Source organism: Blautia sp. HCP28S3_G10 (assembly GCF_052065235.1).
Taxonomy (GTDB): domain Bacteria; phylum Bacillota; class Clostridia; order Lachnospirales; family Lachnospiraceae; genus Blautia_A.
In genome coordinates this window covers 1-115,343 of the sequence record NZ_JBQHUL010000004.1, presented here as the reverse complement: position 1 = coordinate 115,343, position 115,343 = coordinate 1, and the positions used below count along the sequence as shown (strand labels likewise).

Below are 115,343 nucleotides of genomic sequence, written 5' to 3'. Positions count from 1 at the left end.
AACTGCAGGAGTTTCTGGCTGATCTGAAACTTACAGAACAGCAGGAGCTGATCGGTAAGCAGATACTCAAAGAAATACGTGCAAGGGTGGGATTCCTTGCAGAGGTCGGCCTGGATTATCTTTCGCTGAGCAGAGCTACCGCCACCTTATCAGGCGGTGAGGCGCAGAGAATCCGGCTTGCAACACAGATTGGATCAGGACTTGTAGGAGTTGCATATATTCTGGATGAGCCAAGTATCGGACTTCACCAGAGAGATAATGACAAACTTCTGCGTGCGCTGATGCGTCTCCGTGATCTGGGGAACAGCCTGATCGTGGTAGAACACGATGAAGATACCATGCGTGCGGCGGACTGCGTTGTGGATATTGGTCCGGGAGCCGGAGAACATGGTGGAAAACTCGTGGAGATCGGCACAGCGGAAACTCTTATGAAAAATCCGGACTCCATTACAGGGGCATATTTAAGCGGTAAATTAAGTATTCCGGTACCGGAAGTGAGAAAGAAACCGACAGGCTGGCTGAAAATCCGTGGGGCTGCAGAAAATAACTTAAAGCAGGTGAACGTGGAAATCCCACTGGGTGTCATGACCTGCGTAACAGGAGTCAGCGGTTCGGGTAAAAGTTCTCTTATCAATGAAGTACTCTACAAGACGCTTGCAAGGGATTTGAACAGAGCAAGGACTATTCCGGGTAAGCATAAAGAAATTCAGGGACTGGACCAGCTGGACAAGGTTATCAGCATCGATCAGTCTCCGATCGGACGTACACCGAGGTCAAATCCTGCGACTTATACAGGGGTATTTGATCAGATCCGGGATCTGTTTGCATCTACGGCAGATGCAAAAGCAAGAGGTTACAAAAAAGGACGCTTCAGTTTTAATGTCAAGGGTGGCCGCTGTGAGGCCTGCAGTGGTGATGGGATCATCAAAATTGAAATGCATTTCCTGGCAGATGTATATGTCCCGTGTGAAGTCTGCAAAGGCAAACGTTATAACAGAGAAACACTGGAAGTTAAATATAAAGACAAAAATATTTATGATGTTCTGAATATGACAGTAGAAGAGGCACTGGGATTTTTTGAAAATATTCCTTCTATCCGCCGTAAGATCGAGACGTTGTATGATGTGGGACTTTCTTATATACGTCTGGGTCAGCCTTCCACCGAGCTTTCGGGTGGAGAGGCTCAGCGTATCAAACTGGCGACAGAACTCAGCAAGCGCAGTACAGGACGTACGATTTATATTCTGGATGAACCGACCACAGGGCTTCATTTTGCTGATGTCCACAAACTGGTGGAAATTCTCCGCAGACTTACAGAGGGGGGGAATACAGTTGTGGTGATCGAACATAATCTTGATGTGATCAAAACGGCAGATTATATTATAGATATGGGACCGGAAGGCGGAGACAGAGGGGGTACTGTGATTGCAACAGGTACACCGGAAGAAATTGCACAGTGCGAACAGTCCTATACAGGACTGTATGTAAAGAAATATCTGAAAACTGAGTGAAGAGAAACACTTTCTTTTTTGGGTAAAGTTGTTTATAATAAACCGGATACCAGTTTACAAATGTGAACAGAACAAGCAGGAAAGGGGGCTCTTATGCCTGCAAGTGATATTGGAATAGATTTGGGAACCAGAAACTGTCTGGTGTATTCAACAGGAAGGGGACTTGTCCTTAAGGAGCCTTCTGTTGTGATTTATGATAAAGATACAGAAAAAATCCGGGCGATTGGCGAGGAAGCACGTCAGATGGAGGGTCATGTGAGTTCTAATATGGAAGTGATCCGTCCGATCCGGCAGGGCGTTATTGTTGATTTTGTTGTCATGGAAAAAATGCTGAAATATTTCATTACAAAAGCAATGGGACGGAGAGCTTTCCGTAAGCCAAGAATCAGTATCTGTGTACCCAGTGGTATTACAGAGATTGAACGAAGAGCAGTTGAGGAAGCTACTTATCAGGCCGGGGCCAGGGAAGTCTTTCTTGTGGAAGAACCGATTGCAGCTGCCATTGGTGCAGGTGTGGATGTGACAAAACCATTTGGGAATCTGATCGTTGATATCGGTGGTGGAACTACAGACGTGGCAGTGCTGTCTCTGGGAGGTGTTGTAGCCTCCACTTCAATAAAAACGGCAGGAGATGCTTTTAATCAGGCAATCATGAATTATGTGCGCCAGAATCACAGCCTTTTTATCGGTGAAGACATGGCTGAAAATATAAAAATAAAAATCGGAACAGCAGTGGAAGAGGCAACACCTCAGGTTATGGAAGTCAAGGGCAGAAATGTGCTGACCGGACTTCCCAAAAAAGTTAAGCTGACTTCGGAAGAAATCCGTGTAGCGCTTCGGGATGCCACAGGACAGGTGGTGGAAGCAGTACATGGCGTTCTTGAAAAAACACCTCCGGAACTTGCAGCAGATATTGTGGACAGAGGAATCGTACTTACAGGCGGCGGTGCTCTCCTGAGGGGAATGGATACACTGATCGAACAGAAAACAGGTGTGACAACGCTGACTGTTCAGGATGCAATGCACGTTGTAGCGGTAGGGACTGGAAAATATGCAGAGATTATGGCCCGAATGGAAGAATAATGCTGCTGTGGAAGCTGCAAATGAATAAAGAAGACAGGTAACTATATTTAGAAGCCAGGAATAGTTATGAATCTGCATAATTATCCTGGCTTTGTGCTTTTGGCAGATAACAGGTGACGGGAGGAAACATGAGCGAAAGTGTAACAGGGTATATCGATCATATTATTTTCAGAAATGAAGATAATGGATATACCGTAATGGTGCTGAAAGGTGTGGAAGGGGAAGATGAACTGACCTGTGTGGGAAGTTTCCCTGTGATCACCCAGGGTGCCTCAGTGGAGGCAACAGGAAAATATATACAGCATCCGGTGTATGGAAAACAGTTTCAGGCAGAATTCCTTACAGAAAAAATGCCTGAAGATGCACTTGCGATGGAACGATATCTGGGTTCGGGTGCAATAAAAGGAATCGGCGCTGCCCTTGCAGGAAGAATCGTCCGTCACTTTGGCGGAGATACACTGCGGATCGTCGAAGAAGAACCGGAGCGTCTTGCCGAGATCAAAGGAATCAGTGAAAAAAAGGCAAGAGAGATTGCGGCACAGATAGAAGAAAAAGCAGACATGCGAAAAGCAATGATTTTTTTGCAGAAATATGGAATTTCGCTGAATCTCGGAGCAAAGATCTACCAGAAATATGGCGATTCCGTATACAGTGTCCTGCAGGAAAATCCCTATCGTCTCGCAGAAGACATCAGTGGTGTCGGATTTAAGATCGCAGACGAAATTGCTTATCGTATCGGTATACATACAGATTCAGATTACAGAATCCGGAGTGGAATGTTATATACTCTCCTCCAGGCAACAGGTGAAGGACATATTTATCTGCCGAAAGAAGAACTGTTTCAGCGATCATCTCAGCTTCTGGGAGTAGATTCTTCCTATATGGAAAAACATCTGATGGATCTTTCTATGGACAGAAAAATCATTCAGAAAGAATGTGATGGAGAAATTCTTGTATATCCTGCCCAGTATTATTATCTGGAACTGAATACGGCAAGAATGCTTGAAGAGTTGAATGTTCTGTGCCCCGAAGATGAAAAACTGATGGAGCGCAGGATTGCGCAGATAGAAAAGGAAACAGGAACTGTTCTGGATGAAATGCAGAAAAAAGCTGTAAAAGAGGCGGCTTCCCATGGACTTTTTATCCTCACCGGTGGTCCAGGAACAGGAAAAACAACAACGATCAATGCGATTATACGTTTTTTTGAAGGTGAAGGTGCAGATCTGAGACTTGCCGCACCTACAGGAAGAGCAGCAAAGAGAATGACAGAAACAACGGGCGTGGAGGCTCAGACCATTCACAGACTGCTGGAACTGAGTGGAATGCCAGAGGAGGACAGAGAAGGACAGGCTGTTCATTTTGAAAGAAATGCAGAAAATCCTCTGGAAACAGATGTGATCATCATAGATGAGATGTCAATGGTTGATATCCATCTGATGCATTCACTTCTGATGGCCGTAACAATGGGGACAAGGCTGATACTGGTCGGGGATGAGAATCAGCTGCCAAGTGTGGGACCCGGCAATGTACTGAGAGATATTATACGAAGTGAGCAGTTTCCTGTAGTAGAGCTTAAGAAAATCTTCCGTCAGGCTTCTGAGAGTGATATTGTCGTAAATGCACACAAGATCAATCAGGGAGAGCAGGTAGTTCTGGATAATAAAAGCCGTGATTTCTTTTTCCTGAAAAGATATGATGCCGATATTATCATTCGTGTGCTGATTGCACTGATCCAGGAAAAACTTCCGAGATACGTAGAGGCGAGACCGTTTGATATACAGGTGCTGACGCCTATGCGAAAAGGTCTTCTCGGTGTGGAACGACTGAATGGGATTCTGCAGAGATATCTGAATCCTCCTTCTGAACAGAAAAAAGAAAAGGAGGTCGGACAGGGGCTTTTTCGTGAAGGTGACAAGGTTATGCAGATCAGAAATAATTATCAGCTGGAATGGGAAATCCGGGGAAAATACGGGATTCCCGTGGACCAGGGAGTGGGTGTTTTTAACGGAGATACAGGAATTCTCAAAACTATTAATGAATTTGCAGAGACGGCAGAGGTTGAGTTTGAGGATGGCAGATGTGCAGAGTATTCTTTCAAACAGCTCGATGAACTGGAACTTGCCTATGCGGTTACGATTCATAAATCCCAGGGATCAGAATATCCGGCAGTTGTGATACCACTTCTTTCAGGCCCAAGGATGCTGCTGAACAGAAATCTTCTCTATACAGCGGTTACCAGAGCACGTAAATGCGTTACTGTGGTTGGAAGTGAAGAAACTTTCCGTGAAATGATAAATAATGAAAAACAGCAGAGAAGATACAGTTCGCTTGATGCGAGACTGAAAGAATTTGCAGAAGAAAATGACAGGATGTAATAAGGTCAGGAACTGTGGTGGACAGTAACAGTCAGAGAGCGTTTGTCGGGGAGAAAGGCGTTTTTTGAATAAAATAATTGATACTGTACTGAATATTATTTATCCGAGACGGTGTGCAGTATGTCACAGAATACTGGCAGATCAGAAATCACTCTGCTGTCCGGAGTGCAGAGATGTATTTCAGGTAATAAATAATGATTACTGCATGAAATGCGGAAAACCGGTAAAACCGGAAGAAGAATACTGTACAGACTGCAGAGGAAAACACAGAAATTTTGACAGAGGAAGAAGTGTATTTGTCTATGATGACAGAATGCGAAGGTCACTGGTGCGGTACAAATATTATGGAAACAGAGAATATGGAAGATATTTTGCCGGAGAAATATGCAGGCATCTTGGTGGAGAGATATGCAGATGGAAGCCGGATCTTATAGTTCCGGTGCCACTGACTTCAGCAAAACGCCGCCGGAGGGGATTTAATCAGGCAGAGGATCTTGCAGAAAAAGTTGGCCTGTATACGAAAATTCCCGTAGGAACAGACATTCTGCGCAAGGATCATGATACCAGATCCCAGAAGAAACTGGACGCTGAAGAAAGACAGAGAAATCTGAAAGGTGCTTTTTCGGCAGAACAGCCACTGAACGGACTTAAGCTTCTTATTATAGACGATGTATATACGACGGGAAGTACGATGGAAGCTGTTTCAGAATGTCTGAAAAACGCCGGCGCCGGCACAGTATATTTTGTGACGCTGGCAGCCGGAAGGCTTTAACGTTGGCAAAAAATACTTTTCATGACTGGTGATATATGATACAATTAATCTATATGATTATTCATCAGAAAGCAGTTATCTGTAAGGAGTTATAATATGATCAATGAAGAAAAGGTAAAGATAATGACAAAACTTGCCATGTATGAGCAGGGCAAGGGCAGAAAGCATCTTCCGGTCAGCAAATATTACAGAAGTGATTACATCGGTCTGGCGCTGATCAAGAATTTTTTCCTTGTAACGATCGGCTATATACTTATTGTTGCGGCAATTGGCGTTTATTTTGGGGAATATCTTCTTGAAAATATTCATAAAATGAATCTGATCGCGATGGGAATTTATCTGGTCATTGGCTATGTGGTCGTTCTTGTGGTATATTCACTGATGACGTACATTCAGTATTCGGTGAAATATTATAAAGCCAAAAAGAGTGTCAGACAGTATTACAGTGAGCTGACAGAATTAAGTAAAATCTATGCCAGAGAAGATAAGAAAATGTCCGGCAGAGGAGCCACAGGAGGGTATCGAAAATGACAGCATTACTGGAATTCAAACAAAAGATAAAAGGATTTTATGCGCAGTATGAGATGTATCTGCTGCCATTTCTGAAATTGATACTTGCTCTGGTTTATTTTGTATGGATCAATTCCAATATGGGCTATATGAAAGTCCTGGATAATATAATTGTCGTGCTGGTACTTGCACTGATCTGCTGTATCCTTCCTGCAGGTATGATAATCTTTACAGGCTTTGCCCTTATGGTCGCACACTGTTATGCATTGAGAATAGAAGTTGCAGGTTTTATGCTTGTACTTATTCTTTTCATGATGATTCTTTTCCTGAGATTCAGTGCAGGAAAAAACATAATCCTTGTGTTTACACCACTTGCATTTGCATTTGATATTCCGGTGATTCTGCCGATTGGATGCGGACTTCTGAGCAATGCGGTTTCAGCACTTCCGGCAGCTGGTGGTGTGATTATTTATTATTTTGTACGTCTGATCAGGATCCAGGCACAGGTTCTTACAGGTGAAGATGCGGATATCATGAGTAATCTTACACTTCTATCGGATGGACTTATGAAAAACGGCGAGCTCTGGATCACACTTGTTGCATTTGTAGCTGTTGTTCTTGTCGTAAATCTGATCCGTACCAGAATGTTTGACTATGCATGGCGTATTGCTATTGTAGCAGGTGGCGTTGTATATGTTATGATCATGCTTGCCGGTGGTATGATGTTCGGTGTTTCCATAAATATCGTGCCGCTGATCATCTATACGGTAGTGGCTGTGCTTATTGGAATCGTACTGGAGTTCTTTGTTTTTGGCGGTGATTATACAAGAACAGAGCGTCTGGAATATGAGGATGATGAATATTATTACTATGTTAAAGCTGTACCGAAGGCTCTTGTTTCCACATCAGAACGCAGCATTAAGAAAATTAACGGAGAGCCGGTAAAAGAAGAAAAGAAAACAGCTGAAAAGATAGTTAACACATCAGCACCTCTGTTCACAGGACAGGAACCTGAAAAGAAAAAAACAGTTTCCAGACCGAAAGCAGCACCTGCATCAGATGCACCGGTACTGCGCAAGCCGGATCTGGACGATATTGATTTCGAGAAAAAACTCGAAGAATCACTGAAAGATCTTTAAATAAGAATTAAGTAACTGATAACGGGGAATCAGGAGAAAGGAGTTTTTATGCGGAACATAACAGGTATACTGGGGAGATATCTGTCAGACATAAGTTTTCCGACGATAAATGTCATTGATGTGATCGAGATTATTCTGATATCATTTTTTGTATATCAGTTTATGGTCTGGATCAAGTTCACGCGTGCATATACTCTGCTCAAAGGTATCCTGGTGATCTGTGGCTTTCTTGTAATTGCGTATATCTTCAAGATGAATACGATCCTTTGGATCGCCTCCAACCTGGCCGGAGCACTGATCACGGCTATTGTTGTTATATTTCAGCCCGAGCTGCGCAAGGTAGTGGAACAGCTGGGGCAGAAAAAAATCATGGCAGCACTGATCCCGTTTGATTCAGGAAAAGAAATTCGGGAACGTTTTACTGACAAAACAGTTAACGAACTGATCAAGGCATGCTTTGATATGGCTGAGGTAAAAACGGGAGCACTGATCGTGATCGAACAGGAGATAAGACTTGATGAATATGTGAGAACCGGTATCAACCTGGATGCAATTCTTACAAGCCAGCTTCTGATAAATATTTTTGAACATAATACGCCACTTCACGACGGAGCTGTGATCGTAAAACAGAACCGTATTGTTGCAGCAACCTGCTATCTGCCGCTCTCAGATAACATGGAACTGAGCAAACAGCTTGGAACCAGACACAGGGCGGGTGTGGGAATCAGTGAAGTGACAGATTCTGTTACTATCATAGTTTCTGAGGAAACAGGACAGGTTTCAGTGGCACAGGGTGGCAAACTGATAAGAAATGTTTCCAGTACACAGCTCAGAGAAATTCTGGAACGTGCCCAGAACAAGAAAATTGTTGACAACAGTAAGCTGAGACAGCTTTTAAAGGGGAGAGTGAAATATGAAGAAAAGTCTGACAAATAATCTCTCTTTGAAGATTTTGTCTCTGGTGGTTGCTATTGTAGTATGGCTCCTGGTAGTCAATATTGATAATCCTATTGGCACGAAGTCTTATATTATTACAGATGTACAGCTTCTGAATGAAGGATATCTGGATGCAGACGGCAAAATGTGTCTGCAGGATGACCAGCAGGATACTATCCGTGTTACCATTAAGGCAAACCGCAAGACCCTGGACAAGATTTCGGCGTCTGATATCAAGGCAGTCGCTGACCTGCAGCAGGCAGTCAGCCTGGACACAGATCCGGTGATGGTTCCGATCACTGTGTCCTGCGAAAGAATCCTGCCGGACAATATTCAGGCAACACCACAGAATCTGAGTCTTCATATAGAAGATAAGGACACCCGGGAATTTGTAGTAAATGTAACAACAAATAATACAAAGCCTGACAAAGGCTATGAAGTTGGTGCACTGACTTCTAATCCGGAGAAAATCAAGATTACAGGACCAACTTCATTAATGAATAAAATAGATAAGGTAAATGCCTCCATAGACGTTGATGGCGCTTCTGAGGACGTCACAAAGGAAACAGATGTGAAGATTATCGACAAGAACGGAGAGGAATTTACGGATACAGATATGGCTTATCTGAATGTTTCTCAGGTCACTGTGACAGCAAAACTGTGGAAAGTACGTTCCAATGTCAAGATCAGTGCTGAGTATCAGGGAATACCGGCAGACGGATATGAGGTAGAGAGCATCAGCACAACACCGAATGTGATCAGTGTTGCCGGAAGTGATGATGCACTGGCAAGTCTGGAAGAAGAAAACAATACAATCTCTCTTCCTGCTTCTGTGGCAGATATCAGTGGTAAAAACAGTGATTATGAAGACAAGATTAATATATCTGATTATCTTCCTGACGGAGTGAAGCTTACAAGCGATTCCAGTGAAGATGTTTTTGTACGTGTTAACATTCTGCCGAAGGGCAGTAATGTCTGCGAAGTACCTACCAAGAATATAAAAGTAAATAATTCTCCGGAGGGAATGCAGGTCGCTTTTGATACAGCCAAGATTGAGATCCGTATCAAAAAAGATGATAACAGTTTTGATGATCTGAAAGAAAGCGACATAGAAGCATCTGTTGATCTTAACGGCAAGTCCGAAGGCAGTTTTGAAGTTCCGGTATCTATCAAGCTTCCGGAAGGATATGAACTGGTGGACGAAGTTGCAACCGGTGTAGAAATATCAAGAATTTCAACAGTTGATGAAAATCAGTAACAAAACACAAATCAGGAGATGAAAAGATGATCAGCCAGAAAATAACAGTAAATAATCCGTCGGGATTGCATTTACGCCCGGCTGGAGTTTTGTGTAATGAGGCTATGAAATACAAATCCAGCATTACATTTAATTTTGACGGAGGTAATGCCAATGCCAAAAGTGTTCTCAGTGTTCTGGGAGCATGTGTGAAATGCGGAGATGAAATCGAACTTATCTGTGAAGGAGCAGATGAGACTGAGGCAATGAAAGCTTTGACCAGTGCGATCAGCAGTGGTCTTGGTGAATAAATGATAAGGGTAAAGAACAGGAGGAGAAGTTGTGAAAAAAAGAATTGTGGCAGTTCTGTTAAGCATGACAATGATTCTGGCAACCGGGGCTGAAGCAGGCGCAGCGAGTATGACAGATTTTACAGCAGAAGCAACAGCCGAAGAAGCAGTTGCAGAGTCTGCTGTAGATGCAGATGCAGCGGACGATACAACAGTGTCCACTGATGAAGAGACAGATCTGGGTGAAGGCGATCTGACAGATGACAGCTCTTTAGTAACAGTGACACCGGATGAGGGAACAACAGAGGACGGACAGACAGATGTAGAGGAAGAGCCTTCCGCAGACGATACAACTGCAGACAGCGCTGAGGCTGAAGAAGAAACGACAGCAGATTTTTCTGCAGGTGAGGAGATTGCAGTCCAGGAAGAAACAGATAGTGAAGCTGTAGAGGAGGAAACTCCGGATGCAGCAGGAACTTATGTAGAGGTTTCAAGAGTATATACTGACTGGAAATTTGATGTTACTGCAAAGAAATGGAGACTTTTTAAGCAGGTGACTTCCCCGCAGTCTGCAAATGAAGAAGCTGCGCAGCCTGTTGCTGGTGCTGAGGAAGAAACATCTGTTGATGAGGCTTTCAGTGTCGGTGCAGAAGCTGACGTATCAGAAACAGAAGAAACTGCACAGCCTGAAACTCAGGAAGAAACTGTACAGCCGGAAACACAGGAAGCAGCAGGAACTGATGTGGCTGTAGAAGAAGAGACAGAAGCAGCAGGTGCTTCTATTTATTACACCAATGAATGGGCAAAAGTTACATCTCTTGAAGTAAACGGAAAAGTTCTTACAACAGGAACATATCATTTTGATAAAGACGGATACCTTGATACAGGATATAAGAAGATTGATAACGTTGGTTATTACCTTATGCCTGAATCAGAAGCCAAAAGTGTAAACAGTGTACAGTCCGGCAGAAAATCTCCATTCAACTCCACACTCGGACGTATGCAGACAGGCTGGGTATGGGAGAGTAATGCCTTCCATTACTTCGGAAACGACGGTAAAGAGACTACACTGAAAGAAGGCTTCCAGGATATCAACGGAAACCGTTATTATCTCCAGTCCAACGGAGTTCCGGTAGTTGGCAAGAAAACAATCAGCGGAAATACCTATATGTTCCGTCCTTCATCAGGAGCAGGAGACATTCCTGGTAAGATGGTGAAGAACGCATGGTATGGAATGAAAGTAAATTCCAGAACACAGTGGAGTTACTATCAGGCTGATGGTAAATATAAGAAAATGGGAATCGGTGCATACAAGCTCCTTTCCAACAGCAACAGTCTGTATCTGCTCGATGCATATGGATATCTGATCACCAATGGCAAGATGGTCAAAGGTGCTGACGGTGGCGTATACATGGCAAACAAAAACGGTGTTGCCTATGCGAACCAGCTTGTAAAGAGCGGTAAATTCAGATATTACTTCCTTGCAAACGGACATCGTGCAAACTACAAGAAAAAATGGGTGAAACTTCCGGGAGCAAACAATCGTTACTATTATTTCGGTAAAACATACGGACGTGTTGTTGAGAAAAAAGGTTTCCAGAAGGTAACCGTAAATGGTAAGTTTGTTGGATGGTTCTACTTCAACAAATCCGGAAACCATCTTCAGAATGCATGGGCCGGTGACAGGTACTTCCTTCCGGATGGACGTATGGCAAGTGGTGTGACCAAGGTCGGCACTTCTTACTACTTCTTCCAGAGAAGTACAACAAAGGCTTACAAAGGTAAGAGATACAAATCCACCTGGATCAAATACAAAGGAAAATATTACTACGCAAAGAGAAAAGGTAATCTGGCATACAAGGGATGGCAGCGCCTGAAGATCAATAAAACTAAATACTGGTTCTACTTTAATAACTGCAAGGCAAAGACAAACTGCAAGATCACCAGAAACGGTATCAGCGGATACCTTGACAGCCGCGGTAGATATACAACAGGCTGGGTAATCGTGAACGATAAGCAGAACAAAGTAAGATATATTGATCCTGCAACAGGAACTTATGCAAAGAACAAAACTCTCTGGATCGAAGGAAAACAGTACAGATTTGACAAGAACGGATACAGAGTAAGCGACAGAAGTTCTGAATTCAGAAAACGTTCCTCCTATTATCTGGAATGTGATAAAGCAAACGGAGTCATGACTGTTTACACAGACAGCACAAAGAAATATCCGGTTAAGACAATCCGTGTATCTGTAGGTAATCCTACATATCTTACAAAAAGTGGCACATTTACTCTGGAAAGAGCAGGAAGATGGCAGGCTCTCATGGGACCGTCATGGGGTCAGTACGGAACTCATGTAGTTGGAGGAATTTTTGTTCATTCCGTAGCATGCAGTGCTGCAAACAGCTATAATCTGCCAGCTGGAGAATATCTGAGACTTGGTTCTCCTGCTTCTCACGGCTGTATCCGTTGCTGTGTAGCAGATGCAAAATGGGTATGGGATAACTGTAATGGATCCAAGATCTATATTTTTGATGGCGGATATCAGTCAGAAGAAACTTTCAAGGGACCTCTTGGAAGAAAACCACTCACTCCACTGAGAGGAAGCAAAAACTTCGACCCGACAGATCCGGCAGTAAGATAATAAATTAACCACATAAGCAAAGGGACAGCGAATTTCGTTGTCCCTTTTATTGTGCATAAAATTATAAAGTATAAATAAGAATTCCTGCAATAATGATCAGATTTCCGATGATCTTTCCTTTTGTGATCTTTTCTTTCAGTATCAGGCGTGAAAGTATCAGGACAAAGACATAAGCAGCCGTATCAATGACCGGGCCGTAACGCATGTCTACTTTTGTGTAGCAGTATGTGTTCAGAAGAAGAATACCGAAAAAAAGAACATAGGCAAGGATCACACGCCAGTTCAGATATTCCAGAAGGGGATTTTTATATTCCCTGTTGGCACTCTGTTTCAGCAGGATCTGAGAGATAGCAGAGAAAAAAGTACCTCCCAGCATAATAAATATAAACGTTCTATTCATAGCGCTGCACCGTCCAGACTCCAAACAATACCACCAGTATTCCGATGATATTCTGAACAGAAAGCTGTTCATGGAAAATTATTACCGCCCAGATCTGCGACCAGAGAAGATAAACACTCTTATTCGCATATGCGGTGGACAGAGAAAATTTCTTGATGACCTGCTGCCAGGCAATGGCGTAGATGCCGCAGTTGGCAATCATCAGAAAAAGGAAAACATAAAGAAGACTCCCTTTTAATCCATGTCTGTTATATTGAATGGAAGCAAGCTTGGAAAAAACACTTGTCAGGGAGAAAAGCAGGATGTTCAAATGCAGCTGCAGATAATCTCTGAATTTTTTCATGATTCCTCCGGATTAAAATATAGTGTTCTGTTGAAACAACTCTCAGCAGTGTGCCTTTTATTGTACTGCAAAAATCTGGCTTTGGAAATACTTTTTATCATATTTATAGAAAAATGCCCTGTCGGATATTGGATGTAGACATGCAACAGTTACTTTACAATATATATCGAAAATGATATGATTAAAATGATTGCTAAAAGTAGAAAGTAGACAGTTGCCATAAAAAGCAACAGAAGAAAGAGGAAAACATATGAGTTTATATTCAGTGGTTGTTCCTGTATATAATTCTGAACACACTCTGGAAGAACTGTATACACGCCTGGAAAAAGTATTCCGTGAGACAATAAAAGAAGATTTTGAACTGATTCTTGTGGATGATGGCTCAAAGGATAAATCCTTTGAAGTTATGACATCGCTTCGAAACAGAGACAAAAGAGTTCGCATTATACAGATGGCAAGAAATTTCGGCCAGCATCCGGCGCTTCTCTGTGGATTTGCACATGTAAGAGGCGATTTTGTTGTAACCATGGATGATGACCTTCAGCATCAGCCGGAAGAACTTCCGAAGATGGTAAATGCCATGCGGGAGAGAGATGATGTGGACGCCATTATTGCAAGCTATGAGGGCAGAAAACATGGATTTATCCGTAAACTGGGAACAAAATTTTCTGTATGGGCGACTTCCAAAATGCTTGGAAAAGACCCGAATCTGCAGATTACAAGTTATCGTCTGATCAGACGTTTCCTGGTAGATGCCATGGTAAAAACCAATACATATCTGCCGCAGATCGGAAACCTTCTGGTTCTCAGTTCCAACAGGATCATTAATGTTCCTGTACAGCATGCTGCCAGAGCTTATGGCCAGAGCGGATATTCTTTTAAAAGACTGATGAAAGATCTGATCTATGATATCACCGCACATACTGCATTTCCACTTCTTATGGTAAGAAACATCGGAATTGCAAGTTTTTGTGTGAGTCTGGTAATGGCAGTTTATTTCCTTGTAAGATATTTCCTTTTTGGAATTTCCGTAGAAGGGTGGACCTCTCTTATGCTTGTTATGCTGGCTTTCTTCGGACTTATCCTGCTGTCTATAGGAATTATGGGAATTTATCTGATGAATATACTTAATGAAGCAAAAAAATTACCGCATTATGTGATCCGCAGGGAGGAGACAGACTGATGCAGAAAGAAATCGGAGGCTATTTTGAACTGGAAGAAATGTCCGGGGAGGAATATTATCCGGAACTTTATAAGGTAAACCTTGGCAGGACAGCACTTCTCTGGCTGTTGAAAGAGAGAAAATATAAGAAGATCATTCTTCCGTATTTTCTCTGCGAATCAGTTGTGGAAATCTGTCAGAATAATCATATAGAAACAGAATTTTATCATCTGGATGAAAATCTCGACATTCTTTATCCAAAAAAAACATTGAATAAAAACGAATGCCTTTATCTTGTAAACTATTACGGACAGCTGACAGATAATAAAATTCTGGAATATCAGAAAATATACGGAAATATCATCGTGGATCATACACATGCTTTTTTCCAGAGACCGCTGGAACATGTGGATACACTGTATTCCTGTCGTAAATTCTGGGGGGTCAGTGACGGCGCATATCTTGCTACAGATGTATTGCTTGATATGGATAAACCGAGGGATCGTTCCAATAAACGTATGGGGCATATCCTTGGAAGATATGAAGAAAATGCAGGAACTTATTATCAGGATATGCTTCAGAATGCAGCACAGTATGAAGGTATGGAAATCCGCCTCATGTCGCGCCTGACACAGAATCTGCTGAGGGGAATTGATTATAAAGCAGGCAAAAAGAAAAGAGAAAATAACTACAGGGTTCTGAAAGAAGAACTGAATTCCGATAATATTTTTACTGAAGTTACACCAGAAGGGCCTTTTGTTTATCCATATTACCATGAAAAAGGACAGGAACTGCGGAAATGGCTTGCAACACGTAAGATATTTGTCCCCACATACTGGAGAAATGTTATGCAGGAACAGAAACCGGACAGTCTTGAGTACAGGTGGGCTTCAGATATTCTTCCACTGCCCTGTGACCAGAGATATGGAAGTGAGGAAATGCGATATATTGCTGCATCTGTAAAAGAATGGGAGGCAACTGTGGAATGACACACAGATTACTGATTCTCGGTACGCTGGGAGAATTTGTCCAGCTTGTAAAAAAGTCAAAAGAAAAGGGGCATTATACGATTGTCTGTGACGGCTATCCGGATGGTCCGGCAAGAGAACTGGCAGATGCATCTTATGTGATACCAGTAACAGATATTGATGCTGTTGCAAAGCTCTGCAAGGATGAAAAAGTAGACGGGATCATTACATCTTTTTCGGATCTTCTGCTGGAATGCATGGTAAAGATTGCAGATAAGGCAGGAATTCCCTGTTATCTGAAACCTGAACAGCTTAAGTGGTACAGAGACAAATCTGCATGCAGGGAGCTTCTTGGCAGACTGGGACTGCCCTCCCCGGGATTTGCCAGAATACCGGTGAAATTCCTGAAGGAAAAAAACAGCGGAGAACTTCAGAGACTTACAGAGAACCTGCAGTATCCGCTTATCAGCAAACCGATGGACAAATATGGCTCCAGAGGTATCTATATTATCCATAATAAAGAAGAACTTCTTCTGAAAGCATTACAGACAGCTGATTTTACAGGGTTGGATGAGATACTTATAGAAGAATATAATGATGGATTTGAATTCAATATGATGACCTGGGTGCAGGATGGCAAAGTAAATGTGATATCTGTTGCCGACCGTGAGAAGACTCAGATGGAAGAGGGAATGCTGCCGGAAAGTACCAGAAATGTATACCCTTCCAGACTTTTGGATAATGTAGAAAAATCAGCTGCAGATCTCCTGCAGAGCTATATTAGCTATACCGGCCAGCAGGAAGGGGCTCTTTCCATGCAGTTTTTCTGGAAACCAGGGAAAGGTATTCAGGTATGCGAGATTGCAGGAAGATTTTTCGGTTATGAACATGAACTGACAGATATGGTATATGGCTTTAATATAGAAGAGCTTTTACTGAATTATCTTTATGATAAGAAAAAAGTTTCAGAGATGTTTAAAACACATGATATACACAGGCCGCAGAAATGTGGCGCAGTCCTTTATTTCCACGGACAGCTGAAAACGATTCGGAATCAGGAAGCTGCGTACCGGCTTTCCGAAGAAGCGGCAGTAGTAAAACCGTGGATTTTCTATAAAGAAGGGGAAGATGTTATTGCCTATGGACCGAATCCGTATCTTGCCCTCTATTATATAGAAGCAGAATCACGGGAAGAACTGGACAGAATCACTGAGAAGTTTTTTGAACAGATGTCAGTGACAGATCCGGAAGGACAGGAAATTGTATACAGAAATAAAATACCGGACTATTCTATATAAGGATTCACAATCTGGAACCCTGGTATCATATAAAATTACCATTGAATTTATAACTCTGGTATGAGAAAATGTGGATTGACTAAAGACAAAATAAAATGTTCACAGGTAAGAGGAGATAAATGATAGATTTTAACAGACCGGCACTTGTCGGAAATGAATTAAACTACATTCAGGATGCTGTTGCACAGGGGATGCTTTGTGGTGACGGCAAATATACAAAGCTGTGTTCCGGATGGATGAAAGAAAGATTTCACGTAAATCAGGTATTTCTGACAACTTCCTGCACACATGCACTTGAAATGGCTGCTTTTCTCTGCGACATTCAGCCAGGAGATGAAGTGATCATGCCGTCTTATACTTTTGTTTCCACAGCAGATGCCTTTGTGCTCAGAGGGGCAAAGATCGTATTTGTGGATATCCGGCCGGACACGATGAATATCAATGAAGAGTTGATTGAAGCTGCGATTACGGATAAAACAAGGGCAATCGTGCCTGTACATTATGCAGGTGTTGCCTGTGAAATGAATCGTATTATGGAAATTGCACGAAAATATAACCTCAAAGTTGTGGAAGATGCTGCACAGGGTGTGGACGCTTATTATCATGGAACTGCCCTGGGAACAATCGGGGATTTTGGATGTTACAGCTTTCATGAGACCAAGAATTTCACTATGGGTGAGGGTGGAGCCCTTGTATTCCAGAAAAATGAATATCAGGAAAAGGCAGAGATCCTGAGGGAAAAAGGCACAGACAGAAGTAAGTTTTTCCGTGGACAGATTGATAAATACCGCTGGATCGATTACGGATCTTCCTACCTTCCAAGCGAGATGAATGCTGCTTATCTTTATGCGCAGCTGGAAGAATGTGACAAGATCAATCGTAAACGTCATGAAGTTTATGACGGATACCATGAAAGACTGGAAGATCTTGAGAAACAGGGAAAGATCGAGAGGCCATTTGTACCGGAAGGATGTGCACATAATGCACATATGTACTATATAAAGGTAAAAGATATTTCCGTGAGAACAAGACTGATCAAATATCTCCGCGAAAACGGAATCAGTCCGGCATTCCATTATGTGCCGCTTCACAGTTCTCCGGCAGGCCTGAAATTTGGCAGATTCAGCGGAGAGGATGTATATACAACAAAAGAAAGCGAACGTCTTCTGAGACTTCCGATGTTTTATGATCTTTCCGTGTCTGATGTGGATTACATAAGCGAAAAGATCCATGAATTTGAGTTTTGACTGGAATGGATTTGAGAAGCTGCTGTGAACAGCAGTATAAATTTGGAGGTTAAGAGAATGACAAAAAGAATATGTCGGGCTTTTGCATTTCTTGCAGCAGGTATCCTGGCGTCTTCTGTGACAGTACAGGCAGTGACTATCAATAACGGGTCAATGGGAATCGTAGCAACAGACAGTATCCAGAACTGGCCGCAGGCACCGGCGGTGACTTCTGAGACAGCCGTTCTTATGAACGCTTCAACAGGTGCGATTCTGTATGACAAAGGTATGGATGACTATCGTTATCCTGCCAGCACAACAAAACTTATGACAATCCTTGTTTCCATGGAAAACAGTTCTCCGAAGGATCAGGTAACTTTTACGGAGAACGGCATCCGTGACGTGAAGTGGGACAGCAGTAATATAGCAGCTCAGCTTGGAGAAGTCATGTCAATGCGTGACTGCTGGGAGGCAGCATATATAAAATCAGCCAATGAAGTCTGCACCCAGATCGCAGAGACTACAGGAGGTTCTGAGGCAGATTTTGTAAATATGATGAATCAGAGGGCACAGGAGCTTGGATGCACGAATACGCATTTTACAAATGCAAACGGACTTCCGGATCCGGAACATTACTCTACAGCCCATGATATGGCAAAGATCATGCAGCAGGGACTGAAGAGTAAGAGATTCCGCAATCTGATCAGCAAAACAGATTACACCATCAAGGCAACAAATTTAAGTGCTGCAAGACAGATGCATACGCATATGCCGATGATGGCAAAAGAGTCCAGCCTGTACTATGAAAGCTGCATCGGCGGCAAGACAGGATTCACGAACGATGCAAAGCATACACTTGTTGTTGCAGCAGAACGTGACGGACGCACGTACATTGCCGTAACGATGAGGACAGATGATCTGGGAATCAACTGTAAAGACAGTATTTCTCTTTTCGATTATGCTTTTGATAATTTTGAAAGTATTAATGTAAATGGAACATTATTGTCCGTTCCAAAAGGCACTACAGTAAATGATCTGCAGGCAGAAGCACAGAATGTAAACGGTACAGATATGAACAGCTATTCTTATAACGGACAGTTTGTAGGATATGTGCCGGTTGCAGTGGCAACACCGGAACCGACAGAAGCACCGGCAGAAACAGCAGATACAGAAACAGACGCACAGACAGCTGAGGCATCCGGAGAAGAAATTTCTGATCAGGAGACAGCAGGGCAGGAAGCAGAAGAAACAGAGAAGGAGACAGAGAAAACAGGAAACTTTTTCTCTGATCTTTCGCAGACATCAAAGATACTGCTTGGAATTCTGGGCGGCATGATCGTTCTTCTTCTGATCCTTCTGTTCGCACTTCACAGAAAAGAAAACAAATAGTTAAACAGGAGTAAAAAAGATTGAAAAAAGAGGCAAGTCTGCCTGTGGAAATATACCGGAACCGGAAACTGGTATTTTCACTGGCCAAAAATGATTTTAAAACAAAATATGCCGGTTCATATTTCGGAACAGTATGGGCGTTTATCCAGCCGATCGTAACAATCTGCGTATACTGGTTTGTTTTTGGACTGGCTCTTCGCAGCGGCAGTGATAAGGGAGTTCCTTTTGTACTCTGGCTGATCGCAGGTCTGATCCCGTGGTTTTTCATACAGGAGGGACTTACAGGAGGGACCAGTGCACTTCTGGAATACAATTATCTGGTCAAAAAAGTAGTCTTTAATATCAGGATTCTTCCTGTAGTTAAGGTGTTTTCAGCAGTGTTTGTACATTGCTTTTTTGTCGTTATCATACTGGTGATCTATACATTCATGGGATATCCGCCGAGTCTGTATGCATTGCAGCTGATTTATTACAGCTTCTGTATTTTTGCGCTGATTCTGGCAGTTACCTACATGACAAGTGCTGCGGTTGTATTTTTCCGTGACCTCAGCCAGATCATCAATATCATGCTTCAGGTTGGGGTGTGGGTAACACCGATCATGTGGGATTTCAATGATCTGCATCTGAACGCGATGCTCCGGAATCTTCTGAAACTGAACCCTGTGTTTTATATTGTGCAGGGATACAGAGATTCTCTGATCAATAAAGTTGGTATTTGGGAACACCCTGTTCTCACCTTGTATTTCTGGGTATTTACAATCGTTGTATTTATCCTGGGAACAAAACTGTTTAAAAAACTTCAGGTGCATTTTGCAGATGTGCTGTAGAAGGAGACGAAAATGAGTGAATTTGCAATTCAGGTAAAAAATCTGAACAAGATGTATAAACTGTATAACAAACCTTCGGACAGACTGAAAGAAGCTCTTGGCTTCAAAGTACCTGTCAGGGAGCACTATGCCCTGCATGATGTGAGCTTCGATGTCAAAAGAGGCGAGACAGTGGGAATCATCGGCACAAACGGTTCCGGTAAATCCACTATCCTGAAGATCATTACAGGCGTACTGAATCCTACAGGAGGTGAGGTAGTTGTAGATGGAAGGATTTCTGCGCTTCTGGAACTGGGAGCCGGTTTTAACATGGAGTACACAGGTATCGAAAATGTATATCTGAACGGCACCATGATGGGATTTTCCAGAGAGGAGATTGATGCCAGGCTGCAGGATATCCTGGATTTTGCCGATATCGGAGATTTTGTACATCAGCCGGTCAAAGCATATTCCAGTGGTATGTTTGTCCGTCTGGCTTTTGCTGTAGCCATTAATATTGATCCGGAAATACTGATCGTAGATGAGGCCTTATCTGTAGGTGATGTATTTTTTCAGGCAAAATGCTACCGCAAGTTTGAAGAATTTAAGAAAATGGGACGTACGATTCTTTTTGTAAGTCATGACCTCAGCAGTATTTCCAGATACTGTGACAGGGTAATACTTCTGAATAAGGGTGTGAAGCTCCAGGAAGGTTCCCCGAAGCAGATGGTGGATATGTATAAGCAGCTTCTGGTAGGCCAGGATCCGACGAAAGCAGAAGAGAAAAAAGATCCGGACCGTGAAAACTGGAACGAAAAGTTCCAGATCAATCCAAATATGCTTGAGTATGGAAGCAAACTTGCAGAGATCACGGATTTTGCAGTTGTAGATGAAAAAGGCCGTTACACAAATACCATCGAGAAAGGCAGTTCATTCCAGATCAAGATGAGGGTCGTTTTTCATGAAGCCATTCAGGAACCTATTATGGCGTATACATTTAAGGATATTAAGGGAACGGAGATTACAGGAACAAACACCATGTTTGAGAAAATGCATGTAGAGCATTCCGGTGAAGGCGATGTATGTACCGTGACCTTTACGCAGGATATGTATCTTCAGGGAGGAGAATATCTTCTTTCTTTCGGATGCACAGGATACAAAGATGGAGATTTTACTGTTTTTCACAGATTGTATGATGCCTGCAATATCACTGTTGTATCCAATAAAAATACTGTTGGTTTTTATGATATGAATTCAAAAGTGGAGATCCACTGTGGAGAAGAAGAATGATAGAAAAAATTGGGCAGGTTTCTCTGGATGACACGAATTATCCGGGAAAAGATTTATACACAGACGGAGCGATCGAGGATGAGATGCTTGAGATCGCCAGGAATTATACAGAGCAGGAATGGAACCAGGTGATCGCAGAGCGTAAAAGCTGGCCGATCCTGTATCATTTTTCACACATCAGAGAAAATATCCTGAGCTGGATTCCTTTTACGGGAGAAGAAAATGTTCTTGAGGTTGGCTCAGGCTGCGGTGCTGTTACAGGGGCACTCTGCAAAAAAGTGAAGAATGTTACCTGTATTGAACTGTCAAAGAAGCGCAGCGAGATCAATGCCTGGAGACACCGTGATTATGAAAATCTTCAGATACTTATGGGAAATTTCCAGGATATCGAGAAGCGTCTTACAGAAAAATATGATTATATTACACTGATCGGTGTTTTTGAATATGCAGAAGCCTATATACAGAGCAAAACTCCTTATGTGGATTTTCTGAAAATTATTTCAAAACATCTGAAACCAGATGGAAAGATCGTACTTGCGATTGAGAACCGTATGGGACTGAAATACTGGGCAGGGTGTACAGAAGATCATTTCGGCACACTGTTTGAGGGACTGGAAGGTTATCCGACATCCAGCGGAGTTAAGACTTTTACAAAAAAAGAATTCGGAAAGATCCTGAAAGAGGCAGGAGACCTTAAGGCTTCCTGGTATTATCCTTTCCCAGATTACAAGCTTCCGATGACAATTTATTCAGACAGGAGACTTCCTGCGAAGGGTGAACTGAACAGAGTGGAGACTAATTATGACCGCCTGCGCCTGCAGCTCTTTCAGGAGTCGCCAGTGTATGATACACTTCTTGATAATGATCTGTATCCTCAGTTTGCGAACTCTTTCCTTCTTCTGATAGGAAAAGACGAGATCACACCGGAAACGGATTATGTGAAGTTTTCTAACGAAAGAGATGCAGCGTTTGCACTCAGAACAGATATCTGTCACGAAAAGAATCAGAAATATGTCCGGAAGCTTCCGGCAGATGAAAGAGCTGCAGCTCATGTGAATAATATTGAAAATATTTACAGGGAGCTTATGACTCTATATGGAAAAGAAGGGCTGGAACTGAACCACTGCACTTCAGACGGAGATGGTGTCAGGCTGGAATTTATTCAGGGAATGACTCTGGAAGAATATCTGGACAAACTCCTTGAAGAAGGCAGAGTTAAAGAACTTGAAGAAAAATTCTTTGTTTATCTTAAAAAAATAAAAAATATACACAATACAGAAAATTTCCATAAAACACCGGAATTTATTAAAGTATTCGGAGATGTGGAATTGCAGGAGGGACTTCGGTGCAGTGGCATGTCAAACATAGATCTTGTTCCTGCCAATATTCTGATAGGTCAGAGCAGAGAATCTGTGATCGATTATGAATGGACATTTCGCTTTCCTGTACCGGCAGGTTTTATTCTTTACAGAGTGATCCATTATTATCTGGAAAGTGATGGCAAGCGCCGCATGCTGAAAGATCTGGATTTCTATGGAAAAGCAGGAATTACAGAAAAAGAGCAGCAGATATATGCACAGATGGAACGCAATTTCCAGACTTACATGCAGGGAAGCCATATTCCGCTTCTTGCCATGTATGAGGAGGTTTCACCGGGAAAAGTAGATGTGCTGAGTTATTATGAACAGTTGCGTATTGCAGGAGCTGAACGTAAACTTCAGGTATTCTATGACAGAGGCAGTGATTTTCAGGAAAAAGACTCTGCAGTCTATCCAATGGGACGTCAGGGGGTTGAGATGGAAATTTCTGTGCCGGAAGGTGTCAGAAGACTCCGACTGGATCCGGGTGAGGCAGCAGGCGGCCTGATCATCAGAGAATTAAGATTTGAAGATGGAACTGAGCCTGAGTTTATTTCCAACGGATTTCCGCTTGGAGAAGGCAGATATTATTTCGGAGCAGGAGATCCGCAGTTTATTCTCGGAGATATTCAGGGAAACCATGGAAAACTTCAGATCAGTATTGATGTAATGAAAGAAACAGAGGCAAGAGACGAATTCTGGAAAGGATTTTCCAGAGTGTCTTCCGAAAAAGATCAGGAGATTCAGAGACTGAACCGCCAGATCAGTGAAATGGAAAACACAAAAGTCTGGAAGCTGTATCGGAGCATTAAACATAAATAGAGGAAAATTATGGAAGAACTTAGCTTCAGTATAGATGAAGAAAGATATGATGACAGACATGGACATATACTGAGTCTTGTGGGCTGGTATTCTCATCCGGAGAAAAAACAGTGCCAGTTTGAGCTTATCGGAGACGGGTATGACAGAATTGAGCTTCCGCAGGTGGAACTCTGTGAAAGACCGGATGTTGCGCAGGCACTTGGAATTGATTTTGGCAGCATACTGCCCGGATTTACAGTCAGAATTCCGGAGGCTTTGAAACTGGGTGAAAAATATCAGAGTCTTGAACTTTTTCTTAAAGACGGAGAAGAAAGAATCTGTATCTGGGAGATCAGCGCAGATGAACTGGACGAACTGATCAAGGAAAATCTTGTGGAATTTCATCTGGACAGGGTGGAAGTCCTTTATGATACTATGCTTGAGATCCAGGGCTGGGCTGTTGACCAGAGAGGATCTGTCGAGGTGACTGTTCACAAAGAAGACACAGAACTTCTTGACTGCAGGATCCAGAGAGGCAGAAGACCTGATGTGGTGGAACGCCGCGGACTGGATGACATATACAGGAAACAGGAGATTGGTTTCCGTATTTCAGCAGCACTTCCCGAAATACCGGGCAAAAAGATCATTCTTCATTTCTGCGGAGATTCCGTTACCAAAACCTGGGATATTGATATACAGGAACTGAAAAAGCAGAATAAACCAAAAGGTTTTTTTGAGCGTCTGTTCAAAAAAGAACCTCAGAAAGAAGAAGGTTATGAGCAGTGGTTTGACCGCCACAGAGCGGATAAACGCGAGCTGAGGAAACAGAAAAGAACTTCTTTCGAACAGAAACCAAAGATTAGTATTGTTGTACCGCTTTACTGTACACCACTTCCTTATCTCAAAGAACTGGTAGAGTCTGTAAAGGCGCAGAGTTATTCCAACTGGCAGCTCTGCCTGGCAGACGGAAGCCCGGATAACAGGGCAGGGGAATTTTTGCATAAACATTATGGAAAAGAAAGTCGTCTGGTGTATCACCACCTGGAACAAAATGGCGGGATTTCCACGAATACGAATGGCGCTATTGCCCTTGCTGACGGAGAATACCTGATGCTCTGTGACCATGATGATACGTTGGAACCTGATGCACTTTATGAGATTGTAAAAGCCATCAACGAAAACCATGAACCTGATGTACTTTATACAGATGAAGATAAAGTCAGCATGGATGGACAGCATTATTTTGATCCACATTTCAAATCTGATTTTAATCTGTTCCGCCTGAGAGATAATAATTATATCTGTCATATTTTGGTGGTGAAAAAAAGCCTCACAGACAAAGTGGGACTTTTGCGGCCGGAATTTGACGGAGCACAGGATTATGATTTTATTTTCCGCTGCTGTGAACAGGCAGATCAGGTGGTACATATTCCGAAGGTACTGTATCACTGGAGATGTCACATGGATTCTACCGCTGCTGATCCTTCCAGCAAGGATTATGCATATGAAGCTGGTAAGCGAGCAGTAAAAGAGCACTACCAGCGAATGGGTATAGAAACCTCTGTGGAAATGACGGAGCGTCCGGGATGGTACAGGAGTTATGTGAAGATCCAGGATAATCCTCTGGTTACAGTCATTATTCCGAACAAAGACCATACAGAGGATCTGGAACTATGCCTGTTTTCCATGGCAAAGAAGAGTACTTATAAGAATTACGAAGTACTGATCGTGGAAAATAACAGTGAAAAACCGGAAACTTTTGAATACTATAAAAAACTGCCGGAGCGGTATCCGAAGGTAAGGGTACTGACCTGGGAAAAAGAATTCAATTATTCTGCCATTAATAATTTTGCCGCAGCAGAGGCCAGGGGAGAGTATCTTCTGTTTCTGAATAATGATGTGGAAATTCTCACACCGCGCTGGATAGAAGAGATGCTTCAGATCTGCCAGCAGAAAGATGTGGCATGTGTGGGGGCGAAACTTTATTATCCGGACGATACCATTCAGCATGCAGGTGTTGTTCTGGGGCTTGGCGGTATTGCAGGCCATATTATGTGCCGGGCGTCGGGCGATGATCCGGGATATTTCGGAAGAATGATCAGTGTACAGGAGATCAGTGCAGTAACAGCCGCCTGTATGATGGCCAGGGCAGAAGATTTTCATGCAGTCGGAGGTTTTGACGAGACATTCTGTGTGGCATTTAACGATATTGACCTCTGTATGAAGTTCCGTGCTGCCGGCAAAAAAGTTGTTTTTACACCGTATGCAGAACTTTATCATTATGAATCCAAGTCCAGAGGGCTTGAGGACACGCCGGAAAAACAGTTCCGGTTCGATAAAGAAGTGAAACGGTTTGAAGAAAAATGGTCAGAACAGCTGGCCAAGGGAGATCCCTATTACAACCCGAATCTTTCTGTGACAGAAGGGGACTGTTCCCTGAGAGAAGATGAGAAATGAGGTTTATTATATGGCTCGAGAAGTTTTTGAAGTGACAAAAGACAGGTTTCATCTGAATGATTCCTGTTGCTATATTCTCCAGGGAACCTGGCCAAAAGAAGCAAAAATGCGTGCCTGCCTGGACGGTTCTGAAGTTAAGACCGCAATCCAGCGTCTGGAAGTAGTAAGCGCCCTGGAAAGATTCAAAGATCCGGATCTGATGAGGGGAGAGAGGATCACTGCAACAGTGACTCTTCCGGAATCACTGGAAGGTTATCATAAGCTTACTGTTTATGCAGATATGCCGGATAAAACCATCAGCTGGTTTACAGTATCCATAAAAGATCTGGAGAAACGAAGAGGAAAACCGCAGTTCTATATTGAAGAGGAAAAAGTGCAGCAGGGCTTTTTGAGAATCCGTGGCTGGGCTGTGGCAAAAGAGCCTGTACGAATTCAGATCTTTGATGAAAACAAGAATAAGATCCAGGCGGAGATTCTCCGGACAGAGCGAGTGGATGTGGAACAGCTTTATGAGGAGATGGACAATAAGGATAAATCAGGATTTTTTGTGGAACTGACGAATCTTAAGGGAAAAATCTTGTACATGGTCTTTTATGCAGGAAACACAAAATCAGTCCATATCGTTCATCTGCAGAGAGCGGTAGTACTGAGCAAAAAAATAGAAAAATATGCAAAAAAGGGTCTGAAATACTGGAAAAATCAGGGAAGTGCGGCTCTTGTGGATAAAATGGTATCCAAGGTAAAAACAGCCTCAACAAGGGAAATTCCGTATCAGAAGTGGATCGTCCGCCATCTTCCGGGAAGTAAAGAGCTGGAGAGACAGAGAAGAGAAAAATTTGAGTATCAGCCAAAGATTTCCATCGTAGTTCCGTTGTATAAGACTCCGGAGAAATATCTCCGTCAGCTTGTAGATACAGTTAAAGAACAGACATATCCGAACTGGGAACTCTGTCTTTCTGACGGCAGTGGAGAAAACTCACCACTGACTTCTTTCCTTAAGAAGCTGGAAGCAGAAGATGAAAGAATCCGTGTCGTATATAATGAGAAGCAGCTTCAGATTTCCGAAAATACAAATGCAGGGATTGAGATTGCAACAGGTGATTATATTGCTTTTGCAGATCATGATGATGAACTGACACCACATGCCCTTTTTGAGTGTGTAAAGGCGCTGAACAAAAACCGGGACATCCGTCTTCTGTATTCAGATGAAGACAAAATGTCCATGGATGGACACAAGTTCTTTCAGCCGCATTTCAAACCGGACTACAACCCGGATCTTCTGTGTACGGTAAATTATATCTGTCATCTTTTTGTTGTGAAGAGAGAAATCATTGACAAAGTAGGTGTATTCCGCAGCGAGTTTGATGGAGCACAGGATTATGATTTTATTTTCCGTTGTGTGGAAGCAGTGGATCCTTCTGAGATTTATCATATAACGAAGATCCTTTATCACTGGAGATGCCATGAGGATTCCACAGCAGAAAATCCGGAAAGCAAGACCTATGCTTTCGAGGCAGGCAAGCGTGCCATCGAAGAGCATTACCGGAGAACCGGAATTAATGCGGAAGTTCTGCAGGGGGAATTCCTGGGACTCTACAGGACCAGATTTATAAGAGACCATGATCCTCTGATCTCCATTATTATCCCAAACAAGGATCATATTGATGACCTGAAAAGATGCATGGATTCTATTGATCAGAAATCTATTTATAAGAATTATGAGTACATTATTGTTGAAAATAACAGTACAGATGAAAAAACATTCCAGTATTACAAAGAACTGGAAGCGCAGAACCCGAAAGCACATATTGTTTACTGGGACAGGGAATTCAATTATTCTGCAATCAACAATTACGGAGTTTCTTTTGCAAAGGGCGAATATATCCTTCTTCTGAACAATGATACAGAGATCATAAACGAGGACTGCCTGGAACAGCTCCTTGGTTACTGTATGCGAAATGATGTGGGTGCAGTCGGCGCACGTATGTATTATGAAGATGATACGATCCAGCATGCAGGTGTTGTTATCGGTTTCGGTGGTATTGCAGGCCACTGTTTCGTGCTTCAGCCAAGAGGAACAACAGGGTACTGCCACAGAATTATCTGTGCACAGGATTACAGTGCAGTAACAGCTGCATGTATGCTTGTGAAAAAATCTGCATTTGATGAGGTGGGAGGCCTTACAGAGGAACTTGCAGTTGCCTTCAATGATATTGATTTCTGTATGAAACTCCGTCAGGCAGGATATCTGATCGTATATAATCCGTATGCAGAACTTTATCACTACGAATCCAAGTCCAGAGGTCTTGAGGACACACCCGAAAAAGTGGCACGATTTAATAAAGAAATGCAGATTTTTGAGAGAAGATGGCCGGATATCATGCGTGACGGCGATCCATACTATAATCCGAACCTTACGCTGAAGAGTCAGGATTTCTCTCTGAGAAGGATTTAGGAGGAAAGTATATTGAAAAAACAGAAAAAATTTCAGACAGAGACCCTGGTGGAAATTCTGTTCTTTGCCTTTCTTCTGATCTTTTATCTGATGTGGGCAAGAGTTCAGCCTATGGGAGCAGCTCCTGATGAACAGATGCGTTATCAGATTGCTGATTATATTTATCAGAATGGTGCGCTTCCTGTAGGAGATGATCCTGCTGTGCGAAATCCGGTGTGGGGAATTTCCTATGCATTTCAGCCGATTCTGGACTATATGGCGGCAGCAGTGTTTATGAAGCTGGTAAGCTTTATCAGCACAGCACCTTTTGCGCTTCTTATGGCTGCCAGATTTGTAAATGTCCTTCTGGGACTTGGTACAGCATATCTGGTACTGAACATGGGAAAAAGACTGTTTGACAGGAGAAAAGCCTGGGTGTTCACGGCTTTTGTCAGCCTGATGCCCGGATCTCTGTTTGTATTTACTTATGTAAACTGTGATGCACTGGCAGTTTTTTCCACGGCACTGATCGCCTATGCCTGGGTATGTTATCTCAGTGAAGGCTGGACTTACCGTAACTGTATCGTGCTGGCACTTGGCGTAACAGTTTGCGCACTTTCGTATTACAATGCCTACGGATTTATCCTCTGCAGCATTATCTTCTTTGGAGTGACGCTCTGGAGGGAGGCAAAGGAAAAAAACAGCTACGGTGATTTTGTGAAAAAAGGTGTTCTTGTCTGTGTGATCGTTCTTGCACTTGCAGGCTGGTGGTTTGTGAGAAATGCCATTCTATATGATGGAGATTTCCTTGGTATGAACGCATCCTCTGCGTGTGCGGAAAAATATGCAAAAGAGAGTTACAAACCTTCAAACAAGACAACACCTCAGATGGCAGGATATTCATTCCTGGATATGCTGAATATGGGCTATCCGAAATCCGAGGGATTTTCCTGGGTGGAACTGGTAAGCGAAAGCTTTGTGGGCCGGTTTGGCATGATGGACGTATTTATGCCGAAGTGGCTTATCAATAATTACATGGACTTTATTAAAGTGGGATTCCTGCTGATCTTTCTTCATCCTGTGAAGACTTTTGCACTCAGAATCAAGAAACGGTGGAGTGTAAAAGGACTGTTTAACTGGTGTATGCTGATCTGCATGATCATCCCGAATATCCTTAATGCATATTACTCCTATGCATCAGATTATCAGCCACAGGGCCGTTACAGCCTGCCGATGATGGTACCGATGACATATTTCATGGTGATGGGATACGGAAATCTTTTTGATGTACAGATTAAGAAAGAAAGTGTGCGGAAAGGTATTTACGCAGTGATATGTATTGCACTGATACTGCTTGCTCTGTTTGTGTTCTTCGGTGTGATATGGCCGGAATACAGAGACGTTCCATTCAGTATAAGAGCATTTATAAGAGGTTCATGATGAAATAAAGAGAATAGATATAAAACACAAACAGCCCTGATCAGGATTATGATCAGGGCTGTTTGTACGTTGTATATTAAGATATATCAGGATTTTGCAACTTTAATGATACGGAGCAGGATCAGCAGAAGAAGCAGGATTCCCACACCACCGATCACGAAATAAGGAACGTCAGTCCGGTTGGAAGAATAAGTCTGAGCTGCGCTCATGTTTTTCTGGCCATCATCAGTAAGGGTAGTGTCCTGTTCCTGTGTGGCTGCCATGACAGCAGTTCCGACAGGTGTGTCACTGAAGAAATACTGACGGTTATACTGACCGTCCGAAACTTCTCCGTCCTGAGTAGTCAGGCTGTCAGCAGTGGCACCGGCAGGTACATATACATTTCCACCGGAGATCATATTGAAATCATTGTCTCCAAGGGAAAGCATCTGGAAATTGTCAAATCCGTAATTGAGAAGACTGGCAGCTTCTGTGGCTGTTGTGCCGGAAGCACCCTGAAGTACAACTGCGATCAGTGTGACATTGTCTTTCTGTGCCGCACATACAAGGGTACTCTGGGAAGCTTCTGTGTAGCCTTCTTTTCCACCGAGACAGTACTGATAATAGGCTGCGTTGGTGGCATTCATCATGGAAAAGTTATTGGTAAGGACACGGTCACCGCCGGATACGTTAGTTGCCGGGATTGTGTAGGAACCGGTAGCTGCGATCGTACGGAAAGAGTCATTATCGATGGCTGCTTTCATGATCAGCGCCATGTCATGGGCTGTTGTATGCTGGTTTTCATCAGGAAGACCGGTAGGATTGGTGAAAAGCGTATTGGTACAGCCAAGCTCTGCAGCACGACTGTTTATCATCTGTACAAAACCGTCAACAGATCCTCCGATGTGTTCTGCAACCTGAAGAGCAATATCGTTGGCTGAGGCGAGCATGATCGCATACAGACACTGTTCAATGGTAAATACCTCATCAAGCTGTGCGGAAATATTTGCACCGCCGTCTGTGACACCGGATACACCGGTAGCTGTCATGGTCACCTGATCTGTGAGCTGCGTTTTTTCAAGGGCAAGAAGTGTTGTCATGACTTTGACAGCAGCACCCGGATAAAGCACCTGATCGGCATTTTTGGCATATAAAGTGGTGTTGGTGGAATCTTCTATAACTACTGCAGCGGTCGAAGTGATATCCGCTCCCTGGGGCCAGCCGGAAATATTGTTGGTGGTTATTCCCGAAGCAGTTTCTTCAGCAGCCATGACAGGCGTCTGAAACAGCAGGGAAAAAGAAAGTCCCAGAGCAAGGAGACAGCTGGAAAGTTTTTTTATTTTCATTAATTTATGCTCCTGTTTCTGTGTAATATTTGTTATGTTCAATCCTTTTCATAATAGCCTATTTTTGTATATAATTCAATCCATTTCCGCTTATATTTCAAGGTGCTTGCAAAAAATACCCCGAAATGGTAAAATAAAATTAATTATGGGTAAAAATAAAGCTATAGACATAACAGATGAAATCTGAGGCATTGAAAATATATGAGTAAAAAAGATAGTACAGTGGGGCGGATTCAGTGGGGCAGAATGCTAAAAAAACTGAAACCGTACACGATCAAAAAAGGCCTTCGTTATCTGAAACATTATGGACCAAAAGAATTCTGGATCCGTCTTCATGAGCGGTTTGAACCGGAAGAAGTTCCATATGGACCATGGTATGAGGCATATATTCCGGATGAAAAACAGCTGGACCAGCAGAGACATCGCAGGTTTTTATATGAACCACTGATCAGTGTTGCAGTACCTGCGTATCATACGCCTGAGAAATTTTTAAGGGAAATGATCGATTCCCTTCTGGCACAGACGTATAGAAACTGGGAACTCTGTATTGCAAACGGAAGCCCTGAAGACGAAACCATGCTGAAAGTGCTGAAAGAGTATGCGGCAATGGACAAAAGAGTCCGCTTCAGAGATCTTGGTGAGAATCTTGGGATTGCAGGAAATACCAATGCAGCACTTGAGATGGCAGAGGGTGAATTCGTGGGCCTGCTGGATCATGATGATCTTCTGGCTCCGAATGCATTGTATGAGATAGCTCTTGCACTGGAAAAGGACCGTTCACTGGAGGCTGTTTATACGGATGAAGACAAGGTGACGACTGATCTGAGCGAACATTATCAGCCGCATCTGAAGCCGGATTTCAATCTGGATCTTCTTCGTTCCAACAATTACATCTGCCATTTCTTTGTAGTCAGCAGAACGATCATACAGGAAGTGGGCGGATTCCGTCAGGAATTTGACGGTGCACAGGATCATGATTTTATTTTCCGCTGTGTGGAAAAGGCACAGAATGTAGGACACGTTTCGGAGATCGTTTATCACTGGAGAACACATAAGGCGTCTACAGCAGACAATCCGGCAAGTAAAATGTATGCATTTGATGCCGGAAAAAGAGCCATCGAGGCTCACCTTGAACGAATGGGAATACAGGGAGAAGTAAGCCATACACCGGATCTTGGATTTTTCAGGGTAAAATATCCGGTGCAGGGAGAGCCGCTGGTTTCCATTATCATACCAAACAAAGATGAAAAAGAGTCACTCAAAGCATGTATAGAGTCCATACGGGAGAAGACAGAATACACAAATTATGAGATTCTGATCGTTGAGAATAACAGTACTTCGGAAGAGATATTTAAATACTATAAAGAACTTTCCGAAGACCCGCGGATCACAGTCATCACCTGGGAAAGAGAGTTTAACTATTCTGCGATCAATAATTTTGCGGTCAGACATGCAAAAGGTGAATATCTCCTTTTCCTGAACAATGATGTGACCGTGATCACAAAAGGCTGGCTTCGGGAGATGCTTGGTGTGTGTGAACGTAAAGAAGTCGGAGCAGTCGGTGTGAAGCTTCTGTATCCGGACAATACTATCCAGCATGCCGGATGCGTGATCGGAATAGGCGGAATTGCAGGACATATGTTTGTAGATATGCCTGCGAACAGAACAGGCTATCTTCATAAGGCATCGATCATGCAGGATATGAGTGCGGTGACAGCAGCATGTATGATGATGAAACGTCAGGCCTTTGAGGAGGCAGGCGGTTTTACAGAGAAACTTTCCGTAGCTTTTAATGATGTGGATCTCTGCCTGAAAGTACGCAGAAATAATAAACTTATTGTTTATGATCCATATGTGCAGCTTTATCATATGGAATCGAAGACAAGAGGGGCAGAGGACAGTCAGGCAAAAGTCCGCCGTTTTCAGGAGGAAATTGAATATATCCGCTGTCAGTGGATCGATATCCTGAAAAAGGGAGATCCATATTACAACAAAAATCTTTCCCTGACAAAATGGAACTATTCCCTGCGTCCGCTTCCGGGAATGGAAAAAAAGAGCAGTAAATAGGAGGAACAGATGGAAGTATCGGTGGTTATACCGAATTATAACGGAATTGCGTTTCTGGACAGTGTGCTTGGAAGTCTGGAAGGGCAGACTGTAAATAATTTTGAAGTTATTTTTGTGGATAACGGTTCATCAGATGGAAGCTGTTCATTTGTATCCGCCAATTATCCGTGGGTACATATCATAGAGCTTTCCGAAAATTACGGATTCAGCCGGGCAGTCAATGAAGGGATCCGTGCTTCCAAAGCTCCTTATGTCCTGCTTTTGAATAACGATACAGAAGTAAAAGATGATTTTGTGGAGCAGATGCTTGTCTCCATAAAGCGCCATAAAAATGCTTTTTCCTGTGGTGCCAGAATGGTGCAGTATCATGACAGAGACAGGCTGGACGATGCAGGGGATTACTACTGTGCACTTGGCTGGTCTTTTGCAAGAGGCAAGGGGAAGGATATCCGTATCTATGATAAAGAAGAGAAGATTTTTTCTGCATGTGCAGGTGCTGCAATCTACAGCAAAAAAATCCTCGACAGGATAGGGTATTTTGATGAAGAACATTTTGCCTATCTGGAAGATATGGATATAGGCTATCGGGCGAGGATTCACGGATATGAAAACTGGTATGCTCCGAAAGCTGTGGTTTACCACGTAGGAAGCGGTACCAGCGGATCCAGATACAATCAGTTCAAGACCAGATATTCTTCCAGAAATAATATTTATCTGATCTACAAAAATATGCCATTTCTGCAGATCGTCCTGAACCTGCCGTTTCTGCTGGTGGGCTTTGGCACAAAGATCATTTTCTTTTCCATAAAAGGCATGGGAAAGGAATATCTGGCAGGAATCAAAAATGGTTTCTCAATAAGCAAAAAAGACAGAAAAGTTCCGTTTTCTTTTTGTAATCTGCCGAATTATTTCAAAATTCAGCTGGAACTCTGGATAAATTTGGTCAGACGCTTTACATCGTAAATAACAGATTACAGCGGGCTATAGAAATTTAATAAAATAATAGCCAAGATATTATTGATTTTAAAGAATAACTATTATAAGATAAAAACATTCAATTGAAATGGATAGAGGTGGCAGAGATTGATTCAGGATAATCAGAAGAATTTCAGTCGTCTCCAGATGCTGGTCGATGCAGTTGTGATTGCCGGATGTTATGTGCTGTCATGGATGATCCGTTTTATCGGGCCTTTTGCCTATTCGGCTGTCCGTGCGCTGACATTTGAGCAGTATATGTTTGCCCTGGTGTTTATCATACCGGGTTATCTGCTTCTGTATCAGGCATTTACCTTATATGAGCCGCTGCATATGCAGGGGCGCAGACTTGTGCTGGCAAATATCATCAAGGCCAATATTCTTGGGCTTCTGCTGATCGTTTTCAGTTTATATATGATGGAAGAGTCGGATTTTTCACGTCTTACTGTATATATATTCTGTGTAGTCAACATAATAGTAGAATGGCTGGTACGTCTGTTTGAGTATTCCACACTCCGTAACATGCGAAAACGCGGAATGAATCAGAAACAGATGATCTTGGTCGGATACAGCCGCGCTGCGGAAGAATATATCGACAGAATTCAGCAGAATCCTCAGTGGGGATATGTTGTAAGAGGAATTCTGGATGACAATGTTCCTGCAGGGACTGTATACAACGGCATAAAGGTAATCGGGCGGATTGCCAATCTTACGGTAATTCTTCCTGCCAACAGACTGGATGAGATTGCAATTACATTGGGATTAAGTGAATACTATCGTCTGGAAGAAATTGTTGCCATGTGCGAGAAGTCCGGAGTACATACCAAGTTTATTCCGGATTATAACAAGATCATTCCTACGAAACCATACACAGAAGACATTCTCGGACTTCCGGTGATCAATATCCGGTATGTTCCGCTGAGTAATACCTTCAATGCCATGGTGAAGAGGGTGATGGATATTGTTGGTTCCATTGTGGCGATCATTGTTTCGTCACCGATAATGCTTCTTATGTGTATACTTATTAAACTGACTTCTCCGGGACCGCTGATATATAAGCAGGAGAGGGTCGGTCTTCATAATAAGACATTCCGGATGTATAAATTCCGCTCCATGGAGATACAGCCGGAAGCAGAAGAAAAAAAGGCATGGACAGTAAAAAACGATCCGAGAGTGACCAGAATCGGCAAATTCATGAGACGTACGAGTATTGATGAACTTCCGCAGCTTTTTAACATTCTGAGAGGCGATATGAGTCTGGTAGGTCCCAGACCTGAGAGGCCATTCTTTGTAGAGAAGTTCAGGGAAGAAATTCCGAGATACATGGTCAAACATCAGGTACGTCCGGGACTCACAGGCTGGGCACAGGTAAACGGATACCGTGGAGATACTTCCATCAGGAAACGTATAGACTGTGACCTGTATTATATTGAGAACTGGTCGATTGGATTTGACATAAAAATTTTGTTTCTGACCTTTTTCAAAGGGTTCATAAATAAAAACGCTTATTAAAGATAAGGAGAGAAAAGATGGCACGAAACAAGAAAAAAGGCGGCAAAACCAAAAAGATTCTTTTTGCTGTTGAGATCATTGTTCTTCTTGTGTTTCTGGCAGGGTTTGCCGTATATGGACAGCTGATGTCCAGAATGGACAAGACAAACACCCAGAAGCTTGATACAAACAAAGTTCAGGTAAACCAGGAAGTTCAGGATTCTATCGATTCCGAGACATCAAATCTGTCAGGATATACAACCTATGCCCTGTTTGGTATTGATGCACGAAGCAAGAATATGAAATTCTCAGGAAACGAAAACAGTGATACCATGATCATTGCCAGCGTAAATAACGACACAAAAGAAGTCAAGCTGGTTTCCATATATCGTGACACACTGCTGAATCTGGGAAATGATACCTACTCCAAGGCCAATGCAGCTTATGCTTTTGGCGGTCCGGAACAGGCGATCACAATGCTCAACACAAACCTTGACCTGAATATTACAGACTATGCAACTGTCAAGTTTGATGCTCTGGCAGAGATCATTGATGACCTTGGTGGCCTTGATATGGATATGTCCTATGCGGAGATCGTTCATATGAACAATTACTGTGTGGAGACATCAGAGGCAATTGGCAAGGACTATACACCGATCGAACTTCCAGAGAAACCAGAAGATCAGGAAAAAATCCAGTACGTGTATCATCTGAACGGCGTACAGGCTACTTCCTACTGCCGTATCCGTTATACAGCAAGTTTGGATATGGGACGTACAGAGAGACAGCGTAAAGTTATCCAGATGATCGTAAGTAAGGCAAAATCAGCCGGAATTAATGCAATCTTCAAGATCATGGATGATGTATTCCCGATGGTAACAACATCTCTGGACAAGACTCAGATCCTGCAGATGCTTCCTACACTTATCGGATACAGCGTAGACGAAACAACAGGTTTCCCAACTACGTATAAATTCTCCAATGTCAAGGGAAGTATTATTGTAGCGACAGATCTGACTGATAACGTAAAAGAACTGCATAAGTTCCTTTACGGAGATGAGTCCTATGAACCGTCTGAGACAGTTAAGGCTAACAGCGACCGTATCATTGAGATCGTCGGTGGTGCTGACAAGCTTGAAGATACACAGGCTCCTGTAGATGAAACTACAGAAAATGTTGACTTTGTATGGGACAGCACAGGAGAAAATGTTGACACAGGTCAGGAGGTAACTCCGGATTATAACACTGATTCCAATACCAGCGGAGGAGATACTTCCGGAGGAGATACCAGTGGTGATGATGACTATGTACCGGAACCGGATTACGGAGGAGATACCAGCGGCGGTGATGACTATGTACCAGAACCGGATTACGGAGGAGATACCAGTGGAGGAGATACTTCTGGAGGAGATACCAGCGGAGGAGATACCAGCGGAGGAGATACCAGCGGAGGAGATACCAGCGGAGGAGATACCAGCGGAGGAGATACAACTGGAGGAGATACCGGCGGCGGTGATGTTTCTGAACCGGACTACGGAGGAGATACCGGTGGTGGTGAAGAAATAGTAACAGAAAGTGTTGCAGAACCGGCAGCATAAAGAAAAGTAACGATAATACAGCAGAAGGGGATTTCTTGGAAGAGAAATTCCCTTCTTTCATAAACGGAGAATGAAATGAAAGAGATAAATGTAGATGTGATCATTCCTGCATATCATCCGGGAAAAGAATTCGGAGAATTACTGAGAAGATTGATGAAACAGGATTACCCGGTACACAGGATCATAATAATGAATACAGAACAGGAGTTCTGGGATGAGCAATGGGAAAAAGACTGCCCCCTTCTGGAAGTCCATCATCTGAAAAAATCTGAATTTGATCACGGTGGAACAAGAAAGCGTGCGGCGGGTCTTTCGGAGGCTGAGATTATAATGTTTATGACTCAGGATGCACTTCCGGCAGACAGTCATCTGATTGGAAACCTTATACGTACAATGGCAGAGAATCCGAAGGTGTGTGCGGCCTATGGAAGACAGCTTCCGAGACAGGACTGCAGTTTTGTGGAAAAATACACCCGCTCTTTTAATTATCCGGAAACTTCGTCTGTAAAAACAGCAGAAGACATTCAGAGACTTGGGATCAAGACGTTTTTCTGCTCTAATGTGTGTGCTGCATACAAAAAAGAAATATTTGACAGTCTGGGCGGTTTTGTGGAACGGACGATATTTAATGAGGATATGATTTATGCAGGAACGCTGGTAAAAGCCGGCTATGGCATTGCCTATGAGGCAGAAGCAAAAGTCATTCATTCCCATAACTATTCATGTATGCAGCAGTTTCACAGAAATTTTGACCTGGGTGTATCTCAGGCACAGTATCCGGAGATTTTTGCAGATGTTCCTTCAGAGGGTGAGGGAATGAAGCTTGTAAAAAAGACTTTCAGCTATCTTATAAAGATAGGACATATCTGGCTGATTCCCGGATTTGTTATGCAGTCAGCATTTAAATATGCAGGATATTTTCTGGGAAAAAGATACCGCAAACTGCCTCGGAAAATGATTCTCTGGTGCAGCATGAGTCCCTCCTATTGGTCGTAACAATAAACACGGTTTTTTAAAGGAGTTATCACACTTTGAACACAATAACCTGTTACACTATCATCATGTAAAAAGAGAAATGCAGAGGCATTCTTGAAGAAAGATATATAACAGAAAGGAGCAATTACTGATGGACAACGAAAGAAGATGGGATTCAGACAGCAGTGCCGGAAATCCCGGAGAATCTGCTCCGAATGATCATAGAGTACAGGTAACAGAACAGAAAACATCTGGTGAGGTTCCGCCAAGATATGAACATTATCAGATGCACAGACAGGCAGTATCGGAAACGAAGAAGGAAAAATCTTCCCGTAAACATAAAAGCGGAGGCCGCAGATTCGCACAGACAGTGGCACTGGCAGTAGTATTCGGGCTTGTGGCAGGTGTGGTATTTCAGGGCGTGAATCTGGTGGCAGATCAGTATCTTATAGATGATAAAGAAGAAACAAGTCAGGTAGAAACTGCACAGTTAGTTGACAATAATACTCCGGCTGAAACAGTTTCAACCGATACAGTGGCAGACTCTTCAGCTGATGTATCTCAGACAGGGACTGTAGCCAGTGTGGCTGAGGCTGCCATGCCTACAGTTGTGGCGATCACTTCTGTCAGCGTGCAGGAAATACCGGACTATTTTGGCGCTTTTGGATTTGGATACGGAACAAGACAGTATTCCAGTGAGGGAAGCGGCTCCGGAATTATTGTGGGCGAAAACGATGATGAACTTCTGATCGCGACTAATAATCATGTCGTGTCAGGAGCTACGACCTTGAGTGTCTGCTTTATCGGAAATGATGTTGTGAATGCAGAAGAAGAGACCAAAAATTTTTCTACATCAAATTCTTCCGGAGATGGTGATATTAATGTAGAAGATGCTGTGAGTGCCAAGATCAAAGGAACAGATGAAGCAAATGACCTGGCAGTCGTGGCAGTACAGAAATCAGATATTCCGGAAGATACACTTTCTCAGATAAAAATTGCACAACTTGGAAATTCAGATAATCTGGCGGTTGGTGAACAGGTAGTTGCGATTGGTAATGCACTTGGTTATGGTCAGTCAGTTACTTCAGGCTGGATCAGTGCACTGAACAGAACCATCAGTACAGAGGATTCCACAGGTTCAGGCCTTATTCAGACAGATGCGGCAATTAACCCTGGCAACAGTGGTGGTGCACTGCTGAATATGAATGGCGAAGTTATAGGAATTAATTCAGCTAAATATGCGGACAATGCAGTTGAGGGTATGGGATATGCGATTCCGATATCCAAGGCACAGCCTATTCTGGAAGAATTGATGAACCGTCAGACAAGAGACAAGGTTGATTCTTCTGAGGCTGCATATATGGGTGTGAAGCTTGCAGACCTTTCCAGTGAGGCAATACAGATGTACAATATGCCGGAGGGTGCTTTTGTAACAGGAGTATTTTCCGACAGTCCTGCAGAGGAGGCCGGACTCCAGAAAGGTGATATCATAATTAAATTTGATGGACAGACCATTATGGGCAGAGATGACCTGAACAGTAAGATGGATTATTATGCTGCAGGGGAAACAGTCGATGTTGTAGTGGATCGTGCAGATAATGGCGAATACGTAGAGCAGACAATCCAGGTGACACTAGGAAATAAAAAACAATAAAGAGCAGGTTAGACCTTTTTAATAAAAAGTTTATTTTACAGGTACACAGGTTATGTTATAATGAACGCATAGGTATCAGATATGGAAGAATACCATTCTGGAACTTATGCGTTCTGTGTATCTCAGCGAGAGAAGAACAGCATCATAATATTGCTGGGAGATGAGCCAGAACCTGTGAAAGGAGTTAATATGACAGATAAATATAATGACGAAATTACCGGGAACGAGATCGAAGACCAGGATGATGATAAAGATGAACCTGAGAAATTCTGCATGCTGTGCGGAAGACCTGAGAAACAGGCGGGTAAAATGATCGATCTTCCCAATAACATACATATCTGCAGGGATTGCATGCAGAAGAGCTTTGACAGCATGAACCAGCAGATGAACAATGCAAACTTTAACTATAATGATCTTCTGAATATGCCGAATGTGAGTATGATTGACCTTACGAATTTTCAGAATCCGGTGAATCATCCACAGAAAGCAAAACACAAGAAAAAAGACAAGAAAGCGGAACCGGTACTTGATCTGAAAAAGATTCCGGCGCCGCATAAGATCAAGGCCACACTGGATGAATATGTGATTGGACAGGAGCATGCGAAGAAAGTTATGGCAGTAGCTGTATATAATCATTATAAGAGAGTTGCTACTGATACCATGGACGAGATCGATATTGAGAAATCCAATATGCTGATGATCGGGCCTACAGGAAGTGGTAAGACTTATCTTGTTAAGACACTTGCGAAACTTCTGGATGTACCGCTCGCTATTGCAGATGCAACTTCTCTTACAGAGGCAGGCTATATCGGAGATGACATCGAGAGCGTTGTATCGAAACTTCTCGCTGCGGCAGATAACGATGTGGAAAAAGCAGAACACGGCATTATCTTTATAGATGAGATTGACAAGATCGCAAAGAAAAAGAACACAAATCAGAGAGATGTGAGCGGTGAAGCTGTCCAGCAGGGAATGTTGAAACTTCTTGAGGGAAGTGAAGTGGAAGTCCCGGTTGGAGCAAACAGCAAGAATGCAATGGTTCCTCTGACAACAGTAAATACGAGAAACATTCTTTTTATCTGTGGCGGAGCTTTTCCGGACCTGGAAAACATAATCAAAGAACGTCTGAATAAACAGGCTTCTATTGGTTTTTATGCAGATTTGAAGGATAAATATGATGATGATCCGCATCTCCTGGAAAAAGTTACAGTAGATGATCTCCGTAATTTCGGAATGATTCCTGAATTTCTCGGACGTCTGCCGGTGATCTTTACACTTAACGGTCTGACAGAGGATATGCTGGTACAGATTTTGAGAGAGCCGAGAAATGCAATCCTGAAACAGTATCAGAAACTTCTGGCACTCGATGAGGTGAAGCTTGAATTTGAAGAAGATGCACTCCGGGCGATCGCGGCGAAGGCAATGGAACGTAAGACAGGAGCCAGAGCACTCCGTGCTATCCTTGAAGAATATATGCTTGATATCATGTATGAAATTCCGAAAGATGACAGTATAGGTGAAGTAATTATTACAAGAGGCTATATAGAGGGCAACGGTGCACCAAAGATCCTTCTCAGAGGACAGGAAGTTCCGCTTCTTGGAACAGCAGGAAACAATTAAAATGTAACTAAATGATAACTTTTTTATCTCACTATTATCATGAAAGAGAGGTAGTATATTATGGCAGCATCATCTTTTTTCAGTAATCTCGGGGACACATTATCCAAAACAGTCAAAGAAGTCAGTGGACGTGCAGGAAATGCATATGAGACACAGAAGATTAAAAATAAGATCTCAGGAGAGGAAAAACAGATCCAGAAGATCATGGCTGATATCGGAAAGATTGTTTATGAGCGATACACAGAAGGCGTTCCGGTAGAAGAAGCACAGAAAACTCTCTGTGAACAGATCGACCAGCGTCAGGAACAGATAAAAACCTATAATAATATGATTGATGAAATCAAAGAAAAAATTGTATGTCCGTCCTGCGGAAGTATGATGGCTCCGGAAGATGCATTCTGTTCCAAATGCGGTGCTCCGAATCCTGCAACCGTGACAGAAGAACCGGAAGACGATGATGTTGTAGACGGAACTGCGACAGAAGTTGTTGAATCTGATGCAGCAGAAGAGCCAGAATCTTCAGAGGAAACTCCTGATGCCCAGGAGACAGCTGATATAGAAGCTGTTGAAGCTGAAAAGGCAGTCGCGGAAGAACTGGAAACAGAACAGGAAGCGGTGCAGGAGACAGCTGAGGAAGAACCAACAGATGTACGGGCAGAGGAATCCGCTCCCTCGGAAGAGGTGCAGGAAGAAGCACCGGCAGAGGAAAGTGTACCGGAAGAGGCAGAGAAAACCGAATAATAATAAATAATACAGAAGCGTCTGGAGAATGTTGTGTTAATGACATTTTTTAGGCGCTTTTTCTATACGTTTTCGTGAAAATTGCTGGACTTGATAAAAATATTATAATATAATTACTGTATCATATTTATTTAAGGAGGACGCGCTATGAAAAAGATGAAAAAATTTGTATGCGCATTATTAGTTGTTCTGACAGCTGTGACAATGCTTTCAGGACCATTCCAGGTACCGGTACAGGCTGCGAAGACCGTGACCGCAAACAAGAACCCGAAGAAGGCTCCGAACATTAAGAAAAAAGGAACCTACAATGTAAACAGCAAGACAAGCATGAAGAAAGATGATTATATCCGCTTCACAGCTCCTAAGAGTGGCAGATATACATTTACATTCTATAACTTCCGCGACTGGAAGAAGAGTTCTTCCGTAAGCAGAAACCTTGGTCTTGTACGTCTCAAAAAAATGGACAGATGGGGACTTAATGCACAGAAAGTAAAAACAAACGGCGGCAAAACATATTCCCTGAACATGTCTTCAAAGATCTGGTATGATAAATTTTCAAAAGGCAAAAAAGTTACACCATATTTAGATCTTTACAGACGTTACGCAAAGATCAACCTTAAGAAAGGTGAAACTGTTTACATCAACACATTCTGGACAGGTGGCAAACATCAGTACAACGTAAAAATTAAATAATTGTGTTTAATAAACTCAACCCCTCCCATGGAAAATCCGTGGGAGGGATTCTTATTTATAAGAATTATAGTGAAACAGAACCTGAGAAACAGAAAACCGAAGTATATATATGTAAAATGCCTCCAAAAACTGATGAAATAGAGATAAAAGAGCAAAAAAATAATGCAGGAGATGGGACTTGAACCCACACGATCTTGCGACCACAGGCACCTGAAGCCTGCGCGTCTGCCAATTCCGCCACTCCTGCATTTTGTATATCAATTGTCTTGAATGACAACTGCTTAATTATATTACCGCACACCCAGTGAAAAGTCAAGAAAAAAATATCATAACACAAAAAGGCAGATACAGTGCAGTTACTGTTCACAGGTAATATTCCGCGAGGTGTTTTGCCATGAATATGGCAAAATCCCGAGACATACGGGTCAAAATCCCATCACCGAAGGTGATTTGGAATGGATTTTGACCAAGTTGCTGTGAACGGAGTGAACAGTAACACAGTGCATGGAAATTCTCCACCACATATCTGCCTTTAAGCAAAAAAATAATGCAGGAGATGGGACTTGAACCCACACGATCTTGCGACCACAGGCACCTGAAGCCTGCGCGTCTGCCAATTCCGCCACTCCTGCATTTCATATATTCAATCGCTTTTCGCGACTGCTTGATTATGATAACGTATTTATAAACAAAAGTCAAGAGATAAAATGAAATTTTTTAAATTATTTTTTCAAATCCAACAATTCTGGAATACTTTAACACAGAAAAGTTTTTTTGTGCAACTGAATTATTTTTAGTACCGTAATCTGTTGAAAAAACAGAATTCATATGATACAATCTTGAAAGTTTAGGATAAAACAAAAGAAAGGGAGATTATATGAAAGCATTTCTGATATTGGAAGATGGTCATGTATTTACAGGAACCAGCATAGGTTCAGCGAGAGAAGTAATCAGTGAAATTGTCTTTAACACATCTATGACCGGATATCTTGAAGTGATGACAGACCCGTCTTATGCAGGGCAGGCGGTTTGCATGACTTACCCCTTGATTGGTAATTATGGAATTTGTTATGAGGACCAGGAATCCAGAAAACCCTGGATTGATGGTTTTATTGTTCGTGAATTATCTCGTATCCCAAGCAACTTCAGAAGCGTGGATACAATTCAGCATTTCTTGGAAAAACATGACATACCTGGTATTGCCGGTATTGACACTCGAGCTCTTACAAAAATTCTTCGTGAAAAAGGTACCATGAACGGTATGATCACTGTCAATGAAAACTATGATTTAGATGAAATTATTCCCCGTTTAAAAGCATATACAACCGGTAAAGTTGTAGAAAAGGTTACATGCCGTGAGAAAGAAGTACTTCCTGGAAAAGGACCAAAGGTTGCATTGATGGATTTTGGCGCGAAGAGAAACATTGCACGCTCTCTCAATGAAAGAGGATGCCAGGTTACAATTTATCCGGCACTGACAAAGGCAGAAGAAATCCTGAAAGATCAGCCGGACGGCATCATGCTCAGCAATGGACCTGGAGATCCGAAAGAATGTACTACTATTATAGAAGAAATCCGTAAACTCTATGAATCCGATGTGCCGATTTTTGCAATCTGCCTCGGACATCAGCTGATGGCACTTGCTACAGGCGGAGATACCTATAAGATGAAATACGGACACAGAGGCGGCAACCATCCGGTCAAGGATCTTGCAACCGGACGTGTATATATTTCTTCTCAGAACCATGGATATGTTGTAGATGCAGAACAGCTTGAAAAGAAAAATATTGCAAAACCTGCATTTATCAATGTAAACGATGGCACTAACGAAGGAATGGCTTATGAGGGCAAAAACATCTTCACAGTGCAGTTCCATCCGGAAGCCTGCCCTGGTCCTCAGGATTCCAGCTATCTCTTTGACCGTTTTATGGAAATGATGGGAGGTAACAAATAATGCCGAGAAATAAAGATATCCATAAAGTCCTTGTAATTGGTTCAGGACCGATCATTATCGGACAGGCAGCAGAATTTGATTATGCAGGAACACAGGCATGCCGTTCCCTGAAAGAAGGAGGTATGGAAGTAGTTCTTCTGAATTCAAACCCTGCCACCATCATGACAGACAAAGATATTGCAGACAAAGTCTACATTGAGCCGCTGACAGTGGAAGTTGTAGAACAGCTTATTATGAAAGAAAAACCGGACAGTGTACTTCCTACACTGGGCGGACAGGCAGGTTTGAACCTTGCCATGGAACTGGAAGAAAAAGGATTCCTCAAAGAACATAACGTTCGACTTATCGGGACAACTGCCGAGACTATCAAGAAGGCAGAAGACCGCCAGGAATTCAAAGATACCATGGAAAAAATCGGTGAACCTGTAGCTGCTTCCAAGGTTGTTACAACTGTAGAAGATGGTCTTGCATTTACCAAGACAATTGGTTATCCGGTTGTGCTTCGTCCTGCTTATACCCTTGGTGGAAGTGGCGGCGGTATTGCCAACAATGAATATGAACTGAGGGAAATCCTGGAAAACGGTCTCAGACTTTCACGAGTAGGAGAAGTTCTTGTAGAACGCTGTATTGCAGGCTGGAAAGAAATTGAATACGAAGTAATGCGTGACAGCGCAGGAAACTGCATTACTGTCTGCAACATGGAAAATATCGACCCTGTTGGTGTTCATACAGGTGACTCCATCGTAGTTGCACCATCTCAGACACTTGGGGACAAAGAATATCAGATGCTCCGTACTTCCGCTCTGAATATTATCACAGAATTAGGTATTACAGGAGGATGTAACGTACAGTATGCGCTTCATCCGGAAAGCTTTGAGTACTGTGTAATTGAAGTTAATCCACGTGTAAGCCGTTCTTCAGCACTTGCAAGTAAGGCTACCGGTTATCCGATCGCAAAAGTTGCTGCAAAGATCGCACTTGGATATACACTGGACGAGATCCCGAATGCTATCACAGGCAAGACATATGCAAGCTTTGAACCAATGCTTGATTACTGTGTAGTAAAGATTCCGAGACTTCCATTTGATAAATTTATCACAGCTAAGAGAACACTGACAACACAGATGAAGGCTACCGGTGAAGTTATGAGTATCTGTCATAATTTTGAAGGCGCCCTGATGAAAGCTATCCGTTCTCTGGAACAGCATGTGGACAGCCTTATGTCCTATGACTTCACAGGACTTGATGAAGATGAACTGATCCGTGAACTTTCTGTTGTAGATGACCGTCGTATCTGGAAGATTGCAGAAGCTATCCGCAGAGACATTTCCAAAGAATACATTCATCGAATCACAAAGATTGACCGCTGGTTCATCGACAAGATCGCTGTTCTTGTAGAGATGGAACAGGCTCTGAAAACACAGCCTCTTACAGGCGAGCTTCTTCTGGAAGCAAAACGTATGGAATTCCCGGATTATGTGATCGCAGATCTCTGTGGCAGAACCGAATCCGAGATCAAAGCGCTCCGTGAGGGATATAATATCAGAGCAGCATACAAGATGGTTGATACCTGTGCGGCAGAATTTGCAGCAGCAACACCATATTATTACTCCGTATATGGTGGCTCGGAGACAGAAAACGAAGCAGTTGCTACCTCTGACAAAAAGAAAGTTCTGGTACTTGGTTCCGGACCGATCCGTATTGGTCAGGGTATTGAATTCGACTTCTGTTCTGTACACTGTACATGGGCATTCAAAAAAGAAGGCTATGAGACGATCATCATCAATAACAACCCGGAAACAGTAAGTACTGACTTTGATATTGCAGATAAACTGTATTTCGAACCACTTACACCGGAAGATGTGGAAAACATCGTAAATATCGAAAAACCGGATGGGGCAGTTGTTCAGTTTGGTGGACAGACAGCAATCAAACTTACAGAAGCTCTTATGAAGATGGGCGTTAAGATTCTTGGTACATCTGCCGAAAATGTAGATGCAGCCGAAGACCGTGAACTCTTTGATGAGATTCTGGAGCAGTGCCAGATCCCGCGTCCGAAGGGACATACTGTATTTACAGCAGAAGAAGCGAAAAAAGCAGCCAATGAACTTGGATATCCTGTTTTGGTCCGTCCTTCCTATGTACTTGGTGGTCAGGGTATGCGTATTGCAGTCAGTGATGAAGATGTGGAAGAATACATCGGAATCATCAATCAGATCGCACAGGAACACCCGATCCTTGTAGATAAATACCTTATGGGAAAAGAAATCGAAGTAGATGCAGTTTGCGACGGAGAAGAAATCCTGATCCCTGGTATCATGGAACATATTGAACGTGCGGGAATTCATTCCGGAGACAGTATTTCCGTATATCCGGCACAGACAATCAGCCAGAAAGCAAAAGATACAATTGCAGAGTACACACGCCGTCTGGCAAAAGCTCTTCACGTTATCGGTATGATCAACATTCAGTTTATCGTATGTGGAGAGGAAGTTTATGTTATCGAGGTAAACCCACGTTCCAGCCGTACAGTACCATATATCAGTAAGGTAACAGGAATTCCGATCGTACCACTTGCAACAAAGGTCATCCTTGGATACAAACTGAAAGATATGGGATATAAACCAGGACTGCAGCCAGAGGCAAAACATATTGCCATTAAGATGCCGGTATTCTCCTTTGAGAAGATCCGCGGTGCTGATATCAGCCTTGGACCTGAAATGAAATCTACCGGTGAGTGCCTTGGTATTGCAGAGACCTTTAACGAAGCTCTGTACAAAGCATTCCTTGGAGCAGGAATCAAACTTCCGAAATACAAGAACATGATCATCACTGTAAAAGATGAAGACCAGCAGGAAGTTGTACCTATAGCAAAACGTTTCGAGGCTCTCGGATATCGTATCTATGCGACAAGAGGTACGGCAAAAGTTCTCAAAGAAAACGGAATCAAGGCAATCCGCACCAATAAACTGGAGCAGCCTGCACCAAACCTTATGGACCTTATACTTGGTCATAAGATTGATGTTGTAATTGATACTCCACCACAGGGTGTTGAACATCAGAAAGATGGTTTCGTGATCCGAAGAAACGCAATTGAAACAGGTGTAAATGTTCTTACAAGTCTTGATACTGCAGAAGCGCTTGTTACAAGTCTTGAAAATACAGATCTTCACAATCTTACACTGATCGATATTGCAACGATCGACAACAGATAAATAATTACAGACATAAAAAGACCGGAGAGAACGATAAGTTTTTCCGGTCTTTCATAACTTAGTACAATAAGCGGGAATCCTCGGCAATTCAATTACCGAGATGAAAGCGCAGCATTGTGCGTATCCGCACAAAAAATATGACAACAAAAATTGATTCCTTATATCTCCTGATCATTGTATTTGTTTTCAGAAGTAAGCAGGTCAGGTCTGCGTTGAAAAGCAAGAGCATTTTGTGCTATGATATAAACATAGTAGAAATTATGAATCAGAAGGAGAATGGAGATGCTGCTGTCACATAAAACGTCTATAAGGATCAGTCAGGAATATTCCAATATCATAGGTCATATGTGTTATGCAGCTTCCAAACTCTGGAATGTCTGCAACTATGAACGCCATCATTATAAAGAGCTGGGACTGGAAAAGTATCCTGACTGGTATTATCAGAAAAAAGCACATAAAGGAGATCTGTGGTACAGACAGCTTCCGTCACAGACAGCGCAGGAGACCTGCAAGCAGCTGGACAAAGCATGGAAATCTTTCTATGTACTGAAAAAGACCGGAGGGATCAAAGAACCAAATCCGCCTTGTTTTAAACAGGACAATATACCTGTCACATATATGCAGATGGGGATCCGGCATGAGAAAGGTTCAGACCAGTTGCGGCTGTCTCTGCCAAAGGATCTGAAAAGCTACATGGAAGAAACATACGGGATCCATGAAAAATTTCTATATCTTGAAAATAAGATTTTCAGGGACATGGATCATATAAAACAGCTGCGGATCTATCCACCGGAAAACGGTAAATGTGACCTTATCGTTATCTGTGAGATCGAAGAACCAGAGCAGCTTTCGCAGAATGGACATTATTTATCTGTTGATCCAGGTCTTCACAATCTGATGACCTGTTATGATTCCGGAAATGGCAGGAGTTTTATCCTTGGAAGGAAATATCTTTCATTGGAAAGATATTTTCATAAAGAGATCGCCAGGGTTCAGTCTGTATGGTATGCCCAGCAGTCAGAGAAAGGTATAAAATATTCAAAATCATCGAAACACATCCGGAGACTTTACAGGAAAAAACAGAATGCAGTGAAGGATTACCTTCACAAAGTGACCAGATGGATTGCAGAATACTGCAGAAAAGAAGATATCCGCTGTGTGGTTGTGGGAGACATCCGAAATATCCGTAAAGAGAAAGATATGGGGCATAAGACCAACCAGAAGTTTCACGGACTGCCATATAACAGGCTGTATATCATGCTGGAATATAAGCTGAAACTGTATGGGATCCAATTGATAAAACAAGAGGAAAGCTATACCAGCCAGTGCAGTCCATTATCACCGGGAGTATCAAAAAGATATGCAGAAGCATCAAATCGAAAAGAACGGGGCGTGTATATAACTGACGGAGTAAGATATAATGCAGATGCAGTAGGCGCATTTAATATCCTGCGGAAATATCTTTCCGTATCCGGAAAGCAAAAAGAACTGTCCGTAACCGGACTGAAAAATCCAAAAATAATAAAAGTAGCTGCATAGCCGAAAGGCAAGCAGTATTGGTGTCATGGACGCACCCTGAAAAAAGGCGGTATCCTGCCAGATTTCAGATGCTCTGGTAACTCAGTTGCCGAGTAGTTCACGAAGTTCTGAAGCAGGAAATATCAGAGAAAATGCTGCATAAAAATGGTAAATACAAGATAACAGAGAAAGGATGTTAAAATCAGTATGAATATCGTGGAATTTATAAAAGCTGTTATTCTGGGAATTGTAGAAGGAATTACAGAATGGCTGCCCATCAGCAGTACCGGTCATATGATACTTGTTGATGAATTTATCAAACTGAATGTGACAGATGAGTTTAGGGAGTTTTTCCTTGTAGTGATCCAGCTGGGAGCTATACTGGCTGTTGTGGTTCTGTACTGGAGCAAGTTGTGGCCGTTTTATATCCGACCGCTTTCATCAAAGCAGAAAAAAGTTTTGTCCGGAAAACCTGTAGTTACAAGAGGAATCCTGACATTTGTAGAGCGATTCTGTGATAAAGATAAATGGATTCTCTGGTTCAAGATTTTGTTCGCATGTATCCCGACAATAGTAATTGCACTCCCGTTTAATGATGTGATTGAAAAAAATTTCAATAACTATGTAGTAGTTGCAATTGCGCTGATCGTTTACGGTGTGATCTTTATCATTGTGGAAGACTATAATAAGAAAAGAAAACCGACCTGTACTTCGCTGGAAAATCTGAGCTTCAAAACAGCATTTCTGATCGGGATTTTTCAGGTGCTTTCTGTAGTTCCGGGAACATCACGTTCCGGTTCTACTATCATTGGAGGTATTCTGGTGGGAACCTCCAGAACAGTAGCTGCGGAATTTACTTTCTTCCTGGCAATTCCGGTTATGTTCGGAGCAAGTCTTCTAAAACTGGTTAAATTTGGATTTGTTTTTACAGGGACAGAAATTATGATTCTGGTTACCGGTGTTGTTGTAGCATTTGTTGTCTCAATTCTGGCAATTAAATTTCTTATGAGCTATATCAAGAAACATGATTTCAAAGCATTTGGATGGTACAGGATCATTCTTGGTGTTCTTGTACTGGGATATTTTGCAGGAAAAACATTACTGGGATAAATGATAATATACATTTGACTTTTTTTAAAATCAGTGTGATAATAAAAATACTTTACAGAAGTGTTAAAAAAATGTAACTGTTCAATACTTTTTCGGTTACTTATCCGATAAACAGAAAGGGCGATGATATTATGAAAAGATATAAATATATAACAGCAATTCTGGGAGTATCACTTGTACTGACCATGGCGGGATGTGGTAAAAAAGCGGAGACAGCAGAAGTAACACCTACACCTGCGCCGACAGCAGCTCCTACAGCAGTTCCGGTGACAGTGACACCTGTACCTACTTCCACACCTGCGCCAAAGATAATTGGTGTAAAAACATCTCAGGCGAAATACATTTATCTGACAAACAGCCTTGCCTCTGATCTGAGAGAAATCTACCTGGTAAAATCCGGCAGCGAAGATGAAGACTGGGGCAAAAATCTTATTCCTGCAGAGTCATCTGTAAAAGCAGCAGAGCAGGTTCAGATGTATTATACACCTGAATCATCAGATTCCACAGAGTCAGCAGAATCTTCAGAGGATTCTTCTGAAGATTCAACATCTGCAACTGGAACACTTTATGATATGAAGATTGTAACAGCAGATGGAAATACTTACCAGATCTACAGCGTAGAACTCAGTGATATGGAAAAAGCTTCGCTGACTATGGAAGAAGATTCTTCTGCTGCATATCTGCGTTATATGAGCCTTTCTGAAAAGAAAGAAAAGGACACAAAAGAAAATTCACAGCAGACTTCATCAAGTGATGATTACGATGAAGAAAGCAGCGATTCCAGTAGTGACAGCAGTGATTACGACTATGACAGCAGCGATGACAGCTATGACAGTAGCAGTGATGACAGCAGCAGTGAATCCAGTGATAGCAGCAGCGACAGCAGTGAATCTAGTGATAGCAGCAGCGATTCCGGCGATAACAGCAGTGATTCCAGCGACAGTAACAGTGATGACAGCAGTTACGATAATGCAGGAGATGCGGATGATGATACTTACTACGGCAACGGTGATGATGGCGGTTATGTAGAAGATGATTCCAGCGAAGGCTATGATACAGATGAGGACAGCAGTGGAGAATGGAACTGATTTTGAACAGAGTACTGTACATAGTAATATATTCAGAGATCTGAGGGTAGAAATATCTTCAGATCTTTTTTTATAGGAAATTACTGCATTATATTGTGTCTCAAAAAAAGTTTTTGACTTTTATAAAGAATATCTATGGGGTTACGGGGGCAGATAAATTGACTTAAAAAACTGACTAAGGTAAAATATTATTATGATTTGTAAGAGATATCAGATGTGAGATGACTCCCACCTCTTTAGGTGGCGAGCAACAAATCAGTATCAGTGGTGGGAGTCAATCCCCCATCTGATATAGCCTCCGGCAGGATTGCAGAGATGCGCAGAAGAAGTATGTCATGCATTGCATGACGCGCATCTCGCAGCAAGAATGCAGAGGCATTCTTGAATGAAATATATGGAAATTTACGGAGGTACAGATATATGAAGAAAAAATTAGCAGTTATTATGCTGGCGGGAGCTATGACAGCAGGACTTACAGCCGGAAGTGTACAGGCATCAGCCGAAGAGCCGTCAGGAGAACTTTATGTATTTATTGCAGCAAGCTTAAGCAACGCAATGGAAGAAATTCAGAAAGATTTTAATGAAGAGTATCCGGACGTGGAGATTCTTTATAATGCAGACAGTTCAGGAACGCTGCAGACACAGATTGAAGAAGGATCCAGATGTGATATCTTCTTTTCAGCTGCAGACAAGCAGATGGATGCACTTGTAGATGAAAAACTTGCAGATAAAGATTCTGTTGTTGATCTTCTTGAGAACAAAGTAGTTCTGATCAAACCAAAGGGTGGCGAAACAAAAGTAACAGGGTTTGAGAATATCACAGATGCAAAGAACATTGCACTTGCAGGAGAAGACGTGCCTGTAGGACAGTATGCCCGTGAAATCTTTACAAACATGGGAATCATGGATAAAGTAAATGAGATGGAGATCAACGAGGGCAAGAATGTAACAGAAGTACTTGCAGCAGTTAAAGAAGGAAGCAACAAAGTTGGTGTTGTATATGCTACAGACGCAGCTTCGGTTTCTGATGAAGTGGATGTTATAGCGGAAGCACCTGTTGATTCCTTGAAAACACCTGTTTACTACCCGGTAGGCCTTACAGTAGATACTGAGGCGTCAGACTCCGAAAAAGCCGCAGCAGATGCTTTCCTGAAATATCTTCAGACAGATGATGCGATGGAAATATTTGAAGAATATGGATTTGCACCTGTAGAAGAGGATAAAGTTAATGGGTAACTTTTTACAGGAAATCAACTGGAGTCCTCTCTGGATTTCTCTGAAAACAGGAGTTGTGGCAACTACGATCGCTTTTTTCCTGGGAATTTTCTGTGCAAGAAAAACAATGAAATTAAAGCCGGTCTCAAGAGCTGTACTGGATGGCATCCTCACGATGCCTCTGGTGCTTCCGCCTACTGTGGCTGGCTTTTTCTTATTATTGATTTTCAGTCTGCGCAGACCTTTCGGAAGTTTTCTTATGGAAACTTTTGATTTTAAAGTTGTACAGACATGGAAGGGCTGTGTGATCGCAGCAGCGGTGATCGCATTTCCTCTGATGTACAGAAATGCCAGGGCTGCATTTGAGCAGGTAGATGTGAATTTGATTTATGCAGGGCAGACATTGGGAATGAGTGAACGCAGAATTTTCTGGAAAGTGATCGTACCTGCGGCAGGACCTGGAATTGCTTCCGGAACAGTACTTGCTTTTGCAAGAGCGATTGGAGAATATGGGGCAACATCAATGCTTGCGGGAAACATTCTCGGAAAAACAAGAACAGTTTCCGTGGCGATTGCAGCAGAAACAGCAGCTGGTAATTATGATATTGCCGGATTCTGGGTAGTCGTGATCGTGTTGATTTCTTTCATGATCGTGGCACTGATCAATATTGTTTCCGGCAGGGGAATGAAAAGCAGAAGGTGGATCTGATGGCAATTACAGTAGATATAGAAAAAAACTTCAAAGACTTCCACTTAAAGGCTTCGTTTGACAGTAATACGTCATCGACAGGAATTCTTGGCGCGTCAGGAAGCGGAAAAAGCATGACGCTCAGATGTATTGCCGGAATTGAAAAACCGGACAGAGGAAGGATCATAATCAACGGAAGGACTGTGTTTGATTCCGAAATTAAAATCAATCTGAAACCACAGGAACGCAGGATAGGATATCTATTTCAGAATTATGCGCTTTTTCCGACAATGTCTGTAAAAGATAATATTGGATGTGGATTTCGCGGAGCAAAAGCTGACCGGGAGTCGGCAATCAGTGATTACATAGAAAGATATCATCTTGAAGGCCTGGAAAACAGACTTCCCTCCCAGCTTTCCGGAGGGCAGCAGCAGAGAGTGGCGTTGGCTCGAATGATGATCGGAGAGCCGGAGGCTATCCTGCTTGATGAGCCTTTTTCGGCGCTTGACGGGTATCTGAAAGATATTCTGCAAAAAGACATGCAGGAGTTCCTGAGCCAGTATAAAGGCGATATGCTGATGGTAACGCACAGCAGAGATGAAGCGTTTCGGTTCTGTAGAGAACTGATGCTTCTTAAAGAGGGGAAAACACTTACATTCGGGAATACAAGGCAGTTATTTGAGCAGCCGGGGCTTCTTGAGGCAGCCAGACTTACAGGCTGTAAGAATAATTCCAGGATAGAAAGAATGGGTGATCATGAGGTTTTTGCACTTGACTGGGGAGTGTCATTGAGAACCCTGCAAAAAGTTGAAAAGGACATGACACACATTGCGATACGTGGACACTGGATACAGCCTTCAGAACAAAACGGCGAAAATTGTGTCGCATTTGAAGCCGCTGAATATGTGGAAACAACTTTTGAGCATCAGTATCTGGTGAAGAGCCCCGGAATGGAGGAAAATGCTGTTTTGTGGTGGATGCGCCCGAAGCATGATTTCAGGGAAAAGCCGATGGAAAATCTGCCGGCATATCTGTATCTGCCACCCGAGCATCTGATGTTGTTGAGGTAGTTCGCCGGGAATCCCCGACTGGGAAAATGGACGAGGAAGGATATATCTGTGGAACGCTGGAGAGAAGATAAAATGTGTGGATAAAGAGACACCGGAGATTCATAAAAGTGGATTACTGGACACAGACCTTACGACGGAATCTCACTTATTGTCCGGTAACCATTTTTATGAATTTCCGGCTGACTAAGCCACAGTGTGTAATCTCTCCCCAGCAGTTCTGGCTGGATACATGTCCTTTTTTCGGCATTTTCCCATCCACCCCAGCTCATTTAGCAGTGGCTTTGCCGCTGCTCACCCCCAAATACTTATATCGAAAGTGCGTGACAGGAAGGAAAAGGACAATAAAACAGCCGGAGATATTATCAGATTAACAGAATTGAACTGTTACCTGCTGCATAGATTCCGTTGGTGAGATTTGGGCTAGCTGCTGCCACAGAGCCTGTTGTTTGAGCCGTCAGGCGAGTTACAGCGAATGGCAGCAAATAAGCGCCCGAATCGAAGTAGGAATCGCAGCGGTAGCAGGAAATCTGTTATCTGTATAATATAATCCGGCGTAATATTTACTATTATTATACATTTATTCTGTCACACACGCCTCATATAAGTTACATAACTACTGCTCACTTCGTTATGTCTCGGGATATTAGCTACGGCTGGTTGTCAGATAACTACTTACCAGCATTGCCAGTTTGAAGGTCAGTGCATCTTCAAATGTCCTCAGATCCAGTCCGAACTTCTTCTGGATTTTTTCAAATCGGTAAACCAGCGTATTACGGTGAACATAAAGCTGTCTTGATGTTTCCGACAGATTCAGATTATTCTCAAAAAAAGTCCGGATAATCGCAAGAGTTTCCCCGTCGATCGAATCCAGTGATTCCTCACCGAAAATTTCCTGAATAAACAGCTCACAGACAGAGACTGGAAGCTGATAGATCAGACGTCCGATACCAAGACGACGATATCCGAATACATTCCGTTCAGCATAAAAAATCTTGCCGATTTCCATGGCAGTTCTGGCTTCCTTATAAGCATTTGAAAGCTGCTTCAGATCATCAGCAACATTACTGTAGGAAACCCATGCCTGCGTCATGGCTTCTGTTCCAAGCATATCTACCAGCATGTAGGCAATATTTTCCAGATCATCATAAGACTCCGTGGAAGTAAGTTCCCTTACAACAATAATACTGTTGTCATCTACAGAAGTGATAAAATCCTTTGTTCTCGCTGAGAAAATATTCCGTATAGTGGCAAGCGCATGTTCATCTCTTGCCTGACGGGTTTCCACAACAAAGACCGCCCTTTGAGAAGACGGGGAAATATGCAGCTTCTTTGCCCTGTTAAAAGCATCTACCTCTGAATAATTTCCAAGAAGAAGATTCTGCATAAAAGTATTCTTATCATTCTTTTCAGCATAGGCTTCCAGAAGGCTCTGAATCTGGCATACAGCCAGCTCGCCTATTGTTGGCATACTTTCACCAGAACCCCATACAAGCAGCAGATAGGCACAGTCTCCCTTGTTCATGACCTTGTAAAGACAGAGAGAGGTGTTGGAGATACAGAGAGCATCACTGTTGCGAAAATCTTCCAGTTTACTTCTGGAGGGAAGACGTTTCTGACATGTGGAAACATAAATACTGTTGTCTTCCAGAAGAAGACAGAAGTCCAAATGACTTATATTTTTCCAGTTTTCCAGATATTTCTGAATTGTATTCTGAAGAGACATAAGACAGGCTCCTTTCATAATAAAAAGAACCCGGGGAAAATCCCCCGGGTCTTATTTGGTTTATATTGATTAGTTTGTGATAACCAGTTCAGTTTCTTTGTCAAAGAAATGAGTTTTGTCCATATCAAAGTTAAATTTAACAGGATCGCCGGTTTTTGCTTTTGTACGAGGATCTACGCGAGCTGTGATCTGAGTTCCGTTTACATCGAAATACAGGAATACTTCTGCACCAAGAAGCTCGTATACTTTAACTACGGAAGACATAACACCATCCGGTGTATCTGCAACATCTTCAGGACGGATACCCATAACAACAGTTTTTCCTACATAACCGCCATCTTTGAGAGCTTTAGCTTTTGCAGCAGGAATAACCAGCTCATATTCGCCGAGTTTGGCAATAACATCAGAGCCTTTTTCCTGGATTTCAACATCAAGGAAGTTCATCTGCGGTGATCCCATAAATCCTGCAACGAAAAGGTTGCCTGGTTTCTGGTACAGATTCTGTGGTGTATCTACCTGCTGTACAACACCATCTTTCATAACAACGATTCTGGTACCAAGAGTCATAGCCTCTGTCTGGTCATGTGTTACGTAAATGATAGTTGCGCCCAGTCTCTGATGGATCTTGGAAATCTCGATACGCATCTGTACACGAAGTTTTGCATCAAGGTTGGAAAGAGGTTCGTCCATAAGGAATACCTTAGGATTACGAACGATAGCACGTCCCATGGCAACACGCTGTCTCTGTCCACCGGAAAGAGCTTTCGGTTTACGGTCAAGAAGTTTTTCAAGGTCAAGAATTCTGGCAGCTTCACGAACTGCTTTATCGATTTCGTCTTTCGGAACTTTACGAAGTTTCAGACCAAATGCCATGTTATCATAAACAGTCATATGAGGATACAGCGCATAGTTCTGGAATACCATTGCGATGTCACGATCTTTAGGCTCAACGTCATTCATGACTTTGTCACCGATCTTTAAGGTACCGCTGGTGATTTCTTCAAGTCCGGCTACCATACGGAGTGTTGTGGATTTTCCACATCCTGAAGGTCCTACGAAGATGATGAACTCTTTGTCTTCGATTTCAAGGTTAAAATCTTTAACGGCTTCAAAACCGTTCGGGTATGTTTTGTTAATGTGCTGTAAAGATAAACTTGCCATTATTAAATCCCTCCAAAATAATTTTCGATAAACTTTACTTTTGTTTCAACTGTTGTCAGTATAACGAAAAAAAGAAAGAGATTCCATAGCAAGAACTTACAAACATTTCTGATGTTTCTTGACAGATTGACGAAATGCCGGGGAGCGTTCGTCATTCTGACGGAAAGTGCAGATTGTTATGGTCAGTCTGTACGACGTTCGTTAAGGAACATACCCTCCAGAGGGCGGGCATTGAACTGGATCTGAAACCATTCACATTTACAGAGAAACAGATAATAAATATTCAGACCACAGTCATGAAGGGTTTCGTAATTTCCCTGTCCCTTGGAGATAATGAGATCCGCATCTGAAAGTATGCGCCGGGTTTCTGTGTTGATGCCGGGAAGCCAGGTACCGCCGACACCGCTTCCGTTTCCGATGACAGATACAAGATCAGTAAGACCGGTTTCAATGGCATCTTCCATTGTGGCATCATTTACAACAGGGATACCACGTACAATGACTGTGATATCAAGATCAGGATACTGCTCTTTCAGAATACGTATCGCCAGCTTATCCAGAACAATCTCACCACAGTTATCTGTCAGATAGGCCAGTTTTGATGCATGGGCAAGATCTTTTTTCAGATTGTCGTATTCAATGGCTGGAAGCGGGTCTTTGTTTTCTTCACGCAGAAGTCGGAGGACCGTTTCTCTGTCTACATGGGAAAGTGCTGCAAAATCAATGTAATTGCCGATACGGGCATACAAAAGAGCGGTTGCCAGCGGATCATCTGAGCTTCGGATTTCAGCTTCTATAGAAGCCTCCATATCAAGCATCAGCTGGTTAAATTCTTTTTTTACAGTGGAATAATCGTCAGAAGGCTGTTCACCCCAGTAATCATGGTATAATTTACGCAGATCAATAGATATGCTGGGTGCACAGTCGTCGTCACCTGCCTGAGAGAGTTTTTCCATGACCTTTTGCATATAGAGCGTCTTTTTTTCCATGTTATCAAAATGGCGTATCTTTTTTTCCTGTTTGTTAACTGCACAGCACATGCAGAATGGATTAAGTTTCATAAATATCTTTTCCTTTACTTATTACTTCAGGCTGCTGTAAATATAATAAACAGTAACCTGCTAAATTATAGCATGATTCAGGGTAAAATTCCATCACCGAAGGTAATACAGAAGATAATAAAATAAAACTGCCGGAAGTTTATGAAGCTTCGCGGCAGTTTTATTACTGATGGTGTGATTTTAAATTGCAAGAAGATTTCGAATTGCTTCCATGAACAGGTAAATATCTTCTTCCATACCGGATACGAGCATAAATTCATCAGCACCGTGGATTCGATAGTCAACACCAAGCATTTCAGGACCGAATGCAATGATGTTTTTGAGTGATTTTGCATAAGTTCCACCGCCGATAACAAGAGGTTTATTTTCGGTGTCACCGGTTACATCTGTATAAGCTTTGTACAAGGCGGTCACAAGCGGAGATTCTCTTGGGAAGAAAAGAGGATTTTCACCACCGAGAAATTCAATGTGTCCGTTTTCATCATCAAGTTTAGCTTCGCACATTTTTCTGAGATCGTCCAGTTTCAGGGTAACAGGAAATCTGATGTCGATCGTACAGGAGATAACGCCGTCCTCTGTTTTTACAATTCCGTTATTAAAAGTAAGAGCACCGTATTCATCTTCGCATTTGAGACCGATGCCGGAACCATCGCAGGCAGTTCCAAGGTGACTGTTGTAGAAGGTTATAAAATCATCTTCAAAGCCGGCTTCTGCAAGACACTCACAGGTTACACCGGCAGCATTTACACCCAGAGTCGGTGTGCTTGCATGTGCAGGAATACCTTTCGCAAAGACAGTGATCTGGCCATCCTGTTCAGTTACTCTGTATTCCTGAAGTCTGGTTTCAGAAAGTGCTTTTTCGAGTTTTTCCTTAAGACCTTCTTCAGCAGGAATTACGGTCGTGCATTCATCACAGACTGCATTGGATACAAAACCACCGTTCATGGAAATGATTTTTGTTTTTTTGGAAGATGCCATCATGGCACACATACCTTTTTCACCGTGAATACACGGGAAGTTGCCATCTGGTGTGAAACCACAGGAAAGCTCCTCGTCTACTTCGTTATAATGTTCCATACATTTGGAACCTGTTTCTTCATTACACCCCATGATGAGACGGACTCTTTTGTTAAGCTTGATTCCGGAATCACGGAGCAGTTTCATAGCATAAAGTGCTTCTATAACAGGTCCTTTGTCATCAGTGGTTCCACGACCGTATACATAATCACCTTCACGTGTAAGTGTGAAAGGTTCATGTGTCCATCCGCCGCCTGCAGGCACAATGTCCAGATGGCCGGCGATACCGATGATATCTTCGCCTTCACCCATTTCGGCATAACCACAGTAGTTATCAAGATTTACAGTTTTAAATCCAAGTTCATCTGCAATTTTAAGTGCTTCATGAAGAGCCTGTGCAGGTCCTTTTCCGAAAGGCATGTCTTTTTCTGGTGTGCCAAGATGGGAGTCAATGGCAACAAGTCTGCCGATGTTTGAGATAACTTCATCTGACAATGCGTGTATTTCTTCTTTTATATTCATGATTTCCTCCAATTTTTTGCCGGTTTCTGTCAAAATAAATCTGAAAGAACCTGGTCAATTATACTGAACATTATAATCACATAGAAAAATAATGCAAGAGTAAGATAACAGGCAGTGCGTCATATTATATAAGTTCGGACAATTTTTCAAATACTTTATCAGCGTACATTTTTTTGATTGCGTGACGATTCATATCAGTAACATCTGCACTTATCTCAAAGATATGTGCATCGCCGTGAATGGCGATACAGAAAAAAGCTTTACCCTGGATGCTGTCTGCATTATTGGGATCGAGATTTCCGGTAGTGCCGGTGATGCCGATACCAATATCAGTATTCAGGTTTTTCATGGCAGTTTTTGCCATTGCTTCTGCACATTCCGCTGAATAGACACCGAAGCAGCTGATTATGTCTGAATCAACACCGACCAGAATTTTTGTCTCGTTCAGGTAAGTGACATAACCTCCAGGAAAGATTGCAGAAGCTCCTTCCGTGTCCGTGATCATTGATGCGATCATTCCGGAAGTGCAGCTCTCCATAGTTGAAATAGTTGTATGTGTGTGAATCAGTTTTTTTATAACAGAATCTCTTATATTCATAAAATCCCTCTTTAACAGTTGTTTCTGCGGCCATGGCCGCTGTGCTGGTAATATTCTTTTTTCTGCATGTACATTATCCTGTCAGCTTCTTTTACAAGTTCTTCAATGGAGAGACCCTTATGTTCAGATGCCAGAGCATATCCGGCAGACAAACTCAGAGTTTTGATCCTTTTTCCTGTCCAGCTGTCTGTTTGCTGCTTTAAATCTGACAGAGCAGATTCTGCCTGTTCTCGTGAGAAACTGGCAAATACAACAAATTCATCTCCGCCAATACGAAATACTTTTCCGTTTTTTCCCAGGATTTCGTCAATACATTTGGCCGCTCCACAGATCAGTTCATCGCCGGCTTCATGACCGATAGAATCATTAACGGCCTTCAATCCGTTGATATCAAGCAGAAAAACTGCAAAATTATCCGGCATGGAGTCGTTGAGCGCATTAATATAAGCAAAACGGCTGAGTACACCGGTTAATGCATCTCTGGAGATTATGACCTGTTGTTCCGCAATTTCCTCATCCAGCTGAAGCTGGGAAAATTCAGAATAATGAATGAATAGGAATGCGGAACCGAAAGTAACGGCAAGGTATGCAACGCGATAATCAGAACCCAGCAATTCCTGCATGCCAATGCCGGAAAAAACGAGCAGGATAATTGCATAGAGAGATTTTTGGTTCTGCTTTCGGAAATATTTTCCATAGGAGATCATTCTGACAGTGATACTGATGATGATCAGTGAGTAAAAAGCTATATAGACCGGATAAAGCGGACCATGTCGGTATCTGTTCTGGCTGTCGATCACAATCATCCAGCCGTTAAAAGCAGATATGATCTGGAAGACTGTATTTCCGATAAAAAGCCATCGGAGAAGCCATTTGTGAGGGGTATCCTTTTGCATCAGGGCAATTATTGCGCCTCCGGTCATAGGTGTCAGCGTATAATCAACAGCTTTGACAGCTGCCAGCAGACCACTGGGAATATATGTTTTTCCACTCATATGAACTCCGGCACATTCAGCAGTTGCTGCTACGGCGATCAGAATATTGGTCGCAATAAATAATCTCTTTTTTCTGCGAGAAATACGGTCGTTTTCAGAAACGAGAATGGAGAGTACCCCAAGGGCTAATAATATTATAATAATTTCAGAAGTATAAAAAGTCATGACTATTGCCTGAATTCTTCCTTATATATTTTTTTGTTTAAAACAGTATAACATAAAATAACAGCAAAAAGAGAGATTTCTTATTTTTTATCTGCCGGGAAAGTTGAAAATGGAATCTTATGTGTTGAACGTTTTTTTTCTTTCTGCATATGCTAACAGAAGAAGTCGGTAAAGGAGCATCTGCATGAAGAATAAAAAATGGATCACACTGGCGGCAGCAGTCGTTCTGGCAGTGACCGTATTGCCAATGGGCGTGTTTGCTGCAAAAAAGGAGGGTACAGAAGAGAAACTTACCAGGGTTACACTGAATGAAGTAGCCCATTCCATCTTTTATGCCCCACAGTATGTGGCAATTGAAGAAGGATATTTTGCTGAAGAAGGGCTGGATCTTATGCTGGTGACTGGATTTGGAGCAGATAAAACGATGACAGCTGTGATTTCCGGTGAGGCAGATATTGGATTTATGGGAGCGGAGGCATCTGTTTATGCTTATCAGGAAGGGGCCACTGATCCTGTGGTGAACTTCGCACAGCTTACTCAGCGTGCGGGAAATTTTCTTGTTGCAAGAGAAGAGATGCCGGATTTTAAATGGGAAGATCTGAAAGGAAAGAAAGTTCTTGGCGGTCGAAAAGGTGGCATGCCGGAAATGGTTTTTGAGTATATTCTCCGCAAAAACGGTCTGGATCCACAGAAGGATCTGACGATTGACCAGAGTATTGATTTTGGCTCTACAGCAGCAGCTTTTACAGGAGAGGATTCTGCTGATTTTACCGTTGAGTTTGAGCCTGCGGCAACAGCACTGGAAAAAGAAGGAGCAGGATACGTTGTTGCATCACTTGGTATAGATTCCGGATACGTACCATATACTTCCTACAGCGCAAAGACCAGCTATATGGAAAAAGATCCGGAAGTCATTCAGAAATTTACCAGTGCACTTCAGAAAGGTATGGAATATGTGCAGGCACATACACCGGAAGAAATTGCAGAGGTGATCGCACCTCAGTTTGCAGAGACTGATCTGGATACCATTACGACTATTGTAAAAAGATACTATGACCAGGATACCTGGAAGTCAGATCTTATTTTTGAGAAGGAAAGCTTTGAACTTCTGGAAGATATTCTGGAAGATGCAGGAGAACTGAAAGAACGAGTACCATATGAAAAACTTGTTACAACAGAATATGCTGAGAAAGCGGCTGAATAATTTGTCAAATATGTTTCCCCTGAAGTCCGGAAAACTTCAGGGGATTTTTGTTTGTGCGCCATGGAGCACTCTGACGGGGAAAGTCGTGTGTTCTGCAGGCTGTTATCAGTTTCTCATCATTTTATAGTAAACAGGAATCAGCAGGGAACAGGCTCCGAGCCATGCCATCGGACTTGCAATACATACAGAAGTATAACCAATAACCCCGGAAAGCCCAACTGTGGCAGCAATACGCATGACAAGTTCGATCATGCAGGCTGCAAAAGGTGCCTTTCCATTTTGCATACTCTGGATGGAAGTACGGTAGACTGCCAGTAAACCCAGGAGAAAATAAAAAGGTGCAACTACAGTCAGATAGGCATCAGAAAAATGATAAATTTCTTTTGTAGGATTTGAGAGAAACATCTGTACAATAGGATGACGCAGAAGCAGGATGCCAACGCACATGATAAGATTGAAAGCTTCTGTCTGAATAAGGCTGGCATTTACTCCCTGGCGGATTCTGTCTCTTCTTCCGGCACCAAAATTCTGGGCAATATAATTTGAAATTGCTGTCATCATGGCATTATTTACAAGAACAGAAACCTGGTCTGCTTTGGAAGCTGCTGTATATCCGGCAACAGCAGCAGTTCCCAGTGAATTTACAACGGTCTGCATGGCAAGCTGTCCGATACACATGACAGACATCTGAAATCCCATTGGAAATCCTGTTTGCAGATGAACACTCAGGGTACTTTTCAGATTATGAAAATCATTTTTTTGCAAGTGAAGCACCGGAAAATTTTTCAGGCCGACGATCAAACTGAAAATAGCAGAGAGAAACTGGGAAAGAATCGTAGCCCATGCAGCCCCGGATACACCCATATGAAATGGTACAATAAAAAGTATATCAAGAAAAATATTCAGCACAGAAGAAAACACCAGAAAATAAAGGGGTGTTTTGCTGTCGCCCAGTGCCCGGAGCATATTTGAAATCATATTATAAAAAACAGTGGCGCCTGTTCCGAGAAGTACTACAAACATATAATCATAGGCTTCGCCGGAAATATCGCCGGGAATCTGCATCCATCTGAGAATCTGATGAGACAGAAGACAACAGACCAGAGTCAGAACAACAGTAAATGCAATAGAGAGAACAGCAGATGCTGCAATACTTTTTCGCATTCCTTTTTCATCTTTTGCACCACATCTCTGCCCAAGACAGATTCCGAATCCTCCGGTAAAACCATTGATGAAACAGAAAACAAAATAGATAATGATGCTGGTGGAACCTACAGCTGCAAGGGAAGATGCCCCCAGAGTTTTGCCTACAATGACAGAGTCGGCAAGAGTGTAAAAAAGCTGAAATAAATTTCCGAGAATCACCGGAATGGCGAATTTCAGCAAAGACCAGAATGGATTTCCGGTTGTAAGATCCATTTCTTTAGATCTGGACATAAAAACCTCCTTGTGTGTTCCTGATGAGAACGATATACTTAAATCAATAAAACAGAAGCTGGAGAATTGTAAAATGCCTAAAAGAAAAATCCTGGTAGATGATACCAGAAGAGAAATTTCTGCTCATGGAACAGAAACTTTTCCCATGACAGTCAACCATGATGATTTGTGGTCTTTTGAAGGAAGGAATGTTCCCATCCACTGGCATAACGATCTGGAAATCAGTCTTCCAAGAGAAGGTGAGGCAATTTATCAGGTTTACCAGAAAACTTACAGAATCAGACCGGGAGAAGGGCTTCTTCTGAACCGAAATGTGCCACACAGCTGTAGTTCGCCTGATAATCACCATGCCCGTTACAGCACAATACTGGTCAGACCGGATTTCCTCTATGGAGATTTCGGAAGCGATGTTGAACGTAATTGCTTTCGACCTTTTTTGGAGAATTCGGCAGTGCCATGCATTTATCTGACTGACCAGGATAAAAGCGAAGCTGAGATTCTGCAGAAACTGAATCTGGTTGAAGAGCTTTTTGATCAGAAACCATACTGTTATGAACTGGAGATCAAAGGCCTTCTGTGTGAAGTTTTCAGTCGGATTTTTTACAGACACAGACAGGAACTGAACAAATTGGTTCCTGCCAATCTGCTGGAACTGGAACGTCTGGAAAAAATGCTGAATTATCTTAATATGCATTTTGCAGAAGTGATTTCCCTCAGTGAGCTGGCAGATCAGGTACATCTGTCCAGGGAAGTCTGTTGCCGCCTTTTTAAAAAAATGACAGGAAAAACCATTACAGAATATCTGGAAGAGTATCGTGTAAATAAAAGTTTTTCACTGGTACAAAGCGGACAGTATTCCATGACTCAGATTGCAGATATGGCAGGCTTCAGTAATGCCAGCCGTTTTGCCAGCGCTTTTCGCAAAATGTTCGGCTGCAATCCCGGTGAATACAATTCTCTGAAACAGCAGAATAAATAAAAATTCCAGGCTGTTTTACTGCATGGTTCATTATAGAGAAACAAGGGGTAAAATGCGATTCCGGTGTTGCTCTTTATGATACAGATATTGATTTTTTGATGTTCCTGTAATTGGCTGTTTATAATATATCTTAAGTTGCTGTGAACGGAGTAAAAAATAACTATCTTAAAAAATCAACATAAACCATCGATTCTTAACATTGACGATTTGCTTCCAGATGTGTAAAAATAAATATAACAGTTAAAACAGGGATACCGGGCGTGAAACACAGCCTGGTTTTCCGTGTTTATAAAAGTAATATACAGGGGAGGAAGAAAATGGCAAAAAGAAGAAAAGCCGGCGTGCTGCTTCCAATCAGCAGTCTGCCGTCAAAATATGGAATCGGGTGCTTTGACAAAAGCGCATATGAATTCGTTGATCAGCTGAAAGCAGCAGGACAGAGTTACTGGCAGATTCTGCCGCTGGGGCCGACCAGCTATGGAGATTCACCGTATCAGTCATTCTCTACATTTGCAGGAAATCCGTATTTTATCAGTCTGGATGAACTGATAAAAGAAAAAGTGCTTACAAAAAAAGAATGCGAGGCTATTGATTTTGGAGATGATCCGGCAAATGTAGATTACGCAAAACTCTATGAAGGCAGATTCAGACTTCTTCGAAAAGCATATGAACGCAGTAACATCTATATGGATCCTGAATTTCGCAAATTTCAGGAAGAAGAAGCCTGGTGGCTGAAAGATTATGCACTTTTTATGGCAGTGAAAAAACGCTTCGGCGGTGTTCAGTGGAGTGAATGGGCAGAAGATATCCGCCTTCGCTGGCAGAATGCCCTGGATTATTACAGAGAAGAAATGTATTTTGAAATTGAATTTCAGGAATATATGCAGTTCAAATTCCGCCAGCAGTGGATGAAACTGAAAAAATATGCCAATGAAAACGGTATTCAGATTATTGGTGATATTCCGATTTATGTTGCCATGGACAGCGCTGATACATGGGCAAATCCGGAACTTTTTAAATTGGATGAGAAGAACTGTCCGATCCAGGTGGCAGGCTGTCCGCCAGACGGATTTTCTGCAATAGGCCAGTTATGGGGAAATCCTCTTTACAACTGGGAAGTACATCGAAATACCGGTTTCGACTGGTGGGTAAAACGAATTGCAAACTGTTTCAGACTCTATGATGTTGTACGTATCGATCATTTCAGGGGATTTGATGAATATTATGCAATTCCGTATGGTGACAAAACTGCAGAAAATGGCTGGTGGGAAAAAGGACCTGGCATGGATCTTTTCCGTACAATTTCCTACAGGCTTGGCGAGCGACAGATTATAGCAGAAGATCTTGGCTATATGACAGATTCTGTTAAACAGCTGGTAGAGGAAAGTGGTTACCCGAATATGAAAGTCATTGAATTTGCATTCGATGAACGTGACACGGGAAATGCCAGCGATTATCTGCCGCATAATTATCCAAATAATTGTGTGGTTTATACAGGAACACATGACAATGAAACACTGATTTCCTGGCTGGATGATATTACACCGGCAGAAAGAAAGCAGGTAAGAACATACCTCAATAATTTCCATGCTTCCAGAGAAGAACTGGAACAGGATCTGATCTGCCTTGTAATGTCAAGCGTGGCAGATCTTTGTGTGATCCCGATGCAGGATTATCTTGGACTGGATAATTCAGCCAGAATGAACCAGCCGTCTACACTCGGCAAAAACTGGAAGTGGAGACTTACTTCAGGGCAGTTTACAGAAGAACTGCAGAAAGAAATCAGGGAACTTACGGGACGTTACGGAAGAATATAATACACCGCAGAATACGCCGGAAGGGTCAGCACGATCCTTCCGTTTTTTAATGCCCTGACACCTGATTTACGCTTCAGCGATCCACCATAGATGGCCAGATCACTGTTCAGTAACTCCTTAATTTTACTCACATCCGGCAGGCTGAGCTCATACATCTGCTCCTGGTCAGAAAAATTAAATACCGAAACAATTCGCTCCTTTTTACTGATTCTCTGGAAAGCATAAACACACTTACCTTCCTGATGGCAGTCGATCCACTGAAAACCGTCAGCAGAATAATCCTTTTCCCATAGAGCAGAATGCTCCAGATAAAGCTTGTTGAGATCCTTCATAAAACGTGCAAAACCTGCATGGATCGGATAATCCAGAAGCATCCAGTCCTGCTCACGCTTTTCATCCCATTCACGGAGCTGACCGATTTCATTACCCATGAAGTTAAGTTTCTTTCCAGGGTGCGCATACATATACATATAAAGAGCACGTGCCTGCGGGAATTTATTGTCGTAATCTCCATTCATTTTCTGCATGATAGTTGCTTTTCCATGGACAACTTCATCATGAGAGAGAGGAAGCAGGAAACGTGCATCATAAAAATACATCATGGAAAAAGTTAACTTATGATAACTTTCACTTCTGTATTCTGGTGCAGTACGAAAATAATTCAGAGTATCATTCATCCAGCCCATGTCCCATTTATAGTCAAAACCAAGGCCGCCCTGATCAACAGGATCTGTAACTTTCGGGAAAGAAGTAGAATCTTCGGCAGCAAGAATTGCAGTCGGGTGAATTCCCTTCAGCCCCTGATTCATATATTGAAGAAATTCCACAGCGTTCAGATTTACACCTCTTGCAGGATCACCCTGCCAGTAGATTGCACGACTGATCGCATCCATACGGAGTCCATCCATATGAAATTCACTGAGCCAGTAATTTGCACAGGACTGAAGAAAACTTCTGGTTTCACCTCTGGAATGCATGAAGTTACAGCTTCCCCATTCACTGACACCGACAGCTGAATTAGGATACTCATAAAGTGCAGTACCGTCATAATTTGCAAGCGCATAACCGTCCACTGCAAAGTGCACAGGAACAAAGTCCATGATCACGCCGATTTTATTTTTATGACAGGCATCTACAAAAGCTTTCAGTTGCTCAGCAGTTCCATATCTGGAGGTAGGACTGAAAAAACCAGTTGCCTGATATCCCCAGGATTCATCACAGGGGTATTCATTAAGCGGCATGATCTCCAGATAGTTGTAGCCATTTTTCTTGAGATAAGGAATCAGAATGTCGATCATTTCTTCATAATCATACCAGTCATCGGCTTTCTCAGAAGGTTTGCGGAAAGAACCAAAATGTACTTCATAAATATTCAGAGGTTTCTGGCGGCAGTCTGTACGGTTCTGCATCCATTCACTGTCCCTGAAATGGTACTGTGACATGTCACGTACAATGGAGGCACTGTTGGGACGGAGTTCCATCCCGAAACCATAAGGATCACAGTGTTCTACTGCATTGCCATTCCTGTCATAGATGCGATACTTGTACATCTGGCCTTCTTTTGCCTGAGGCACATAACACTCCCAGAAATTACCGTCAGAAACACGGTTCATTTCCCATTCCTGCCAGTCATTAAATTCCCCGATAAGAGTAATACGTGAGGCAGAAGGTGCAAACGTTCTGAAAACAACGCCTTCCCCTTCAACATGAGCTCCTAAATATTTATATGCATCAAAAATCTTTCCTGTATAAAAACCATAAAAATCCATAAAATTCTCCTTTAGCCAATGGTATCATAAATAAATAGACAACAGTTGTTTTTGTGATTATAATAATAGAAGAAAAAACAGACATAATCTACCGACAATTCCATCCAAATGGTGGATAAACAACTATTCGACAAATCTGTCGGAAAACAAAGAGGACAGGATCTATGGATATCAGAATCGAAAAAACTCAAAAAGCCATCAAAAATGCATTTCTTGAGCTGCGTTCCCGAAAAAATCTTGAAAAAATTACAGTGAGGGAACTGTGCGAACTGGCACGGATTAACAAATCAACGTTTTACAGTCATTATGAAGATATATATGCACTTGCGGAAACGATGGAATCTGATACGATCACGGAAGTGATCCGGAATGTATATCGTCAGCAGGAAGATCCTATCCAGAATCCGGATATTTTTACAAGAAACATGTTTCTTGCACTGACTTCAAGTAATGCACTGATCAGGATTCTTTTTGCAGGAAAAGAAAAAAGCCGCCTTGGCGACTGCCTTGAGACAGAACTGAAAAAACTGATCTTGCAGAAGTATCCGGAATACAGAAATGATACAGAAAAAAACATTCTGCTTTCCTGTTGTGTGCAGGGCTGTTTTCATGCATATCTGAACAATCAGGAAGAAGATATTGATACCCTGATGAGAATCAGCGAAATGGTTGTGCGGCGTCTTGCACCACTTTATCAGAATAAATGAGGGACATATGAAAAAATTAGTAACGGGGCTTCTGGCACATGTAGATGCCGGAAAGACAACATTATCAGAGGGACTTTTGTATCTGGGAGGAGAAATCCGAAAACTGGGACGTGTGGATCACGGAGATGCCTTCCTTGATACTTATGAACTGGAAAAGGAACGTGGAATCACTATTTTTTCCAAACAGGCAATACTTAAAACAGATAATATGGAAGTAACATTTCTGGATACGCCGGGGCATGTGGATTTTTCAGCAGAAATGGAGAGAACTCTGCAGGTGCTGGATTATGCGATACTTGTTATTAACGGAATGGACGGAGTACAGAGTCATACAATGACTTTGTGGAGACTCCTTGAACGTTATCGGATTCCGGTATTTATATTTATCAATAAAATGGATCAGGTCGGAACAGATCATGACAGGATTCTTGAAGATCTCAGAAAAAGGCTTAGCAGTAACTGTACAGATTTCAGAGAGGAAAAAGATACACTTCTTGAAAATGTAGCAGTCTGTGATGAAAAAACTCTGGAAAAATATCTGGAAACAGGAGAATTGGAAACAGAAGATATAACAGACCTTATCAGAAACAGAAAAATTTTTCCATGTTATTTTGGATCTGCACTTAAGATGCAGGGAGTTCAGGAATTTCTCGAGGATTTTGAAAAATATACAGAAGAACCGGCATATCCTTCAGAATTCGGAGCAAAAGTATTCAAGATAGCCAGAGACAACCAGGGAAACAGACTTACTTATATGAAAATTACTGGCGGATCACTGAAAGTAAAAACGATACTCAGCAGCAAAAAAGAGCAGCATGTTCTTCCGGGACAAAAAAAGCAGGAGTCCTGGGAAGAAAAAACTGACCAGATCCGTCTGTATTCAGGGGCAAAATTTGAAACTGAAACAGAGGTGCAGGCTGGGACTGTCTGTGCTGTGACAGGTCTTACCAGAACATATCCGGGTGAAGGACTGGGAGCAGAAATAGAATCCGATCTTCCGGTTCTGGAACCTGTACTTAATTACCAGATTCTTCTTCCACAAGACTGTGATCCTCACAAGATGCTTCTGAATCTCAGGCAGCTTGAAGAGGAAGAACCGGAACTGCATATTCTCTGGGACAGTATGCTGGGTGAGATTCATGTACAGCTTATGGGAGAAGTACAGATTGAAATTCTGAAAAGTCTTATCTGGGAACGTTTTCATGTAGCTGTGGAATTTGGAACAGGAAATATAGTGTACAAAGAGACTATTGCAGAGCCTGTAGAAGGTGTGGGACATTTTGAGCCGCTTCGCCATTACGCAGAAGTCCATCTTCTCATAGAGCCGGGTGAACCAGGCAGTGGATGTCAGTTTTTTACAGCATGTAGTGAAGATGTGCTTGCAAGAAACTGGCAGAGACTGATTCTTACGCATCTGGAAGAAAAAGAGCATCTGGGTGTCCTTACAGGTTCACCACTGACAGATGTACAGATCACACTTCTGACGGGACGTGCGCATACGAAACATACAGAGGGGGGAGATTTCCGTCAGGCAACTTACAGGGCAGTACGTCAGGGACTGAAAAAAGCCAGAAGCATTCTTCTGGAACCCTATTATGAATTCAGACTGGAAGTCCCGGCAGAAAACATCGGCAGAGCAATGTCCGATATCCAGAAAATGCAGGGAAATTTTGAACCTCCGGAAACAGACGGGGAGACAGCTGTTCTCAGTGGAACTGCAGCAGTTTCACAGATGCGTGATTACCAGAAACAGGTGATTTCCTACACAAGTGGAAAGGGACGGCTCTTCTGTAGTCTGAAAGGTTATGCCCCGTGCAAAAATCAGGAAGAGATAGTTGCATCTGTCGGATACGATTCAGAGAGTGATCTGGAAAATCCCACAGGTTCTGTATTCTGTGCCCATGGAGCCGGTTTTATTGTACCATGGTACCAGGTGGAAGAGTACATGCATCTGCAGACAGGTCTGGATATGGATTCGCTTGCCGAAAACAGTGAATCCTGGTATGAAGATATGGAAGAAACATATGCGCCTCCGGTGGATAACACCAGGGCAGGAAGTCCGGCTGGTGGAAAAAACGCCAAAAAGGGCTCCGGCTATTCCTATAGTGGAAGCTATGAAGACGAAGAAGAACTGAAGGCGATTTTTGAAAGAACATTTGGACCCGTAAAAAGAGACAGGGGTGCATTTCAGAAAAAAACAGTCCACGCACCTTCACAGACAGTCCGTTACAGATCGCCCAGACCAAAACAGGAAGAATATCTTCTTGTAGATGGATATAATATTATTTTTTCATGGGAAGAACTGAATGAACTTGCAAAAGAGAATATTCATGCAGCCTGCGACAGACTGAAAGACATCCTCAGTAACTATCAGGGATACCGCAAATGTACGCTGATCCTGGTGTTTGATGCATATAAAGTTGAGGGACATGCGGAAGAGATACTTCCTTACCATAATATTTATGTTGTATATACCAGGGAAGCAGAAACGGCAGATCAGTATATCGAAAAAACCGTCCATAAAATCGGACGGCAGAATCAGGTGACAGTTGCCACTTCAGATGGTCTGGAACAGATTATCATCATGGGACAGGGGGCTCACAGGATTTCTGCACAGGGCCTGAAAAAAGAAATAGAAGATACAGAAAAAAATGCCAGAGAAGAATGGCATCAGATGAGACAGAGCAGTAAAAATTATCTTTTTGATCATATGTCAGAAGAACTGCAGGCAGAAATGGAAAAAATCCGCTTGGGAGAAAACAAAGGCAGATGATCAGTTACTGTGAACATTTACGATGATCACACAAAGGAAACAGAAATGCGGGAGAGCAGCAGATGTATTATCTTTATCATCAGAACAGGAATGGTGTCTGTATTGACAGATGCTTCGGATATGACGGAATTCTTGAGTTACCGGAAAAAATAAATGACTTTCCAGTGACAGAACTGGGAGCATATATTTTTTCGGACGGAATGGATAAGTCCGACAGAAATAATTTTATAAAAAATGACAGTATATATGATGGAAAAGAAACTGTAGAGACTTTTTCAGAAGATATGCCGGATATGGCAGGCACAAAATTGAAAGAGCTGAAGCTTCCTTTACATCTCCAGAAAATAGGCAGATATGCGTTTTATAATTGCTTTGAACTTGAAAAAATAAGTTTCGGAAGTTCGCTGAAAGATCTTGGAGCAGGCGCACTTACCGGCTGTCACAGGGTACATTATATAGAGGCTGAGCTGAATGAAAGCGGGGAGTCATGCCTCAGAGAAGTGCTGACGGAACTGCCGGAAACACTTCTTGTGGAAATTATCGGAGCCGGCGAAAAGGGACGCTTCTGGTTCCCGGAATTTTTTGAGGAAGGAGTAGAAAACACTCCGGCCAGGATTCTTGAAAACCATGTACACGGAAGCGGTATCCGATACAGAAACAGTTTCCTGCATAAAACTCTGAACATACTTGAGTATGATAAACTTTTTCCCTATGCAGTTGCATGGGAACAGGAAGACGTGGTTCTGAAACTTGCACTGGACAGGATTCTTTATCCGGTTGGTCTGACAGAAGCAGCAGAAAAACAATATCATGAATATCTGAAAGAACATGGGGAAAAAACATTTCTTTATCTTGGAAAATCTGGAAAATATCATGAACTGACAGAGATTATCCGAATATTGAAACCGGAGAGAGAGCTGCTGGAAAAGATCCTTGAAAAGGCGCAGAATGTCGGGGATTCCAGGTGGGTCAGCATACTGATGAATGAACTTGCAGGAAAAGTCAGAAAGAAGAGAAAGGCATTTGAACTGTGAAAAAAGAAGACAGAGATAAATTCGGAAATTTTGTCCATGAAGAGAGAAAGAAGGAAGAAGAAGTCTTAAACATCTGTCAGGATATCATGAAAAATTCCGGAAATGAACTGGCTGTTTCCATGAGATATTTTTATGGGGCACTTAGTGCATTGAGAGTGATTCCGTCAGGAGAACCTTCTTCAATGGGAACAGACGGAAAAATTCTCTATGTGAATCCGGGGTGGCTGATTCCTGTATTTATGGAACATAAAGTCCGGATAAACAGGCTGTATCTCCATGAACTTTTTCACTGTCTTTTCTGTCATCTGTGGAGCAGGAAGGAACGGGAACAGGAGATATGGAATCTGGCGTGTGATATTGCTGTAGAGCATGTGTTGGATGAAATGTATGAAAAGGCAGTCTATTTAAGGCCAGACAGTTTCAGAAGAGAAAAATATATACAGTGGAAAGAGAAATATCAGGTGCTTACAGCTGAAATTCTGTATAAATTACTGCTGGAAGAAACAGAAGATGAGAGACAGAAACTCGTGCAGGAATTCAGAAAAGACGATCACCAGTTCTGGTATTCGCCCCGAAATAAAAGCGGAATGGCATCAAGGCAGAAGCAATGGGAAGAAATGCGGCGCAAAATGCAGACAGAGATGGAGATGTTTGCAAAAGAAGCAGCAGGTCAGTCACCGGGGCTGATGGAACATCTTCAGGCGGAAAACAGGAAAAGATATGATTATCGTGAATTTTTGCGTAAATTTTCTGTGCTGAAAGAAGAGATGCAGGTTGATATGGATTCCTTTGATCCGATTTATTATCATTTTGGCATGGAAACATATGGAAATATGCCGCTGATCGAACCACTGGAAACAAAGGAAATGAAAAAGATCGAAGATTTTGTGATCGTTGTTGATACTTCCATGTCCTGTAACGGTAGTCTGATCAGGCGTTTTCTGGAAGAAACGTACAGCGTACTGGCAGAGTCGGAGAGCTTTTTCCGCAAAATACAGGTGCACATTATTCAGTGTGATGACAGGATACAGGAAGATGTGGTGATCCATGATCAGAAAGAAATGGAAGCCTATCTTCAGGATTTTACAGTAAAAGGGTTCGGAGGAACAGATTTCAGACCTGCCTTTGCATATGTAAGCCGGCTGCTGAAACAGGGGGCTTTTCAGAGGCTTCGGGGACTTCTGTATTTTACCGACGGTTATGGGACTTTTCCTGGAAAAATGCCGCCATATGAAACAGCATTTATTTTTATGAAAGACGATTACCGGGATGTGGATGTACCGCCATGGGCCATAAAACTGATATTAGATACAGAGACACTGGAAAAGGAGAGGAATCAGGAACATTATGAATATTAAACAGGCAAAACAGGAGATTATGGATACGGTACAGGCGTACCTTATGAAAGATGAATACGGGGAATATGTGATCCCGACTGTTCATCAGAGACCTGTACTTATCCTTGGAGCACCGGGAATCGGCAAGACACAGATCATGGAGCAGGCAGCGAGAGAGTGTGGTGTGGCACTTGTTTCCTACACGATCACTCATCATACCAGACAGAGCGCAATTGGACTTCCCTTTATTTCAAAGAAAAAGTATGGTGAAAAGGAATATTCTGCGACTGAGTATACTATGAGTGAGATTGTGGCAAGTATTTATGACCGCATGGCTGAAACAGGACTTAAAGAGGGAATCCTTTTTATTGACGAGATCAACTGTGTGTCTGAAACACTTGCACCTGCAATGCTTCAGTTCCTGCAGTGCAAAACTTTTGGAAATCATCAGATTCCGGAGGGCTGGATCATAGTGGCAGCAGGAAACCCGCCGGAATATAACAAGTCAGTGCGTGATTTTGATGTGGTAACTCTCGACCGTGTAAAAAAGATCATGGTCGAGCCGGATTATCAGGTCTGGAAGGAATATGCATACAGAGAAAATCTGCATCCGGCGATCCTTTCCTATCTTGAACTGAAAAACAGTTGTTTTTATCAGATGGAGACAACAATTGACGGCAAACAGTTTGCAACACCAAGAGGCTGGGAAGATCTTTCTAGGTTAATGAAAGTTTACGAAAAACTTGGAAAAGAAATAACCTGTAATGTGGTTGAACAGTATATCCAGCATGAACGAGTGGCAAGAGAATTTGCGGAATATTATGAATTATATCAAAAATACAAGCAGGATTATCAGATTGCAGAGATTCTGAAGGGCAAAAATTCTGAGGCAATGGTGAAAAAAGTATCTCACGCCGCTTTTGATGAAAGAATCAGTGTTGTAAATCTTCTTTTTTCAGGTGTACGTCAGAGCATCCGGCAGATTGTTCTGCAGGAAGAAGTGCTGGATCAGGTGTTTACTGTGCTCAAAGAACTCAAAACAGGGTTTGCCGGTGGAAATGCAGCCCAGCGTCTTGGTGATTATGTGGATAACCTGAGCCTGGAGATGAACAGAAAGAAAAAAGAGGGACTGCTGGAACGAAGAGAGGAATACAGCATCCGCAGAGCATTGTCCATGCTGGAAGGATATGGAACGATCCTGAAAGAAAACAGTGGAGCGCAGGGCGGGGAAGCGTTTGCACTTCTGAAAGATGCTTTTGGAAAAGACCGGGAACAGTGGGAAGAAAACTGGGATCAGGCAGGAAACACACTGGAATATGCTTTTGATTTTATGGAAGCAGCTTTTTATAACAGTCAGGAAATGGTAATGTTTGTGTCAGGTATCAATACAGATTTTTACTGTGTGCGTTTTCTGGAAACTTACGAATGCGAAAGATATATCCGATATAACAGAGATCTGCTGTTTGAAGATGTAAGTCAGCAGATAAGAAGGAGGATAGAAGAATTATGAAAAAGAATAAGAACAACAGAATAAAATCAGCACTGTTGTCGCTTCTTCTGGCAGCAGCCCTTATTATTCCGGTAGATCTGACGTCTGTTCAGGCTGCCGGAACAGGTGATATGGCGGTACATTTTATTGATGTGGGACAGGGACTTTCCATACTTGTACAGTCAGGTGGAGAAAATCTTCTCTATGACGGAGGAGACCGTGCCCATGCGGAAGAAGTAGTACAGTATCTCAAAGATCAGCAGGTAGAGTCCATTGACTATATGATCTCTTCCCACTATGATGAGGATCATCTTGGTGGATTAGTAGCCTGTCTCAATGAGTTTGAAGTGGAAAACGTTCTGGGTTCCGATTATGTACATACTTCACAGTTGTTTAATGATTTCATGAATACAGCTACGGCAAATGCTCTGATCGTTCAGTATCCTTCTGTCGGAGACACTTATGAATTTGGAACCGGAAGTTTTACGGTAATGGCTCCTTCCGGAATTTCAAATAACAGCAATGATAACTCTGTGGTTATCCGGCTTGTAAATGGAAACAACAGTTTTCTGTTTATGGGAGATGCAGAAGAGACAAGTGAACAGGATATGATCAGTACAGGAATGAATCTTGACTGTGATGTTCTGTGTCTGGGACATCATGGATCAGCTTCCTCAACATCATGGGATCTTCTCGAAGCTTCCACACCTTCCTGGGCAGTTGTAAGCTGCGGGGCAGGTAACTCCTATGGACATCCGACTGCGGAAACTATGGGTAAACTTAAGGATATGGATATTCCTGTATACCGTACAGATGAACAGGGAACTATTATATCTCTTTCTGACGGACAGAATATCAGCTGGAATCAGGAGCCGTGCAATGATTATAAGCCGGGAGATGAAAGGACCGCTTCTTCTGATTCAGATTCAGGTCAGCAGAATGCGGCAGTACAGCAGAATGAAACAACAGAGAATGTACAGGCTGAGCCACAGGGCAGAATGGTGTGGATTTCAGCAACAGGAAGCAAGTACCACAGCATTCCGGACTGCGGAAACATGAATCCGGCAAATGCAAGGCAGGAAACAGAATCCCAGGCACAGGCTGAGGGATACGATGCCTGCAAAAAGTGCTGGTAGAAATCAGGAATCCTGATAATATTTTTTTACATAGTTTACAAACTGACGTACATGAGCTTTCAGAATGCGGTTTTTGCTGTATACAATATAGAAGCTACGTTTATGAGCAGATTCTTCTAATGGAAAAAGAAGAATCTGCTTTGTTTTTGCAAGATCTGTCGCTGAACGTGCAGAAAGGATGGAAATTCCAAGTCCGTTGACGATTGATTGTTTAATGCTTTCGAGGTCATTCATACGGGCAATCACATTCAGGCTGGAAGGTTCCACGCCTGCTTTTTCGAGAAAGATATCCATTTCTTTTTTGGTACCGGAGCCTTTTTCGCGTATGATAATGGGATCATTCAGAAAATCCTGAAAAGTCACCTGCGAGTTCTGCATCTGCAGATAGTGATCATTTACAGGAGTGGCAAGTACCAGATCATCCCGGCAGAAGGGTAGAAAAACACAACTGTTATCCCCGGTATTCTGACCAACGAGAGCCAGATCCACACTGCCGTCAAGTACCTGATTGATAGCACCTGCACTGTCAGTCTGTCTGGAATGAAAATAGACATCTGGATACTGGCGTCCAAAACCTGCGAGAAGTTCCGGAAGAAGATAAGATGACGGTATTGTAGAGGCTGCCAGGTCGATGATCTGTTTTCTTGATCCTGTAAAATTTTCCATAAGGTTGTTGCGGATATCCAAAATGCGGACAGCACTGTCATAGAGCTGATAACCTTTTGCTGTTATTTCTGTTTTTTTGGTTGTACGTATGATAAGTTTAACGTGAAGTTCTTCCTCAAGGGAGCGTATATGCGCACTGATCGTAGGCTGGGTAAGATAAAGACGGCGTGCAGCCTCCGAAAAGCTTCCATAATCTACGACAGCAACAAAAGCTTCCAGTTGTTTAAATTCCATGGATAAAGTCTCCTTCTATCTGGCGTGTTCCGGTAATACGGAAAAGTGCTTCTACAGCCTGTTCAATTTCTGACTGCGTATTTTCAGGCCCGAATGAGAATCGGATGGTCCCTGTAGGATAAGTACCAAGTGTTTTATGTGCACTTGGGGCACAGTGAAGTCCGACTCTGGTCATGATACCGTACGTGCTGTCCAGTTCATAAGCAGCAAGTGCCATATCAATTCCAGGTGTCTGTACAGATGCTACAGGGCAGCGGTTTTTGAGATCTTTTTTTCCAATGATACGGATGTGTTTTCCGTCAGGATCCGCATCAAGAATTTTTTCTATAAAAATTTCTGTAAGTTTCAGTTCGTGCCTGAAAGTTTCTTCCATAGAAGACTGTTCCAGATCACTGAGTGCGGCATGGAGTCCGAGGATACCCGGGATATTCGGTGTGCCCGGCTCGAAACGGTCCGGAAGAAAATCAGGAACTTCTTCTGTATGGGAAATACTACCTGTGCCGCCGCTGATCAGTGGTGTTATTTCCGGTATCAGTTCATTTCGAATCAGGAAGCCGCCTGTTCCCTGAGGTCCCCGAAGCCCCTTGTGTCCGGTGAAAGCAAGTGCAGACAGGTGCAGTTTTTCCATATCAATGGGAATACTTCCGGCAGTCTGTGCAGTGTCCAGGATAAAAAACAGATGATGTTTCTGACAGAATTCACCAATCTGTTCTACCGGCATAAGAGTGCCGCACACATTGGAACCGTGAAGACATACCAGAAGGCGGGTAGATGGTTTTATAAGGGAATCTGCCTGATCCAGAAGAAGAGAACCGTCAGGAGCACAGGGAATCCGGTCAAAAGAAATTCCATGTTTCTGAAGCTGGACAAGTGGTCTCATGACTGCATTATGTTCCATAGAAGAAACAAGTACATGGTCACCCGGTTTCAGAAGACCCTTCAGCAGGATATTCAGGCTTGTTGTTATATTTGGTGTAAAGATCACGTTTTTGTTTTTTCCTGAAGTAAAATGAAAGAGACGGCGAAGCTGTTCTCTTGTTTCGAAGATTTTCTCCTCGACAGAGTAAGCAGCTTCATAGCTCCCGCGGCTTACATTTACCGGTGAATTGGAAAGATAGTGGTAAACAGTGTCAGCTACAGACGGAGCCTTGGGAAAAGAAGTGCTTGCCTGGTCCAGATAAATTTTGTTCATAGTAGCCTCCGAAATTATCAAGATATGATCAGTATATCATATTTGCGTGAAAGAGGGCTAGTATCAGTAACGATATTACTACTGATACCAGCCCTCTTTGTTACTGTTCACTCCGTTCACAGCAACTTGGTCAAAATCCATTCCAAATCACCTTCGGTGATGGGATTTTGCCCCGTATGTCTCGGGATTTTGCCATATTCATGGCAAAACACCTCGCGGAATATTACCTGTGAACAGTAACCCCTCTTTCACAATTTTTTTCAGGCATCAAAACGTTTTTCGAAATTACCAATGATTTCCAGATGATCGGTGTATGTAATAAATGCGTCAGGGTCTTCAGAAGCTACAATCTGTTTCAGCTGCTGGCTTTCATATTTGGAAATAATTGTCATAATTACCTGAATAGGTTCTTTTTTATAACCGCTTTCTCCTGTCCAGGTAGTATAGCTGCGATTAAGATCAGAAATAATCTGATTTCCTATAAGATTGGGGTTGGTCTTTGTTATGATAAAGGCATTTGTCATAATATTCTGATAATGGATTTTGTCCATCATAACGCTGGCAGCATAACAGAAAATAATAGAATAAATAGCTGTCTCCAGACTGTTATTCAATGCTCCGAAAGAATAAATAGCTGCATTGACCAGAAGCGTGAGTTTTCCAACGCTGAAATCAGGGAATTTCTTTGAACAGTAAATACCTACAATATCTGTACCACCACCGGAACTGCCGCATTTCAGAGTGAGTCCTACGCCAAATCCCGAAACAGCTCCGCCAACAAGGCAGCATACCAGCTTGTCAGAAACAACTGGAGCCTGTGCTGCCGGGATTACAGCCATGAAGAAAGACTGTAAAAAAACAGTGCATACTGTTTTTAAAAAAAATGTGCGGCTGACTGTTTTCCAGGCAAGAAAGAAAAGAGGAATATTGAGTATCCAGAGAAAAATGCCGGTAAAATCAATTCCTGTAGGAAATGTAATATGAAATATTTTTTCCAGTAAAGTCATAAGTACCTGAGAAATACCGGTGAAACCACCACTGTACAGATTCAGTGGAACAAGGATGATACGAAAAGCAGCGGCGTAGAGAAATACACCCAGAACAGCGCCTGCCATTTTCAGTATATCGGAGTAGACTTTTTTGGTCATAATAAGATACCTCCCTAATTATCTGCGTTTTCTTGATAAGTGCTTTGATAAAGACATTATATGACAACCTAAAACATGAGTCAATAAACAATTCAAAAATAGAAGGATTTTAAGATATCATACGAGAAAATACATAATACAATACATGGAAGATGTATTAAAAGCGCGAAAATATAACATATACAATATGCATAAAAATAAAAAGTGCAGCAAAAATGGTTGAAATATATAATACGTCATGATACAATATGTTACATCAATAAACAATCGAAAATCGAAAGCGTAGGAGGATTGAACAATGTTTAACTTTAATGAAGAGGCAGTCAGAAAAGAACATGAAAACGGAGTTGGCATCATTGCAAAGACACAGGAAGTAGTAGACCAGATCTGTAAAGAAGGATTCAAAAATATCTTTTATATCGGAATCGGAGGAACTATCCTTTATGCAGGACAGATGGAACACATTGTAAAAGATGCAGGATCTACAATTCCGCTGATTCTTGAAAATGCAGCTGATTTTAACTGGGTTGGTAATCCTCATTTTGGAAAAGATTCTATTGTTGCCATTGCATCTATCTCCGGAGATACAAAAGAAGTAGTGGCGGCAGTAGATAAAGCCCATGAAGTAGGTGCGAAAGTAATTGGATATGTAGAAAAAGAAGGAAGCCCGCTGTATGAAAAATGTGATTATGTGATCAGTACTGTTGGCGGTGAATATTATTTCTGGTATACAGTAACTCTTCGCTTTATGGCTAATGCAGGACAGTTCCCGAAATATGACCAGTTCATGAAAGAAATTGTTAATATGCCGGAAAATGTTGTAAACATTTATAAAAAATCTGATGAAAAAGCAAAAGAATTTGCAGACAAATATTGTGATTCACCACTGACTTATCTGGTAGGTTCAGGAAACCTGGAAGACTGGGCTACCTGCTATGGTATGTGTATTATGGAAGAAATGCAGTGGATGCGCACAAGACCGATTTCAGCTGCAAACTTCTTCCATGGAACTCTGGAAGTGATCGAAAGAGATATTCCGGTGATTCTGATCAAGGGAGAAGACAAAACCAGACCGGAAATGGATCGTGTGGAAAAATTTGTGAATACGATCAGTGCAAATGTTACAGTATTTGATTCAAAAGATTTTGAACTTCAGGGAATCAGTGATGAATTCAGAGGTATCTTGTCACCAATCGTTATGAGAAGTGCATTCCAGAGAGTATCTACACATCTGGAACATAATCGCCGTCATCCACTTGCAATCAGAAGATATTACAGAAGACTTGACTACTAATTAAATAGTTACTGTTCACAGGTAACATTAAATATCCTTGCACACTGGAATCATTGTATGTTATATTTGTATTAATTACTTGTATAATTGGACTTAATACATCATGAGATATGAAAGTGAGTTTTTTATGAAAAAGTTGAAAAAAGATTCCAGTGTTGCATTGTATCAACAGCTTATAAACGAAATTAAAGAAAGCATACAGGCAGGTGAACTGAAACCCGGAGACCGGTTGATGACTGAAGGTGAATTCAGTAAAGAATATGATATCAGCCGGATTACAGTAAGAAAAGCAATTGAGGTTTTGGTAGAAGAGGGAATCCTGATCAAAAAACAGGGAATAGGAACTTTTGTAGCTGACAAGAAGCTGATAAGAGATGCAAGTATTTTTATGGGATTTACGGAGAGTTGCCGTCGGGACGGCAAGGTTCCCAGCAGCAGACTTTTATCAGCAGATCTTTCAGAGGCTTCTGGCGTGGATCAGAGAAATCTGAATCTGGAAGAGGGAGAAATGGTTATCAGGGTGCGTCGTCTCCGTTTTTGTGATGGAACACCGACAGTTCTGGAAATGAATCATTTTTCTCAGAAATATGCATTTCTTCTTGGCGCTAATCTGGATGGTTCTCTTTATGAGATACTGGAGCAGCATGGGGTTTATGTGGTTGCAGGCAAAAGAAAGATTACCATATGTTATGCAACAAAAGAAGAAGCGGAGTTACTTAATGTAAAAGAAAATGACGCCCTCCTTATGATGAAAGATTTATGTCTGGATGCACATGGAGAAGTGATCCACAGTTGCAAAAGTATTATAAATCCTCTGTATTATGATCTTACTTTTATAAGTTCAGCTGAACGTGTGAAGTGGGAAAAAATATGATAACAATCCAAAAATCACAGCTTTCTGTGATGAATATCCAGTACAGATATTTTTCGCTGGATAAATTTCTGGACGATGCGGTCGGTAATGAAGTATCTAATATAGAACTGTGGGGAGCTATGCCTTTTTTTAATATAGAAGACATGACTTACCAGGAAGTGAAAGAGGTACGCCATCAGATTGAAAGCAGGGGACTGAAGCTGGTATGTCTTACTCCGGAACAGTGTGTATATCCTGTGAATCTCGCAGCACCATCAGAGGCAGCAAGAAGAAGAAGCCTGAAATTCTTTGAAGATAATATAAGGGCTGCGTCTGAACTTGGTACAGATAAAATGCTGATAACAACAGGATATGGATTTTTCGATGAGAGCAATCATGAAGAAGCGTGGAAGTGGGCCAGAGATGGAATTTATGATCTGGCAGAACTGGCGAAGATACATGGTATTACCCTTGCTCTGGAAGTGCTGCGCAGAGATGAAAGTAATCTGGTATACAATCTGCCTACGCTGACGCAGATGCTGGCTGAACTGAAACACGACAGTGTTGGAGGAATGATCGATACAATTCCAATGGCACTGGCAGGAGAGCGACCGGCTGATTATCTGCAGGCACTTGGTGAACGGCTTGTGCATGTCCATTTTATTGACGGAGCACCCAGAGGACATCTCGCATGGGGGGATGGAATACTGGATATGCAGGGATACCTGGAGGAGTTTTCCAGATATCATTATAAAGGGTATCTGTCTCTGGAAATTACGGATGGCAGATATTATATGGATCCGACACAATCCGTGCAGCAGAGCGTGAATGCGCTGTATAAAGTTTTGAAATAAAATATACAGTTAAAGTATGTTGTATTATGTGGTACTATATGATGCAACATACTTTTTTTGTTAAAAATTTAAAGAATAATGCCAAAAAGACAAGGATTGTTCTCGATGAAGAATCTTCGTCAATACATGTTTTATAAGAATAATTATGCACAATGCACAAAAAAACATGCGAATAATTTTGTAAATAGACAAAAAACACATACAAGGCGAAAAAGTAGTTGAAACCATATATATAACGTTATATAATGTATATACAAGATATGTTATGAACGTTGAACAGGAGGAGCTGGAATGATAAAGGTTCTTGGACTTGGAGATAACGTAGTAGACAAGTATATGCATATTAAAACCATGTATCCAGGTGGAAATGCTCTTAATATTGCAGTACTGGCCAGGTTATCCGGAATTGAAGTTGGATATTTGGGCGTGTTTGGAGATGACGAGGCAGCGAAACATGTTTATAAAACAGTCTCAGATATGGGAATTGATGTTTCACACTGCAGATTCTATCATGGTGAGAATGGCTATGCAGAGGTAAGACTTGATGATGGTGACCGCGTATTTATCGGTTCCAATCAGGGCGGAGTAAGCAAAGAATATCCGATAGATTTTCTTACCGATATAGAGCTGGATTATATTGCAGAGTATGATGTGTGTCATACAAGTATTTTCAGCTATGTGGAAGAATCACTTCCTCAGATCCGCAAAGCTTCCGGATTTGTATCATTTGATTTTTCAAACAGATATGATGAGGAATATCTGAAAAAGGTCTGCCCGTACATTGATATGGCTGCAATTTCCTGTGGTGATATGCCAAAAGACGAAATAATTGAGGAAATGAAACGTATCGAAGAATACGGCTGTAAACATGTTGTTATGGCAACCAGAGGTTCCAAAGGAGCATTCCTCAGGATTGACGGTAAACTCTATGAGCAGTCACCTTATCTGGTAGAGGCAGTCGATACTATGGCAGCAGGAGATTCCTTCATTACAAGTTTCCTGATCAACTATATAAGTGGAATGAAAGACTGTGTGGATTTTCCTGAAAAGGCAGGACACAGAGGAATTACCACGAAAGAAGAATATCAGGACGCACTGATAAAAACCTGTCTGTACAGAGCTGCTGTATTTGCAGCAGGAAACTGTCAGAGAGACGGTTCTTTCGGATACGGTAAAAAATTTGATTAAATAAAGAAACCTGACACAGAAAATAATTGTCGGGTCAATATCAGAGAATATTAAAAGCATGGCTTTTGATATAAACGTATAATTTAACCAAGGAGGTTACACAATGAAAAAGAGACTTTTTAGCGTATTACTCGCAACAGCCATGGTTGCATCAATGGCAACCGGTGCAACCTGCACAACTGTATCAGCAGCAGAGAAGAAAACAATCAAATTCTTCCACAGATTCCCAGATGAGCCATTTAACAGCTTTATCGAAGACAAAATTGCTCAGTACGAAGAAGAGCATCCGGACATTGATATTGTTGTAGAAAGTGCTCAGAATGACCCGTACAAAGAAAAACTGAAAGTAGTGGTTGGCGGAGATGACTGCCCGGATATTTTCTTTAGCTGGTGTGGAGAATTTACAGAGCGTTTTATTCGTGAAGATTTAATTCTGGATCTTACTCCATATCTTGATGCTGATCAGGAGTGGAAAGATTCACTTATGGAATCACAGATGGTTAACTACACTCTGGATGATGGCATGGTTTATGGAATTCCGTTCCGTCTTGATGCAAAACTGTTCTTCTACAACATTGATCAGTTTGAAGAAGCAGGTGTAGAAGTACCAACTACATTTGATGAACTGATTGAGGCTTGCAAGAAACTGCAGGATGCAGGACTTACTCCAATTGCTTATGGTAACCAGGAAAAATGGCCGTCTTCCCATTACATTGGAACAATCAACCAGATGACTGTTAGTGATGAAGTAAGAGCAAAAGACTATACACCTACAACGGGTGAATTTACAGATCCTGGATATCAGGAAGCTCTGGAATACTATGAGCAGCTGATCCCATACTTCAACGAAAACAGCAACGGTATTGCAGCAGATATGGCTCGTACAAACTTCTGCATGGGTAATGGAGCAATGTATTATGCTGAAGTAATTGAGATTCCTTATATTAACAACCCAGATACAGGTATTAATCCAGATCTGAATTTCGGTATGTTTAAATTCCCTGAAATTGAAGGTGCCGGTAACCCGAACATTCTTACAGGTGTTCCGGAAGGCTTTGTTGTTTCTTCCAAGACAGAGTACCCGGATGAATGTGTTGAATTCCTGAAATGGTTCCTTGGAAAAGATGTTGGTACAGAACAGGCACAGACAATCGGATGGTTTAATGCTTCCAAAGGCACAACTGATGGAGTTGAAAATCAGTCTCTCCTTGATGCATATGATGTAATTACATCTGCAGAAAAAATGGGACCATGGTTCGACAACGCTCTGTATTCCACATTATGTGATGAGTATCTGACAGATGTTTCAGATCTTACAAACGGTGATATTACTCCGGAAGAGGCTATGACCAAGATCCAGGCGAAAGCGAAAGAAGCACAGAAACTGGCAGCCTCCGGTGAATCTGAAGAATAACTTAGATTAAAAGAAATTTGATAACATAAAATAAGAAAAAGCGGGCTCCTGTCCGTAGGAAGCCCGCTTTTTCTTTGAAAAAATCCGAAATTAGTATTTAGAAAGCTGGTGCGTACATTATGAGAACAAAGAAAACGACTCCTTATTTATATATGTTACCTGGCTGTGCGATGGTTCTGGTGTTTGTGTACATTCCGGTTATAGCCAATTGTGTTTACAGCTTTTTTAGATTATCATCTTATTCAGCTGGAATGAAGTTTGTCGGACTGGACAATTATATAAGATTTTTTCACAATGAATCATTAGGTATTATGCTTCGAAACAACCTGTTATACTGTGTGATTTCACTGATCGTGCAGGTTGGGTTTGGTACTGTAATTGCTTTGTTGCTCGAAAGTAAACTGGCCAGCAGCAGATTTCGTAATGCTTTTCGTAACATCTATTATGTTCCGGCACTGATTTCTCTTACAGCTGTCGGTCTGATGTTCACATTTATTTATGAACCTAATCTTGGTCTTCTTAATTCCGCTTTCAAGGCACTGGGGCTTACGAGCATGACACAGTCCTGGCTGGGAGATTCCAAGATCGCAATCTATTGTATCATTGCAATGAGCCAGTGGCAGTATACCGGTTATATTACATTGTTAATGGTTGTGGCATTCCAGAACGTGTCAGCGGATTATATTGAGGCAGCTTCTATTGATGGAGCAGGACCTGTGCGCAGAGCGATCAGCGTAGTGCTTCCTCTGGCAAAAGAACAGTTACTTGTATGTTCTATTATTACTGTTATTGGTGCATTTAAACTGTTCACAGAAGTTTATTCTACAACCGCTGGTGGACCTGGAAACAGTACGCAGGTGCTTGGCTTGTTCCTGTATCAGAATGCGTTCCTGCATGATGATCTGGGTATGGCAGCTGTGACCGGTGTATTTATCTTCGTAATTACTATGGTACTTTCTATTATTCAGCTGAAGGTTACCAGATCAGGTGAAGTATAATAAAGGAGGCATAAAAATGAAAAAAAATACAATTCTAAAAATTTTAATGAATGCATTTTTTGTTATCCTTGCACTGATCATTTTACTTCCCATGGCATGGATGATATTAAACTCACTCAAGACAAATCAGGAACTTTTCAGAGATTCACTTGCTCTGCCGGCTGTACCTCAGTTCAAGAACTGGGTAAATGCATGGAATCAGGGACTTTATAAGTATTTTGGTAACTCTCTGATCGTCAGTGGATCTTCACTTATTGGAATTCTTATATTCTCATCTTTCCTTGCTTATGGTCTTACACGTTTTAAAGCAAAAGGAAGTGGGATTATATTCCTGGTAGTTCTTGGTGGTATGGCTTTATCAGAACAGGTGGCACTGGTTCCACTGTACAAAATGCTTAAAGCCGTTCATCTGTACAATACATACTGGGCAGTTATTCTTCCTTATATTGCCTTCCGTATTCCATTTACAGTATTTCTGATGAGATCTTATTTCATTTCTATTCCAAAAGAATTGGAAGAAGCAGCAGTAGTAGATGGATATAACAGTCTTCAGATTTTTACAAAAATTATTGTGCCAATCAGCAAGCCTATTTTTGCTTCCTGCGCAATTGTTTGTCTGAACCATGTATGGAATGAATTCCTGTTTGCAAATGTATTTCTTGAAAGTAAAAAGCTGATGACAATCCCGATTGGTCTTATGACATTTAAGGGTGACCTTCGTGCAGATTATGTTACAATGCTTGCAGGTATTATTATTGCATCGCTGCCAATGATCATTTTGTTCCTGTGTATGTCCAAACAGTTTGTTCGTGGTCTTACAGCAGGAGCTGTTAAAGGTTGATCGTTCTATATTAAAAAATGGAAACCGTCGGTGATGTACCGACGGTTTTTCTGTTGGTCCGTTTTGTGTTTGCATCTGTAAAGATGCGGAATAGTTAAAAAAGAATATAAGAAAGAGGCTGGTCGTGAAATGAAAATTTTATATGATTATCATATGCACAGTGAAATTTCTCCGGATGCACATTTCTCAATGGAGGCGATGTGTGAATCTGCCCTGGAGAATGGAATGAGGGAGATTGCTTTTACAGATCATTATGAATTCTATGTAAATGGGGTGGTAAGGCCCTGGTTTAACGAGAGATATGTGGAAAAATATTTTGATACACTGGAAGAGTGCAGAAAGAAATTTGAAGGTCGTTTATCCATAAAAAGCGGCATGGAATTTGGACAGCTTGACATCAGTCCGGAGTGTAATAAAACGGTCCGGAGATATCCTTTTGATTTTGTGCTTGGATCTGTTCACAAGTTGGAAAATATTGATCTGACGCATCTGATCGTAACAGAAAAGAACGCCAGAAGTATCGGAGATGCTTATTATTACCATCTTCTGAAGCTTTCTGAAGAAGGGGATTTTGACTGCCTGGCACATATGGATTATTTCAAGAAACACTGCGCAAAGCAGAACCTTCCAGATCTTTATGAAGAGTATCAGCCAACAATTAAAAAAGTCCTGGAAAACGTGATCAGAAGGGGAAAAGGAATTGAGATAAATACAGCCTGCATGGGCGGTATTCTGGAAGATACAATGCCTGGGCTGGAAATATTGAGAATGTACAAAGAACTTGGGGGCAGGATTATCACTGTAGGATCTGATTCACACAGACCTGAAAGAATAGGCTATGGATTTGACAGAGTATACCAGATGCTTAAAGAAACAGGGTTTGACAGTATTTCCGTATATAAAAACCGAAAAAATATACAGCAGCCAATTTAATGGCTGCTGTACTTTTTCTGTTCATCTGAATAAGGGGAAGATTAGTATTCCAGTTTCCACATATATCTTCTCTGGCTCAGTGGATGATCACGAACGATTGACAGCTGTTCTGCGTATACTCTGAGAACGCCTGTGATAACCATCGGGCTGAAGTATTCAGCAACTGAAGATGGAACGAAATTGCTGAGGCCAAAATCTTTTGCATCGATAACTGTTGTTTTTGCATCGAATCTGTTAAGGAAATCCAGCGCTCTGGAATCCATTTTACGGGTTCTGCCGTCATTCATAAGAAGAAGGAACGGAACATCTTTTTCTACAATTTCGAATGGTCCATGGAAGAATTCGCCATCATGGAAGGAACCGGAGTTGATCCACTGCATTTCCATAAGCAGGCAGATGGAGAAAGAATAAGCAACTTTCTGGGTTGCACCGGAACTCATAACATAGATGACAGGTGAATCCTTGTATGCTTCTGCAAATGCTTTTGCAGGTGTGAGAGAATAGGATACAGCATCTTCGATTGCTGCATAGATGTTCTCAGAACCTTTTACCATGTCTTCATAGTGATCATATCCTTCATACTGATTCAGAACTTCAACAGCAAGCATCAGGATGTTGTTCATTTTTTCAAGTTTAGCTGCATAGTCTTTTTCGAATCCATGAACGATAACATAATCTGCATTTTTTGCAAGAGGTGAATTTCCATCATGTGTAACAGCGATTACTTTTGCTCCTTTTTCCTGGGAGAGTTTGGCAGCTGCTACAGTTTCCGGTGTTGTTCCACCAAGGGAGCATGCGATTACAATTGCTGTTTCATCAAGGGAAACAGGAGTTGCATAGTTGAATTCGTTTGCTGTGTAGAAGCTTGTACGGATTTTTCTTGCATTACAGTCCATAAAATACTGTGCAGGATACTGTTCAGCAGATGATGCACCACATCCAACAAAAAATAAGGTGTTGATTTCCGGGCGTTCTGCTTTGATAGCTTCAATAATCTGTTTTGGTGTCATGGTATACGTACCTCCTTGATATAATTAATTCGTATGTTGTATGCATACATTATATGATGAATTTGAAGATATGTCAATACAAATTTCTCCGGCAATGTCTACTGAGAAATATTCTTTAATTTCACGAAGATTATCAGTCTGGCCAAGAACCCACATTAGTTTAGCCATTGCTGCTTCTGTGGTCATATCGTATGCCTGGATTACTCCTTTTTCAAGTGCCAGGCGACCAGTCTCATATACAGACAGGTTACTTCCTTCGTATCGGCACTGGCTTCCTGCAAGAACCAGCATTCCTTTCTCGATAACTTCGCCTACCTTGCCTATAAAATCATTATTTACGAAAGGCATTCCGCCAAGACCGAAACCTTCTATAAAGACACCACGGCAGCCTCTGTCACAGAGAATATCCAGAATGTCCGGTTTGATTCCGGGGTAAAGCTTCAGAAGTGCCACATTATCAGAATAGGCTGTCTGGGGCTGAAAAATTCCTTTTTTTTCTACAAGATTGTTTTTAAATACTCTTAAACCTAAAGAGCTTATTTCGCCAACGTATGGATAGTTGATACTTTCAAAAGCATCAAAACTCATAGTCCGGACCTTGGAGGCCCGGCAGCCCAGCATTACTTTTCGGTTAAAAGCAACAAAAATACCAGGATAACCGCTTGCGGCCATATGAATTCCGCAGCGACAGTTTTCCAGTGCATCGGCAACAGGATTGGCGATAGAAAGCTGGCTGCCTGTGATAACCACAGGTATGGAAATATTCTGAAGCATAAATGATAACATGGAAGAAGTATATGCCATAGTATCTGTTCCGTGGATAACTACGATACCATGGTAATCATAGCTTTTCTGACTGATCAGTTCTGCCAGTCCTGCCCAGTCAGCGGGGCCTATATTGGCACTGTCCAGAGAACAGAAATCCTCTGTTTCCAGTTCCAGGTTTTTGGAAACCATACGGAGTTCTTCAAGCATATCGTTACTGCTCATTCCTGGTATGAGTCCGTTAGTGCCTTTTACTGAAGAAAGGGTTCCCCCCGTATTTATAATTAGAATTTTTTTTGACATGTTTGCCTACCTCCAATGTATATTGATAAAATTGCAGTCGGGAATTATTACCCTGTCATTAACTATTATCTTATAGCATGATGTACGCAAAGTAAAGATAATAATATGTAATATGATGTATAAAATATTGTTGACATACGTTATAATACATGTTAATATTAACTCATCAAAACATCCGGATGATAATTGTAAAGAATAACAAGAGTATATCAGGAGGGTATGAAGCGTGGAGAAAGTAAGAAAGATTATATCTGAAATTGTTGAAAAACAGGAAATTAATACAGTGTATTTTGTAGGCTGTGGAGGATCTTTAAGTGGATTTTTCCCTGCTAAATATTTCCTCAGTGAAGAGACAAAGAAAATCAAAGTAGGATACATGAATGCAAATGAATTTGTTCATGCAACACCTAAAGAGATAGGCAAGGACACAGTGGTTATTACAGCATCTCAGAGGGGGAATACTGCCGAAACTGTAAAAGCAACAGCTGTGGCTAATGAGTTAGGAGCTGCAACGGTAGGTCTTACTTTCCAGGTACCGTCTCCTCTTGCTGATACTGCACAGTATGTGATCCAGTATGAGTTCGGTCCGGAATCTGTTGTGGAAAATCAGAAGGTTTCTTACGGATTTAAGCTTGCACTGGAAATTCTTAACAAAGAAGAAGGATACGAAAAATACGATGAAATGGTGCAGGCACTGGCAAAATTAAACGATATTGTAGTACAGGCAAAGAAAGATGTAGTTCCTGATGCTATTAAATGGGCATGGGAATTTAAAGATGATTCTGTAATCTATACAATGGGTAGCGGCGCCTGCTGGGGACCGGCACATCAGGAAGCAATCTGTATCTTTATGGAGATGCAGTGGATTAATGCAAGTGTTATCCATTCCGGTGAATTTTTCCATGGTCCATTTGAAATTACAGACAAAAATACAGCATTTCTTATGATGAAATCCTGTGGTCACACACGTCCGCTGGATGACAGAGCACTTGATTTCATCAAAAAATTTAACAACCGCATTTTTGTACTTGATGCATCTCAGTATGGAATCAATGAACTGGGTGAGCTGGCTGAATATCTTGAACCAATGTTTTATAATAATGTGATCGGTGTCTTTAATAATCTCATTGCAGATGCAAGAAAACATCCACTGACCACCAGAAGATATATGTGGAAATTCCCATATTAAATAAAAGGAATTGGATATTCAAAGGGGGGACGTGTTCCCCCTTTTTATGTTTCTGAAGGAAAATGCTGAAAGAAAGGGAACAATATGCTGAACCAGAATTCAACAATACCGTTATACGAACAGGTAAAAGAAGCAATAAAACTGAAGATAGAACAGAAAGAATGGAAGGAAAATACCAGAGTTCCATCGGAAACTGAATTAATGAAAATCTATGAAGTAAGTCGTGTTACTGTACGTAATGCCCTGGCGCTTCTGGTAGATGAAGGATATCTGGAGAAAAAGCAGGGAATAGGCACTTTTGTTTCCAAACCAAGGATCAAAAAAATTATTTTCCATCGAGCAAGTTTTACCCAGAGCTGTGCAGGTGCAGGCCTGGTGCCTGGAACGCAGGTCCTCAAAAAAGAAGTGGTTGAAGGAAAAAACAGCTATCGTAAAAGCCTGCAACTGGAAGCGGACGACAAAGTAGTTCACATTGAAAGGTTAAGATTTGCTGATAATGAACCCGTATCATTGGAGCATATGTTCTTTTCTTATAAAAAATATGGATTTCTTTTGTGGGAAGATCTTGAAAAGTCAGTTTATTCCATTATAAAAGAAAGAATGAAAGTGGATCTGACTTTTGAAAACAAAAAAAACAGAAATGTTCTTTCTGTAGAAAAGGCTGGAAGTCGTATGGCAAAGATTTTTGGTGTAGCGCCCTCGGAACCGGTATTTATAATGGAAACTCTGATCTATTCAGGAGATGCCCCGGTATATATAGGAAAGGATTACTGTCTTGGAAGCAGATTCTGTTACGAAGTGACACCTGGAGAACATGGGGAAAAAATTTGATATTTGATTGGGGACGAGAGATGAGACGTGCATTGGCTTATGGTTTGCTGGCATCATTGTTTTTTGCTTTTACATTTATTTTCAACAGAAGCATGAACCTGGATGGCGGATACTGGTTGTGGAGCGCTGCTTTTCGGTTTATTTTTATGCTGCCGATTATGGGAGTGATCGCAACAATTTTATTTTTTGAAGCAACTAATATGGTAAAAAATAATCCGAAACATCTGGCCATTATAGAAGCTACGCAGTCAGGGGAAGTGATTTTTACACTGATTGGAGGTATTCTTTTTCTTGGAGATGCAATGCCTGCAGGAACGGGGTTAGTGGGCATTTTGATTATAGTGGCAGGAATGGTACTGAATAGTTTTTTGAGATAAATACATATATAAAAAACAGACACTGACAGAAATGCAGGAGTCTGTTTTTTTTTATGGTATACATCTGCTAAAGCAGATTTGTCCGCTTTGTTTTTATCTGTTGTAGGATTTTTTGTATTCGTGTATACTGTAGGGAACAGAGATTGCAGTATTGGCTGCAAAAGTATCATATAGGAGTGATCATAATGCGTGAAAAACTTACAGAAAGAGACGTACAGAAAATAGAAGAAGAGATTGAACACAGAAAACTCGTGATTCGGAAAGAGGCCATTGAGGCAGTAAAAGAAGCGCGGGCACAGGGAGATCTTAGTGAAAATTTTGAGTATTATGCTGCCAAAAAACATAAAAACCAAAATGAGAGTCGTATTCGTTATCTGGAGAGAATGCTAAAAACAGCAGATATTGTGGAAGATACTTCCAGGTCTGATGAAGTTGGAATGGATGATATTGTAGAAGTGGAATTTGAAGAAGACGGGGAAATTGAGAAATATAAACTGGTTACTTCTATCCGGGGTAATTCCATGGAAAACAGGGTCAGCATAGAATCTCCTATCGGAATGGCACTGAAAGGTCACAAAGTTGGCGACAGGGTAAAAGTGCAGGTTAATGAGAATGTAAGCTATTATCTGAAAATCCGTTCCATTGACAAAACAGGGGATGAAGGCGAAGATATCCGGAGTTTCTAAAGGGAATGTCGTCTGGCGACGACATATTGATACTATGTTAAAAGTGGATTGTTACGCACTTATGTGCTCTCACAATCCACCCAATATTCACAATCCGACCTGTCGGTCTACTTGTTCATATAGGTTAGCCTGTCCAATGTCTGCATATCTCTGCAAGCAGACTTGCTTCGATCTGCAGCCGCAGGACAGGACTTTTAACATAGATTTAACATAAAGCTGGTGATAACTTTACAGGCAGTCCATATGATAGGGTTAAGTAAAAAACACGTAAAGGAGAAAAATCATGGATTTTTTTAGTGTACTGACCTTAATCGGTGGCCTGGCCCTGTTTTTATATGGAATGCAGGTAATGGGCGACGGCCTTGCAAAAGTATCAGGAGGTAAGCTTGAACAGATTCTTGAAAATCTTACTTCCAGTAAATGGAAAGCAGTCCTTCTTGGAATGTGTGTGACTGCCGTGATCCAGTCATCATCGGCAACAACTGTAATGGTGGTAGGTTTTGTAAACTCCGGGATCATGAAACTGACACAGGTAGTCGGGATCATCATGGGAGCCAATATCGGGACAACAATTACTTCCTGGATTTTAAGTCTTGCCGGACTGCAGAGCAGCAATTTTTTTATCAGCCTTCTGAAACCTGCATCATTTTCACCAATCCTTGCAATGATCGGTATTATTCTTCTTACTTTTACAAAAAGTTCACGTAAAAAAGATGTCGGATCAATTCTGCTGGGATTTGCAGTACTGATGTTTGGTATGGAAACAATGAGTGGCGCAGTAAAACCGCTTGCAGATGTTCCTGAATTTACAGGACTTCTTCTGAAGTTTTCCAATCCTGTGGCAGGTATTGTGGCAGGTGCCGTACTTACAGCAATCATTCAGTCATCATCAGCGTCTGTCGGTATTCTACAGGCTCTCTGTCTTACAGGTGCAGTTCCGTACAGTGCAGCATTCCCGATCATCATGGGACAGAATATCGGTACCTGTGTGACAGCACTTCTGTCAGCAATCGGTGCGAACAAAAATGCCAAACGTGCAGCAATGATCCATCTGTACTTTAACCTGATCGGAACCGTTGTATTTATGTCAGTATTCTATCTTATTAATACAGCAGTACATTTTTCGTTTATGGCGCAGATGGCTACACCGGCAACAATCGCCATTACACACAGTATCTTTAATATAACAGCAACGGTTGTATGGTATCCGTTCTCTAATCTTCTGGTGAAACTTGCCTGTCTTACGATCAGAGATACAGAAGAAAAACCGGTCAGCACAGACGATCAGGAGTTCCTTATTCTGGAGTCTCGTTTCCTCGAAAAACCGGCATTTGCAGTTGAGCAGGGAAGAAATGCAGCCAGACATATGGAGCAGGATTCCAGAAAAGCTCTCCGCATTGCCCTGGATCTGGTGCATAATTATACGGAAGAAGGAGCCAGACGTGTTCAGGAAATGGAATCAAAGGTAGACCGCTATGAAGATGAACTTGGCACATATCTTGTCAAACTGAACAATAAAGATCTGTCAGAAAGAGACAGTCACAGTGTATCCATGATGCTGCACTGTATCGGAGATTTTGAGAGAATTTCCGATCATGCGGTAAACATTATGGAATCAGCACAGGAACTTTATGAGAAAAAACTCAGCTTTTCCATGCAGGCCCGAAACGAACTTCAGGTTCTGATAAGTGTCGTTGACCGTATTGTGGATACGGCATATACGATTTTTGACAAAAAAGATCTGAATCTTGTAAATGATGTGGAACCTCTGGAAGAGGTAGTGGATGAACTGAGTAAAGAACTGAAAAGACGTCATATAAACAGACTCCGTTCCGGAGAGTGTACGATTGAGATGGGATTTATACTTACAGATCTGCTCACAAGTCTGGAACGTATCGCAGACCATTGTTCCAACATCAGTGTCTGTGTAACACAGGTAAGAGAAAATCTTTATGATACTCACAGTCATCTGGAAAGTATCAAAAATGAATCTGATGAGAATTATATCGGACGTCTTGATGATTTCCGCATGGAATATGTGCTTCCGTAAAGAATTCGGAAATATATGAAGCTTAAAAAAGGAGATGATCCATATGATTTATTGTGTGGAGGATGAGAAAAATATCAGGGAACTGCTGGTATATACGCTTGAGACAACAGGATTTACAGCAAAAGGCTTTGCTGATGGCAAAGAACTGAAAGCAGCACTGAAAGAAGAAATTCCAAACCTGATTCTTCTGGACATCATGCTCCCGGGAGATGACGGCTACACAATTCTTGGGAAACTGAAGTCATCTCCTGATACAAAAAGTATTCCGGTGATCATGGTCACAGCAAAAGAGGCAGAATATGACAAAGTCAGAGGACTGGAAGCAGGGGCAGATGATTATATTACAAAACCCTTTGGAATGATGGAATTTGTTGCCAGAGTGAAGGCTGTTCTCAGAAGATGTTCCAGACAGGAAGAAGATAAAGAGCTGATCTGTGGAGAATTGAAAGTGTCTGTGGGGCGCCACAGAGTAAGCTTCCAGGGACAGCCTGTGGAACTGACCAGGAAAGAATTTGAACTTCTGCAGTATCTGATGGAAAATAAAGGACTTGTTATGACACGGAATCAGATACTTTGTCATGTCTGGGGATATGATTTTGACGGAGAGACCAGGACAGTAGATGTGCATGTCCGTACCCTGCGGCAGAAACTGGGAATGGCAGGTGATATTATAGAGACAGTCCGTGGCGTGGGCTATCGGATCGGAGCATAAAATGAAACAGAAAATACTGAGACATACCTGTCTGCTTATTGTAGTGTCCGTAATCCTTACGTTTCTGGCAGCAAGTCTCGTGATGTACCAGAAATATAATGATGATCTGAAGCAGAGTGTCAGAGATGATGCTGTATATATTAAAGATGGAATCCAGAAAATGGGAGAACAGTATCTGAAGGATAATCCAGGTGAAGAAACGGCTGTTCGTATTACATTACTGGATCCATCAGGAAAGGTTCTCTATGATTCCATGGAAGATGAATCAAAAATGCAGAATCACAGTAACCGCCCAGAATTTATAAAAGCACAGAAAAACGGATATGCGGAAACAGTCCGTTACTCAGAGACACTTTCAAAACAGAATTTTTATTGTGCACAGAAACTGGAAAATGAAAATATCCTTCGTGTGGGACGAACAACAGACAGTGTTTTTTCCACTATGATCTCAAGCCTGGCAATTATGGGAATTCTTCTTCTGATAATTCTTGCGCTGGCTTTTATTCTTGTGCAGAAGCAGACAAGAGATCTGATCGAACCGATTAACACACTCGATCTGGAAAATCCACTGAAAAATGTTGTGTATGAAGAACTCAGACCGCTTCTGGGAAGAGTGGATCAGCAGAATAAACAGATTTTGCAGCAGATGTCCGAACTGAAGGAAGCGGAAGCCGTACGAAGAGAATTTACTGCAAATGTTTCACATGAACTTAAAACACCGTTGATGTCTATTTCTGGTTATGCAGAACTGATGATGAACGGAATGGTGCCACCTGACAAACTGCAGGAATTCTCCGGAAGGATATATCATGAGGCGAGCCGTCTGAGTACGCTTGTATCTGATATTATCCAGCTTTCCAGACTGGATGAAAAAAGCAATGATATGCCATTTGAGAAAGTGGATATTTATGAGATGGCAGAAGATATTGTGGTCCATCTGGAAAGAGCGGCAGAGCGTAAAAATATTCACATCAGCCTTAATGGTGAAAAATCTGTTACAGTGAAAGGTGTCCGTCAGGTACTTTATGAGATGCTTTATAATATAGCGGATAATGCTATTCGTTATACAGGTGAAGACGGAGAAGTGAAAATCATTATCGGCAGAGTTGGCTCTCATGCATATTATCGTGTGGAAGATAACGGAATCGGTATTTCTGAAAATGAACAAAAACGTATTTTTGAAAGATTTTACAGAGTGGATAAGAGCCATTCTAGAGAAACCGGAGGAACCGGGCTGGGGCTTTCCATTGTAAAACATGGAGCAATTCTTCATGATGCAAAAATTGTTCTGGACAGTGAACCAGGAAAAGGAACAAAAATGGAACTGGTGTTCTGACCAGAAAAATCCCCATGTATCTGTGAAAATTACAGAGGCATGGGGATTTTCATCTAGCGCGCAAAGCGTAGCAAGTCCCTCAAAAATTGAGGGATTCAGGGAGTTTGAAGCGGACTTGTCCGCTTTGTTATAGTTTACAGATTAATTTCAGAAAGTGCGTCTTCATCGGCAATAATCGTACAGTCCTGATGGAACTGAAGAATGGATCCTGGAACATGTGGAGTTACAGGTCCCTCAATAACAGATTTCAGAATGGAAGCTTTGTCTTTGCCGCTGACAACAACAAGGATTTTTCGGCTGTTCATGATAGTGCCGATACCCATGGTGTAAGCCTGGCGGGGAACATCTTCTTCCTTTTCAAAGAAGCGCTTATTTGCCTGGATAGTCTGCTCAGTAAGATCTACACAGTGAGTGGAGACCTCGAAATGATCAGCAGGTTCATTAAATCCGATATGTCCGTCGTGACCGAGTCCGAGGATCTGAATATCAGCAGGACCTGTCTCCTGAAGCTTCCGGTCATATTCAGCACAGGCAGCAGAACTGTCTGCTTCAGTTCCGTCAGGAACAAAAGTACGGTCATGCGGGATATTTATCTTATGAAAAAGATTACTGTTCATAAAATAACGATAACTTTGCGGATCAGTTCCGGCAAGCCCTTTGTATTCATCAAGATTGACAGTTGTGACCTGTGAAAAATCGAGGTCTCCGTTTTCGTACATCTGAACAAGCTGTTCATATGTGCCCACTGGTGATGAACCAGTTGCCAGTCCCAGAACGCTGTCTGGTTTCAGGATTACCTGCGCAGCAATGATATTGGCTGCTTTCCGGCTGAGTTCCTGATAGTTTTTTACTTTGCAGATATGCATGTTTCCTCCTCCTTGTCCGCATAATGGACATCCTTTTATATTATATAGTTTTGCATTAAAGCCTGTGTAAATATTACCGATGCTCCATTCGTGTCCGCTCAGATAAAGCCTTTATGGAAGTAGCATATTCAGTCGGAGTCATTCCTGTTATCTTTTTGAACTGTCTTGAAAAATAATGAATGGAAGAATAACCCAGAAATTCGGAAATCTGTGTAAAATTCATATCATTATCACGGATCAGCTGACGGGCAAAATCAATTTTCATTCTGGAAAAAAATTCAATAGCACCACACTGGTACTGTTCACGGAAAAGCTTTTGCAGCTGTGAACGTCCGATCAGATTATCGTGGGAAATTTTTTCTATGGTAAGAGACTGATGAATATGATCCTGCATGTATTGGATGATCCTGCGGCAGAGCGCAGATTCTGTATGACTGGTATCATAAATTCCATCCGATGCAGAATAGCTGTTAAAAGTATAACGGCGGATAATATGAATCAGCAATTGTTCAAGATAAAGTGAAAGGAGCTGCTGGGAACCAAATGGGATATCAGGTCGCTTTTCCATTTTTTCGAGGTAAGGATTATCAAGAGGGGAAGAAAAACAATGTCGTGCTTCTGCGATCAGAAGTCCGAGAATGTTCCGCTCAGAATCCGATAATTCAAGAACACGATTTTCAAAAAAATGCATACATTCCGAATGGCAGGAAAAAGATACAACAATAACGTTTGGAGCATTTTTTTCGGTCGCCATGAGATCATGAAATTCGTTGGGCTTGTGAAAAATTACCTGTCTGCGTGTGAGGTGGTGCCTGCCTTCATCTGTGGTAACAACAGCTTCACCTTTGTCCACACACTGGAATTCCCAGAAGTCATGTTTTTCACCCGGAAAATAAAAATCATTTCTGTAATCATAATAATGTACGGTATAAATGCTGTCGATAATGAGTTCTCTCTCTAATTTTACGCTTTCATATGCCATTCGTAATCCGCTCCTCTGTGAAAATAAGATATTTCCAGGGTAAGATCTGCAGGAAATATCCTGTAATTCAATTGTAGTTATACATGGTAAAATAGTCAAACAGATTATCTGAAAATGCAAAAATAATAAACGATTATGCAAATACTATTCTAAAAAAAACGATAGGATTATAATAAGAAGAAACAGTAAAAAAAATATGGATTATTCAGGAGGAAATCAATGATGAAAAAACCGGTACTTGTAGTAATGGCGGCAGGAATGGGGAGTCGTTATGGTGGTCTGAAACAGATTGATCCGATAGATGGAGACGGACATATCATTATGGATTTTTCCATTTTTGATGCAGTAAGAGCCGGATTTGAAAAAGTTGTGTTTATTATTAAGAGAGAAAATGAGCTGGCTTTCCGCGAGGCAATTGGTGACAGACTTGGTAAATATGTCAAAGTAGCTTATGTGTTCCAGGAACTTGATAATCTTCCGGAAGGATACTCAGTACCGGAAGGAAGAGTGAAACCATGGGGAACAGGACATGCAGTACTGAGCTGCATAGATGAGATCGATGGACCTTTTGCAGTAATAAATGCGGATGACTATTATGGTGTTCATGCATTCAGGATGGCATATGATTTCCTGACAGAAAATCAGAATGAAAAAGATGGATATCGTTATATGATGGTGGGATACAGACTTGAAAATACTCTTACAGAAAACGGTCACGTGGCGAGAGGTGTCTGTGTAACAGATGAAGAAGGTCATCTTGTCAAGATCAATGAGAGAACTCACATCGAAAAGCGCGGTGAGGGTGCTGCATATACAGAAGATGACGGGGCTACCTGGACAGCGCTTTCGGCAGACAGTACTGTATCCATGAATATGTGGGGATTCTCTGCAAGTATCCTTACAGAACTGAAAAATCGTTTTTCGGAATTCCTTGACAGAAATCTTTCCGAAAATCCTCTGAAATGTGAATATTTCCTTCCATTTGTTGTAGATGAGCTTCTTCAGGAAAAGAAAGCCACAGTAAAAGTACTGAAATCCGAAGATAAATGGTATGGGGTAACATACAAGGAAGATAAGCCGATGGTAATGGATGCTGTACAGAAGATGAAAGATCAGGGACTGTATCCACAGAAACTGTGGGAGGAAAAATAATTGAAGAGCAGTACGGAATTAACAAAAGTAATCAATGCTTTTAATCTGGAAGGGGAATTGCAGAAGTGTATTGTTTTTGGAAACGGCCATATCAATGATACATTCAGGCTGACTTTTAAGACAGAGCAGGGTACCAGAAGATACATCTTGCAGAAAATGAGTGCTGTTGTTTTTAAGAAACCTGTAGAGCTTATGGAGAATATCAGCAATGTAACTGCATGGCTGAAGAAAAAAATCCGGGAAAATGGCGGAGACACAGAAAGAGAAACACTGAATCTTGTGATGACCAGAGAAGGCATTCCGTATCATGTGGACAAAGAGGGTGGATACTGGCGTGTTTATAAATTTATCGAAGGTGCTACCTGTTATGATGCAGTGAAAAACGATGATGATTTTTATCAGAGTGCAGTTGCTTTTGGACATTTTCAGAGACTTCTGGCAGATTATCCGGCGGAAACACTTCACGAAACAATACCGAATTTTCATAATACACCGGATCGTATGCGAATATTCCGTGAAGCAGTGCAGAGAGATGCATACAGCAGGGCAGCAGGGGTTCAGGAAGAAATCCGTTTTATAGAAGAACACGAAAAACTTTCCCACGTACTTTATGACATGCTGGAAGAGGGGAAACTGCCACTTCGTGTAACACACAATGATACGAAACTTAACAATATCATGATCGATGATGCTACAGGAAAAGCCATCTGTGTGATCGATCTGGATACAGTTATGCCAGGACTTTCAGCACATGATTTCGGAGATTCTATCCGGTTTGGGGCAAGCACAGGTGCAGAAGATGAAAGAGATCTGTCAAAGATATCCTGCGATCTTCATCTTTATGAAGTATATACAAAAGGCTTTATAGAAGGATGCGGTGGAGCACTGACAGAAACAGAACTTGATATGCTTCCATGGGGAGCAGTTCTGATGACTTTTGAAAACGGAATACGTTTCCTTACTGATTATCTGGAAGGCGATCATTATTTCAAAATCCACAGAGACGGGCAGAATCTTGACCGTTGCAGAACACAGCTGAAACTTGTCAGTGACATGGAAGAAAAGATGCAGCAGATGCAGCAGATTGTTAATAAATATAAATAATCTCAGATAATAAAAAGAGCTTCGAATCACATCAACAGCGGTTCGGAGCTCTTTTGCTATCAGCCTTTGACACCTCCGGAAGTCAGACCTCCGACAAGATGTTTTTCGATAAGAATAAACAGGATCACGACAGGTATCGTCGCAAACAGCGACGAAGCAAACAGATACTGCCATTCTATCATGTTGTATCCGTTAAAGATCGTAATACCTACAGTAAGTGGTTTAAGCACGTCTGTAGACATCAGGGTAAGAGCCACCGTGTATTCGTTCCATGCATTGATAAATACGAAGATCAGAGCTGTTACAATACCAGGTGCAGCTACCGGAAGAAGAATCCGAATCAATGCGGTAACACGGTTACATCCGTCTACAGTTGCTGCCTGCTCCATTTCCGGCGAGATAGACATAAATGTTCCTCGAAGGAGCCAGATGGCAAATGCCTGGTTAAATGCTGCATTGATAAATACAAGACCAATCAGGCTGTCTGTCATTCCAAAGGTATTCATGACTTTGTAGATGCCCACGAGGAGAACTACAGGTGCGAACATCTGGGAAATGATAACAAGTCCCAGGAAGAAATTTTTGCCTTTGAATTTCATTCTTGCAAGTGCATATGCTGCCGGGATACCACATACAATGGCAATCAGGGTAGATCCTCCTGCTACGATAATGGAGTTCAGGAAATATCTGGAAAGCGGTGCAAGTGTCCAGATATCCTTGAAATTCTGCCACAGCCATGTTACAGGAAGAAGTGTTCCCTCAGTAGCATAAATTTCAGCACGGCTTTTGGCAGCAGTTGTAAACATGACAAAATATGGATACAGAGTTACCACTACAACAAGAATTACAAATAAATACAGGAGTACACGGAGGAATTTGTGCTTCGTGTCATAGGAATGTTTGTTATTTACAGCTTTCATTCTTCCTGTCCCTCCTTTTTAAGTGAAATGATCATGTAAACGGATGCGCAGGCACACAGAATAAGAAAGCCAATAACAGATACGGCAGCTGCCTCACCTGATTTTCCTTTATAAAATGCCAGTTTATAAAGATACGTAACAAGTGTGTCTGTACGGCTGGCAGGATCGCCCTTAGTTATTGTCCAGATGATCGGGAAAGAGTTAAAAACATAAATAATATTCAGCACAGTACTTACTGTAAGAGACGGCCTTACCAGAGGAAGCGTTATTTTGAAAAGCTTCTGCCAGTAGTTGGCACCGTCTACGGTTGCCGCTTCATAATAGGCAGTATCAATACTCTGCAGTCCGGAAAGCACGCAGAAAGTAACAAAAGGTACTGTTACAAAAATACCTACAAAACATTCCCAGGCAAAATAAGCACCCGGTGTAGGTGTCCAGTTTACAGGACTTGCAATGATATGCAGCTTCATGAGAAGCGTGTTCAGGGCACCATAATCCTTGTCGATGATAAATTTCCATACACCTGCCTGAATGATCAGAGAAGTTGCCCATGGAAAAACAACAACTGCACGGACTGCTTTACGGAAACGGAATTCATTATTCAGAACCAGTGCCAGGATAAATCCAAACACGGTTGAGAGAACAACGACAACAATTGTCCATACGAGAGTGTTTTTGAGAACAAGCTTGAAGGTTGAGCCCCTCAGAACTTTTGTAAAATTATCCAGTCCGCAGAATCCTTTGATGATACCTGCTTTACTTACTTCGCTCAGCGAGGTACGGAAAACTTCCAGGATAGGAAACAGAATAAAAATTGTCATAAGAAGAATACTTGGCAGGAGCCATACATATGGTTCGATATTTGCCAGAGATTTCTTTTTTTTCATTTAAACACCACCAAACTATCTTAAATAGAACCGGGAGCCGGCTACTATTGTAACCGGCCCCCGGCTTAATGAAAACGCTTTTGTTTTTTAATCCGGTATCAGCCTGCGATATCAGCCTGAAGGTCATCAAGAAGAGTCTGAACATCATCACCGAGAAGTGCATTCTGTTCTACTTCGATAACGCCCTGTTTTACATCTGCCCATTCAGTCTTGGTTGCTGGATAGAATTTACAGCTCTGGAGAATATCAATCCAGGATGCAAATGTTTCATCATCTTTTGCAAGAAGATCTGCTGCTGTCTGGGTAGTAGGAAGGAATCCTTCGAATACCATGTAGTCTGAATAACGTGCATCATCATAGAAGAAGTCAAAGAATTTGCTGATAGCAGCTGTACGTGCTTCCTGATCTTCTGCCTCGTCATTTTTGAATACTTCAAGGCGGTCACAAACACCCATTGCAACGGACTCGATGCCTTCATTAGAAGGAATGGAAGCAACTTCGTAATTTACATCATAACCACCATCGGAAAGATAGGTAGGAATGTTGTTTGGTCCGATCATCATGGCAACTTTGCCAGCACCGAACATATCCTGAAGGTCATAACGTGTTTCATTTGCCGGATCAGAGTTAGTGTAGCCGTCATTTACAAGACCGATCGCATAATTCAGGGCTTCCACGTTTGCATCACTATTCAGGGCCCAGTCATTATTTTCGTCAACAAATCCGCCGCCATTGTTCCATGTATAATAGGAAAATGCTGCCTGACCTTCGTCAGTAGTCATATCAATGCCCCATGGATATACATCATCACCGAATTTATCTTTAATCTTCTGAGCTGCATCCTGAACTTCTGCCCATGTAGTAGGAATTTCTGCACCTGCTTCATCAAGGATGTCTTTATTTACGAAGAGAGCACGGCAGGAAGCGAGGATCGGTAATGCATATACTGTGTCGTCAATAGAGCTTGCTTCCCAGAACGACGGGAAGAATTTTGCCTGGAGATCTTCAGAGGCATATTCAGTTGCCGGCATAAGAAGATCATCAGCAACGTAATCTGCGAGAACATCAATGTTGAGGATGTCAGGTGCGTTGCCATTTGAAACAAGTGTGTTTACTTTTGTATAGATATCATTCCATGATACGATTTCGATATTAAGGTCAATGTCAGGATTTTCGGCCTCAAAATCCTTTTCAAACTGTGTCCACCAGGTCTGGGTCTGTGTACCGTACTGACTGATGATAACGTTGAGGGGAACAGGAGTGGAACTGTCGGCCAGAATAGGCTGAGCCATTGTTGCGGTCATTGCTAATGCCATAGCGAGTGCGAGTTTTCGTTTCATATTTAATTCCTCCCTTTGTGGTTAAACTGACAAAAATATCAGTTCGTATTCGTGATTGTCACGAATATGATGGGTTGAATTATACAGTGAAAATGTAAAAGTGTCAACGAAATGTATAAAGAATGAGCGGATAGTGCAAATATTATGGATATTTTGCATAATAATATCAATGACAGATAGTGTGAGACGGAAAGTAAAATATTTTTCTGGTTTCGAGTACTATTGTGAAAAAAAGAAAATGGTGTTACAATGGCACCGTAACAGAAACAAAGCAAACGTCAGGAGGAGAAAGTCATGGCAATTTTAGTAACAGGCGGAGCAGGATTTATCGGAAGTCATACAGTTGTAGAACTGCAGACCGCAGGATATGATGTGGTAGTTCTGGATAACCTCAGCAACTCCAGTGAGAAAAGTCTTGAACGTGTTCAGAAGATTACAGGGAAACCGGTGAAATTTTATAAAACAGATATTCTTGACAGAGAAGGTCTGAATGAAGTTTTTGAAAAAGAAAACATTGATTCCTGTATTCATTTTGCAGGTCTGAAAGCAGTTGGAGAATCTGTTGTCAAACCGTGGGAATATTATGAAAACAATATCGCAGGAACTCTTACACTGGTTGATGTAATGAGAAAACATGGCGTGAAAAACATTATTTTCTCCTCTTCAGCAACTGTATATGGTGATCCGGCAATCATCCCGATTACAGAAGAATGTCCGAAAGGACAGTGTACTAACCCGTATGGCTGGACAAAATCCATGCTGGAGCAGATTCTTACAGATATTCAGAAGGCAGATCCGGAATGGAATGTAGTTCTTCTTCGTTATTTCAATCCTATTGGAGCTCATAAGAGCGGACTTATCGGTGAGAATCCGAATGGTATCCCGAACAATCTGATGCCTTATATTACACAGGTTGCAGTAGGTAAACTGAAAGAACTGGGTGTATTTGGAAATGATTATGATACACCGGACGGAACCGGCGTAAGAGATTACATCCATGTAGTTGACCTTGCAAAGGGACATGTAAAAGCCGTTAAGAAACTGGAAGATAATTCAGGGCTGAGCATTTACAATCTTGGTACCGGCAAAGGCTACAGCGTTCTTGATATTGTGAAAAACTTTGAGGCTGCTACAGGAATTAAGATTCCATATTCAATTAAGCCACGCCGTGCAGGTGATGTGGCAACCTGTTATTCTGATGCAACCAAGGCCAAAAAGGAACTTGGCTGGGAAGCTGAATATGGAATAAAAGATATGTGTGCGGATTCCTGGAATTTCCAGCAGAAGAATCCGAATGGATATGAAGACTGATTTTTGATGTTGATTATTAAAACGAGAAATAAAAACAGATCCGGACGTTATGACCGGATCTGTTTTTTTCGCAAAATTGATAGTTGTTAATGATATTTCTTTTCTTTTTCAAATTTTGGTTCACAGGTAAGTTCAATACCCAGTTTGCGGAATTCCCAGATATCTACAGAAGACAGCATAACAGAAGTATGAGCCTGGCATCCTTTCAGGGTGCGGAGCTGTTCCAGGGCTTTGCGTGCTTCCGGATTACTTGCGGCACTGACAGAAAGGGCAATCAGTGTTTCGTCTGTATGAAGACGTGGGTTTTTGCTTCCAAGATACTGCGTTTTAAGTTCCTGGATCGGACGGATTGCTTCCGGTGAGATTACGTGGTGCTCGTGGTCAATACCGGCAAGATCTTTTAATGCATTCAGAAGAAGCGCTGATGAAGCACCAAGAAGTTCGGAAGTTTTTCCGTAAATGATACGTCCGTCCGGAAGCTCAAGTGCAGCGGCAGGAGCTCCTGTTTCCTGTTCTTTCTGAAGGCTTGCCGGAACTACTTTGCGGTCTTCAAGAGAAGCATGAGCCTGTTTCAGAAGAAGCTCGATCTTGCGTACTTCTTCTTCTGTTCCTGTACCTGTAAGCAGTGCGGCGCAGCTCTTGTAATAACGGCGGATGATTTCCTGACGTGAAGCTTCGCAGCATACATCGTCGTTTACAATACAGTTTCCGGCCATATTTACCCCCATATCTGTAGGAGATTTATACGGGCAGTCACCCATGATCTTTTCAAACATTGCCTGCAGAACAGGGAAGATTTCTACATCACGGTTATAATTGACGGTTGTCTCACCGTAAGCCTCCAGATGGAACGGATCGATCATGTTAACATCATTAAGATCAGCTGTAGCAGCTTCATAAGCAAGGTTTACCGGGTGCTTTAACGGAATATTCCAGATAGGGAATGTTTCGAATTTTGCATATCCTGCGGCAACACCGCGCTTATATTCATGATAAAGCTGAGAAAGACAGGTAGCCATTTTTCCGCTTCCAGGTCCAGGTGCAGTGATGACTACAAGCGGGCGGGTGGTTTCAATGTACTCATTTTTGCCATATCCTTCATCACTGACGATAAGAGGGATATTGCTTGGATAACCGGGAATACTGTAGTGGAAGTATACTCTGATACCAAGTTTTTCAAGACGTTTTTTGAAGTGATCGGCACTTTCCTGGCCTGCATAGCGTGTAATGCATACGCTGCCTACGTAAAGTCCGCGTTCCGTAAATGCGTCGATCAGACGGAGTACGTCTTCATCATAAGTGATTCCAAGATCACCACGCATTTTGTTTTTGTCAATGTCAGCTGCGCTGATAACAATTACAATTTCAGCCTGGTCACTGAGCTGCATAAGCATACGCAGTTTGCTGTCAGGTTCAAAGCCGGGAAGAACACGGGAAGCATGGTAATCATCAAAAAGTTTCCCGCCAAATTCCAGATAAAGTTTGTTGTCAAATTTGCTGATACGTTCTCTGATATGCTGAGACTGCATTGTCAGATACTTTTCGTTGTCAAATCCAATTTTCATTTGTTGTTTTCCTTTCCCATCACACATTCACCGGCAGCTAAAATTCTCCCGGCTTTCACGTACCTAGTATACTACAAACATTCATAGTTTTCCAGTTGATTTATCCGTTAAATCTCTTTATAATGAAGAAGACAAAAAGAGGAGGAAAATAATGAACGATCATAAGGATAACCGACCGGACAGAAACCGGCCAAACCGGAATAATCCCAGAAATCAGGGTCCAAACAAAAACCGCCAGTCCATTCTGGCTTTTTTGATTTGCCTTCTGATCACTCTGGTTTGTCTCAGTTTTGTGACAGATATGATGAGTGACAAATCCAGTGAGATCACCTACGATAAATTTATTGAAATGGTCGATAAAGACCAGATTAAGGAGGTAACGCTTCAGTCAGGAGTCCTGACTATTGTGCCCAAACTTCAGAAATCTTATTATCAGAATATGACATACCGGACGAATCAGATGGAGGATACAGATTCCCTTACAAAGAGACTTGAGGGAACAGGTATTGTTTTTCATTATGAACAGCCGGATGCAATGGGTGAGTTTGTATCTACGATGCTGAGTGTGCTTCTGCCTACGATTCTTCTGTTTTTCATGCTGATGTTCTTTATGCGTCGTATGAATAAAGGCGGAAGTGGAATCATGGGTGTCGGCAAGAGCCGTGCCAAGGCCTATATCCAGAAAGAAACAGGAATTACATTCAAAGATGTTGCTGGTCAGGAAGAAGCAAAGGAATCTCTTCAGGAAGTTGTTGATTTCCTTCACAATCCTGGTAAGTATACTGCAATCGGAGCAAAACTTCCGAAGGGAGCTCTTCTTGTAGGCCCTCCTGGAACAGGTAAGACTCTTCTTGCAAAAGCAGTTGCAGGAGAGGCGAATGTTCCGTTCTTTTCCCTGTCAGGTTCCGAATTTGTGGAAATGTTTGTAGGAGTTGGCGCTTCCAGAGTAAGAGATCTTTTTGAGGAAGCGAAAAAAAACGCACCGTGTATCGTATTTATTGATGAAATTGACGCAATTGGAAAAAGCCGTGACTCCAAATACGGAAGTGGAAATGATGAAAGAGAGCAGACTCTGAATCAGCTTCTGGCAGAAATGGATGGATTTGATACATCCAAGGGACTGCTGATTCTTGCGGCAACCAACCGCCCGGAAGTACTTGATCCGGCGCTTCTCCGCCCGGGACGTTTTGACAGAAGAATCATTGTTGACCGTCCGGATCTCAAAGGAAGAGTAGAAATTCTTAAAGTACATGCAAAAGATGTAATGCTTGATGAAACAGTGGATCTGGAGGCAATTGCACTTGCAACTTCAGGAGCCGTTGGTTCTGATCTTGCGAATATGATCAATGAGGCTGCTATTCTGGCAGTCAAGAACGGACGTAAAGCTGTTTCACAGAAAGATTTACAGGAATCTGTGGAAGTAGTGCTTGTAGGTAAAGAAAAGAAAGACCGTATCTTAAGTGCGCAGGAAAGACGTATTGTTTCTTATCATGAAGTTGGACATGCGCTTGTAAATGCACTGCAGAAAGATGCAGAACCGGTACAGAAAATTACTATTGTTCCGAGAACCATGGGGGCACTGGGATATGTTATGCAGGTGCCTGAAGAGGAGAAATATCTCAATACCAAGAAAGAACTGGAAGCAATGCTGGTCGGCTATCTCGGTGGCCGTGCAGCGGAAGAAATTGTTTTTGATACAGTGACCACAGGCGCAGCAAATGATATCGAGCAGGCAACAAAGGTCGCAAGAGCCATGATCACGCAGTACGGCATGTCTCAGAAGTTTGGGCTTATGGGACTTGCAACACAGGAAAACCAGTATCTTTCCGGCCGTGCTGTACTGAACTGCGGTGACGATACAGCTACAGAGATTGACCATGAGGTGATGCAGCTGCTTCATTATTCTTATGAAGAGGCCAAGAGACTTCTGAATGAACACAGAGAAGCACTGAATAAGATCGCAGAATATCTGATTCGGAGAGAGACGATCACAGGTAAAGAATTTATGAAGATTTTCCGTGCGGTGGAAAAAGGTCTGGAAATTCCGGAAAATCTGGATGATCTGGAGATTCCGGAAGAAAAGAAGGCTGAAGAAACTCAGGAATCCATTCCGGCAGAAGAAGAGAATGTTCAGGAAGAGAAGACAGAAGCTCCAAAGGAAGTACAGAATGTTCCGGAACTGACGGCGGCAGAGACAGAAGTAACAGAGGAAAGTCAGGATGTTTCTGATTGAGGAAGAATTAAAAAAACTGCCTGCAAAACCGGGCGTATATCTTATGCATGATGAACACGATGAGATTATTTATGTTGGAAAAGCTATAAGTCTTCGTAATCGTGTACGTCAGTACTTTCAGAGCAGCCGCAATAAAGGCGCAAAAATCGAGCAGATGGTTACCCATATTGCTCGATTTGAATATATTGTCACAGATTCAGAACTGGAGGCTCTGGTTCTGGAAAGCAATCTGATCAAGGAACACAGGCCAAAGTATAATACCATGCTTAAGGATGATAAGAGTTATCCTTTTATCAAGGTTACTGTGCAGGAGGCCTATCCCCGTGTGTTGTTTGCACGTCGTATGAAAAAAGACAAAAACCGCTATTTTGGTCCATATACCAGTGCCGGTGCAGTAAAAGACGTGATTGAACTTGTGCGGAAACTGTATCAGGTCCGTTCATGCAACAGAAATCTGCCGAGAGACTGCGGGAAAGACAGACCATGTCTTTATTATCATATGAAACAGTGTATGGGACCCTGCAGGGGGAATACAGATCAGGCTCTTTACAGAGAAAACATCAAAAAAGTTATACGTTTTCTGAATGGAGATTTTCAGGAGACAATAGATCAGCTTACAGAGAAGATGTTTGCTGCTTCAGAGGAAATGCGTTTTGAAGATGCTGTGGAATACAGGAATCTGATACAGAGTATCCGCAAGATTGGTGAACGTCAGAAAATAACTGCGTATGGAGAGGAAGACAGGGATATTATTGCAGTAGCAATGGATGAAAGTCTGGATCTTCGTGAGCAGGAGGCTGTTGTTCAGGTATTTTTTATGCGAAGTGGAAAAATGATAGGCAGGGATCATTTTTATCTCCGGGTTGCGAGAGGTGATACCAGGTCACAGGTTCTGTCCAGTTTTATGAAACAGTTTTATGCAGGAACACCGTTTATTCCGAGAGAGATTATGCTTCAGACGGATATTGAGGACAGGGAGATCATTGAAGAATGGCTGTCTTCCAGACGAAAACAGAAAGTTCATATTCAGATTCCAAAGAAAGGAACAAAGGAAAAACTGATAGAACTTGCCTGGGAAAATGCAAAAATGGTTCTGGAAAAAGACCGCGAAAGAATCCGAAGAGAAGAGGGTCGGACAATTGGTGCAGTACATGAAGTAGAAGGCTGGATCGGTTTGTCCGGAATTAATCGTATGGAGGCTTTTGATATTTCAAATATCAGTGGGTTTGAGTCTGTGGGATCGATGGTCGTATACGAAAAAGGAAAACCAAAGCGCAGCGATTACCGTAAATTCCGTATAAAAACAGTGCAGGGTCCTAATGATTATGCCAGTATGGAAGAAGTGCTGACCAGACGTTTTACTCATGAGAGTAACGGAGAATACGACAGTTTTTCAATTATGCCGGACCTTCTTCTGATGGATGGTGGAAGAGGGCAGGTGAATATAGCACTGGGGGTGCTTGAAAAACTGGGACTTTCAATTCCTGTCTGTGGCATGGTAAAAGATGATCACCACAGAACAAGAGGACTTTATTATAATAATGTTGAAATACCAATAGATGTAAACAGTGAGGGATTTCGCCTGATCACCAGAATACAGGATGAAGCTCACAGGTTTGCTATTGAATATCATCGCTCTCTGCGAAGCAGGGAACAGGTACATTCTATTCTGGATGATATTCCGGGAATAGGTGATACAAGAAGAAAGGCACTGATGCGCAGGTTTCGTTCAGTTGAGGGAATCAGAGATGCATCAGTGGAAGAACTTGCAGAAACAGAATCGATGAATGCAGGAAGTGCAAAACAGGTGTATGCTTTTTTTCACCCGAATAAATAAACATTAAAGGAGAAACTTGCTATGAAAGGTGTATTGATGACAAAGATGGTTCAGGAATTGAACCTGACAAACCTGACCCCTGAGATTGATCTGACTGATATGAGAATTATTACAGCAGAAATTAACCGACCGGCACTTCAGCTTACGGGATATCTGGAGCACTTTGCCAATGAACGTGTTCAGATTATCGGATATGTAGAGTATACTTATCTGATGCAGCTTAGTGACGAAAAACGCATGATGAAATACGAGCGTTTTATTTCCAGTAAGATTCCGTGTGTTATTTTCAGTACCATGACAAAACCATCACAGGATATGCTTGATCTTGCAAGAAAATATAAGGTGCCGACATTTGTTACAGAGAGAACAACTTCCAGCCTTATGGCAGAGATTATCCGCTGGCTTGGTGTTCAGTTGGCACCCTGTATTTCCATTCATGGTGTTCTTGTTGATGTTTATGGCGAGGGAATCCTTATTACAGGAGAGAGCGGCATTGGAAAAAGTGAAGCTGCACTGGAACTGATTAAGAGAGGACATCGTCTTGTAAGTGATGATGTAGTCGAGCTTCGCAAAGTAAGTGATGTTACACTGGTAGGTTCGGCACCGGATATTACAAGACATTTTATTGAACTCCGTGGTATCGGAATTATTGATGTCAAAACACTGTTTGGTGTTGAAAGTGTAAAGGATACACAGTCTGTAGACCTGGTCATTAAACTTGAAGAGTGGGACAGAGACAAAGAATATGACCGTCTTGGACTTCATGAGGAATATACAGAATATCTTGGAAACAAGATCGTGTGTCATTCACTGCCAATCCGGCCAGGCAGAAATCTGGCTGTTATCGTAGAAGCGGCTGCTGTCAACCACAGACAGAAAAAGATGGGTTATAATGCTGCAGAAGAACTGTACAAACGTGTTCAGGCGAATATTGCACGTAAACGTGAAGGGTAATTGATTACAAAGAAGGATGTAGAGTTAAAATAAAACAATACTGGAGCAGAAGCTCCAGAGGGAAAGGTGGAAATAAAATGAGTTCATATTGTTTTGGTATTGATGTAGGAGGTACTTCTGTTAAGTGTGGCCTTTTTAAAACGGATGGTACGCTGGTAGAAAAATGGGAAATTCCTACACGAAGAGAAAATAACGGTGATAAAATTCTTCCGGATGTCGGAGATACTATCAACAACAAAATTAAAGAACGTAATCTGGACAAAAAAGATATTGCGGGTGTAGGAATCGGAATCCCGGGGCCTGTTAACGGAAAAGGTGAAGTGGAACGTGCAGTCAACCTTTACTGGGGATTTAAAGCCGTATCAAAAGAAATAGAAGAATACACAGGACTTCCGGCAAAAGCTGGTAATGATGCCAATGTTGCGGCACTTGGAGAAGCATGGAAGGGTGCGGCTGCGGGAGCACAGAATGTAATTCTTGTAACACTTGGAACTGGTGTTGGCGGAGGCATTATTGTTGACGGAAAGATTGTGGCAGGTGAGCATGGTGCCGGTGGTGAGATCGGACATGCAATGGTTCTTCGCGGTGAAAAGGAAAAATGTAACTGCGGTAACCACGGATGTCTGGAACAGTATGCTTCTGCAACAGGAATCGTACGTGTGGCAGGAAGAAAACTTGCCGAAACAGATGAAGACAGTGTGCTCAGAAGTCTCAGCAATATAACAGCAAAGGATGTTCTGGATGCATTCAAAGCAGGTGACAAAGTTGCAATAGACATAATGGAATATGTGGGAGATCTCCTTGGTGGTGCTCTTTCAGGATTTGCAGCAGTTGTGGATCCGGAGGCAATCGTTATCGGCGGCGGTGTATCAAAAGCCGGACAGCCGCTGATCGACTGCATTCAGAAATATTACAGAGAGTATGCGTTCCCATCCTGCAAAAATACCAGAATGCTGATTGCCACACTCGGTAATGATGCAGGTATTTATGGTGCAGCTAAAATGGTACTCTGAGACAGATAACGGTTATTTATAGATTTTTATAAAAAGAGCTTCCTTTTGAACCGACCCCCAGAAGTTAGACGAAAAAATCTAACTATTGGAGGTCGGTTTTCTTATGGCAAAATATAACTTTGAGCTTAAGAAAAAAATTGTTCTAGAGCATTTAAGTTTAGGTGTTGGTTCAAAAGCACTAGCAAAAAAATATAATGTTAAAAGTGCTAGACAGATTCAACAATGGATTCATAATTATAATGAGTTTGGCGAGGAAGGCTTAAAAAGAAGTAGACAGAAGAATAATTATTCTTTTGAATTCAAGCTTCATATGGTAGAATCTTATTTATCAAACGAGGTCTCATATGAGGAACTGGCATTAGCAAATGGAATCACCAATTATACTATGATTAGTAGATGGGTTGAAGCATTCAGAGTAGCTGGCCCCGACGGGTTAAGGCCTCGGAAGAAAGGTCGGAAAAAAACTTTGGATAATTCTGTTTGCAACAAAATTTCTCAGAATGTTAAAGAGAATA

The 115,343-nt window shown here is 42.0% G+C and carries 92 protein-coding genes and 2 tRNA genes (1 of these 94 running past the window's edge); 70 read left to right on the top strand and 24 right to left on the bottom strand.

What is annotated here, in order from left to right:
- The 10 genes from uvrA to ACTNB8_RS03510 all read left to right on the top strand — a co-directional run.
- A protein-coding gene (gene uvrA, locus ACTNB8_RS03555) for an excinuclease ABC subunit UvrA (RefSeq protein ID WP_441052363.1) crosses the window boundary here: on the top strand, positions 1–1,511 show its 3' portion. It extends 1,336 nt beyond the left edge of the window; 1,511 of the gene's 2,847 nt are visible here — the last part of the coding sequence; its start codon lies off the left edge, out of view; its stop codon occupies positions 1,509–1,511.
- A 93-nt stretch (positions 1,512–1,604) separates the two neighbouring features.
- Positions 1,605–2,594, top strand: a complete 990-nt coding sequence (locus tag ACTNB8_RS03550; protein WP_441052361.1) for a rod shape-determining protein — start codon at positions 1,605–1,607, stop codon at positions 2,592–2,594.
- Positions 2,595–2,722: 128 nt separating this feature from the next.
- Positions 2,723–4,969 carry an SF1B family DNA helicase RecD2 gene (gene recD2, locus ACTNB8_RS03545; RefSeq protein WP_441052360.1) on the top strand — a complete coding sequence of 749 codons (2,247 nt, stop codon included), beginning with the start codon at positions 2,723–2,725 and terminating at the stop codon, positions 4,967–4,969.
- 64 nt (positions 4,970–5,033) lie between these two features.
- Positions 5,034–5,741, top strand: coding sequence for a ComF family protein (locus ACTNB8_RS03540; RefSeq protein WP_441052359.1), 708 nt, complete (start codon positions 5,034–5,036; stop codon positions 5,739–5,741).
- A gap of 96 nt (positions 5,742–5,837) precedes the next feature.
- Positions 5,838–6,272, top strand: coding sequence for a hypothetical protein (locus tag ACTNB8_RS03535; RefSeq protein WP_441052357.1), 435 nt, complete (start codon positions 5,838–5,840; stop codon positions 6,270–6,272).
- Positions 6,269–7,390, top strand: coding sequence for a hypothetical protein (locus ACTNB8_RS03530; RefSeq protein ID WP_441052355.1), 1,122 nt, complete (start codon positions 6,269–6,271; stop codon positions 7,388–7,390). The genes ACTNB8_RS03535 and ACTNB8_RS03530 overlap by 4 nt, the downstream gene beginning before the upstream one ends.
- 48 nt (positions 7,391–7,438) lie before the next feature.
- Positions 7,439–8,326: a diadenylate cyclase CdaA gene (gene cdaA / locus ACTNB8_RS03525; protein ID WP_441052353.1), complete on the top strand. Its 888-nt coding sequence runs from the start codon at positions 7,439–7,441 to the stop codon at positions 8,324–8,326.
- Positions 8,304–9,584 (top strand): CdaR family protein, encoded by a 1,281-nt coding sequence (locus tag ACTNB8_RS03520; protein WP_441052351.1) that lies wholly within the window; start codon positions 8,304–8,306, stop codon positions 9,582–9,584. Before cdaA ends, ACTNB8_RS03520 begins: the two co-directional genes overlap by 23 nt.
- Positions 9,585–9,610: 26 nt before the next feature.
- On the top strand, positions 9,611–9,874 hold the full coding sequence (locus ACTNB8_RS03515; RefSeq protein WP_296155947.1) for an HPr family phosphocarrier protein: 264 nt from the start codon (positions 9,611–9,613) through the stop codon (positions 9,872–9,874).
- 31 nt (positions 9,875–9,905) lie between these two features.
- Positions 9,906–12,497, top strand: a complete 2,592-nt coding sequence (locus ACTNB8_RS03510; protein ID WP_441052349.1) for a L,D-transpeptidase family protein — start codon at positions 9,906–9,908, stop codon at positions 12,495–12,497.
- Between the two features lie 61 nt (positions 12,498–12,558).
- Here the strand turns inward: ACTNB8_RS03510 and ACTNB8_RS03505 are convergent, their stop codons facing one another.
- Both ACTNB8_RS03505 and ACTNB8_RS03500 read right to left on the bottom strand, forming a co-directional pair.
- Positions 12,559–12,897, bottom strand: a complete 339-nt coding sequence (locus tag ACTNB8_RS03505) for an EamA family transporter (RefSeq protein ID WP_441052347.1) — start codon at positions 12,895–12,897, stop codon at positions 12,559–12,561.
- A complete protein-coding gene (locus ACTNB8_RS03500; protein WP_296155944.1) occupies positions 12,890–13,240 on the bottom strand; it encodes an EamA-like transporter family protein in 351 nt (116 codons plus the stop codon). Before ACTNB8_RS03500 ends, ACTNB8_RS03505 begins: the two co-directional genes overlap by 8 nt.
- A gap of 250 nt (positions 13,241–13,490) precedes the next feature.
- On the opposite strand from ACTNB8_RS03500, the gene ACTNB8_RS03495 reads away from it, so the two are divergent.
- The 11 genes from ACTNB8_RS03495 (at position 13,491) to ACTNB8_RS03445 (ending at position 29,869) form a co-directional block, all read left to right on the top strand.
- Entirely contained in the window at positions 13,491–14,423 is a 933-nt protein-coding gene (locus ACTNB8_RS03495) for a glycosyltransferase family 2 protein (RefSeq protein WP_441052345.1), read from the top strand.
- Entirely contained in the window at positions 14,423–15,391 is a 969-nt protein-coding gene (locus ACTNB8_RS03490) for a hypothetical protein (RefSeq protein WP_441052343.1), read from the top strand. The genes ACTNB8_RS03495 and ACTNB8_RS03490 overlap by 1 nt, the downstream gene beginning before the upstream one ends.
- A complete protein-coding gene (locus tag ACTNB8_RS03485) occupies positions 15,388–16,668 on the top strand; it encodes an ATP-grasp domain-containing protein (protein ID WP_441052341.1) in 1,281 nt (426 codons plus the stop codon). The genes ACTNB8_RS03490 and ACTNB8_RS03485 overlap by 4 nt, the downstream gene beginning before the upstream one ends.
- A 119-nt stretch (positions 16,669–16,787) precedes the next feature.
- Positions 16,788–17,915 (top strand): dTDP-4-amino-4,6-dideoxygalactose transaminase, encoded by a 1,128-nt coding sequence (gene rffA / locus ACTNB8_RS03480; protein ID WP_441052339.1) that lies wholly within the window; start codon positions 16,788–16,790, stop codon positions 17,913–17,915.
- A gap of 57 nt (positions 17,916–17,972) precedes the next feature.
- Positions 17,973–19,283: a D-alanyl-D-alanine carboxypeptidase family protein gene (locus ACTNB8_RS03475; protein WP_441052338.1), complete on the top strand. Its 1,311-nt coding sequence runs from the start codon at positions 17,973–17,975 to the stop codon at positions 19,281–19,283.
- 20 nt (positions 19,284–19,303) lie between these two features.
- A complete protein-coding gene (locus ACTNB8_RS03470) occupies positions 19,304–20,110 on the top strand; it encodes an ABC transporter permease (protein ID WP_441052336.1) in 807 nt (268 codons plus the stop codon).
- 12 nt (positions 20,111–20,122) lie between these two features.
- Complete coding sequence (locus ACTNB8_RS03465; RefSeq protein WP_441052334.1) at positions 20,123–21,379, top strand: ABC transporter ATP-binding protein; 1,257 nt, start codon at positions 20,123–20,125, stop codon at positions 21,377–21,379.
- Entirely contained in the window at positions 21,376–23,559 is a 2,184-nt protein-coding gene (locus tag ACTNB8_RS03460) for a class I SAM-dependent methyltransferase (RefSeq protein ID WP_441052332.1), read from the top strand. The genes ACTNB8_RS03465 and ACTNB8_RS03460 overlap by 4 nt, the downstream gene beginning before the upstream one ends.
- Before the next feature lie 9 nt (positions 23,560–23,568).
- Complete coding sequence (locus ACTNB8_RS03455; RefSeq protein WP_441052330.1) at positions 23,569–25,995, top strand: glycosyltransferase family 2 protein; 2,427 nt, start codon at positions 23,569–23,571, stop codon at positions 25,993–25,995.
- 10 nt (positions 25,996–26,005) lie between these two features.
- Positions 26,006–28,450 carry a glycosyltransferase family 2 protein gene (locus ACTNB8_RS03450; protein WP_441052328.1) on the top strand — a complete coding sequence of 815 codons (2,445 nt, stop codon included), beginning with the start codon at positions 26,006–26,008 and terminating at the stop codon, positions 28,448–28,450.
- A 12-nt stretch (positions 28,451–28,462) separates the two neighbouring features.
- Positions 28,463–29,869, top strand: a complete 1,407-nt coding sequence (locus tag ACTNB8_RS03445) for an ArnT family glycosyltransferase (RefSeq protein WP_441052326.1) — start codon at positions 28,463–28,465, stop codon at positions 29,867–29,869.
- 86 nt (positions 29,870–29,955) lie between these two features.
- On the opposite strand, the gene ACTNB8_RS03440 is transcribed toward ACTNB8_RS03445, so the two are convergent.
- Positions 29,956–31,194, bottom strand: coding sequence for a D-alanyl-D-alanine carboxypeptidase family protein (locus tag ACTNB8_RS03440; protein WP_441052324.1), 1,239 nt, complete (start codon positions 31,192–31,194; stop codon positions 29,956–29,958).
- 201 nt (positions 31,195–31,395) lie between these two features.
- On the opposite strand from ACTNB8_RS03440, the gene ACTNB8_RS03435 reads away from it, so the two are divergent.
- From ACTNB8_RS03435 to ACTNB8_RS03395, 9 genes are all read left to right on the top strand, one after another.
- Entirely contained in the window at positions 31,396–33,261 is a 1,866-nt protein-coding gene (locus tag ACTNB8_RS03435) for a glycosyltransferase family 2 protein (protein WP_441052322.1), read from the top strand.
- Between the two features lie 9 nt (positions 33,262–33,270).
- Positions 33,271–34,224 (top strand): glycosyltransferase family 2 protein, encoded by a 954-nt coding sequence (locus ACTNB8_RS03430; RefSeq protein ID WP_441052320.1) that lies wholly within the window; start codon positions 33,271–33,273, stop codon positions 34,222–34,224.
- Between the two features lie 120 nt (positions 34,225–34,344).
- Positions 34,345–35,748, top strand: coding sequence for an undecaprenyl-phosphate glucose phosphotransferase (locus ACTNB8_RS03425; RefSeq protein ID WP_441052318.1), 1,404 nt, complete (start codon positions 34,345–34,347; stop codon positions 35,746–35,748).
- 17 nt (positions 35,749–35,765) lie between these two features.
- A complete protein-coding gene (locus ACTNB8_RS03420; protein WP_441052316.1) occupies positions 35,766–37,325 on the top strand; it encodes an LCP family protein in 1,560 nt (519 codons plus the stop codon).
- 75 nt (positions 37,326–37,400) lie between these two features.
- Positions 37,401–38,321 (top strand): glycosyltransferase, encoded by a 921-nt coding sequence (locus ACTNB8_RS03415; RefSeq protein WP_441052314.1) that lies wholly within the window; start codon positions 37,401–37,403, stop codon positions 38,319–38,321.
- A gap of 130 nt (positions 38,322–38,451) precedes the next feature.
- On the top strand, positions 38,452–39,954 hold the full coding sequence (locus ACTNB8_RS03410) for a S1C family serine protease (RefSeq protein WP_441052312.1): 1,503 nt from the start codon (positions 38,452–38,454) through the stop codon (positions 39,952–39,954).
- A gap of 189 nt (positions 39,955–40,143) precedes the next feature.
- Entirely contained in the window at positions 40,144–41,574 is a 1,431-nt protein-coding gene (gene clpX, locus ACTNB8_RS03405) for an ATP-dependent Clp protease ATP-binding subunit ClpX (protein ID WP_441052311.1), read from the top strand.
- Between the two features lie 60 nt (positions 41,575–41,634).
- Positions 41,635–42,315: a zinc-ribbon domain-containing protein gene (locus ACTNB8_RS03400; RefSeq protein ID WP_441052309.1), complete on the top strand. Its 681-nt coding sequence runs from the start codon at positions 41,635–41,637 to the stop codon at positions 42,313–42,315.
- Positions 42,316–42,462: 147 nt separating this feature from the next.
- Entirely contained in the window at positions 42,463–43,008 is a 546-nt protein-coding gene (locus ACTNB8_RS03395; RefSeq protein WP_441052307.1) for a hypothetical protein, read from the top strand.
- A 163-nt stretch (positions 43,009–43,171) separates the two neighbouring features.
- Here the strand turns inward: ACTNB8_RS03395 and ACTNB8_RS03390 are convergent.
- Positions 43,172–43,255 (bottom strand) — tRNA-Leu (locus ACTNB8_RS03390).
- Between the two features lie 301 nt (positions 43,256–43,556).
- Positions 43,557–43,640, bottom strand: a tRNA-Leu gene (locus ACTNB8_RS03385).
- Between the two features lie 245 nt (positions 43,641–43,885).
- Between ACTNB8_RS03385 and ACTNB8_RS03380 the strand changes: the two genes are divergently transcribed.
- The 8 genes from ACTNB8_RS03380 (at position 43,886) to ACTNB8_RS03345 (ending at position 54,866) form a co-directional block, all read left to right on the top strand.
- Positions 43,886–44,962 carry a carbamoyl phosphate synthase small subunit gene (locus ACTNB8_RS03380; RefSeq protein ID WP_441052306.1) on the top strand — a complete coding sequence of 359 codons (1,077 nt, stop codon included), beginning with the start codon at positions 43,886–43,888 and terminating at the stop codon, positions 44,960–44,962.
- Complete coding sequence (gene carB, locus ACTNB8_RS03375) at positions 44,962–48,177, top strand: carbamoyl-phosphate synthase large subunit (RefSeq protein WP_441052304.1); 3,216 nt, start codon at positions 44,962–44,964, stop codon at positions 48,175–48,177. The genes ACTNB8_RS03380 and carB overlap by 1 nt, the downstream gene beginning before the upstream one ends.
- Positions 48,178–48,459: 282 nt before the next feature.
- Positions 48,460–49,716, top strand: coding sequence for an RNA-guided endonuclease InsQ/TnpB family protein (locus ACTNB8_RS03370; protein ID WP_441052302.1), 1,257 nt, complete (start codon positions 48,460–48,462; stop codon positions 49,714–49,716).
- 186 nt (positions 49,717–49,902) lie between these two features.
- Positions 49,903–50,805, top strand: a complete 903-nt coding sequence (locus ACTNB8_RS03365; RefSeq protein ID WP_441052300.1) for an undecaprenyl-diphosphate phosphatase — start codon at positions 49,903–49,905, stop codon at positions 50,803–50,805.
- A 131-nt stretch (positions 50,806–50,936) separates the two neighbouring features.
- Positions 50,937–51,893 carry a hypothetical protein gene (locus tag ACTNB8_RS03360; RefSeq protein WP_441052298.1) on the top strand — a complete coding sequence of 319 codons (957 nt, stop codon included), beginning with the start codon at positions 50,937–50,939 and terminating at the stop codon, positions 51,891–51,893.
- A gap of 420 nt (positions 51,894–52,313) precedes the next feature.
- Positions 52,314–53,129 (top strand): molybdate ABC transporter substrate-binding protein, encoded by an 816-nt coding sequence (modA, locus tag ACTNB8_RS03355; protein WP_441052296.1) that lies wholly within the window; start codon positions 52,314–52,316, stop codon positions 53,127–53,129.
- Entirely contained in the window at positions 53,122–53,817 is a 696-nt protein-coding gene (gene modB / locus ACTNB8_RS03350) for a molybdate ABC transporter permease subunit (RefSeq protein WP_441052294.1), read from the top strand. Before modA ends, modB begins: the two co-directional genes overlap by 8 nt.
- Positions 53,817–54,866, top strand: coding sequence for a sulfate/molybdate ABC transporter ATP-binding protein (locus ACTNB8_RS03345; protein ID WP_441052292.1), 1,050 nt, complete (start codon positions 53,817–53,819; stop codon positions 54,864–54,866). Before modB ends, ACTNB8_RS03345 begins: the two co-directional genes overlap by 1 nt.
- Before the next feature lie 643 nt (positions 54,867–55,509).
- On the opposite strand, the gene ACTNB8_RS03340 is transcribed toward ACTNB8_RS03345, so the two are convergent.
- From ACTNB8_RS03340 to ACTNB8_RS03315, 6 genes are all read right to left on the bottom strand, one after another.
- Positions 55,510–56,589: a PucR family transcriptional regulator gene (locus ACTNB8_RS03340; RefSeq protein WP_441052290.1), complete on the bottom strand. Its 1,080-nt coding sequence runs from the start codon at positions 56,587–56,589 to the stop codon at positions 55,510–55,512.
- Positions 56,590–56,658: 69 nt separating this feature from the next.
- Entirely contained in the window at positions 56,659–57,750 is a 1,092-nt protein-coding gene (locus ACTNB8_RS03335) for an ABC transporter ATP-binding protein (protein WP_441052288.1), read from the bottom strand.
- A 182-nt stretch (positions 57,751–57,932) separates the two neighbouring features.
- Positions 57,933–58,811 (bottom strand): damage-control phosphatase ARMT1 family protein, encoded by an 879-nt coding sequence (locus ACTNB8_RS03330; protein WP_441052287.1) that lies wholly within the window; start codon positions 58,809–58,811, stop codon positions 57,933–57,935.
- Positions 58,812–58,991: 180 nt separating this feature from the next.
- Complete coding sequence (locus ACTNB8_RS03325; RefSeq protein WP_441052286.1) at positions 58,992–60,350, bottom strand: M20 family metallopeptidase; 1,359 nt, start codon at positions 60,348–60,350, stop codon at positions 58,992–58,994.
- Between the two features lie 124 nt (positions 60,351–60,474).
- Positions 60,475–60,948 carry a CinA family protein gene (locus ACTNB8_RS03320; RefSeq protein WP_441052284.1) on the bottom strand — a complete coding sequence of 158 codons (474 nt, stop codon included), beginning with the start codon at positions 60,946–60,948 and terminating at the stop codon, positions 60,475–60,477.
- Between the two features lie 11 nt (positions 60,949–60,959).
- On the bottom strand, positions 60,960–61,943 hold the full coding sequence (locus tag ACTNB8_RS03315; RefSeq protein WP_441052282.1) for a GGDEF domain-containing protein: 984 nt from the start codon (positions 61,941–61,943) through the stop codon (positions 60,960–60,962).
- 349 nt (positions 61,944–62,292) lie between these two features.
- Between ACTNB8_RS03315 and ACTNB8_RS03310 the strand changes: the two genes are divergently transcribed.
- Positions 62,293–63,312 (top strand): ABC transporter substrate-binding protein, encoded by a 1,020-nt coding sequence (locus ACTNB8_RS03310; protein WP_441052280.1) that lies wholly within the window; start codon positions 62,293–62,295, stop codon positions 63,310–63,312.
- A gap of 105 nt (positions 63,313–63,417) precedes the next feature.
- Here the strand turns inward: ACTNB8_RS03310 and ACTNB8_RS03305 are convergent, their stop codons facing one another.
- Positions 63,418–64,749, bottom strand: a complete 1,332-nt coding sequence (locus tag ACTNB8_RS03305) for an MATE family efflux transporter (protein ID WP_441052279.1) — start codon at positions 64,747–64,749, stop codon at positions 63,418–63,420.
- A 73-nt stretch (positions 64,750–64,822) separates the two neighbouring features.
- Between ACTNB8_RS03305 and ACTNB8_RS03300 the strand changes: the two genes are divergently transcribed.
- Positions 64,823–65,728: an AraC family transcriptional regulator gene (locus ACTNB8_RS03300; RefSeq protein WP_441052277.1), complete on the top strand. Its 906-nt coding sequence runs from the start codon at positions 64,823–64,825 to the stop codon at positions 65,726–65,728.
- Positions 65,729–66,045: 317 nt separating this feature from the next.
- The gene (gene malQ, locus ACTNB8_RS03295) at positions 66,046–67,545 is read left to right on the top strand and encodes a 4-alpha-glucanotransferase (RefSeq protein ID WP_441052275.1); all 1,500 of its coding nucleotides are present in this window, start codon (positions 66,046–66,048) and stop codon (positions 67,543–67,545) included.
- Here malQ and glgB read toward each other — a convergent pair.
- Positions 67,530–69,314: a 1,4-alpha-glucan branching protein GlgB gene (gene glgB, locus ACTNB8_RS03290; RefSeq protein WP_441052274.1), complete on the bottom strand. Its 1,785-nt coding sequence runs from the start codon at positions 69,312–69,314 to the stop codon at positions 67,530–67,532. The genes malQ and glgB overlap by 16 nt on opposite strands.
- 164 nt (positions 69,315–69,478) lie before the next feature.
- On the opposite strand from glgB, the gene ACTNB8_RS03285 reads away from it, so the two are divergent.
- The 6 genes from ACTNB8_RS03285 (at position 69,479) to ACTNB8_RS03260 (ending at position 77,790) form a co-directional block, all read left to right on the top strand.
- The gene (locus tag ACTNB8_RS03285) at positions 69,479–70,021 is read left to right on the top strand and encodes a TetR/AcrR family transcriptional regulator (RefSeq protein WP_441052272.1); all 543 of its coding nucleotides are present in this window, start codon (positions 69,479–69,481) and stop codon (positions 70,019–70,021) included.
- 7 nt (positions 70,022–70,028) lie between these two features.
- Positions 70,029–72,794, top strand: a complete 2,766-nt coding sequence (locus ACTNB8_RS03280) for an NYN domain-containing protein (protein WP_441052270.1) — start codon at positions 70,029–70,031, stop codon at positions 72,792–72,794.
- Between the two features lie 62 nt (positions 72,795–72,856).
- A complete protein-coding gene (locus ACTNB8_RS03275; RefSeq protein ID WP_441052268.1) occupies positions 72,857–73,828 on the top strand; it encodes a leucine-rich repeat protein in 972 nt (323 codons plus the stop codon).
- Entirely contained in the window at positions 73,825–75,186 is a 1,362-nt protein-coding gene (locus ACTNB8_RS03270) for a vWA domain-containing protein (protein ID WP_441052266.1), read from the top strand. Before ACTNB8_RS03275 ends, ACTNB8_RS03270 begins: the two co-directional genes overlap by 4 nt.
- Entirely contained in the window at positions 75,176–76,675 is a 1,500-nt protein-coding gene (locus ACTNB8_RS03265) for an ATP-binding protein (RefSeq protein WP_441052265.1), read from the top strand. Before ACTNB8_RS03270 ends, ACTNB8_RS03265 begins: the two co-directional genes overlap by 11 nt.
- Positions 76,672–77,790: a ComEC/Rec2 family competence protein gene (locus ACTNB8_RS03260; RefSeq protein ID WP_441052263.1), complete on the top strand. Its 1,119-nt coding sequence runs from the start codon at positions 76,672–76,674 to the stop codon at positions 77,788–77,790. Before ACTNB8_RS03265 ends, ACTNB8_RS03260 begins: the two co-directional genes overlap by 4 nt.
- Before the next feature lie 3 nt (positions 77,791–77,793).
- Here ACTNB8_RS03260 and ACTNB8_RS03255 read toward each other — a convergent pair whose 3' ends face one another.
- The 3 genes from ACTNB8_RS03255 to ACTNB8_RS03245 all read right to left on the bottom strand — a co-directional run bounded on the left by ACTNB8_RS03255 (position 77,794) and on the right by ACTNB8_RS03245 (position 81,030).
- Complete coding sequence (locus ACTNB8_RS03255; protein ID WP_441052261.1) at positions 77,794–78,690, bottom strand: selenium metabolism-associated LysR family transcriptional regulator; 897 nt, start codon at positions 78,688–78,690, stop codon at positions 77,794–77,796.
- Positions 78,680–79,882, bottom strand: a complete 1,203-nt coding sequence (locus ACTNB8_RS03250; RefSeq protein WP_441052259.1) for an aminotransferase class V-fold PLP-dependent enzyme — start codon at positions 79,880–79,882, stop codon at positions 78,680–78,682. The genes ACTNB8_RS03255 and ACTNB8_RS03250 overlap by 11 nt, the downstream gene beginning before the upstream one ends.
- A 260-nt stretch (positions 79,883–80,142) precedes the next feature.
- Positions 80,143–81,030 carry a YitT family protein gene (locus ACTNB8_RS03245; RefSeq protein ID WP_441052258.1) on the bottom strand — a complete coding sequence of 296 codons (888 nt, stop codon included), beginning with the start codon at positions 81,028–81,030 and terminating at the stop codon, positions 80,143–80,145.
- Positions 81,031–81,328: 298 nt separating this feature from the next.
- On the opposite strand from ACTNB8_RS03245, the gene ACTNB8_RS03240 reads away from it, so the two are divergent.
- The 8 genes from ACTNB8_RS03240 to ACTNB8_RS03205 all read left to right on the top strand — a co-directional run bounded on the left by ACTNB8_RS03240 (position 81,329) and on the right by ACTNB8_RS03205 (position 89,405).
- On the top strand, positions 81,329–82,324 hold the full coding sequence (locus ACTNB8_RS03240) for an SIS domain-containing protein (RefSeq protein WP_441052256.1): 996 nt from the start codon (positions 81,329–81,331) through the stop codon (positions 82,322–82,324).
- A 127-nt stretch (positions 82,325–82,451) separates the two neighbouring features.
- Positions 82,452–83,198: a GntR family transcriptional regulator gene (locus ACTNB8_RS03235; protein ID WP_441052254.1), complete on the top strand. Its 747-nt coding sequence runs from the start codon at positions 82,452–82,454 to the stop codon at positions 83,196–83,198.
- Positions 83,195–84,031 (top strand): sugar phosphate isomerase/epimerase family protein, encoded by an 837-nt coding sequence (locus ACTNB8_RS03230; RefSeq protein WP_441052252.1) that lies wholly within the window; start codon positions 83,195–83,197, stop codon positions 84,029–84,031. The genes ACTNB8_RS03235 and ACTNB8_RS03230 overlap by 4 nt, the downstream gene beginning before the upstream one ends.
- Positions 84,032–84,322: 291 nt before the next feature.
- Positions 84,323–85,219, top strand: a complete 897-nt coding sequence (locus ACTNB8_RS03225; protein WP_441052251.1) for a PfkB family carbohydrate kinase — start codon at positions 84,323–84,325, stop codon at positions 85,217–85,219.
- Between the two features lie 103 nt (positions 85,220–85,322).
- Complete coding sequence (locus ACTNB8_RS03220) at positions 85,323–86,633, top strand: ABC transporter substrate-binding protein (RefSeq protein ID WP_441052249.1); 1,311 nt, start codon at positions 85,323–85,325, stop codon at positions 86,631–86,633.
- Between the two features lie 119 nt (positions 86,634–86,752).
- Positions 86,753–87,631: a carbohydrate ABC transporter permease gene (locus tag ACTNB8_RS03215; RefSeq protein WP_441052247.1), complete on the top strand. Its 879-nt coding sequence runs from the start codon at positions 86,753–86,755 to the stop codon at positions 87,629–87,631.
- Between the two features lie 16 nt (positions 87,632–87,647).
- Positions 87,648–88,472 carry a carbohydrate ABC transporter permease gene (locus ACTNB8_RS03210; protein WP_441052245.1) on the top strand — a complete coding sequence of 275 codons (825 nt, stop codon included), beginning with the start codon at positions 87,648–87,650 and terminating at the stop codon, positions 88,470–88,472.
- Between the two features lie 129 nt (positions 88,473–88,601).
- The gene (locus ACTNB8_RS03205) at positions 88,602–89,405 is read left to right on the top strand and encodes a histidinol-phosphatase HisJ family protein (protein ID WP_441052243.1); all 804 of its coding nucleotides are present in this window, start codon (positions 88,602–88,604) and stop codon (positions 89,403–89,405) included.
- A gap of 41 nt (positions 89,406–89,446) precedes the next feature.
- On the opposite strand, the gene ACTNB8_RS03200 is transcribed toward ACTNB8_RS03205, so the two are convergent.
- Entirely contained in the window at positions 89,447–90,415 is a 969-nt protein-coding gene (locus ACTNB8_RS03200; protein ID WP_118041408.1) for an SIS domain-containing protein, read from the bottom strand.
- Positions 90,416–90,439: 24 nt separating this feature from the next.
- Complete coding sequence (locus tag ACTNB8_RS03195; RefSeq protein ID WP_441052241.1) at positions 90,440–91,483, bottom strand: asparaginase; 1,044 nt, start codon at positions 91,481–91,483, stop codon at positions 90,440–90,442.
- A gap of 226 nt (positions 91,484–91,709) precedes the next feature.
- Between ACTNB8_RS03195 and ACTNB8_RS03190 the strand changes: the two genes are divergently transcribed.
- From ACTNB8_RS03190 to ACTNB8_RS03160, 7 genes are all read left to right on the top strand, one after another.
- Positions 91,710–92,672 carry an SIS domain-containing protein gene (locus ACTNB8_RS03190; protein ID WP_441052239.1) on the top strand — a complete coding sequence of 321 codons (963 nt, stop codon included), beginning with the start codon at positions 91,710–91,712 and terminating at the stop codon, positions 92,670–92,672.
- Positions 92,673–92,756: 84 nt separating this feature from the next.
- On the top strand, positions 92,757–93,503 hold the full coding sequence (locus ACTNB8_RS03185; RefSeq protein ID WP_441052237.1) for a GntR family transcriptional regulator: 747 nt from the start codon (positions 92,757–92,759) through the stop codon (positions 93,501–93,503).
- A 20-nt stretch (positions 93,504–93,523) separates the two neighbouring features.
- Positions 93,524–93,880: a multidrug resistance efflux transporter family protein gene (locus ACTNB8_RS03180; RefSeq protein ID WP_441052235.1), complete on the top strand. Its 357-nt coding sequence runs from the start codon at positions 93,524–93,526 to the stop codon at positions 93,878–93,880.
- A gap of 185 nt (positions 93,881–94,065) precedes the next feature.
- Entirely contained in the window at positions 94,066–94,566 is a 501-nt protein-coding gene (locus ACTNB8_RS03175; RefSeq protein WP_296155851.1) for a GreA/GreB family elongation factor, read from the top strand.
- A 283-nt stretch (positions 94,567–94,849) separates the two neighbouring features.
- Entirely contained in the window at positions 94,850–96,616 is a 1,767-nt protein-coding gene (locus tag ACTNB8_RS03170) for a Na/Pi cotransporter family protein (protein ID WP_441052233.1), read from the top strand.
- A 43-nt stretch (positions 96,617–96,659) separates the two neighbouring features.
- Positions 96,660–97,328 (top strand): winged helix-turn-helix domain-containing protein, encoded by a 669-nt coding sequence (locus ACTNB8_RS03165; protein ID WP_441052231.1) that lies wholly within the window; start codon positions 96,660–96,662, stop codon positions 97,326–97,328.
- Between the two features lies 1 nt (position 97,329).
- The gene (locus ACTNB8_RS03160; RefSeq protein ID WP_441052229.1) at positions 97,330–98,664 is read left to right on the top strand and encodes an ATP-binding protein; all 1,335 of its coding nucleotides are present in this window, start codon (positions 97,330–97,332) and stop codon (positions 98,662–98,664) included.
- Between the two features lie 134 nt (positions 98,665–98,798).
- On the opposite strand, the gene nagB is transcribed toward ACTNB8_RS03160, so the two are convergent.
- Positions 98,799–99,530 carry a glucosamine-6-phosphate deaminase gene (gene nagB, locus ACTNB8_RS03155; protein ID WP_441052227.1) on the bottom strand — a complete coding sequence of 244 codons (732 nt, stop codon included), beginning with the start codon at positions 99,528–99,530 and terminating at the stop codon, positions 98,799–98,801.
- Positions 99,531–99,603: 73 nt separating this feature from the next.
- A complete protein-coding gene (locus tag ACTNB8_RS03150; RefSeq protein WP_441052225.1) occupies positions 99,604–100,512 on the bottom strand; it encodes an AraC family transcriptional regulator in 909 nt (302 codons plus the stop codon).
- A 222-nt stretch (positions 100,513–100,734) separates the two neighbouring features.
- Here ACTNB8_RS03150 and ACTNB8_RS03145 point away from each other — a divergent pair, with 222 nt between their 5' ends.
- Together ACTNB8_RS03145 and ACTNB8_RS03140 are read left to right on the top strand one after the other, a co-directional pair.
- Positions 100,735–101,664 (top strand): nucleotidyltransferase family protein, encoded by a 930-nt coding sequence (locus tag ACTNB8_RS03145; protein ID WP_441052403.1) that lies wholly within the window; start codon positions 100,735–100,737, stop codon positions 101,662–101,664.
- Positions 101,665–102,768 (top strand): phosphotransferase enzyme family protein, encoded by a 1,104-nt coding sequence (locus ACTNB8_RS03140; protein ID WP_441052223.1) that lies wholly within the window; start codon positions 101,665–101,667, stop codon positions 102,766–102,768.
- A 59-nt stretch (positions 102,769–102,827) separates the two neighbouring features.
- Here the strand turns inward: ACTNB8_RS03140 and ACTNB8_RS03135 are convergent, their stop codons facing one another.
- From ACTNB8_RS03135 to ACTNB8_RS03125, 3 genes are all read right to left on the bottom strand, one after another.
- Entirely contained in the window at positions 102,828–103,688 is an 861-nt protein-coding gene (locus ACTNB8_RS03135; RefSeq protein WP_296155838.1) for a carbohydrate ABC transporter permease, read from the bottom strand.
- Positions 103,685–104,575: a carbohydrate ABC transporter permease gene (locus ACTNB8_RS03130; protein WP_441052222.1), complete on the bottom strand. Its 891-nt coding sequence runs from the start codon at positions 104,573–104,575 to the stop codon at positions 103,685–103,687. The genes ACTNB8_RS03135 and ACTNB8_RS03130 overlap by 4 nt, the downstream gene beginning before the upstream one ends.
- Before the next feature lie 98 nt (positions 104,576–104,673).
- Positions 104,674–105,915: an ABC transporter substrate-binding protein gene (locus ACTNB8_RS03125; protein WP_441052221.1), complete on the bottom strand. Its 1,242-nt coding sequence runs from the start codon at positions 105,913–105,915 to the stop codon at positions 104,674–104,676.
- Between the two features lie 294 nt (positions 105,916–106,209).
- On the opposite strand from ACTNB8_RS03125, the gene galE reads away from it, so the two are divergent.
- A complete protein-coding gene (gene galE, locus ACTNB8_RS03120) occupies positions 106,210–107,226 on the top strand; it encodes a UDP-glucose 4-epimerase GalE (protein ID WP_441052219.1) in 1,017 nt (338 codons plus the stop codon).
- Between the two features lie 86 nt (positions 107,227–107,312).
- On the opposite strand, the gene ACTNB8_RS03115 is transcribed toward galE, so the two are convergent.
- Positions 107,313–108,791 carry a DUF1846 domain-containing protein gene (locus ACTNB8_RS03115; protein WP_296155831.1) on the bottom strand — a complete coding sequence of 493 codons (1,479 nt, stop codon included), beginning with the start codon at positions 108,789–108,791 and terminating at the stop codon, positions 107,313–107,315.
- 151 nt (positions 108,792–108,942) lie between these two features.
- On the opposite strand from ACTNB8_RS03115, the gene ftsH reads away from it, so the two are divergent.
- From ftsH to ACTNB8_RS03090, 5 genes are all read left to right on the top strand, one after another.
- Positions 108,943–111,024, top strand: coding sequence for an ATP-dependent zinc metalloprotease FtsH (gene ftsH, locus ACTNB8_RS03110; protein WP_441052216.1), 2,082 nt, complete (start codon positions 108,943–108,945; stop codon positions 111,022–111,024).
- Positions 111,011–112,861 (top strand): excinuclease ABC subunit UvrC, encoded by a 1,851-nt coding sequence (gene uvrC / locus ACTNB8_RS03105; RefSeq protein WP_441052214.1) that lies wholly within the window; start codon positions 111,011–111,013, stop codon positions 112,859–112,861. Before ftsH ends, uvrC begins: the two co-directional genes overlap by 14 nt.
- Positions 112,862–112,882: 21 nt before the next feature.
- Positions 112,883–113,815 carry an HPr(Ser) kinase/phosphatase gene (hprK, locus tag ACTNB8_RS03100; RefSeq protein WP_441052212.1) on the top strand — a complete coding sequence of 311 codons (933 nt, stop codon included), beginning with the start codon at positions 112,883–112,885 and terminating at the stop codon, positions 113,813–113,815.
- Positions 113,816–113,892: 77 nt separating this feature from the next.
- A complete protein-coding gene (locus ACTNB8_RS03095; protein ID WP_441052210.1) occupies positions 113,893–114,828 on the top strand; it encodes an ROK family glucokinase in 936 nt (311 codons plus the stop codon).
- Between the two features lie 103 nt (positions 114,829–114,931).
- Positions 114,932–115,343, top strand: a 412-nt coding sequence (locus tag ACTNB8_RS03090) for a helix-turn-helix domain-containing protein (protein WP_441052209.1), incomplete at its 3' end; no start/stop codon positions are given.

What these genes read in the sequence shown, in the direction of transcription:
- ACTNB8_RS03530 (WP_441052355.1), top strand. Translation starts at nt 6,269, where the DNA reads ATGACAGCATTACTGGAATTCAAACAAAAGATAAAAGGATTTTATGCG.
- ACTNB8_RS03125 (WP_441052221.1), bottom strand. Translation starts at nt 105,915, where the DNA reads ATGAAACGAAAACTCGCACTCGCTATGGCATTAGCAATGACCGCAACA.
- carB (WP_441052304.1), top strand. Translation starts at nt 44,962, where the DNA reads ATGCCGAGAAATAAAGATATCCATAAAGTCCTTGTAATTGGTTCAGGA.
- ACTNB8_RS03275 (WP_441052268.1), top strand. Translation starts at nt 72,857, where the DNA reads ATGTATTATCTTTATCATCAGAACAGGAATGGTGTCTGTATTGACAGA.
- ACTNB8_RS03515 (WP_296155947.1), top strand. Translation starts at nt 9,611, where the DNA reads ATGATCAGCCAGAAAATAACAGTAAATAATCCGTCGGGATTGCATTTA.
- ACTNB8_RS03200 (WP_118041408.1), bottom strand. Translation starts at nt 90,415, where the DNA reads ATGACACCAAAACAGATTATTGAAGCTATCAAAGCAGAACGCCCGGAA.
- ACTNB8_RS03500 (WP_296155944.1), bottom strand. Translation starts at nt 13,240, where the DNA reads ATGAAAAAATTCAGAGATTATCTGCAGCTGCATTTGAACATCCTGCTT.
- ACTNB8_RS03450 (WP_441052328.1), top strand. Translation starts at nt 26,006, where the DNA reads ATGGCTCGAGAAGTTTTTGAAGTGACAAAAGACAGGTTTCATCTGAAT.
- ACTNB8_RS03535 (WP_441052357.1), top strand. Translation starts at nt 5,838, where the DNA reads ATGATCAATGAAGAAAAGGTAAAGATAATGACAAAACTTGCCATGTAT.
- ACTNB8_RS03395 (WP_441052307.1), top strand. Translation starts at nt 42,463, where the DNA reads ATGAAAAAGATGAAAAAATTTGTATGCGCATTATTAGTTGTTCTGACA.
- ACTNB8_RS03150 (WP_441052225.1), bottom strand. Translation starts at nt 100,512, where the DNA reads ATGGCATATGAAAGCGTAAAATTAGAGAGAGAACTCATTATCGACAGC.
- ACTNB8_RS03285 (WP_441052272.1), top strand. Translation starts at nt 69,479, where the DNA reads ATGGATATCAGAATCGAAAAAACTCAAAAAGCCATCAAAAATGCATTT.
- ACTNB8_RS03495 (WP_441052345.1), top strand. Translation starts at nt 13,491, where the DNA reads ATGAGTTTATATTCAGTGGTTGTTCCTGTATATAATTCTGAACACACT.
- ACTNB8_RS03465 (WP_441052334.1), top strand. Translation starts at nt 20,123, where the DNA reads ATGAGTGAATTTGCAATTCAGGTAAAAAATCTGAACAAGATGTATAAA.
- ACTNB8_RS03180 (WP_441052235.1), top strand. Translation starts at nt 93,524, where the DNA reads ATGAGACGTGCATTGGCTTATGGTTTGCTGGCATCATTGTTTTTTGCT.
- ACTNB8_RS03335 (WP_441052288.1), bottom strand. Translation starts at nt 57,750, where the DNA reads ATGGCAAGTTTATCTTTACAGCACATTAACAAAACATACCCGAACGGT.
- ACTNB8_RS03215 (WP_441052247.1), top strand. Translation starts at nt 86,753, where the DNA reads ATGAGAACAAAGAAAACGACTCCTTATTTATATATGTTACCTGGCTGT.
- ACTNB8_RS03165 (WP_441052231.1), top strand. Translation starts at nt 96,660, where the DNA reads ATGATTTATTGTGTGGAGGATGAGAAAAATATCAGGGAACTGCTGGTA.
- nagB (WP_441052227.1), bottom strand. Translation starts at nt 99,530, where the DNA reads ATGCATATCTGCAAAGTAAAAAACTATCAGGAACTCAGCCGGAAAGCA.
- recD2 (WP_441052360.1), top strand. Translation starts at nt 2,723, where the DNA reads ATGAGCGAAAGTGTAACAGGGTATATCGATCATATTATTTTCAGAAAT.
- ACTNB8_RS03220 (WP_441052249.1), top strand. Translation starts at nt 85,323, where the DNA reads ATGAAAAAGAGACTTTTTAGCGTATTACTCGCAACAGCCATGGTTGCA.
- ACTNB8_RS03130 (WP_441052222.1), bottom strand. Translation starts at nt 104,575, where the DNA reads ATGAAAAAAAAGAAATCTCTGGCAAATATCGAACCATATGTATGGCTC.
- ACTNB8_RS03460 (WP_441052332.1), top strand. Translation starts at nt 21,376, where the DNA reads ATGATAGAAAAAATTGGGCAGGTTTCTCTGGATGACACGAATTATCCG.
- ACTNB8_RS03430 (WP_441052320.1), top strand. Translation starts at nt 33,271, where the DNA reads ATGGAAGTATCGGTGGTTATACCGAATTATAACGGAATTGCGTTTCTG.
- ACTNB8_RS03160 (WP_441052229.1), top strand. Translation starts at nt 97,330, where the DNA reads ATGAAACAGAAAATACTGAGACATACCTGTCTGCTTATTGTAGTGTCC.
- malQ (WP_441052275.1), top strand. Translation starts at nt 66,046, where the DNA reads ATGGCAAAAAGAAGAAAAGCCGGCGTGCTGCTTCCAATCAGCAGTCTG.
- ACTNB8_RS03280 (WP_441052270.1), top strand. Translation starts at nt 70,029, where the DNA reads ATGAAAAAATTAGTAACGGGGCTTCTGGCACATGTAGATGCCGGAAAG.
- ACTNB8_RS03225 (WP_441052251.1), top strand. Translation starts at nt 84,323, where the DNA reads ATGATAAAGGTTCTTGGACTTGGAGATAACGTAGTAGACAAGTATATG.
- ACTNB8_RS03255 (WP_441052261.1), bottom strand. Translation starts at nt 78,690, where the DNA reads ATGGAATTTAAACAACTGGAAGCTTTTGTTGCTGTCGTAGATTATGGA.
- ACTNB8_RS03420 (WP_441052316.1), top strand. Translation starts at nt 35,766, where the DNA reads ATGGCACGAAACAAGAAAAAAGGCGGCAAAACCAAAAAGATTCTTTTT.
- ACTNB8_RS03170 (WP_441052233.1), top strand. Translation starts at nt 94,850, where the DNA reads ATGGATTTTTTTAGTGTACTGACCTTAATCGGTGGCCTGGCCCTGTTT.
- ACTNB8_RS03475 (WP_441052338.1), top strand. Translation starts at nt 17,973, where the DNA reads ATGACAAAAAGAATATGTCGGGCTTTTGCATTTCTTGCAGCAGGTATC.
- ACTNB8_RS03320 (WP_441052284.1), bottom strand. Translation starts at nt 60,948, where the DNA reads ATGAATATAAGAGATTCTGTTATAAAAAAACTGATTCACACACATACA.
- ACTNB8_RS03370 (WP_441052302.1), top strand. Translation starts at nt 48,460, where the DNA reads ATGCTGCTGTCACATAAAACGTCTATAAGGATCAGTCAGGAATATTCC.
- ACTNB8_RS03230 (WP_441052252.1), top strand. Translation starts at nt 83,195, where the DNA reads ATGATAACAATCCAAAAATCACAGCTTTCTGTGATGAATATCCAGTAC.
- ACTNB8_RS03345 (WP_441052292.1), top strand. Translation starts at nt 53,817, where the DNA reads ATGGCAATTACAGTAGATATAGAAAAAAACTTCAAAGACTTCCACTTA.
- ACTNB8_RS03415 (WP_441052314.1), top strand. Translation starts at nt 37,401, where the DNA reads ATGAAAGAGATAAATGTAGATGTGATCATTCCTGCATATCATCCGGGA.
- ACTNB8_RS03250 (WP_441052259.1), bottom strand. Translation starts at nt 79,882, where the DNA reads ATGAACAAAATTTATCTGGACCAGGCAAGCACTTCTTTTCCCAAGGCT.
- ACTNB8_RS03505 (WP_441052347.1), bottom strand. Translation starts at nt 12,897, where the DNA reads ATGAATAGAACGTTTATATTTATTATGCTGGGAGGTACTTTTTTCTCT.
- ACTNB8_RS03360 (WP_441052298.1), top strand. Translation starts at nt 50,937, where the DNA reads ATGAAAAGATATAAATATATAACAGCAATTCTGGGAGTATCACTTGTA.
- ACTNB8_RS03115 (WP_296155831.1), bottom strand. Translation starts at nt 108,791, where the DNA reads ATGAAAATTGGATTTGACAACGAAAAGTATCTGACAATGCAGTCTCAG.
- ACTNB8_RS03340 (WP_441052290.1), bottom strand. Translation starts at nt 56,589, where the DNA reads ATGTCTCTTCAGAATACAATTCAGAAATATCTGGAAAACTGGAAAAAT.
- ACTNB8_RS03145 (WP_441052403.1), top strand. Translation starts at nt 100,735, where the DNA reads ATGAAAAAACCGGTACTTGTAGTAATGGCGGCAGGAATGGGGAGTCGT.
- ACTNB8_RS03550 (WP_441052361.1), top strand. Translation starts at nt 1,605, where the DNA reads ATGCCTGCAAGTGATATTGGAATAGATTTGGGAACCAGAAACTGTCTG.
- hprK (WP_441052212.1), top strand. Translation starts at nt 112,883, where the DNA reads ATGAAAGGTGTATTGATGACAAAGATGGTTCAGGAATTGAACCTGACA.
- ACTNB8_RS03520 (WP_441052351.1), top strand. Translation starts at nt 8,304, where the DNA reads ATGAAGAAAAGTCTGACAAATAATCTCTCTTTGAAGATTTTGTCTCTG.
- ACTNB8_RS03305 (WP_441052279.1), bottom strand. Translation starts at nt 64,749, where the DNA reads ATGTCCAGATCTAAAGAAATGGATCTTACAACCGGAAATCCATTCTGG.
- ACTNB8_RS03380 (WP_441052306.1), top strand. Translation starts at nt 43,886, where the DNA reads ATGAAAGCATTTCTGATATTGGAAGATGGTCATGTATTTACAGGAACC.
- ACTNB8_RS03135 (WP_296155838.1), bottom strand. Translation starts at nt 103,688, where the DNA reads ATGAAAGCTGTAAATAACAAACATTCCTATGACACGAAGCACAAATTC.
- ACTNB8_RS03210 (WP_441052245.1), top strand. Translation starts at nt 87,648, where the DNA reads ATGAAAAAAAATACAATTCTAAAAATTTTAATGAATGCATTTTTTGTT.
- ftsH (WP_441052216.1), top strand. Translation starts at nt 108,943, where the DNA reads ATGAACGATCATAAGGATAACCGACCGGACAGAAACCGGCCAAACCGG.
- ACTNB8_RS03095 (WP_441052210.1), top strand. Translation starts at nt 113,893, where the DNA reads ATGAGTTCATATTGTTTTGGTATTGATGTAGGAGGTACTTCTGTTAAG.
- ACTNB8_RS03300 (WP_441052277.1), top strand. Translation starts at nt 64,823, where the DNA reads ATGCCTAAAAGAAAAATCCTGGTAGATGATACCAGAAGAGAAATTTCT.
- ACTNB8_RS03490 (WP_441052343.1), top strand. Translation starts at nt 14,423, where the DNA reads ATGCAGAAAGAAATCGGAGGCTATTTTGAACTGGAAGAAATGTCCGGG.
- galE (WP_441052219.1), top strand. Translation starts at nt 106,210, where the DNA reads ATGGCAATTTTAGTAACAGGCGGAGCAGGATTTATCGGAAGTCATACA.
- glgB (WP_441052274.1), bottom strand. Translation starts at nt 69,314, where the DNA reads ATGGATTTTTATGGTTTTTATACAGGAAAGATTTTTGATGCATATAAA.
- ACTNB8_RS03435 (WP_441052322.1), top strand. Translation starts at nt 31,396, where the DNA reads ATGAGTAAAAAAGATAGTACAGTGGGGCGGATTCAGTGGGGCAGAATG.
- ACTNB8_RS03410 (WP_441052312.1), top strand. Translation starts at nt 38,452, where the DNA reads ATGGACAACGAAAGAAGATGGGATTCAGACAGCAGTGCCGGAAATCCC.
- cdaA (WP_441052353.1), top strand. Translation starts at nt 7,439, where the DNA reads ATGCGGAACATAACAGGTATACTGGGGAGATATCTGTCAGACATAAGT.
- clpX (WP_441052311.1), top strand. Translation starts at nt 40,144, where the DNA reads ATGACAGATAAATATAATGACGAAATTACCGGGAACGAGATCGAAGAC.
- ACTNB8_RS03330 (WP_441052287.1), bottom strand. Translation starts at nt 58,811, where the DNA reads ATGAAACTTAATCCATTCTGCATGTGCTGTGCAGTTAACAAACAGGAA.
- rffA (WP_441052339.1), top strand. Translation starts at nt 16,788, where the DNA reads ATGATAGATTTTAACAGACCGGCACTTGTCGGAAATGAATTAAACTAC.
- modB (WP_441052294.1), top strand. Translation starts at nt 53,122, where the DNA reads ATGGGTAACTTTTTACAGGAAATCAACTGGAGTCCTCTCTGGATTTCT.
- ACTNB8_RS03185 (WP_441052237.1), top strand. Translation starts at nt 92,757, where the DNA reads ATGCTGAACCAGAATTCAACAATACCGTTATACGAACAGGTAAAAGAA.
- ACTNB8_RS03440 (WP_441052324.1), bottom strand. Translation starts at nt 31,194, where the DNA reads ATGAAAATAAAAAAACTTTCCAGCTGTCTCCTTGCTCTGGGACTTTCT.
- ACTNB8_RS03325 (WP_441052286.1), bottom strand. Translation starts at nt 60,350, where the DNA reads ATGAATATAAAAGAAGAAATACACGCATTGTCAGATGAAGTTATCTCA.
- modA (WP_441052296.1), top strand. Translation starts at nt 52,314, where the DNA reads ATGAAGAAAAAATTAGCAGTTATTATGCTGGCGGGAGCTATGACAGCA.
- ACTNB8_RS03235 (WP_441052254.1), top strand. Translation starts at nt 82,452, where the DNA reads ATGAAAAAGTTGAAAAAAGATTCCAGTGTTGCATTGTATCAACAGCTT.
- ACTNB8_RS03400 (WP_441052309.1), top strand. Translation starts at nt 41,635, where the DNA reads ATGGCAGCATCATCTTTTTTCAGTAATCTCGGGGACACATTATCCAAA.
- ACTNB8_RS03310 (WP_441052280.1), top strand. Translation starts at nt 62,293, where the DNA reads ATGAAGAATAAAAAATGGATCACACTGGCGGCAGCAGTCGTTCTGGCA.
- ACTNB8_RS03365 (WP_441052300.1), top strand. Translation starts at nt 49,903, where the DNA reads ATGAATATCGTGGAATTTATAAAAGCTGTTATTCTGGGAATTGTAGAA.
- ACTNB8_RS03265 (WP_441052265.1), top strand. Translation starts at nt 75,176, where the DNA reads ATGAATATTAAACAGGCAAAACAGGAGATTATGGATACGGTACAGGCG.
- ACTNB8_RS03195 (WP_441052241.1), bottom strand. Translation starts at nt 91,483, where the DNA reads ATGTCAAAAAAAATTCTAATTATAAATACGGGGGGAACCCTTTCTTCA.
- ACTNB8_RS03260 (WP_441052263.1), top strand. Translation starts at nt 76,672, where the DNA reads ATGAAAAAGAATAAGAACAACAGAATAAAATCAGCACTGTTGTCGCTT.
- ACTNB8_RS03205 (WP_441052243.1), top strand. Translation starts at nt 88,602, where the DNA reads ATGAAAATTTTATATGATTATCATATGCACAGTGAAATTTCTCCGGAT.
- ACTNB8_RS03315 (WP_441052282.1), bottom strand. Translation starts at nt 61,943, where the DNA reads ATGAGTGGAAAAACATATATTCCCAGTGGTCTGCTGGCAGCTGTCAAA.
- ACTNB8_RS03240 (WP_441052256.1), top strand. Translation starts at nt 81,329, where the DNA reads ATGTTTAACTTTAATGAAGAGGCAGTCAGAAAAGAACATGAAAACGGA.
- uvrC (WP_441052214.1), top strand. Translation starts at nt 111,011, where the DNA reads ATGTTTCTGATTGAGGAAGAATTAAAAAAACTGCCTGCAAAACCGGGC.
- ACTNB8_RS03455 (WP_441052330.1), top strand. Translation starts at nt 23,569, where the DNA reads ATGGAAGAACTTAGCTTCAGTATAGATGAAGAAAGATATGATGACAGA.
- ACTNB8_RS03175 (WP_296155851.1), top strand. Translation starts at nt 94,066, where the DNA reads ATGCGTGAAAAACTTACAGAAAGAGACGTACAGAAAATAGAAGAAGAG.
- ACTNB8_RS03485 (WP_441052341.1), top strand. Translation starts at nt 15,388, where the DNA reads ATGACACACAGATTACTGATTCTCGGTACGCTGGGAGAATTTGTCCAG.
- ACTNB8_RS03245 (WP_441052258.1), bottom strand. Translation starts at nt 81,030, where the DNA reads ATGACCAAAAAAGTCTACTCCGATATACTGAAAATGGCAGGCGCTGTT.